The organism is Bradyrhizobium sp. BRP20, from assembly GCF_020194215.1.
GTDB lineage: Bacteria > Pseudomonadota > Alphaproteobacteria > Rhizobiales > Xanthobacteraceae > Bradyrhizobium > Bradyrhizobium yuanmingense.
The window spans coordinates 1-115,343 of sequence record NZ_JADYVY010000017.1 but is presented as its reverse complement, the minus strand read 5'-3'; the positions used below and the strand labels follow the sequence as shown (position 1 = coordinate 115,343).

Below are 115,343 nucleotides of genomic sequence, written 5' to 3'. Positions count from 1 at the left end.
GCGCTGAAGCGGAACTCTTGTGCTAGGACAGAAACGCGGCTGTCATCCGAGCCGCATTGCCAGCGTCTGCTCGTAGTAGATCACCTCCGCGAAGCCACGGCCGAGGAAGACCGTCAGTGGGTCGGCGACGAAATCAAGCGCGAAGGGGGATGAAGAACAAATCGGTTTGCCTGATCCGACCGGGCTGCAATGAAGATGCCCCCCTTTGACAGGGTTGCCCTCTTTACAACTTCCGATTGCGTGATAGTAATCCCCTCTAGCCCTACGAGGGGGGCGGCCGTGGCGATCATCGAGAACATTCGTCTGCTCAAGGGCGTAGCCGTGTTGCGCTGATTTACTTCATGAGACCCACCTCACCGACCTGCGGAAATACTGTAAACCCTAGCCGCCATCAGCAATGGAGCGCATGTACCGGCTTAACCCAACAAACCATCTGTGTGTCCGGTTTTGTCGCGCTGCAATCAAGACGCCACGATGAGGAGGTCCGGTTCTATGCCTTTGTCATGCTGGCGGGTGACGGCGACGACTACCGGCGCCTGCCGCTGTCAATGCCGCTAGCATGAATAAAATGGGCTAGATACGGCCGAAAGTCGCCCACACCCCGTCTTCGCCGTCCCAGCTGCCGCGGCTCGCCGCCTTGGAGTACTCCGTGGCGCGCTGCTCGAAGAAATTGGCGTGCTCGACGCCATTGAGAATCTCGACGAGCCACGGCAGCGGATGCGCCTTGAGCTGGGTGAACCCGCCCTCCTTCGCCTCGAAGAAGCCGAAGACCGGGGCAATCCGGAGTTGGGCCAGTCGCCAGTCGGCGACGTAGCGGACGTAGGCGTGGATATGCTCAGGCAGCATGCCCTCGATCTTGCCAAGACCGAAGGCGAGCTCGACGAAGTTCTCCTCCAGCTTCACCATGGTCTTGGCGACGTCGACAATGTCGTCGCGGACGGAGCGCGTCACCGCGCCGGTTTCGCGGTGCCATTCGTGAAATAGCTTGATGATGCCCTCGCAGTGGAGACTCTCGTCGCGCACTGACCAGCTTACGATCTGTCCCATGCCGTTCATCTTGTTGTGGCGTGGGAAGTTCAGCAGCATGGCGAAGCTGGCGAACAAGGCCATGCCTTCGGTGAAGGCGCCGAACATCGCCAGGGTACGGGCGACATCCGCCACGCTGTCGACGCCGAACTCGTGCATGTAGTCCGCCTTGGCGCGCATCTGCGCATAGCCGCGGAATGCCTCGAACTCGGTCTTAGGCATACCGAGCGTCTTGAGCAGCAGGGCATAGGCGTCGATATGAACCGTCTCCATGTTAGTGAAAGCGGCCATCATCATCTGGACGGTGAGTGGCTGGAAGAGCGGAATGTACCGCTTGAAATAATTGTCGCCGACCTCGATGTCCGACTGAGTGAAGAAACGGAAGATCTGGGTGAGCAGCGCGCGCTCGCTGTCGGTGACGCGGTCCGAAGCCCAGTCGTTGAGGTCGGCGCCGAGCGGCACCTCCTCGCCCATCCAGTGGGTCTGCTGCTGGCGCTTCCAGAACTCGTAAGCCCAGGCATAGCGATCGACGTCGTAGCTGCCGGTCGAGTCAAGGAGGCCGACGCGTCCCTTGCCGATCAACGTGCGCGGATCGGCGCGCGACAGATCGATCACTGACATGCGAGGCACTCCTCATAGTCGGTGCGCTGCCGCGCCGGCTGCTGCGTCGGCGTTGCATCCCCGGCAATCTTGCCGGCGAACGCCGCGCGCGAGATCGACTTTGATCGACAGTAGTAGAGGCTCTTCACCCCACGCTTCCACGCCGTCCAGTGCAGCATGTGGAGGTCCCACTTATCGACGTCGGCCGGCAGATAGAGGTTGATCGACTGGCTCTGGCAAATCAACGCGGCGCGGTCGGCGGCAAGCTCGACGATCCAGCGCTGGTCGATCTCGAAGGCGGTGCGAAAGATCGCTTTCTCGTGCTCCGACAGGACGTCGAGATGGGCGACCGATCCGTCGTGCGCGATGATCGACTCCCAGGTCGCCGAGGTGTCGGCGCCTTTCGCGGCCAGCACCTTAGCGAGGTGCGGATTGCGCACCGAGATGGCGCCGGATAGCGTCTTGTGGGTGTAGATGTTGGCCGGGATCGGCTCAGTGCAGGCGCTGGTGCCGCCGCAGATGATGCTGATCGAGGCGGTCGGCGCGATTGCGATCTTGGGGCTGAAGCGCGCCATCACGCCGCGTTCCAGGGCATCCGGGCACGGGCCACGCTCGCGAGCGAGCGCCACGGATGCCGCATCGGCATCGCGACGAAGTTTTCGGAACATGTTCAGATTGAATGACTTGGCCAGGGTACCCTCCATTGGAATGCCCTTGGCCTGGAGAAACGAGTGGAAGCCCATGACGCCGAGGCCAACGGAGCGCTCGCGCAGGGCGGCGTAGCGGGCACGCTTCATTCCGTCCGGCGCCACCGTGATGAAGTGCGTGAGCACGTTGTCTAGGAAGCGCATGACGTCCTCGATGAAGCCGGGCTCCTCATTCCACTGGTCCCAGGTCTCGAGGTTGAGCGACGACAGGCAGCACACCGCGGTGCGCTCCTCGCCGCGATGATCGATGCCGGTCGACACGGTAATCTCGCTGCACAGGTTGGAGGTCGAGACCTTGAGGCCGAGCTCGCGCTGGTGCTTGGGGAGCGCACGGTTCACGGTGTCGATGAACAAGAGATAAGGCTCGCCGGTCTGCAGCCGGTTCTCAAGGATGCGTTGCCACAGCTGGCGGGCATCGATCTCGCGGACAACCTCGTTAGTCTTCGGGCTGCGCAGAGCGAATGCGGTGCCGGCGCCCACGGCACACATGAACTCGTCGGTGACGTTGATGCTGTGATGTAGGTTGAGGCTCTTGCGGTTGAAGTCACCAGACGCCTTGCGGATCTCGAGGAACTCCTCGATCTCGGGATGGTGGATATCGAGATAGACCGCCGCCGAGCCGCGCCGCAACGAGCCCTGGCTGATCGCCAGCGTGAGGCCGTCCGTGACGTGGATGAACGGGATGATGCCCGAGGTGACGCCGCCCCTCGCCTTCTCGCCGATTGAGCGAACATTACCCCAGTAGGTGCCGATGCCGCCGCCATTGGAAGCAAGCCAGACGTTCTCGTTCCAGGTGCCGACGATGCCTTCGAGCGAGTCCGACACTGAGTTAAGGAAGCACGAGATCGGAAGGCCGCGCGTCGTGCCGCCGTTGGAGAGCACCGGTGTGGCCGGCATGAACCACAGCCGAGACATCGCATCATATAGACGTTGGGCATGCGCAACATTGTCCGCGAAGGCGCAAGACACTCGGGCGAACATGTCCTGGAGGCCTTCGCCGGCGAGCAGATAGCGGTCGGTCAGCGTCAGCCTACCAAACGAGGTCAGCAGGTCGTCGCGCGACCGATCGAGCGAAAGGTCAGACGGAGTTGGCGATCGCGCGGGGGGCCTCGGCAGGGGAGCCGGCAATGCTGGGGGCTGCACAAGACACAGTTCAGGTGTGGTAGGCTTTGCCTGCGCTGAGGGCTGCCGCACACTCGGCAGCTCAATGAGATGACCATACTGATCGAAATCGTAAGACGCCGACATCGGCAACCCCGTGATATTTGGGGGCTGGGACCGTGCGGACGACTTGCGAGGAGACCCGGCCAATGTCCCCGGCTGCAAGCGACCCACCGGGCACCCCGCCCGAGGACATGGGTTCTGTCGCGGTAGGTTTCCTGGCTCGCGGGTCTTCCCAGCGCTGTCGCGCTAATGCCTCGGAATAGCCGCTGCCGGCACAATGGGTTCCCCTTAACTCCGTGCCACCATATATGCGAATTGAAAACCACGACGACACCACATATAGAAGCCGTTGCCCAGACTCGTCAAGACGGCACAGTCAAGTTAACCAGTTGGAGCAGCCCCGAGGTCGAGGTTCGAAATTCGCCGAGCGCCTGTCCTGAGAGCCTCACTCAAAAAGCATAGATGTCTCAAGGCCTGGCCAATCGGCGAGTTAGGAGCCTCAGATGGGCGACGAGCGGCCAGGCGAGCTCGGTAGCGGCGGAACCTTCGAAGTCTTTGCAGAGATGCCGACATCTGCCGAGCCACGCAAAGGTGCGCTCGACGACCGAGCGCCTGCGATCGGCCAAGATGTGCTCAAGCCTTTGGAAGTGGCGTCGCAAATTCTCCAACAGGGGAACAGCAACCCTGGACATCCTGAATGTTGGCATCGATCGGTTCGCGGTCCGCGAATTGAGTTGGGCCGGATCGGGTTTCGGTAGCCATACGCGTCTCGCCATTCATCGCTTTCTGTGGCCCTTAGATCAAAAATTGTCTGGAGCCCGACCGCAATCGATGCAGCCGCCCGTGGCAATGTCCCACGCTTAGTGGATTTGACCCCGCCAGCTCTCACATCAGACGTGCCAACTTTGCCGAAGAGGCGATTCGTATGCTTTTCGCAGGCCGGGCGAGCCGCCTCACGTGCTCAGTTGTCTGGCCGCGAACATAAGCCGTCCTGACCGAACGCGGTCATGTCAGGTTATTGGCAATCAATCCTAACGGGATGAGCTATGCTTGAGTCTGGGTGACGAGCCGATCCGGCGGCGCGGCCTTGCTGGGTGGGAATGAAGCCGTTCGCAACATTGGCGTGAGCGGCGGCGAAGAACCGTGTTGTATCTCACCAACGACCTTGAAGCCGTGACGTTGGTAAAAGGGAATGTTTTCAGGGTTCGAGCTTTCGAGGTAGGCAACAATGCCGTTCTCATCGCATCGTTGAAGGGCGTATTTCATCAGCAACGTGCCAAGCCCTTTTCCGATCCAGTTCGGATCGACGGCAATGAGCGGCAGATACCAATGTGGCTCGTGGGGACGATGTTCGGCCATTCTCCGCCGCAAGTGTGCCATATCCTCGGTAATCTCCGGGCGCAGGGATAGCGCCATGATTGCATCCAATGCCTCCTCGTCTTGCTGCACGTTGGGAGGCAGCCACAGGGCCGCGCCACGAATCTCTCCCGCGACGTAGGCTGTGCCATGTGCAAATGCTCGGCCCCCACAGGCGTCAATGAACTGAGGCATGCTCCTAAGGTATTGCCTTGGGTCAGGCCAGCTCCAACGCATCAACGGATCCGCGGCAAAGCCGAGCACAATGGTCCAGACAGTGCTTGCACGAATGTTTGCGTTCGCAGATCTGATATCTGATTCTTCTGTCATGATGTCGTTTTCGGGGCTCTGTTTTGGCATTGGCCTTCCAAGGAGGAGCATGGCATCGACACATCTGACGGTGAGCGGAATGGATGCACCGACGGGGACCCGCCGGGTGCATTTGGTTTCCCTTCCGAGATCTCCGCCTGTCTCAGACGGCTGACGTTGACGGCCACTTCGGACGAAGGCTCCTTGGTCGGCAATGCTTGGATCTACATATTCCTGGCGGGCTTCTGCGCTTCCACGCCCTATCTGGAACCCGCCCCGCCCTTCCCAAAGGAAGCTCCGACGTTCTCAAGGTCGACACGGTTCGGGTGCAACCGTCCGCGAAGGGAATGACATGAGGACGCCTCTGAGATTGCAAGTGCGAAGAAGTCAGGGCATGGCGAACATCGGGCGATGGCTGCCTGAACCGGGCTCCGGCACGAGCAAACAGCTTGCCAGGTGTCGCGCGTCGAGGTCCAGACTAGGCAAGGAATCATCACCTCGTCTCGTATTGAGTGGTTCTCGTAAGTTTCTTGGTCAAAACACATGCTAAGTGCGAAACCTCCATTGCCAACGTCGTGTCCGCGGCCACCGGCAGAGAGAGCTTTCGTCTGCGAGAGTCATATGCGTAGTACAGCGGCTTTCCAATTATCGCATGTTGTCTGCGCTCCTTGATGTTCTTGTGTCCAACAGCTCTCGGCGCATCATCGCCGCGATTCGCGATTGTCGGATCAAGGCAACGCGACTGGATACCACGACGCTGCCGCCGTGGACCTACTGGACAACGCAACTTGGGATCGCGCGAGAGCTTTCGTGCCTTGATTGATCGTCAGACGTGTCGATCGCTCGCACAACGGCGTTAGCTCTATCGAGCGAAAACGTTGCTGTCGTGCCCTCGTCGAACTTGACGCCTAGGTCAGTTGTATCCGCCGCGATCCTTGCCATAGTGGGAAAGACAGCAGGCTGACGTAGTTGCGTGAGTAATTCTCGTAAAAGAGGTTTTTGGCCACAAGCGTTGATGGCTTCGTAGGACTTGTTCCAACTCACTCCCTGATCGGAACGGTTTGGAAGATTTCTTGGCGCTGGTATGCTTGCCACACCGGGTCCGAGATCCACGTGGTGAGTCATGCTGTTTCATTCTGTCTTGGAAAACTGTAGTCGCCGGGGCAGCATATCAGGAGGCATTGTAGCGAAGACCTCCCCAGAATGGTAGGGCTATCGCATATGGGCAAGAGCGCTGAGAAGGAAGTCATTATTCCATCTGGCTTCGAGCATTTTGTGGCTGGTGCGCACGGGGCCTGGTGTCGCCTGCAGTGTATTGATGGCCAGCTTGCGGATAGCTGCGAGGTTTTCGGCGGCATGGCCCTTGCGACTGCGGCATGCGTCCTCGTCGAACAGAACGTCGAGAACCCAGTGCAAGTTATTCTCGATACCCCAATGGGCACGCACGACCTCAAGCAGTTTCTTGGCAGGGAGCGGACGCGATGCCAGAAAGTATCGTACCGTGTGCTTGGCGGCTTTGCCGGTATTGGCCCGCCAACTGTCGATGCGGCCAACGGCAGCGATGGCTGGGAAGCCGTATTGCTTCGCCAATTGCGGTGCCGAGGTAACGATGGCCTGCCGACGCTCGGTGCGGCCGTGGGCGGTTGTCCTCCGCTGGCTCGCCCGCGCGGGCTTCCGGGCGGTGTCGACGAGCGCCTTCGCCGCCTTGAACAGCCGGCCGCGATTGCTCTTGATCGCCAACACGTAGTGGACCTTGCACTTGCGGATAGCCCGCTCGGTGTCGGGTCGGCAATGCAAGGCATCGGCGGTGACAACAGCGCCGTCCAGATCGAGCAGAGCCAGGACTTTGAGAACGCCGGCAACCTCGTTGCGGTTGGGAGCCTTTCCCTGAGCCAGCGCCATGCGCGTGCCGGCCGCCCAGACGTTGACCATATGAAGCGGCGTGGCTCGCCGGCCACGAGTGAAGGCTCCTCGCAAGGCCTTCCCGTCAATACTGACCACGCCCTTGATGCCGAAGCCCTTGCTGAACTTACGCAAAACGGCTTCCAGCCCCTTCGGGTCCAGCGCGCGGAAAACGGTGCTGAACGTATCGTGGCTGGGAATGCCGTGTCTAAGCTCCAGGAACCCTCGCAACAGCTCCTCTCGACCCCTGCCGAAGAACTCGAACTCGGTACAGTTCTTGGCGCCAGCCAGCGTCGCCGCCAAAGCGATGATAAGAATCTCAACCAGATCGTGCCGTGTGTTGTCGGCGCGAGGATCCTTGAGCGGTCGAAGCAGGCGCCTGAGTTTGCGCATTCCAGTCTCCCTCGGCAATCGAGAGAGACCCAAAGAATCCAGTTCCGACCGCTTTGCAACACGCCGATAGCGTCATATGCGATTCCCCTACCCAGAATGGGTAGAGATCTATCCGCCCTTGATGCTGAGTTGGCCCGGGTTCAACCTTGAGCATAGTCTGTCGAACGCCATCCGGAACTGCCCCCTTTTCGTCATGAAGAACTGCCCCTTCGGCAACGCTGCGGTTCGACGTGATCAGCATGGCGCCGGTTTCGTAACGGCGACTGACCAGCCGGAAGAACAGATGCGCAGCGTCGGGTTCAGGGGCCGGTAGTCGAGTTCGTCGACGATTAGTAGCTTTGGCTTCGACAGCGCGAGCAGTTTCTCGTCCAGATGCTGCTCGCCGTGCGCCTTGGCGAGGCCCGCGACCAGCGTCGTTGCCGTGGTGAACTGCACCGTGTACCCGTCCAGGATCGCCTCTCGCCCGAGAGCAATCGACGGGTGCGTCTTGCCGACGCCTGGCGGACCAGCGTCATAATGCCGGGTGTCTGGGATCTGAGGTGGAGATCCTTTACGCGTTCCATCCGCGATGCGGAGCGTCAGTCGTCATTGTCTCCTGCAAGCGGCTTGGGGGTGAGACGCATTTTGTTATCAGACAACCTGATGCCACCTTAACGCTGCTGCCGGCATGGATGGCGGTTCCCGCCGCCGCTTCCTTCCATCTCAAAGCTGATCCGCAGCTTCCGGTGGATCGTCTACTGGAGCGCGTCTTCTTGTCGAGGCGCTCTTAGCCTCCTCTTCCAGGGAATCGTCCCATTCGCGAGGAGGCCGTCATGGCGGACGCATCACGTCGTCAGGGGGATCTGTTCGAGAGCCCTCCGACATACAGCAGCATTCCAATCGAAGCCCAACAGCAAATGCTGGCGCTGTTAAAGGAGCTTCTGACCGAAGCGCTCACCGACAGCGCAGTCGAGGCACACGACGTGAACCGGGAGGACGGCGGTGAGCAATATCACACCTGAGCACCTTGCTCGCCAGGCCGTCGTCTACGTTCGCCAGTCGACGGCAGACCAGGTCATCAACAACCGCGAGAGCGAGCGCCGCTAGTACGGCTTGGCCGAGCTTGCCCGGCAGCTGGGCTAGAGCGAGGTGGCCGTAATCGACGACGAACTCGGTCGCTCTGGTGGCGGCACCGCGCGTCCCGGATTCGAGAAGCTGCTCGCCGCCATTTGCGAAGGGCAAGTTGGCGCTGTGGTCTCGATTGAGGCCTCTCGGCTGGCCCGCAACGGTAGGGATTGGCACACGCTCCTGGAGTTCTGCGGGCTCGTTGGAACACTGATCGTCGGTGAGGATGGCGTCGACGATCCTCGCTATCCCAACGATCGCCTTCTGCTCGGCATGAAGGGCACGATGAGCGAGATGGAGCTATCTATCTTTGGGCAACGCTCGCTTGAAGCCTTGAAGCAGAAGGCACGCAGGGGTGAGCTCTTCCTCAACGTCGCCATCGGCTATCTCAAGGTCTCCAACGATCGGATCGACAAGGACCCTGATCGGCGCATTCAGGAGGCGCTCGCACTCGTGTTCACCAAGTTTGCCGAGATGCAGACACTGCGCCAGATCCACCTCTGCTTACGGCAGGAGCGAATCACTTTGCCCGGGGGTCGGCCATGGCCCCGAGGGCCGCCACGTCGAATGGAAGTTACCAGTGTACAATACGATCTACCACATCCTGACCAATCCCGCCTATGCTGGCGCCTATGTCTTCGGGCGCTCGGGCAGTCGAGTGACGATCGAGGCCGGCCGCAAGAGGATCGTGCGGGGCTTCCGGCGCGAGCGCAACGACTGGGAGGTTTTGATCAAGGACCACCATGAGGGCTACATTACGTGGGCGGAGTTCGAGAAGAATCAGGGCCTGATCACCGACAACGCCAACGGAAAAAGCTTCATGAGTCGAGGCTCGGTTCGCAGCGGCGAAGGCCTGCTCGCGGGTTCTTCGTTGCGGCCACTGCGGCAGCAAACTTCACGTTACCTACAGCGGTACGCACAGTACTGTCGGGCGGTATCATTGCCGCGGTAGCCAGATCAACCATGGTGGAGACCCGTGCATCTCATTAGGCGGTCTGCGCGCGGATCGCGCGATCAGCACGGGGGTCATCGCGCGGCTGCAGCCGCTGGGTATACGGGCGGCGCTGGCGGCCATGGAAGCGCGCGGCCGTGAACACGCCGACAAGCTGCGTCAGCTCGAGTTGGCTCTGGAGCAGGCACGCTACGAGGCAACTCGCGCTCGTCGGCGATACGAGGCTGTCGAGCCGGACAATCGCCTTGTTGCCGGCGAGCTGGAGCGGCGCTGGAACGAACGCCTGGTCGCTGTCCGCGAGCTTGAGGGCGAGCGCGACACGTTGTTGGCTACGCCGGAGATGACGTTGAGCGACATCGATCGCGATCGGTTACTTGCGCCTGGTTCCGAACTCAAGAGAGCTTGGGAAAGTCCGGGTGCAACAGCTGCGACGCGCAACAGGATCATCCGAAGCTTGATCAATGAGATCGTTGTGCGCATCCGCGACGAGGTGCTGGACTTGATTGTCCACTGGCATGGCGGCGATCACACGGCATTGCAGGTGAGGAGGAACCGCACCGGCGAGCACCGCGGCGGATGTGGTCGATCTCGTTCGTGTCCTCGCGCGTCAGATGCCCGACAGCACCATCGCCGCGGTTCTCAACCGCGCCAGTAGGTCGACAGGGCGTGGCAACAGTTGGGCCCGCGTCCGCGTTCGCAGTCTGCGCAACCAACACGCCATCGCGGCCTACCGAGAGGACGAGCGCGCCCAGCTGCGTTGAAAGTCAGTCCTTCGACGGCTCGCCGTCTGATCGAAGAACAGAGCTTGCCTGCGCAGCAGCTGTGCAAAGGCGCACCGTGGATGGTCAAAGCGGTTGATCTGGAACATCCCCAAGTCAAGGGCGCGGCGGTTCCGGCGGCCATCGTCTGGCGATCCGGGTCAAAAAGATTTCAACTCCAAGGGGGTAGCGAGATGGGCAGCATGAACCTGACTCGAGCGCGCCGAGCAGCAGCACGTTCTCGCCGTTGGCGATCCAACGTGACGCGGCCAGGTCGCGGATCTGCTTCGGTCGATCGACGGCTGCGCCTATGATTCTTGCGCCACGACCTCGCGCTCGCACAGTAGGATCAGCGTCTCACGCGCCGACAGGTTCACGCGCGCCGTCTCGTCGGGCAGGTGGTCGAGCTGGTCGCGGATGGGAGAGCTGCGAGCGCGCCAGCATGGCCCCCAGCCAATCGATTGGTGCTTCGGTGACCTTCTTTGTACGCACCATCAGAAGCTCCCTCCGATCGTAGCTTCGTATTCGGCAAGAGGACGTAACAACGAGGCAGTGGTGAAGGCGCCGGCACTGTCGGTGTCGCGCTTGCTGGTTGGCAGACCGCGCCATCGCGACAGGCAACCCCGTCGAGGTGGGCGAACTCGACGATCCGCGGCCGGCGATCCTCCGATTGCTTGTGACTGCAACCTCGCGCATGCCATGGCGGATGCGCACCTCGCCAGCCGCGACCGTCACGGTGTACCTCGTCACACGCAAAGCGAGTGATCGGCGCCACGCCCGTCGTGCCGTGGATACGTACGTTCGCCACCCCGCCCTCCCACTCGGCGAGATGCGTCTCGAATGCCTCGCAGCTCGCGAAGGAATGCCCCGCGATCACGTTCTTCTTCACGTAGCGGACGCCATTCTCCGTCTTGCCCTTTGTGCGCGCCCGATACGGTGCGCAGGCGCGAGGACGGAAGCCCCAATGCTTCGCGAACGTGATGAGCTTGTCGTTAAACTGAACCGACCGGCTCATCTGCCGTGGCGCACCACGAGCGCGCGTAGATTGTCCTTCAGCACTTCCTCCGGCACGCCATCGAAGGTCGTGAATGGCTCTCGAGCCCAGCGAACCAGTGCTCTTGCTTTTCGGCGCGGGTCGCCACGAACACAAATGCTTTGACCTTCGCCCCGCCGATATCGACCAGACGCTCGCCGAAGTCGATCTGTAGCTGCCGCCCCGGGGGCGTCTCGAACCGGGTCGTCGCCAGCGCTTCGGCCTTCAGTGCCTGGCGGTAGGGTTGCACGGCGCGTCGCAGCGTTCGCCGGCTGACCGCCAAGCCGTTTTCGGCCAACAGGTCGTGACGGACCGCATCCGCATTGCCGCAATGTCGAATGAACCTCTCGCGCAGCCAGCCTTCAAGGCCATGACCCGCTTCGCCCGCTCAGGCGACTTGAACGGCTACACCCACCCGCGCCACGTAGTCCTTCACCGTCTGCAGCCCAGCTGGCGCGCAATCCGCTTTAGACCTCACCCACACACCCTCAGATGCAACATCTCCGCCACGTCATCTGGCGTATTCATCACCTGCCCCCGTGGATTACTCCACGACAAGCCTTTGATTCGTTCCTCGTTCATTCGCTCTCTCCTCGGCTATCCAAGGAGGGGGCAATTCCTCGTGACGTCGAGGGCCGCATTGCCTCGCTAAAAATGTTACCGGACAACTTCCCTGTCGTGTCTGGGGCGGAGCTGCCGAATCAGATCGGTGGCGGCTATGGCAGGGAAGATCAGCATGCGCGCAAAGCGCGAGATCACATCAGCGCTGGCCGAGCGTTATCGGGCAAGCGGGCGGCTCGAGAAGGGACGGATCCTAGACGAGCTGTGCGCCGTTGCGGGATGGCATCGCAAGCACGCGATCCGAGCGCTGTCAGCGGACGGGGCATCGGGGTCGGCCGTGCCGCGGCGGCGGGGCCGGACCTACGGAGCTTCCATTCGTATGGCACTGATTGTGCTATGGGACTCGTCTGACCGGCTCTGCAGTAAGCGGCTCGTCGCGATGATCCCGTTCTTGCTTCCGGCTCTTGAACGGCACGGCAGATTGAAGCTTTCTGCTGATGAGCGGTCTAAGGTTTTGAGGGTGAGCGCGGCGACGATCGATCGCCTGCTGAGCGACGTAAGGATCGCAGCAGCCGGAGGACGCCGACGGCGGGCGGGCTTTTCCAGTGCCGTACGGCGGCAAGTCCCGGTGCGTACATTCAATGACTGGGGATCACCTCCGCTGGGGTACTGCGAAGCGGATCTGGTTGCGCACGGCGGCATGTCCGTATCCGGGGCCTTCATTCAGACGCTAACAATGGTGGATGTCGCAACGGGGTGGACCGAATGCTTTCCGCTTGTTGTGCGTGAAGCAGCGCTTGTGGTCGAGGCCCTCGAGCGCGCCCAGAACCTATTTCCCTGGCCCGTTTGCGGGCTCGATTTTGACAACGACAGCGCCTTCATGAACGACACGGTCGTCTCGTGGTGCCGTTCTCACGATGTCGAAGTCACTCGTTCCAGGGCCTACAAGAAGAACGATCAAGCGTTCGTTGAACAGAAGAATGGAGCTATCGTTCGACGTCTGGTGGGCTACGGGCGCTTTGAAGGCATTGATGCCGCTCGCTCATTAGCTCGCCTGTTTGCCGCGGCACGGCTGCACATCAATTTCTTCCAGCCCTCGTTTAAGCTGAAGGAGAAGCACCGCGAAGGTGCCAAGGTGATCAAGCGTTATCTTCCTCCCGCTACACCGTACGAAAGAGCATTGGTCCACCCGCATCTCAACGAGGCATTCAAACGTCGGCTGCGTGAGATTTACCGCACGCTTGATCCGGTGGCATTGCTGGCACAGATGAGGGACGCTCAAAATGAGCTGGGCAAGCGTGTTGATCAGCGGGCCGGAAAGCCAGCCATGACCGTCGCGCCGGTGCAAAGCGACTTGACCGCCTTTGCCCGAGAGCTCGGCGACGGTTGAAAGCAGGGTGAGCAGCGCGGCATTCATCGGCGCCGCTATGTGCGGCGCAAACCTGCGCCACGTCGGCCATCGATGCTCGACCCATACATTCCCATGATCGAGGAATGGCTCGCCGCGGCTCCGCACTTGTCCGCCGTCGATCTCCTCTCCCGGCTGGCAGCGCATGCGCCGGGTCAGTTCAGTGGCCATCAGCGGCGTACGGTGCAGCGGTTGGTGAAGAATTGGCGATCAAAGGTCGCTCGACAGCTCATCAGCAGCACCGAAACCATACTATCGTTCCAAGCTTCCCTCGCTGTCTAAATCCCACGTGTTGCTTTGCCGAATCACCGCAAGCCGCTCTCTCGCTACGGCGCTCTGGAGGGCGCGCTTCGCGAGCGGCTTGCTCGGACCCGCGGGGTCCAATTCGCGCGACAGCTGGGGGCGCTCGGTAACATTGTCATCTGAGGCAATATGAGGGGGCAGTTTTCCATGGCGCGCGCGACAGCGAGCCGACTTTGTCTTATCAGTCTGGCTCTGGCCTTTGGCAGAGCCAGAAAGCCAAACAAGCTCGGCCGAAGCTGTCTCGATGGGAGAACTCCAGCCATCTTGGGACGTCAAACACCACGCACCATGTTCGATGCGGAGCGCGTTTTCGTGCGATCGCCGTCGCTACTGTCGATCAGGTTGGCAGCAGCCATGTGCACTCCACGACAACATACTCCGGAATGCTGTCCAGCGAGGACTTGCCGACGGCCCGAATTTGACGCGTTTGAATGCCAACGGGCGATCGAAGCGCTTACCCCTTCTGGGAGTAAAGAGTCGGAATTCGGTGGAGGAACTCGCCCGGACCTGAACAGCGAAAATCAATGGGGCCGCGAGACGATGCAGTCCCGCGGCCTCGCCACCGGAATTTAGTGAAAAGACAGTTTAAGTATAAAATCCCTCAGCCGGTGTTCTTTCAGTAGAACACCGTGTTCCCGTGTTCCCGTGTTCCAACACTTGCCAATCCGGGCGGCTACGGGGAAACGCGTGCAACCGCAGACCAATGCGGCCGCGAGATCGATGAAAGAAGCCGGTAAAATTGACGGTTCGCCTGTCCTATTCGCCTGTCATAACGGGTGCCAAGCGTCGAAAGAGTGTATCAGCGAGCAGAAGCAGCGCTCGATGCTATGCGCTGTTTGTAGTCGTCGGCGTCGCGCGTAATGGTGATCCTGCAGGTGCCGTTTGAGCGCATCATTGCTGTTGCGCTGATTGCGCGATGTTCGTGCATAACTGCCGGTTGCCGAGGCCCGCTTCAGCGTACGGCTTCCGTTCGCTTAAACCATTTCCTCGGTAAGCCAATGTAGTAGCCGCGCATGCGAAGCTCTGCCTCTCATCTATTGATGTGTTTCGCAAGCGGAACACACCACCGACACGATTGATTATTGCCTCACGCATCTCACGCGCATCGCGTGACGGAGACTTCGCGACGAACGACCTAGTGCTGACGCCAGAGGCCGCCACGCCAGCGGCCGGATCGGTACTCGCGGCTCGTTGCTGGGAAGTCCGGCCTTCAGACGGGCGTGTCGTAGGTGATGGGATAACGCTCTGGAAACGGCCCTCCTGCGTAGTCAATCTCCGCGGCGGGACGGACGCCCCGGATTTGCAGGATGCGGCGAACGATTTCCGGAACTTGGATGCGGCTGATCTGGTCGCCGAGGCAGGTGTGCATCCCGTAGCCCAGATGCATGTAGACCGACTCCGGCCGGTCGATCGCGAAGTTGGACGGCGCCGGCAGTTGCAAGCCATCGCGCATCGCCGACCGGGTCGAGATCAGCACCGTGCTGCCGGCCTTGATTGTCGTCGCGCGCAGCGAGCCCTTGGCTATCCGGTAATCGGTCCGGCAGTGGCGCACCACGAACGGATTGATCGGGTTGAAGCGCAGCGCTTCCCAGCAATAGCGATACATCAGATGGTCGTTGTTGCTGCTGGCGACGTCGATGGCCTCCTTCAGGATCCTCGGGCGCTTGAACAACTCGTCGAGCAGCTGCACGATGGCCGCCGATGTGGTCTCAATCCCGCCGACCAGTGTGCCCATCATATTGGTAATAATGCGTTCGTCGGCGAAGCCGATCGAATCGTCAAAATGGCTATTCAGCAGGCGGCTGAACACGTCCTCGAGCGGCGCCCCATTTTTCAGCTGCTCGCGCCGCTGCGGGAGCAGTTGTGTCAGATAGGCGCGCATCTCCTGCCCAGCGTCAATGTTGTCCTGGTGCACCTTCGGATCTTTGTCCAGGTTGTGAAACATGTCATATTGCGTCGCGCGCGACCAGCGGAACATCGAGGCCAGATCGGGGCCGGGAAAGCCGAAATATTCTCGGGTCAGCTGAATGGGCACCAGGCGCGACAACGTGCTGACCACGTCGATCTGGTTCTGGGTATAGATCTGCTTTTCGACAGACGCATTGGCGAGGCTGCGCACCTTCTGGCGAATTGCCGGCAGATCCTCCATGCGCATGAAGGCGCGCATGATACCCTTGTCGCGCTGGTTTATTTCGGTGCAGTCGCGGCCGAGCATGAAGGGGCCGACCGAAGGGTCCATCATCGGCGCATAGGTGACGTTGAAGATGTCGGGGCGGCTCAGCGCTTCCTGCACGTCGGGGAAGCGGGTGATGAACACCGGCCCCGCGGCGCCCAACGCCAGGTTGGGCCTGACGCGCCGGATGAATGCGAACAATGCATCCGGATGTTTGGCGATCATCCATTTCAGGAACTTCGCCGCCGGCCCCTGTTTCTGTTCCGCCATTGCTGCCGCACCCTAACTCAAGAAAAGCTTCGCCTGGTCGGTCGATCCGGGCTTTCGTCCACCTTTCCCCCTGCGGGAGCGAGATGGTCTTCGCTACTGCTCCAGTTGGAGCTGACCCAATCAATTTCAGATCGACTTGAGGAACTCGATGATTGCGTTGCGCTCCTCCGGAGACAGCGCAGGGCCAATGACGCCCTCATGCTTCTCGTTCGAGAATTCGTGGCCGGTATTGCGATTGGCGGGCCTCGACGTATCGATGATGAAGTAGCCCTTGCTGTCGTAGGTCCTGCCTTCAGGAGCGACCGTCCGTGTCACGATACCGACGCGGACAGGATCGAAGCTGGGCTCACCGAGCAGGAAGACTTGTGGGCGCTCCGCAACCGGGCTGAGCAGATCGTAGATCGTCGGCACCGAGCCATTGTGCAGGAACGGGGCAGTCGCCCATACGCCGTTCAGCGGACGCGCCTTATAGCCGAAACCTGCCGCGAGACAGTTCGGCCGATCGCCTTCGATCTCCGCTTGGACCGTCCCGGTCGACCGAAGCCATTCGTCGATGCCGGATTGGACCACGGCGCCGAGCGCAAGCGCGTAGAGTTGCATCGCATGGTCCGAGAGGTGGATCGTATCCAGCGTGTTGTCAGCCTTCCGTTGGCAGACATCGATGTCGAGGCCGAGTCCTGGGCTGCTCTGGCCCGCCCTGGCCAGTTCGCTGCCGGCGGTGTCCACGGTGCGATTGCGCAGCACGTCGCCCTGGGCCGGATCGGTGCCGATATGGCTTTGCTTGATGATCTTGACGTTGAGTACGGATTCCCTCGTCTGCTTCTCCTGCCCATCGCGACCGCGCCAGCGGATAGGGCCGAAGTTCTTCCAGAACTCCGCGTCCGGGGCCTTGCCGTGCACGATGTCCGGCGTCAGCGCTGGAAGATGGCAGCCGCTGCAATGTTTGTCGTAGAGTTGGGCTCCCACGGCGGCCTTGGCTTTGTCGATCGCAGGAAAGCTGTCGGGCCAGGCTGGCGCATTCAGTCCGGTGAAGGCTTTCGCCACCAGCGGCTGGTCCTTTCCAGCGAGCTGTTGTTCGATCCAGTGCAGATTATCGAAGGGGATGCTGCTGGCAAAACGTCCCCCCTTGGGCGGGGCGGTGAGGTTGAGCTCCGCCGAAACCCCCATCGCCTCGCCGGCATTGCGCACCAATGGCTGCATAATCGAGCCGTCGTACTGCACCCAATCGAACCATGACGATGTCCAGATGTGCGGGTAGCTGACAGGGGCGTTGAGGTTGACGTAGTTGCCGTAGCGCTTGGGGTCGAGTGCGAACACCTGGTTGCCGATGCGATTGAGCGCATCGAGGCGGGTAAACCCTTCCGTGACGTCGATCCCAGCGGGCTGATCGATCAGAGCACCAAGTATTCCATCGAGCTCCTTGGACAGTTGGACGCGTGTAAGATCGCTGTACTCGGTTCCTAAAACGCGCTTCGCGAACCGCCCGAAGCGACCGTCGAAGAAGGGTAGCTTTGCCGACAAAGCGGTCTGTGCGAGCGCAGCGCGGAGCGCATTTGTCAATTGACCGAGATCGGTCACGGCGGGGCCGCCTTCAATGACATAGCGCTTCTCTTTGAAGATCAGTTGGCCGGTATGGCACGCGGCACAGGTCAATCCAACGGCAGTCTCCTTACGCGAAAGCCCGCGGATCGACTGAAACGGCGAATATGCAAAGCCGATCGGCAAACCGTACTCATTGTTCTCGCTTTCGGCAGACTCTATGAATCCAAACCGCAGTAAATAGCGGTTGTCAGAAAACCGTTCTCGTTTGAAAAAGGGGATAGCGAAAGGCGAGTTCAGCGGCGCTTCCAGGGCGAGAAACCATGACAGCGGGATCGGTAAGGTCTGCGTGCCCTGGGCTTTATGATGGAATCGATCGGCGTCTTCGGCGTTCCAGCCCTGATCGAGCGAAACCTGCTCGCTCGCGGAAACCGGTTCAGGGAGACCAGGCGGCGTCAGAGCTTCGATTGTCGCGCCAAGCTGGGAGCTGGTCATGACTGCGATCAAAGCAATGATCACGATGATCGCCAGAAGAACAAGAAAGCGTCGCCACCAAAGGCGCCGAATTGCGCTGGCAACTGTCGACATGGCTCCCCCGTGTCAGCGAACGGCCTCCAGCAGAGAGCCGTGCAAACAGTAATACTACAACTACATGATCTTGTAGGCTTACCCCCGCTGTTGACGTCCTTGAGACGCGATCACTATTCTTTCTGACGTCACAATCGGTGGTCTGTGGAATGGGCGAACTTGACCGCATAACAAGAACATCTAGAGCGTTCGGACGAGCTCTTGTTCGAGCCGCCATCCCATCCTCGCGATCGAATTTGCAGTGACGTTGGGTCCGCTGTGGGAGATCGGGGGCTGTAATCCGCGGGAACGCGAGCGAACGGAATCGGCCGGGCGCCTGAGGGCAATAGGCTCGCACTCGGAGATCAGGCCTCCGTAGGGCGCAATGACCATGAGCATACATCCGGCCACGCCGATCACGATGATGCAGACGGCGAATTCGAGCCAAGCAACGCGGCTACCATTTAACGGCTTCGTTTTGCAAGCACGATGACGGCGTGGCTGACCTGAATTAGCAGCATCGGCGTCAGGCTGTAGCCCGCGACAATGCTCCACATCGTGAGCGTCGGTGGCAGACGTGGAAGACCTCTGTCATCGGCGGCCAGTAGAGAGGGACTGCGAGCAGAGGGCCGTACAGGCCGAGCGCAGCCAGACCCATGGATTGCGCGTGAACTCGTTGACAACGGTACCGGAGCGGCTGCTGCGCATGGCGACGACGCGCCAGAGTTGTGCGAATGCGACGGCGAGGAATGTGGTGGTGACTATGGCCTCGCCCGTCCAGCCGGGCCGAAACCGCCAGTGTCCCCGCAGTTCTCACGCTTACGAAGGAAGGCCTCATATCCCTCCGGGTCAACCTCCTTCAGGCGGTTCAGCGCGCGCTTAGCTTCCAGATCGGCGGACTTGCTATGACGCTGTTTGATCTTTTACTTTTGCTTCCATCTCTGCGAGCTGTCCCGTTGCTGTTGGTACACTCTCGGGTATTGTCTCGAGCTTCGCGCTTGGTCGCGTCTCTTCGAGGCCTTCGACGCACCGATTGGGATGACGAGATGCTGCGGCTCGAATTGAACGACCTTCTCGAAGGTGGGTTTGAGCCCCGCTCGGCGATCTGCACGAGGCCGTCCAGGCGCTGCTCGACCATCCGCGGCGGCGGCGGCGGCTCCGGCGGCCTGCTGCCCGCAGGGCTGATCCAAGCGACCAAGTTTGCATCGTCGCTGTTGAAATGGTTGAAGTCGAGTCGACGTCAGCATCGTCACCTCCGGAGACGTCGGCTTCGCGGCAACGGAAGCTCTGGCAGTATTCCGAGAACGGCACGATCCCCGGCACCGACGACACCTAGCAAGGGATCGACTGCATGGCCCATACTTCCGCGCAAACGCTCGGGTACCCACGCTAGTAGCCGTGTGCGAGCAGTAACGCCGTCGTGGTCTAGCTGCTGTTGTTAGTTGGTAAACTCACCGCCGTTTGTCGTGCTGGTGATTGCAACGCCGTTAACGCATGTTGTCAACAGCAGCGAACGTAAGCGGATCAACTTTCCGGACACGATGCAACCGCAGGCATAAATACACGTTCGTCTGCCTATTTTATAAGGCAGGCCGATCGTCGCAGCCAAAAACCTTTCCGAACATCGAATAGCGGCGAACAAGCGTAAACATCGACACGCACTGCTTTTGGCGACAATCAAAACGACCATCGACTCGTGCTCGTGACGATGACGAACGATGGTCAATCAAGCCACATCGGCATGGGATTCTGAGGACGTGTCGCTTCTGCAATGCATGTGGAGCGCGGGCCACTCGGTGTCTGCGAGGGGTGGCGATGCGTATCTCGCAACGCCATCATCGGCAAGGTCAAGCGCATGAGAGCTCGCCGAGGCCAAGCAACGCAACAGGGACAAACGACGGCAAAGTCAGCAGCAGTCGCTATCGACTTTGATCCGGCGCTCGTGCAGGAGATGATCTGCTCGAGCCTGGCCCGGAACAGATCACCTTCCTCCGTCGCCTTCGGCTTCTTCGGTCGCATCGGCTCCTCCCGATACGAGCGCCGAATCATGCCGTGCGATTCGAGGGAATCTCAAACTGCAAATTGCAGGTTCCGAGCTACCGCACTGTCAAAGCCTGCAACCACAAAGTCGACGCAGCCGGAAAAAAAGCGACTCCAGATCAGCCCCTTACCCGTTCTTCACGGACGACTAAGGAGGCACGGATGAATCGATCCATGAGTCAAAAACCAGGCGCACGCTTTACCGAGAAGCAGGGCCATTATCTGGCGTTCATCTATACCTATTCGCACATGTTCGGACGGCCACCCGCCGAATCCTGCATCCCCAGAAGCATCGAAATCCTCGTGCCGCCAGAAAACTTGCCGATCCTAAGCTGGCCGGTATCAAACCATCAAAATCACTGTGACGAGCCACTAGCTAGTTTCGCCCTCACCTCGTGGCAAGAGGTTAATCGGATGCGTGTGGCGAGAATAACATCAAGCCGAAAGAACACCGAATTCCAGAGTACGCCTAAAGGTTGCCTGGAAGATCGGCGCGAACGTTTGATCCGCGCCTTGGCGAGTCCGAGCCGTCACGGCGCAGGACAGCGCTTCTCTATCCGAGCGAACGGTCGCCCGCAGCGTCCGCGCCTTAATCAACTCAGGTGATATTTATTCAGTAGTTCGCCAAGCTCAGTCGCTTCAATCTTTTTTAGAATGAGCTCGCGCAGGAACGCAGGTCCCGGGACCTCAATTTCATTGCCGTCGCGCAGTCTAGCCATTGCTGCAAGCAGCTTGCGAATATCATAGGTCGAGTTGAATACCTCGGGCACTCCACGTTCAATCTTGAGGAGGATATACACGGCTTCCATCGCGGTCCGAACGGAGTATTCCGTCGTGAAGATACAATCCCGTTCACCCGACTCCGCGAACTGGCCGATGAAGGCGAAATTGACCGCATCTTTCGGCACAACATCTGGCCGATCGCCCGCCTGCCGCGGCATGAAGAAGGAAGTGACGTAGGGCATCATCACCGGGACCGTCTTGGCGGCCCCAGCGGCGAGTTCCGGTATACTCGCAACCGGTACACCGAGGTGATAAAGCCATTCTTGCGTGATTTCCTCGCCCGTACAATCTTGCATCGGTTTCCTCACGTATTCGCCGGCTTTATCGACGAATAGCGAATAGACCCAGACGACGACTTGATCGCTGGGCTGGCGCTTGAAATGCGGCTGGCGATTTGTGGTCCAACTGAGCAACCAGCTCGAATCTTTCACCGTAACGATGCCTCCTGTGACAACCTTGCCGCTGAACGGATCGCGTTTGGCGATCTTGCGGATGTATGCTGGAATGCGTTTGTCCAGGGTCGTGAACGTCGCCGATTCCCATTTGCTTGCAGGAATATTGCCGCAAAAGACATTTGGGCGTCCAAAGGCCGCATCTTTGGCCGCAATACGCCGCCACAGATCCCAGGCGGGCGCCGGTCCTTCGTTGAGCCTGGCGGCCGTGTGATGGTCCCCCATGTCCGAGTTTTCGGTCAGCGACCCGATCGTCATGAAAACAAGATCGTCGGCGCCAATAATGAGACTGCCCTCAATGCCATTCTCCTGCCAGCGAATGGCTGTGGCTTGCTTGCGTCCACGCTTTATGTCGAAATCGATATCGGTGACTACGACCCCGTAGCGAAAATTGACGCCTTGCGCCAACAGCCATTTGGATAACGGCAGAACAAGCGATTCATATTGATTGTATTTGGTAAACTTCAGCGTACTGAAATCCGGCAGGCCGCCGATATGGTGGATGAATCGATGCAGATAAAGTTTCATCTCGAGGGCCGAATGCCATTCTTCAAAGGCGAACATGGTCCGCCAATAGAGCCAGAAATTGCTGTTGAAGAAATCTCTCCCGAACACTTCGTCGATGCGCTTGGTCTCCATCTGCTTACGGGTGGCAAGAAAAAGGGCAATCAGCTCTTTCTGGGCCTGTTCGCTCAGTGTGAAGAGGCCATCGGTATGGGCATCCTGCCCCTGTTTCACCGTCGCCCGCCGTAGTGTGTAGTTCGGATCATCCTTGTTCAGCCAGTAAAACTCATCGAGCACGCTGGCGCCTTCAAGTTCGAGCGATGGGATCGAACGAAACAGATCCCAGAGACACTCGAAATGATCCTCCATCTCTCTGCCACCTCGAATCACGAATCCGCTTTTCGGATCCTGACAACCGTCCAACGCGCCCCCCCGGAACCGTCTGTCGTTCGAGGATGGTAATACGGTCGCCACGCATCTGCCCGTCGCGGATCAAGAAGGCCGCGCCGGAGAGCGCAGCCAACCCCGAACCAACGAACCAAGCTGTCTTGCTGTCCGCGCCGGCGGGTTTGCGGGGCCGAGCAAAAGCTTCGTAATTTCCACTGGTGTAATACATCGCGACATTCCATCTCGTTTGATGTGACAATCCGTCCGCTGATAGTCAGAAGATGTTTTCGACCGCCTGACACTTCTGCGGGACGCCGATCGTCAGACCGCCATCGACGACGATTTCGGAGCCGGTAAGATAAGAGGACTCGTCGCTAAGCAGGAACAAGACTGCCTGTGACACTTCCTGCGGCTCGGCTGGCCGCCCGAGCGGAATTGGAAAACCGGAAAGATCGATGTTCTCTGTCATCCGAGTGTTGATGAAGCCCGGATGGATAGAGTTTATGCGAACGCCGGACGCGGCGGCCTCCAAGGCAGCGGACTTCGTTATGCCCCGCACGCCGAACTTGGAAGCAACATAGGCGTGAAGCCCAGCACTACCCCTCAGCCCCTCAACCGACGAGATGTTGACGATCGAGCCTCCGCCCGCGCGGCGCATGGCAGGTAGGGCAGTCTGCATTCCCAAGAATACACCGGTGAGATTGACAGCCAGGGTCTTCTCCCACTGCTCGAGCGGGAACCGCTCGATGGGAGCCATACTCGCGATGCCTGCATTGTTGACGAGGCCGTGCAGCGCGCCGAACTTGCCCTCCGCAGCTGCGATCGCCTGGGACCATTCCCCTGGCTGGGCGACGTCTTGACGCACATAGATCGCGGATGGGCCAAGTTCGGCCGCGAAAGTCGGTCCTTCATTGTCAAGAGTATCGGTGATCACGACTTTCGCGCCCTCGGCTACCAGCAGGCGCGCATGAGCGGCCCCCATTCCTCGAGCCCCGCCGGTTACCAAAATGACTTTTTCGCTCACACGTCCCATAACTCTTGGTTCCCTCGATCAGTGGCGGTGCAGGGTTTTTCAGCATCAAAAAGGATGACGGGCATGTTGATCAAAATGGTTGAGAACGAGCATTGAAAGTCGGGCAAGCCAAGAGTTGCGGTCTGCACCACGCCCCGGACTCTTGCCGATCTGCCCTCTGCTACGCATCATCTTTGATGCCCAAAGCCTGTGCGCAGTACCCGTGTAAATTGGCGCTAAAGCACTTCAATAACGATTTCACGTCGCGAACATGCTTCCGCCGCTCAGGCGTTAGCCATCCTTTGGATTGTTGCATTGGCTTTGCCGAACTACCCCACCTTCTAGACGCCGACAATTTGCGACCGAATTTCCTCCGGTTTCGGAGATAGGATCGGTACCCGCGAGCGGAGCGATACCGGTGCCGAACGGTGCTGAGCTCCTTGTGGATCGAAAAGTGGGGCGCAGAACGCATGAGGTTCTCCTAAGTCTTGCGAATTGGAGTATCCATTCCGTGCAATCGCCGCGCCGAGACTCTGATGGGAAGTCAGCCTCACGTGACTCTTGCACAGGCGCTGGAGGTCTTCCGACTCACCACCGAGACGGCGATGTCAGGGCCTGCGTTTTCGACCATGCGAGCGATAATGTTGCGCTGATCTGGTTTAATCGAGACACAATGGCGATAGCCATGCTGTTGCGAAAACTCGTGAGAGAGCCTCATCGACTTTCTGTCCGGATACTTGATTATGTCGGGCTTTCGACATCGCGTCGTCAATCGGACAAGCGAGGAAGGCAACAGAACAATAGTCGAAAGTTGTCGGGTCACTCGTACCCAATTTGATGTCAGCCAATGAGCCGTATAAACCGCACGAGGTGCCTGGCATCGACGTTGCATAACGACTGATAGACAAATAGGAATCACCCACTCGCCTTGACGTCATCATCGGTGAGCACGCTCCGCCGGAATGGATGCACAATCAGGCGCATCCGGCAGCACAGGACAGCTGCCGGCTTCTAGAATGGAGAAGGTCAAGCGTGTCGGATGTTTTCGGATCGTTTAATCCGGCGGATTGAGGTGCAAGGCGCAGAAACGGCACTGCGGCCTCGCGTAGCGAAGATCGCTATCACCGGATCGATGTGCCGTACGGACTACCGAACCCACATCGCTGCCAGCGCAGTACAGTCGCTTCAGGGGCGCTTCAACAACCGGAGAGGCGCGGTGAGATGAATAGCTCAATCTCCAACCGCGCGAATTATTCTGAGATCAAGGAGGATGCGATGCCCGACGTCAAAGGCATTCCGCTTGATGCGCCTCTTTACCATGGGGGCAAAAATCGTGGCACTGCGTTTCTCGGCTGCCAAGCCATAAACCTTATGTTCAGCGTGGGGCACGAGGCGAATTGTTTATTGCCGAAGGAGCTAGCACCTGCAGCAAACCCTGCAATCGCCATTGTGGGGGTCGCGAGCTATCGCTCAAGCACTGTCGGGCCATACTTGGAGTGCTATTCAGGAATTCAAGTTCGTGATCCCGACGGTGAGACTGGCTACTACATCCCTTACATTTACGTGACGGTAAATGATGCAGCTCTCGCCTCGGGACGAGAGGTTCTTGGTGCTCCAAAAAAGCTGGCGCACATTAGACTGATCAGAGAAGGCGGTCTAATTCAGGGTACGCTCGAGCGTCCGAAAGGCAAGCGCCTGCTGACCCTTACCGCTCAACCAGACGAGCGCATGAGCTCGGATTCGCGGCAGATGTATTCTGCGCGGACGAATTTCTACTCGGTTCGGCAGCTGCCGTCCATCATTGAGTCCGGGAAGGGAGAGGTCACGCAACTCGTCAAATGGTGTACGGACCGAACGTTGCGACGCGACGAGCGTGGCGAAGAAGTTCTATTTACTGGACCAACCTCCCTAACTTACGACTCCCCCTCGATTATCGATCCCGTGCACAACTTGACAGTTGGCCAAGCCCTGCTCGGCACATACGAGGAGTATGACGCAAGGCTCGAGGCCATTGATATGCTTTCGGAGGAATCAAACCCGGTAAACAGATGATCGACGAGCTTGAAGAATTCATCCAATCCTAAATTGCTGCCAGGGCTGTCGGTTTGCCAGCTGACGGGCGGTATGTGGGGTTCACCTCCTCCCGGCGACTCATTCTGGAAGATGGTCGACAAGGCCGGCTTCAAGACCCACGTCTACAACAAGAATAGCGGCAATAAGGAGAAGAAGGCCGACGTGGCGATCGCCACAGCCATGATGGATGGGCGTTCAACATCATCGACAAGGACAACGACGATATCCTGCTGGTTGCCTCGTCAGAAGCAGACGAAAGAGCTGCGCCGGACATGTCGGCTACGGGCCGATTTTGTTGCAGAACTACCTTGAGGAGCGGTGCGAACCGTGATTCCGTCGAAGTGAAGCGGCTATCGACGGAGAGAATCGATGATGGGGCGGCGCAAGGGCGAGCAGGGTCATCTGTTCTATGCGTTCGACCTCGAGGCCGTAGTGCCGGACGACCATCAGGTTCGGCAAATTGCGGCAGTTCTCAATCTGTCGTGGGTGCGCGTCGAGCTTGCGCCGCATTACTCCAACACTGGCCGACCATCGGTCGATCCGGAGCTGATGATCCGGATGCTCATCCTTGGCTACGTATTCGCGATCCGCTCGGAGCGCGCACTATGCCGCGAGGTTCAGCTCAATTTCGCCTATCGCTGGTTCTGCGGCCTTGGCATAGAAGACAGGATCCCGGATCACTCGGCATTCACGCGCGCCCGCAACGAGAGATTTCGCGATCATGATGTCTTTCGTCACGTCTTCGAGCGCGTCGTCGCTTCGTGCATCAAGGCTGGCCTTGTCGGCGGCAATGGTTTCGCCGTCGATGCCAGCTTGATCGCGGCGGACGCCAATAAGTGCCGCTCGACGCCGGGCGATAAATGGAGCCACGACATCGACCCGATGGGGGCTAGGCGCGCCGTTCAGGACTATCTCGCCAATCTCGACGATCCAGCATGGGGTCGTGCCACCGACGTCGTGCCGAAGTTTGTCGCGCCGTCCGACCCAGCCGCGCAGTGGACTGGCGCACTGCGCAACGCCGCGTTCTTCGCCTACGCCGACAATTACCTCATCGACATCAAGTTCGGTATTATCATGGATGTCGAAGCGTCCCGGGCGATCCGCCAATCCGAGGTTGGCGCATCCCAAACGATGATCGAAAGGACTGAGAAGACGTTCGGCATCAAACCCGACTGGCTCGTCGCGGATACGGCCTACGGCGCGGCCCAAAATCTCCACTTCCTGGTCGATGTGAAGGGGATCGCGCCCCACATCCCGGTGATCGACAAGTCACAGCGCGACGACGGCACGTTCAGCCGCGACGATTTCATCTATGACGAGGCGCGCGATCAATATGTCTGCCGCAGCGGCAAGATCCTGCCGCGCACGCGGACCACGCGGAGATGACGCTATCTCGTATTTCTCGCGCGTCGCCGATTGCCGCGACTGCCCGCTCCAAATCCAAGTGCTGTCCAAACTCGCCGAGCCGGAAGCCGCCACGTGCACGAGGCAGCGCGCGATGTCGCCCGGGCTATCGCCAAGACACCTGCCTACGATCAGACCCGACGAGATCGCAAGAAGGTTGAGATGCTGTTTGCGCACCTCAAGCGGATCCTGCGGTTCGACCGCCTAAGACTGCGTGGACCGGCCGGCGCGCGGTTCGAATTTACGCTTGCAGCAATAGCTCAGAACCTTCGTCGCTTTGCCAAGCTGGCGCTCCATCCACCCAACACGGCCGCACTATGCGTTGCGTAAGTGCGTCCGTCGCGTTGTTGCGTCAGGCATCAGTGCCCGGCCGTCTCCGCAGCCCATGCCGGGCAGGCGGCCAAGAGATCGCGAGCCCAAATTTTCAGATCTCAGCCCGGCTGAGAGCGTCGATCCTACCGACTTCTGCAACAAAATCGGCCCAAAAGCGCAAACCCGCATTTCTCTGCAGCTCGCTTCGCCCGCCGCAACGTGCTTTCAAGAAAAACGACATAGCAGTTGACTCTTTCTGAATACACTTTCCGATGGCGCGGACTTGATGATGCGCCTAAATGGTTTGCGATGCGCAATACAGCGCGACGCGATATAGCCGCGGGGAGGCAACATGGGGAACACCCTTGTTGTACACGCGAAACGTCTGCCTCAGTCTCAGAAAGCGCGACGGGCGGCGCAGTATGTCCGCATGTCGACGGATTACAAGCAATACTCGATTGAGAATCAGGCAGTGGTCATCGCGACCTACGCCGAACTTCACAAGCTAACCATGGTCCACACCTATCGTGACGAGGGAGAAAGCGGCCTCAGAATCGAAAACCGGGGGGCCTTACCGAACTGGTTGAAGACGTGCAATCGGGACGCGCTGACTTCGCTCATCTGCTTGTCTTCGACGTGAGCCGATGGGGACGCTTTCAGGACGTTGACGAGAGCGCGCACTACGAGTTCATCTGCCGCAAGGCGGGCGTCCAGGTTGCTTATTGCGCGGAGCAATTCGACAATGACGGAAGCCTTCTCGCTAGCATCATGAAGAATATTAAGAGAGTGATGGCAGCTGAGTTCAGTCGGGAACTCTCCGCCAAAGTTTTCGCAGGGGCAGTCCGACTGACGAATCGCGGCGATGATCAGGTCTCGCACGGATTATTACCACCTTTTAGGAGCGTGCCGGGGCCCTCAGATGCCGGCTTTTGCCGGCCGCGTTGCTCAAATGCATAGAGCGCTCCCTACGGGGCGCTCTAAGATCGTCAGTTACGCCTTCGGCAAACTGCCGGCGCGCAAGATGGCTTCGCATCTTGCTCGGACGCTTTGATGCTCGGTGCGCATGTGCATCGAGTAGATTTCCTCAAGCCCAAGGAAGACGTCTTCAACCGCTCCGGAGCCGCGTGCATTTTCGAGATCCTTTTCGACCCGTGCCAAAATCTTCAACTCTTTGGCGCAAGCTCTGTCTGCCTTTTGTTTTGTTACCGTTTTCACTGTCGTTTTCTCCGTCGATCTTTCTGAGATCGAGATAGTCGTCCGGAGCCAGAAATAAGCAACGACAGGCGCTCCCTCGCGCCTTTAGGCTTGCGCCACTGGACATACGCGCGAGGACGCAGGACTCTGAGGAAAACGATTACGCCTGCCGCACGAGGTTTTCTGGACCTCATCGCGACAATAGGAAATGCGATTCGGCCCTGTCAACGTTTAAGTTGTATTGTTTTTTATAACACGTATTGAACCATTAATTATATCGACACGCAAAGGTGCACCGTGTTTGAATCGCGCGATGAAGCGCAGCTCAAACCAAACTCGCAGATGTGGACGGAAAGCGAAGCTTTTCAACTGCTGCGTTGCTCGACGAGCCACGTGAGACATCTGCGGCTCACTCGTCAGCTCGGGTGTTATCCAGGCCGCCCCGGCCTCTCACAAGCCGATCTGGAAGTATACGTCGCGGCAGTGAAGATCATCAGAGTTCGAATGCCCGGAACAGCCAAGGGGTACGCCGTCGTACCGTCGCTTCGGCAAGGTGGCGGACCCACGCGATACGGTCGCCTTCCATTCGATCCGCCTGCCGACAGAGCCAAAGTCAGGCTTCAACATCGGCACCCACCGGAGGGCCGCTGCTTCCGGATCGGCGCTTGGACGTTCTGCGGTATGCTTCATGCGACGGTTAGCCGGGTGGGCACTTTAATCGGCGGCCGTCGCGCGACCGCCAGCTCCTCCCAGGCGGCCTGGACGCGGGCGCGGGCCGCGTCGAATATCTCGGCAGTGCCGCTCCGCGATCCTCCTCTGGCGAGCTGCTAGGCGACGATCGGTCGGGCCGAGGAATAGTGATTGTGGACCGCGGGCAAAGCCTGTAGCACCATGGTAGCGACGCGGCTACGTTGGGACGCATGACGGGCGGGCGCGTACAAGAGGAACTGATTGGCTGCTCCGACTGCGGCGGCAATGTCTCGTTTTCGGCCGTCGCCTGCCCGCACTGCGGCTCGCGTGAGCCAGCCGGTCATTATGTGCAAAGCTCCGAAGAGCAACGCCTACACCCGATCGAAGAGCTGAACGATCAGGCACTGATCGGCATGATTGTCTTGTGTACAGGTATCGGCTTCTTCTACGGCGCGGTGATGATCGGTCCCGGTGGCGCCGCCGGCTATGGCCTAGTCGGCGCTATCATCGGTGCATCGGCCGGTTTCATCATCAATGTCAGCCCCCGGCTGTTTGGATGATCCTGCACCGGTCACGCCGCCGACACAAACACCGGGAAATATCCCGGTGTCACAACCAATGATCGCGGGGAAGCCAATGCCGCCTCTCCTCAATCCAGTTCTCGCCAATCTAGCGCCCTCTGGGTCCGACCTTACCGTGTACGATGAAGAGCACATGACCACGTATTGGCGCCTGCTCGACGCCAATGCCGAGGGCGCTGACTGGCGCGAGGTATCGCGGATCGTCCTTGGTATCGACCCAGACCGCGAGCCCAAGCGGGCCCGGCAGGCATTTTGAAACCCATCTTGAGCGCGCGCTCTGGATGGCCAACAGCGGATACCGTCAACTGCGAGGCGGGCCTTCGAAGGCTCCGTAACGGCAGCGAGCGCGGACAGTCTCTCGAGCAAAACGGCCGGCGGAGGTCATCCACCGCCGGCCATCTTACGCTGCCTTGGGCTGGGGGGCTGATTAGGCAGCGATAACCGTGGCTGCAAGCCTGCCGAACGGCGGTTAATAACCCACTAACCGATTCGGGCGGGCTCCGGATCATTCGAAGGCCGGAAATGGGCGGACTTGCGTCTTCAGGCGAGCCCCCTTGTAATCGGCATTCAGCGCAGCATGGACCTGGGGCGGCCAAAATGTTCGGATGGGGACGATCAAAGAAGTCGGTTCTGGCCTCTGCCGAAAAGGCTATAGGCGATCTCTTCGAACCTCTGACGCTCCTGTCAGCCCTCGACAGGCTGCTTCCGCTGTACCTCAAGGAAACCGATGAAGGCCGGTTGGTTTACCCTGCCTGCAAGCGTGGACTGGGCGACACCGACGGAATGTGCGTGCCATCTGGGAGCACACGCGGCTCGAAGCCTGCCGCTACGTGATGATGGTGCCGCGGCGCGACGTAGATCTTTTGGTCAGCGCCGTCCGCCAGGCCGAAATGATGGATGCCTTTCTCAGGCAGGCTCCGCACGAAGAAACCGTCGCCGACTTCAAGGGCGTTCCTGTTGTCGATTATCCAGTTGCGATCATGGCGGGCCTGAATTGGCTCGATCATTGCTCCTTCATCGGCGGCGTCGACCCTGACAAGTTCAGCCGAACGAGACGAGACTTTCGACGGCTCGTGGTGCTCGCGCAGCAATGGTGGGCGATCGAAAACGCTGAACCGCGCTGCTATGAGATGCTTGCGAACTGTCAGGTCCCGCCGCTGATGTTCTATCTCATGTGGCAGAGCTTCACGCGCTTGGCCAAGGAGATCGCGATTGCGGCGATATACGGCTCCTCGCTCGATCGCGCCATCGAGCTTGACCGGCAGCATCTTCAAACGACACTCGGTTCGCAGCCCGACAAAATGCAAGCTGCGCTCTCTGCTCTGAGCGAAACCGCAGCCAGATTAAAAGACGCTTCTGATCCAGACGACTTGGGCCGTCGATAATAGCGCCGCGGCTCGCGCGCTTAGATCAAGGGCGAAACGAGCTCGACTGGGCAGTCAAATCTGAGGCGGTGCAGGCGTGATCGGCAAGCCCTTAGTCGCGCTTCAGCTACCAGATATGCCCCATCGCCAGACGAGGATGACGCGCGGCGCAGAAAGCTGGGCCTCAATCTACGTCGCCTTGGGCTTCACGCTTTCAATTGACGGGACGGCGATATCGATGATCCCTCTGTTTCCTTGGAAGCTTGCAGTTGACGTCGTGGTGCGTCGCTCACGGTTCTTCTTTTTCTCAATAGCGGACGGTTTCAGAACAAGCTCTTGGGCTGGAAGGCCAAGTAAGAACAGAAGGCTCGCTAAGTTTGCTCTGGGATTACTTGTGGCTTTGCCGCATATGTGGGCTCGGGCTTGGTGGGTGAGCCACTCCTTCGATCGGCTTCTCGCCTACGGCGGCCTTCGCCGCCGGTAATCTCCAATTTATCGAAACCACGAATTGCTTGGCAGGAGGACGGCTATTTTGAGATCCCGCACTCGTGCTTGGCGACCCAAGTCCTTGGTGTCGGCAGCGAGCTCATCAAGCTGCGCAAATGTTGGCTTAACGCTTGCTGCGGCCTTCTCCCAATGCGACTGGTCATCGGTTGCCAAGGCCGTCCATACATGCATCCGAGTTTCAAATACGCGCTATTCGATGCGCTCGTCTTCGACCACGTGATCTTTTTGGCGGACCACGGTCGCCAACGATCCGCTCGCGCTTCGGGAGGCATGGATCGTGTAGCCGCCAATTGCTGCGGTCATCAGAAGGAGAAATCCGAAACCAACCATCAGCCGACCGGCGATTTTGACATTTGCAAGCACTTGCTATGGCTCTCTGCTAGCGGAAGGTTGCCGTGCTTAGAATGCTCGCGTGCAGCGACCTGATCGCCCGGTGAAAACGTCAGCTATAGACAGGACGATTTCAGTTTGGCGAGTTCGAGGTTGCGCTCAATCAGATCGAGACTGGTTTCAAGGTTGGCCCTAGCTGAAGCGTCGCCAATCTTTTGTATGGCAGCTCGTATCTGACGATGAGTCTGCTCCAGCGTGGCGATGGCATGATCAATCGTGAGCTTGGCGTTCGCTTGAATGGATTTAAGCCGTGGATTTGGATTTGCACATCGACCGGAATCACACGCCATCGGGAACGGCACCACCGGCGTGTCACACTTGCCAAGGACGGTCGTTTCTGCTGCTTCACGAGTGGCCCGCACCGGCGCACTCGGTCGACGAAACTCCACAACATTGGGCATTTCGAACCTCGATCAAAGCGCATCCAAAATCACGCGCGCGCAGTCATGCTGATAGATCCGCGCGCGAATGGAATTACATGAGCAGCAACGCTTGTTGGTTCGGGTTGTAAGGCTGGCCCAGTTAATAAACTTCTTTAAATGCGGGTCGTCCGCTTTGCCCGCAACAAACGATCGACGGCATACATCCTGTAACATTTGCGGGATGCAACTTGAAGCACGAAGCTGAATTCCAGCGCCCGGCCATCGAGCCGTGCAGAAAATCCTCAAGGAAGGCGGCATAAACGCACCGAGAAAGGAATACATGATCTCGCGTACACACTACTTGGGTTCGAGCGTCTGATCCGGCCGCAAAACGATCGCACAAAAAAAGTTCGTTGCCGACAGGCCGTCGACGAAGGCTGTACGTCAACCGACAGATTCAGGTTCGAAGTCGGCGACCACTTTCGAAGCAGCCCGAGGGCCTGGCAGTGGATGTTATCGCGTACGTGCTCATCCCTTTCACACTTTCGATAGAGCGGTGCAGACACTTGGAGAGAGCAAATCGCCCAATTGAAGTCGCAAACGGAGTCCGCGAAAGAAGTACCGTGTGCAAGCTTCGCACTGCGGCGGGTCCTCTTTCAGCCCGCGCGACTAAGGCGGGCCGTTGGCGATCGCCCGAGAGGATTTTATGCGCATGTAGCGCCTGCAAGAGCATGATCTTCTGCCGAGCCGGCTGATAGATTACATCACGTGATACAGAAAATGTCACGAGGCACAGCAGCCCAATCGGCCAAGAATGGTCAGTCCAGGTAACCCCAACCGAGGTTAGCCAATGCAGAAGCCAACACGCTGTCCCCACGTCGACGACGGTGCGCCGTCCGGTGCGCTGCTTACCCGTTACGATGAGGGACATCTCGCCACCTATTCGCGGATGCTGGATGCCGACAGGGAAGGGGCCGATTGGCGCAAGGTGTCACGGATCATCCTGCATATCGATCCCGAACGCGAGCCAGCGCGTGCTAGGCGCGCTTTCGACAGCCATTTGGCCCGCGCGAAGTGGATGACCGAGTATGGTTACAGACAGCTATTGCGTGGCGGTGTTACGGGCCATGAGCTGAGCGACGGCAAGCTGTCGTGCCACAGTTGGTCCGCTGACCACCAATGACGGCCGGGGGTCTTTCTCTATCCACCCGCCCTTCCATCTCCGTGAGGCTGAGCGAGCTGAACTCGGCATTCTCTTAGCCACGACCTGACAGGAAGCGACGGCGCCTATCGGCGGAAGGCGCCGATCGTGTTGCGCCGCGATCCCAAGCGTGAACCAAACGATGCCCACAGAATGCTTGAGCTCAATTCAATAAAACAAGGCAGCCGGACGGCCATTCAAAAATGCGGGGTTATCGCTGATGACTTAACGTGACACCGAGTTTCAACGCCCTTCTGCCGCAACGCGGCCGCGCTCCGCTTCAACAGCTTTGCGATTTCCGATACGGGTGTTCGCGCCCTTGAATTTGCTTGGGGAGTTTGACGTCGGTCGGCGCGTAAGCCTTGCGCTTTAGCCAATTACATCTCGAATAGCGTCAAATTGCGCAGCACGCGGTTTGGTTGATCAAGTGTGAGAGACCGGCAAACAGTGTAACCATTTATGAACGGAATGGACCGCGTCGCCAGCCTCGGCATTGGATTCAGTGAGGACGAGCTTGTCGGCTTAAACGACGAGGCTGCCGTGTTCGCCCTTGCGCACGTTGGCCTTATGGTCCAGCGCCTGTTTGAACGTCATCCAAATCGGCGATCGGTAGCCTTTGGTTACGGCTTCCGGTCACAGCATGTGAACATTGATACCTTGCTACGGGATGCCATTGGCGCCCAGGGGCCGCGCGATATGCCCGCTGTCATTACCGGCATTCCAAGGCTTGATCCAGGGTCGCACGCCGTCTTCGACCTCGCGGACGATTTGGTCGGATGCGTTGACAGATGTCTGCGTCCTTGTCGTTGCCTTTCATGGCTTGAGGGTTGCGGCATGCAACCGACTAGCCGCGCGGCGATGAGCGGGGGTAGCGGTCAGGGTAAAAAAGCAGGGGGGTTGCGACCCCGGATGCTTGGTCCGGGACTACACGGCCCGTGCTTTTTGGCCTTGACAGAGGGCCGCAGGCCCCTCGACCAGTTTCTCGGTTCGGAACATCGCACTTCTCCTTGTGCGGCGAGAACACGGACTTTCATCTAAATGGTAGGCTATAGCCAGTGTTTTAACCGATCGAGGAATGGCAAGCTTCGAGACATGAAGCCTCGTGCGCTACTGGCCTGGAACGTCCGTCGGATCCGCATCAAACGTGGTATGTCGCAGGAACGATTGGCTCGCACGGCGGGGATCGATCGTTCCTACTTGGCCGGTCTTGAGCGCCAATCGAAAAATCCGACGATTGATGTTCTCGATCGCATTTCCGAAGCGCTCGGCGTTCATCCGTCCGATCTCTTTGTTGAGCCGAGCTGTGCGAGCATTCTCAAGATTTCGCCCCGGCCTAAGCGGCCGCGTCTGCTTCGCAAGAACGGGTAGCCATTCATACGCGACGGGAGAGCAACACAAGCCATCTCGATAACGCGACGCCGGTCGGCAGGGTTATGCAGCGCTCAGAATGTTTTCCCATGAGGCACGTCTCTTCGAAGGCATAGCGCGAAGCCATAATGACTGCACGATATGCTTTGGTATCTAATCCCGACAGGTTCTTTGGCCGAATCGACGCAAGCCGCTCGCTCGCTACCGCGCCCGGAGGCCGCGCCTTGCGCGCGGCCTGCTCAGACTCGCGGCCAGCTGATTCAGGAGACACTAGGGTGCGCTTCGGTAACATTGTCATCTGAGCCAATATGAGGGGGCAGTTTTCGTGGCGCGCGGCACAATTACGATAATACGCACGATTGTGGTCATACGATTTCTCGTTGAGTACGACAGATATCGGATGCATGCGTGCCTATTCCATCCTTCCTATCTGGCACATAGAAGCGCGCCACGGACTTTCTCCAATTTTGATTTACGGAATCACGACTACGGATGGATGAGATCTGCTGCCCTCTCTCCGATCATAATAGACGTTGCGTTGGTATTCCCAGCGATATGACGAGGAAAGATGGAGGCGTCCGCAACCCACAAATTCTCAGTACCTCTCACTCTGAGAGAAGGCGTGAGAACCGCACGATCGTCTGTTCCCATGCGGCAAGTTCCGACGGGATGAAAGAAGGGGACAGTCGCTTTCCGAATATACGCTTCATCTGCCTGCCGCCCGGCCCCTGGTACGGGTGCGTCCCTGAACTTGACGACATGAGAGCCGAACGGAGGCATAGAGCAGATCTTCCGGACCCAATCCAATCCCCGCATAACTCCCTCAAAATCATCAGGATGTTCAAGCAAGCGCGGAAAGATGGCGATTGGAGCGAGAGGATCGTTCGATGTCAGTTCGAGATGACCCGTGCTCTTCGGATAATTGACGTTCACCAGGATGGTCACCAGGTTAGCTCTCGGGGTTTTCAGCCTTCCATTCTCCTTGGTGAGGCCGAACGGGAAGAGGTGAAATTGCAGATCCGGCTCAGCAAGCTCAGGAGACGATCTGAGAAAGGCGAGGACTTGCGCCGTCGGCACGCTCATGAACCCCGACCGTTTGAAGACCCACTCCGCCAAGGCGAGTGCTCCCCTTACCGGATGCGACAGTGCATTCGCGGTCTCTACATCGAGTTCGGCAAGGACATACAGACCCGGGTGCTCCATCAAATTCCGTCCAACCTCAGGACTTTCCACACGGGGAACAATGCCATGTTTTGTGAGATGACGGGGATCACCGACACCGGAAAGCATCAACAAGTGCGGGGAATTGATGGAGCCGGCCGAAAGAATGACACCCTTTCTTGCGACGAAATCGACATTTTGTCCGTGATGCGTGGCGGCAACACCCCTCGCGCGCGTCTTGTCAAACAGAATGTGGCGAACGATGGTATCATCCAAGAACTTCAGATCAGTTGCTGACAGCTTTGGCCTTATGAAAGCCTCGAAGGCCGAAAGCCGACGCCCGTCGCGCGTCGATCCTTGGTTCCAGGCAACTCCCTCGTGCGAGGCACCATTCAAATCCTCATTGAAGGGAATGCCAGCGGCTTGAACGCTGTCGATAAACTTCTGTGAAATGGGGTGACGCCAACGTAAAGCTGAGACCCGTTGAGGTCCGAGCCCTCCGCGAAATTGATTGTCTCTGTCCTCATCCGCCGTCTCCATTTTTCGGAAGTACGGCAACACGTCCTTCCATCCCCATCCTCTGTTGCCCAGCGCCTCCCAAGCGTCATAGTCCCGCGCGGCCCCGCGGATGAAGATCATCCCATTTATGGCAGATGAACCTCCCGGCACCTTGCCACGAGGCCAGTCCTCGACCACGCTGCCCCTGCTCGGATCTGGCTCCGTCTTGTAAGCCCAGTCGTACCGTCTATTCCCGATCGTATAGACGAGGGCACCCGGAACATGAGACAGATTGAGACGCTCCTTCTTCCCGGCTTCCAGCAACAGGACCGATTGTTTTCGCTCAACCAATCGCGCCGCCAGAGGACATCCAGCACTTCCGGATCCTACGACAATGTAGTCAAACTCCATGCTGTTCACTCTCCGAATAGGAGCGCCATTGGATGGCCGCGCAATCCTGCAAAGTCATTGATGGTGCGGGTCTATTTCTGTCAGATGGCAAGCAGCCAATTCATCGCGTCCGCGTGCCGCGAGCGGCGGATCATCAATGGCGCACTTATCGAGCGCGAACGGGCAGCGTGGTCTAAAACTGCAGCCTGCTGGGATGTGGATTGGGTTGGGCGGCTCACCTTCCAGGAGGTAGGTCTCAGCCTTGAAAGGACGTTCCTCAACCGCCGGTACCGCGCTCAAGAGCGCACGGGTATAGGGGTGTCTCGGCTCGATGAAAGTGGTCCGATTGTCAGCCAGCTCCACCACGCGCCCCAGATACATCACGGCGATGCGATTGCAGGCTCGCCGCACCATCCCAAGATCGTGTGAGATGTAGATGTAGGTAATTACGCGTTGGTCCTGAAGCCGCTGAAAAAGGGCGAGCAGTTTGCGCTGCTCGACCTGGTCGAGCGCCGATAGCGTCTCATCAAGAATAAGCAACTCGGGATCGAGGACCAGGGCCCGGGCGATACTCACACGCTGACGCTGCCCGGCGCTCAATCCGACCGGAAGCTTGCCGAACAGGTCGAGAGACAGTCCGACTTCCTGCATGGTCGCCGCAACCCGATCGCGGAGCTCGGAACGCGACATCCCTCCATGGATGTACAGAGGTTCGGCGATGGTTCGCCCGATCGAAAAATGAGGCGGAATGGAGCTAAACGGATCTTGCAGGAGAAGCTGGAATTTCCTTCGGAGCGCCAATAGGCGCTCGGCCTTCATAGACGCGATATCTTCGCCCATGAACAAAATCTGCCCTGAATCCGGGACCTCCAGGCGGCTTAGGAGACGCGAAAGCGTTGACTTCCCGCACCCCGATTCGCCGACGATCGCCAAATTGTCACCTCGTCGAACATCGAACGAAGCGCCCCGCACCGCGTGCACGAACTGGTTTGCAAACAGCTTGTTTCTATCCCTCGTGGGATAAATCCGGCTGACGTTTCGCACCGACAGAATGACATCATTTGCGGCAGGTGACACCTCATCTGCAACGGCTTCAGTCGAGCTCTGCCATATGCGGGGGATGTCCGCTATCAACTGCTTTGTATAGGCATGTTGCGGAGCCGCGAGCAATTGCTGAACGCTTTGCGTCTCGACGACGCGGCCGCCTGCGAGAACAAGAACCCGGTGCGCGATTTCGTTGATGACCCCGAAAGAAGATGAAACGAACAGAATCGCCGTCTTGAAATCCCGCTGCAACTCGCGCAGGAGCCGAAGGATTTGAGCAGCGACGGTAACGTCAAGAGGTTGCGTAATGTTGTCGGCGACCAGAAGGTCCGGGTTCGTCACGAGCGCATCCACGATCAGGGCGCGTTGCATCATTCCGCCGCTGAACTGGAACGGAAACTCCTCAAATCGCTGTTTCGCGCCGGGCATCTTTACGGCATCGAGCAGGCGTATGACACGTCCCTCTGCCTCGCCGTTGGAGATATCAGGCTCGATGGATTTGAGTTTTTCGACGATTTGCCGGCCAACCGGAAGGGTTGGATCGAGAGCACTGGCGGGATCGGAGCCTATGTAGGCAATCTTGCGCCCACGGAGCGCCTGCATTTTTGCCCGGGGTAGTCTCAGAAGATCGTTGCCGCGATAACTGATAGCGCCCGATTCGATTTCGAGTGGGCTGGTGACCCACCTGACAAGCGCCCGCGACAGCACGGTCTTTCCCGAGCCGCTCTCGCCGATGATGCCGAGCACTTCGTTTTCATCGACACTCAGATTGACGTCGGTGAGCACGGCGCGCGTTCCGCGCGGCCCGAGTTCAAGGGTGACGGTCAGATTGCGGACATCAAGAATGTTGACCGGCGATATCATTCGAATCCCAGCAAGATCTTGTTGCGAGATCGCTCGAGAGCTCCTCCCATGATGTTGATGCAACAGAGTGTGATCGCGAGCAGGAGGCCTGGCACCGTGGTGATCCACCAGGCATTCAAAATGTACTTCGTGCCGTCAGCGATGATGGTGCCGAATGTCGGGGTGGGCGGCTGAATGCCGATCCCGATAAAGCCCAGCACAGCCTCGAAAATCATCATGCGGGCAATGTCCAGGATTGCGACAAAGGCGATCGGAGGCAAGATGTTGGGCGCGATATGAACGAGCAGGACCCGCGCGTCTGAGGCGCCGAGAATCTTTATCGCTCGAACATATTCTTTGCGGCGCTCGGACAGGGTCACACTGCGCGCTACGCGAGAATACGCCGGCCAGCCGGCAAGAATCAGAACAAGGATGATGGCCAGCGGAGTGGGACGTGAAACGCCGAGAACTGTGATCGCCAGAATGATCGCGGGAATCGACATCTGCGCGTCTGTGATCCGCATCAAGAGCAAGCCGGCCCATCCGCCGAAATAGCCTGAGATCATGCCAATGGCTGAGCCAAGGATGAACATTCCCGCAACGCTCGTGATGCCGATCAGCAGGGCATTCCGAAGACCGATGAGGGAGCGGGTAAACAGATCACGGCCGAGTTGATCGGTGCCAAACAGATAAGGCCAGCTCGAATGATCCAGCAGTGCCGGTGGCAGGAATTTCTTGCTGACATTGAATTGGGTCGGCGACAGATTGAGAATGTAGGGTCCCAGGACAGAAAGGATGATCAGCAGGCAAAACAGGGCAAATCCAATCCTGAACTCAGTTGTTCGCCATGCCTGCACGAAGATGCTGGCCGCGATGCCGCGACCTCGTGTTGCCGCAGGGCTGTCGGTCCTGGCCGAAAGTTCCGTCGATGCTAGTATTGGAGCCTCCTGTCGATCGCCATCGCTGCAAAGTCGACGAGAATATTGAGCATCACCAAGGTCGCACAGGCGAGGATCGCGATGGCCTGGATAACTGGGAAATCCCGTTGGAAGACCGCGTTGATAATCAAAAGGCCAACGCCGGGATAGTTGAAGACGTATTCGACGACGAACAGACCACCAAGCAAAACCCCAATGGCCTGTATCCCGAGTACATTGAGGACGGGGATGCTCGAATTGCGCAGCACGTGCGCGACAATCATTCGGCTGCGCGAGAGACCGCGAATCTCACCCTGCGACACGTATGGCTCGACAAGATTTCCGCTCACCGAGACCGAGACGGACCGAATGAGGGTCGGAGCAAGTTCGATCGCGAGAACAATGGCGGGCAAGATTGCGTAGCTCGGCCCCTGATAGCCGATCGCCGGCAGCCATCCGGCCTTGGCGGAGACGAGAAAGATGAGAACGAGGGCCAACCATACATTGGGGAGTGAGACCAGGACGGAAGCCAAATGCAGTGCAAGCCGATCCGGCCATCGTCCTGATCTCAAGCCCGCGGCTATGCCGATCGGGAGCGCGATTGCCAAGGCAAACAGGAATGCAAGGCCAGCAAGGAGCAGGCTGAAGGGTAGACTGGTTGTGATGAGGCCCAAAACGGATGCACGGTTGGCGGCATCGAAAGTCGAGCCGCCTCGCGAGCCGCCAGTGCTGCCGCCTTGTGCGCTTCTGACGAAAGAGCTCCCGAAATCCCCCGTCAGGATTTGCGCGACATAGCGGCCGAATTGAATCGGGATTGGATCCCTCAGGCCCATATCTTTGGCGGTCTGCTCTGCGACAGATACTGACGCCATTGGCCCCAGCATCATACGCACAGGGTCGCCGGGAACGACGCGCAGCAGCGTAAAGATGAGCATCGTCACGAGGACGACCAATACCAACCCTTGTGCAAGGCGCCGAGCGAAGAAGTCGAGCGCAAACAGCATGTCGGCTCCTGGCCTCCCAAAGACTTTTGCTGCGGCCCCTTTAGCTCAGGTCCGCCTTGCTCAGGTCAATCGGCCCGTTGGGGAAATAGTATGCCCCCGTCAGATTCCTGGCTGCGGCATGGAAGGTCACGGCGGAAAAGAGCGACAAGCTCGGAACCTTGTTTGCGAGAGTGGGAAACGTCTCATTCTTGAAAATGCTGCGGCGCTCTTCCGGGTTTGTAGCGGCGCGTTCCTTGTCTAGCACCGCGTCAATTTCCCGGTCGTTGATCCCGGTGATCAGCGCGGCGCTTGAATGCCAGTTCGGTCGAAGCACGAGATCCGGCTCCGGCGATCCGGTCATCCAGCCGACGTCGCACATGTGGCCCTGGCCCTGGCCGTCAGCGCGGCGATAGATCGCCTGCTCCCACGCGGCCGGTTCAAGAACAGTCAGGCGAACATCAAGCCCCTGTTCTGCGAGCATCGCTGTGATCAGCTCGCCATACTCTTTCGTCTTCGGATAGAACCCGATCGAGGTGATATATTCGAGTTGCGGCAGCCCCCTTCCTTTGGGAAACCCTGCCTCGGCGAGAAGCTTCTGGCAGGCATCCGGATCGAACTTGGGATAATCAGGAATGTCCGTGAAGCCGAACTTGGTCGGCGAAATATAGCAGTTAGACGGTGTGGCCGCCTCGCCCATCAGCGACAGGATTTGATCGCGGTCGATGGCGTGGCAAACTGCGCGGCGAATGCGTGCGTCGTTGAAGGGAGGCTTGTTGCACCGGAAGTGCAAATATTTGTTTTCGGTCGTCAGCGCCCTGTGGGTGGTGACTTTCGGGTTGCTTGACAACGAGGCGTATTGCTCGGGCTCCAGCCGTTCGGCAATGTGATATTCGCCGTTCAACAGGCCCAGCGCGCGCGTGTTGGCGTCCGGAACGTAGGCATAGACGATCCGATCGATCTTGGGACGTCCGCCGTAGAATTCATCATTCGCTTCGAGGCTGTTCCTGTCTCCCTGCGTGCCCGCATATTTGAAGGCGTTCGTGCCGTTCGGGCGCTTTTGGAGGAGCGCGGGATCGGCAATATCCTTTGCCGACAGGATTGGAAGGAAGCTCGAAATGAACCAGAAGGCAGACGCGGGGTAGCCGTGTTTTTCGGTCTTCAACCGGACCGTCAGTTTGTCGACGACCTCGACATCAACGCGGCCCGGATAGAGGGCGGATGCCGGGCGCGCCGGATTGGAGGCATACTCCATGGTCGCCTTAACATCTTCAGCACCGAACTCCTTGCCATCGTGGAATTTGACGCCGTCCCGAAGCTTGAACTCCAGGGTGTGCGCATCAATCAGCTTCCAACTGGTGGCGAGGTCTGGGGTCAGCTCTTCAGACTTACCCTCCCGCATTTCGCAGCGTGTCAGATGATTGAATACGAACTTTTCGAACTTCAACTGCCCCAGGGTCGTGTGAGAGGTCGGATCCCAATTGCCGGTGACCGGGCCCATCGACGCCAGCACGAGGGTTTTACTTTGCGCCGCCTTCGCTGGGAGCGGTTTGAGACCCGCTCCGCTAGCCACGGCAACTGCTCCGGCTCCTGCAAGCAACTCTCTCCGTGTTACCATTTCGAGTCCCCTCTTCTTGGGTTAGACGCGCAAACAGCGCGCTTGATGAGCGCTCTCTTCACATAAATTGGTCCAGGACCGCGCTTTCCAGCGCGATGCTGATCTGCTTCATCTCGCCCGCGAGCTGATCAGGCAGGCCTGCGCGAACCTTCGTGCCTTCACGAAGAGCGCAATTGCGCGCAGCAGCGCGGCTAGGTGATGGTCCGCCGACGACGCTGTTGAGACGAATGTAACTATGGCCCATGTCACAACGCCTCCGTCCTTCAGGCAACGCGGTAGCGGTTGATCACGCCTGGATCAGGGTCGAGGCCAAGCCCCGGCCCCGTCGGCACGGCAACCTTTCCATTGACCGGAAGCGTAGCACCGCCGTAGATCTCGGCCTCGAAGTCGCAATAGAGCCGCTCGAGCATCGGGACTGATCGCTGCGCCGCATTGAGGTGTATGGTCGCGACCTGGCCGGGGCCGAAGATTGCACAATGCGGCACGAATTCGATTGATTCAGCCTGACAAAGCGATGCGATCTTCACGAGCTCGGAAATACCGCCAGCTTTCGCGACATCAGGCTGCGCAATGTCGATGGCCCCTGCGGCGATCATCGCAACAAAATCATGCAGGCTGCCGGCATTTTCGCCGGCGGCGATGTGGTGCCGCCCGGTTGAACGAATGCGGGCCAGCCCAGCATAGTTCTCTGGTGGCCAGACCGGCTCCTCCAGCCAGTACAGATTGAGAGGCTCGAGAAGCCGATCGTATTTGAGCGCCTCCGCCACCGGCCATGGGCAATTGGTATCCAGCATGACGGCGGCCTGCGCCCCTGCGGCTTCGACGGCGGCGTGGATTTCGTCCTCGGTGATCTCGTGCAACTTGATGTAACGATATCCGCGCTCAATTGCCTGCCGGGTGGCCCTGACGACATCGGCGCAATTGCCGTAGCGCATCAGACTGGCATAGACCTCGACTTCGCTGGCGAATGCACCGCCTAGCAATGCGGTGAGCGGCAGTCCGGAGATCTTGCCGAGGATGTCCCACAGGGCGATGTCGACCGCCGAGACGCCATAGATGATAGGGCCCACGCGGCCAAAATTCTGGAGCCGGAATTCCACATCATACTTGATCTTGCCGATTTCCAGGGCGCTCCGGCCGATCACGAGCGGTAACACGCGCGTCTCGATCATCGCCTTGAGCGACTTGTCCTCGCACCGCGAGAAGGCTTCGCCCCACCCCACGATGCCCTGTTCGGTTTCCAGTCTCACCAACAGCGTGTCGAACTGCAGTTTCGGCGCTCCGCCGAAGCTCCAAGGCGGCACTCCGCCGGATTCGAACGGAATCGATACCAGGATCGCATCCGCCTTTACGATCTTGTGAGAGGCGGCTGACGACGAAAGGCGCTGCAGACCGGCGAAGCTAACGCCCTTGGTTTCGGAAATGCGCAAGCACGGCCCCGCTCAACTGCTGATTGTCGACAATTAACAAACAACACGAATTCTCTGGTGTCAATGGCGAATGTTCGCCAATATCCGCCGTGACTCAGAACGAACATTCCGCAAACGCGGTTGGAGGAAGAATGGCTGCTAAGATCATCTCGGGATTAGTCGAGAAGCGGAGTTTGGACCGTGCGGCTGCCGACGTTATCCGCCAGACGATCACCAGTGGCGGCCTCGCGCCGGGAAAGCGCCTGACAGAAACCGAACTGTCCACGGAGCTCAACGTGTCGCGGGGTACGATAAGGGCGGCGTTGCAGCGGCTGATGAGCGAGGGCCTGGTGAAGCAGAAGCCTTACTCGGGCTGGGAAGTCGCGAGCTTGACATCCAAGGATGCATGGGAGCTCTACACACTTCGATCCAGCCTCGAGGGCCTGGCCGCACAGCTCGCTGCCGCCAACCCGAATCGGAGGCAACCGATCGAGGCGGCTTACGACGACATGAAGGCCGCCGCAAAAAGCCGCAACCAGAAGCGGATTAACGATAGTGATCTCGCGCTTCACAAGACGATCGTTGTCCTTTCGGGACACAACCGCCTCGCCGATCATTACGGCTTAGTCGAACATCAGGTTTGCATGTACATGGCCTCTTCAAACGCAATCCTTGAACGGCCCGACATGGTCATCGCGAACCACGAGAAAATGGTCAACGCGCTGCTCAGGGGCGATGCGGCCGCCTCCGAACGTTACGCACGCGAGCACAACAAGACCTCAGGCGAGCTTCTGGTTCGGCACCTTCAGGAGACGGAAGCCAAACAGACCAACAAAGTGGCTTCGCGCAAGCTCTAGGGAGGGAAGGCATTGCAGTCAGCGACCGCAAAATTCGCGCAGCCGGCTGGGCCGGATCATTTGGCGACATTCGCCGCAGGATCGAGGCCCTCCGGTTAGTATCGCTTATCACCCAGTCCCCATGCCGAACGTTGCCGGAACGATCGACCGGGCGATAAACGGGCCCTTGCTGATCGGCCCAAGATCTGCCGAGGGTACGAATGAAAGCCGCGGATCGCGTCCTTCAGCCACCTGCTCACTGTGCTGGTTGATTGTCCTCTGACCCAACGACGCAAAAACGGAAGAGAGAGAGAGAACCGAATTCATCAGACGGTGAGTAGCCTGTAGTTGTCTTTTCCATCACACATCCTAACGTTTGAAATAACCTCGGTGTTGAAATACGTATTCCGGCCGAAGTCGTAGGAGCTGACGCAACACAATGGAGGGGCAAGAAAACACTTGGTCCCACAACTCACCATAGGGCTTCGAGCGTGGCTGTGGAATTTCGAGATCTACGCTGGGCGATCGCTGCGTCCCAGCATCGAAGCATCCGTCAAGCGGCAGAGACGCTTAGAATCAAGCAGTCGACGCTCAGTCGCTGCCTACGAAGTCTCGAACACACGTTGGGCAGCAAACTATTCGAGCGCACCAACGGAGGCACGCGACCAACGATGGAAGGTCGAGAATTTCTCGAGGATGCCCGGCGCATCGTAGGCGAATCTGAAGCAATGGCCGCTCGCCTCAAGACCCGCTCGCGTCGCGAGAGCGGTCGGTTGACCATCGGGATCCATACCTCCCTGTCAGCCGGCAATCTCCGAGCCACTCTCCTCGAGCACAGGCACCGCTTTCCCGATGTCGATAGACAGTTTGTCGACGGAGCGAGCGAGCATCTGATTTCGGACCTCGCCAGCTCAGCCATCGATGTCGCTGTCGTGGCGGATCCCAACCCGACTTGGAGCGGCAAGTCATTGGTGCTCTGGAGCGAACGTGTTGTTGCTGCCCTCCCTGCGAAACATCGTCTGGCAAGTCATGACGTAGTTCAATGGGGCGAACTGCGGCGCGAACCGCTTTTGATGTCACAGCGTGGCCCCGGACCGGAACTCCTCAAGCTTCTCATCAGCAAATTAGGATCTTCCGATCCTTGCAAGCTGCTTCGCCATGACGTGGGGCTCGACCGGCTTCTCTCCATGGTGGGCATGGACTTCGGTATTCTCCTCGCCCTGGAAAGTGCGACTGGCGCGACTTATCCCGGTGTCATCTTCCGGGAGGTGCATGATGCGGAGGGGCCGACGCGGCTGAGCTTCCGCGTCTATTGGCGGCAGTCCAACGGCAATCCATTAGTACGTCCGTTTCTGGACCTCCTTCGCGAGCGCTACCCGGATCTTTCCGCTGCTGTTGGTGCGGGCTGAGCAGAATTTCGCCGGGCCTTCGCAAAAGCGCGGTCGGTTGCCATGAAACGTTCGATCATCGGCGCGATCAATTTGGCAGGTTCGTTCGGCGTCGTAGTGCCTCCGCTACGTGTTAAAATCTCGGCGTAGCTTTTGAGATCCCTGAAAACCGCCGCCGGCAACTCGATCGTGAGCTTTACCGGCTTGTCGTCTTCAAGCGGTCCAAGCTTGAGCTTCGTCATGGCGCCCCTCCCTTTCCGTATGGAGCCAACACTAAATCCCGCGTAACGATGACCCGGACCGGGAAACCCGGCCTAATAGTCAGCGTCGGCTGGATGTTGAGCTGACGTTGCACGATCTGTTGTCCGGTCTGACTGATGCTGTTGGACGCGCCGCTACGGATTGCTTGAACGAGGTTGTTCTCATTCTGGCTCGTGCCCGCCTCGGCTCCGACGCTGAGCATGGTCGAGAGAACGGCGGCCTTGAACAGCATGCCCCAGTGGTTGTCGACCTCGTCCTCGAGACCGGCATAACCAGCGGTGTCGGCGCCGGGCTGGCGCTCCAGCACGATCGAGTTGCCGTCCGGCATGATGATGCGAGTCCAGACCAGGAGTATGCGGGACTGGCCGAACGCGACGGAACTATCGTACTGACCTATCAGTTTCGCGCCCTGAGGGATGAGAAGATATTTTCCGGACGGGCTATCCCAGACCGCCTCCGTGATTTGAGCCGTGACTTGGCCAGGCAGATCGGACCGAATGCCCGTGATGAGCGCAGCCGGGATCACAGTGCCGGCCTGCACGACATAAGGAGAGACTTTGGCCTCGAGCCGATCCGGACTGACCGTGCGCTTGTCCGTCGCCGCATTGAGGAAGGCCGTCTTGCGGTCTTGCATGTTCTGGGCGGAGCCGGCATCGACGGGCGGTGTCGCGGCCGGGGTCGTCACGGCGCCGGTGGCGGCGGTCGGGATGAGTTGGCCGGCGCTCTGCGGTTGCTGAGCAGTCTGGGCGAAGAGACGACTGACCCGTGCCGCCTCGATTTCCTGGCCCCTGCGCTGCGTCTCCGGATCAGACGTTGCTGCCATGGTGTTCGGAGCGGTGCCGGCGTTGAGGATCGGCTTGCCGAGATCGCCGGGCAGCGGCGGCCCGAGCGGCGGCGCTTGACGCGGCAGACCGGTGTAGTCCTTCGGCAAGGCAGCGAGGCTCTCGACCGAAGGCCTGTTCTGGGTGCTGAGCAGCTCTTGGCCGGTCTGCGGCTTGTTGCCGGTCTTGAGCGCGTAGCCGAGCGCGCCCGCGACGGCGAGGGCCGACACCGCGCCGAGGCCGACAAGCACCTTGCGCGAGAGCCGTGTGACACGCGGCCGCACGCCTCGGAGCCGAAGGTGCGGCGGCGCGACGGGCGGGATGTCGCTCTGATGTTCGTCTTCGCTGCCTATCGCCATGAGCGCGGCCTTCCGTCGGTGCGGACGATGCGCACGCGCCGCTCGCTGTCCTTGTCGCCAAGACGCAATTCGGCGGCAGCGAACAGGCGGTCCACGATGTAGTAGTTGCGGTTGACGCGGTAGTTCACCAGTTCGGACCCGCCGGCCGGACCGATGACGAACAGCGGCGGCATTTCGCCCTGGACGATCCCGCTGGGGAACTCGATGTAGACCTTATTCCCGTCGTCAAAGGCGCGCAGCGGACGCCAGGCCGGATCATCGCCCTCGATCGCGTAGCGGAAGTTGATCGCGGCGAGATCGACGCCAGCCGCGATGGGGGCTGCGGTTTCAGCGGCCGCATTCTGCCGCCGAAGCGCAATGAGTTGATCCTCGGGATACTGCCAGGAGACCGAAGCCATGTAGGTCTTCTCCGTCGAGCGCAGCTCGAGGAGATAGGTCCGCCGGTCGGTGTTGATGACGAGGTTGGTGACCAATTCCGGCCGCGTCGGCTTGACCAGGATGTGGATCTTCCTGGTCGCGCCCGCGCCGCTCTCGGTATCACCGATGATCCAGCGCACAGTGTCACCGGCGGCGACCGGACCGGAACCGACGAGTTGCTCGCCTTCCTGGAGGGCGACATCGGTGATCTGACCTGGCGCGGTATAGACCTGGTAGAGGGCTCCGCCCGAGAAAGGATAGACCTGTACCGCGTTGATGAATCCGTTGCGAACCGGCTGCACCCGTGCCGCGGCGTTGGCCTGTTTGACGCGAACCTTCGGATCGGCGGCTTCGGGGGTGCGCTTGCCGGCGGCGAGCGGTTTCAACTGCCCTGGCAGCGGCAGCGGTTTTGGCAACTCCACGATCTGGACGGGCCGCGGCGGATCAGCGGTGAGCGTCGCCGGCTCCGCGCTATCGTAGTTGATGTCGGGCGGGATGAAATTGTGCGCGCAGCCACCGAGCGTCGAGGCGGATATGAGTAAAGCCGCAAGTGCGGGTTTACTGAAGCATGTATCGCTGCCTTTCCGGCCTTGGTGAACGATGGAGAAACGTAAAGCCGGACCGCCGGCTCTTGAGAAAATCGGCGGGGTCATTGTCCCAGCTCCTTTGACCAGTTGATGGCGTTGACGTAGATCCCGAGTGGATTCTTGCGAAGCCGATCGGCGTCGGTAGGCGGCTGAATCGCGATGGTGAGGATCGCGGTCCAACGTGTGGTGCCAGCGAGCGCCCCGTCTTGATAGCGGTGCTCGACCCAGGCCACGCGAAAACTGTCGGGCGAGGCGCGGATGACGCTGGAGACGTCGATCGCGACCTGCTGCTTGCCGAGATTGGCGAAGGGGTCATTGGCGCGGGCGTAGTCGTTCAACGCCGCCGCGCCCGCCGTCGTCGTGAAATCATAAGCCTGCAGCCAGTTGTGCCGCACGATGATCGGGTCGGCCGGAAGCGAGCGGACGATCTGGATGAAATGGGCGAGATACCAGGCAATCTGCGGGTCGTTCGGCCTGTAGTCGGCGACGGCGGGCGCCACGGCTTGCGCCTCGCCGAGCTTGTCGACCTGCACCACCCAGGGCACGACGGTGCCATGCGTGGATTGCCAGACGAGCCCCCCGGCGAGGCCGGAAGCGAGGATCAACGAACCGAAAGCCATCAGCCGCCAGTTCCTGGCCTGCACGCGGGCGGAGCCGATGCGTTCGTCCCAAACTTGCGCAGCGCGCTGATAGGGCGTTTCGGGTTCGGGTGTACGGCCGTAGCGCACCGACGATCGCCGAAAGACTGACATCAATTATTCTCCTCCCGAGAGGTCGACGGAGTGACCGCCACCGTGGCTGTCGCCTGATTTGAGGGCTTGCGCGGCCGTCTGCGCGCCGTGAATGACGGCCTGATTGCGCTTGACGCGCCGGGCCCAGGCGGGCGGGCTCGCTGCTTGAGACGCGGCCCCATCATTTGCGGCCTCGCCACTCCCGATGGTTCCCATGGTCGAGGTGCCACCCGTGTTGACGACGCCGGCACGGGCACCGGAGGCGAAGCTCTCCCTCATTGCCCCCGCCGCTTGCGAAGCGGCGCGTCTGACGGGAACTGTCCCGTGACTAGCCGCCGCACGACCTGCGCCACTGAGACCGGCCGCGACGCCGCCGGCGCCAGACCTGCCGACCGATGCGATGCTGTAGGCCGTGGACATGCCGCCGGCCATCGCCGCACCACCACGTGCGGCGGCCGCAGCACCGGAGCTCGCTGCCATCGCTCCCCTTCCGGCCAAACCGAACGCCGCGCCGCCGACCATCGCCGTACCGGCGACGGCGAGACCGGTGCCGACGGCAGCGCCCGCGCCAAGCTGCGGCGCCCCCGAGACAAGACCGCTGGCGATGCCGGGACCGAAGATGCCGAGGCCGAGCATGGCGAGCGCTGCCAGCACGACTGAGAGCGCCTGCTCGATGGTCGGCTGGCCGCCGGCATAGGCTGTGGTGAATTGAGAGAAGAGCCCAGTGCCGATGCCGACGATCACGGCGAGCACCATGACCTTCACGCCGGAGGCAACGACGTTACCCAGCACCTTCTCCGCGAGAAAGGCGGTCTTGTTGAAGAGCGCAAAGGGAATGAGGATGAAGCCGGCAAGCGTCGTCAGCTTAAACTCGATCAGCGTGACGAACAGCTGCACAGCCAGAATGAAAAAGGCGATCAGCACCAAGAGCCAGGACACCATCAGCACGGCAATCTGGACGAAGTTCGCAAAGAAGCTGGTGAAGCCCATCATCTGGCTTGCTGCGTCCAGCAGGGGCTGCCCAGCGTCGAGCCCAACCTGTGCGAGCCTGCCGGGACGAAGGAAATCCGCGGTCGAGATCGACGAGCCGCCGGCCTTCAGGCCGAGGCCTGCGAAGCTATTGAAGATGATGGATGAGAGCTTGGTGAAGTTGGTGATGATGAAGGCGAAGAAGCCGATGTAGAGGGTCTTCTTCACCAGCCGTTGGAGGATGTCCTCATCTGCGCCCCCGGCCCAGAACAGGCCGGCGAGCGTGATGTCGATGACGATCAATGTCGACGACAGATACGTGACTTCGCCCTTGATCAGGCCGAAACCCGAATCAATGTAGGTCGTGAACGTATTGAGGAAGGTGTCGATAACGCCGACGTTGTTCATGACCTCCCTCCCTGCGGAGCGCTCGTCATCGGCAGTGTGGCCGGCGCGGCCTGCGGCAGAAGTGGCCGCGCCGGCCTGCCGAAGAAGCGCGCGCGGTTCTCCTTCCAAACCGCCTGGCAGTGCGGATCTTCGGCATCCTGGGGTCCAAGCTCAGCGCAGCGGAGCAGCTCGGCCGAAAGGTCATCGGGAGCGGAGACAGAGGGGACGTCGGATGCCGGGCGCTCGGCCGGACGCCGATGGATGACATGCAGCGCTGCGAGGAAAATCACGAACACGACGATCATCGCGCCTGCGCGAAGGATATCCGAGCGCTCCATGACCCAAGCCTCAGTTGCCGCTGAACATGGTGACGTTGCCGGGCTGATAGCCGCTACGCGTCGAGAAGATCTTGTATTGTTGCTGGCCTTGCGATTCGCTCGCCGCGACGCGCGCCTGCTCGAGCGCGTCTGCCCTCCCCTTTGCAGCGAGGACCGCGACAAGGTCGGAAAGCTGCTGGGATTGCAGGGCGAGAAGCTGATTGCCGGCTTGAGCGGCCTGCAGCGCGCCACTTGCCGACTGACTGGCGGTCACCAGCGAGCTCATTGCGCTGGAGTTGGTCGAGATATTGCCGACGACGCCGGCCTGCACCTTCAACGAATCCTCGAAAGCGCCGACCGAGTTCTGCCAACGACGTTGAGCCGCAGCAAACATTGTCGCATTGGAACCCGTTGCCGCCGCCGTGCCGTACGTGCTGGAATACGTCGTCTGGATCCGCTCGACGTTGAAGGCGATGTTCTGGGCCTGGCTCAGCAGCGACTGGGTCTGGGCAATCGACGCCTGAAGCTGAGTCAGCGTCGACATCGGCAGATTGGCGAGGTTCTTTCCTTGGTTCACCAGGCTCTGGGCCTGATTGGTCAGCATCTGGATCTGATTATTGATCTGCTGCAGCTCGCGCGCCGCAGTCAGCACGTTCTGGCTGAAGTTGCTGGGGTCGTAGACGATCCACTGCGCAGAGGCCGGCACCGTTAAAAGCGGCGAGATCCATAGGGCGAGCGAGAGAGTGGTCGCGGCGACCAAGCGTGCGCGCCGCGTCTTGCGGACGGTCATGATTGCACCTCCAGATTTGTCAGGTCAGGGATGAGGTCGGCGGCCCAGAGCAGCTCGTGATCCGCGAGCCAGGCGGCCGTGAAGTCGTCGCGGCCGTGCTCAGCGAGCAGCCGTTCAATGGCGGCATGGTCGGCCTTGGAGGACGCAGCGCAGAAGGCGAGCGCGACCGGCCCAAGGCCGAGCTCAAAGAGCCGGTTGCCGCGGCGGGATTGGCAGTAATAGTCCCGCTTCGGCGTCGCGCGCGCGATGATCTCGATCTGGCGATCGTTTAGGCCGAACCGCTGGTAGATGGAGGTGATCTGAGGTTCGATCGCGCGCTCGTTCGGCAAGAAGATCCGCGTCGGGCAGCTCTCGACGATTGCGGGTGCGATGTTGCTGCCGTCGATGTCGGAAAGCGATTGGGTTGCGAAGACGACGGAGGCGTTCTTCTTCCGGAGCGTCTTCAGCCATTCCCTGAGCTGTTGCGCGAAGGCCGGATCGTCGAGGACGAGCCACCCCTCGTCGATGATGAGGAGGGTCGGCCGGCCGTCGAGCCGTCCCTCGATGCGATGGAAGAGGTAGGTGAGGACGGCGGGCGCAGCACCAGCGCCGATCAAGCCCTCGGTCTCGAACGCCTGCACCGACGCAAGTCCGAGCTGCTCTGCCTCCGCGTCGAGCAGGCGGCCGGAGGAGCCGCCGACGCAATAAGGTTGCAGTGCCTGCTTGAGCGCGGTCGATTGCAACAGAACCGTCAGGCCAGTGATCGTGCGTTCCTCGACCGGCGAGGACGCCAGCGAGGTCAACGCCGACCAGACGTGCTCCTTCACGGTCGGATCGATGGTGACGCCTTCCTTGGCGAGGATCGCGGTCACCCATTCTGCCGCCCAGGCGCGCTCCGCCGCATCGCCGACACGCGCGAGCGGTTGAAGAGACACTGAGTCTTCAGCGCTGTTCGACAGACTGCCGCCGAGGTCGTGCCAGTCGCCGCCCATGGCAAGCGCCGCCGTGCGGATCGAGCCGCCGAAATCAAAGGCGAAGATCTGGCTCTTCCGGTAGCGGCGGAACTGGATCGCCATCAGCGCCAGCAGCACGGACTTGCCGGCGCCGGTGGGACCGACGATCAGGGTGTGCCCGACGTCGCCGACATGCAGCGAAAAGCGAAACGGCGTCGAGCCCTCCGTCTTGCCGAAGAAAAGTGGCGAGCTGCGGAAATGCTCATCGCGGTCCGGCCCGGCCCAGACCGCCGAAAGCGGGATCATGTGGGCGAGGTTCAATGTCGAGAGCGGAGGCTGACGGACGTTGGCGTAGGCGTGCCCCGGAAGAGAGCCGAGCCAGGCTTCGAGCGCGTTCACCCCTTCCGCCATGCAGGTGAAGTCGCGGCCCTGGATCACCTTATCGACCAGGCGAAGCTTCTCAGCAGCGAGGCCGGGGTCCTCGTCCCAGACGGTGACGGTCGCGGTAATATAGGCCTGGCCGACGTTGTCAGTGCCGAGTTCCTGCAAAGCGAGGTCGGCATCGGCGGCCTTGTTCGCCGCATCGCTATCGACCAGTGTCGAGGCCTCATTCGTCATCACCTCCTTGACGATGGCAGCGATTGACTTCCGCTTGGCGAACCACTGCCGGCGGATCCTGGTCAGCAGCTTCACCGCCTCGGTCTTGTCGAGGAGGATCGCGCGCGTCGACCAACGGTACGGGAAGGCAAGCCGGTTGAGCTCGTCCAGGATTCCGGGATGAGTCGCGGTCGGAAAGCCGACCACGGTGAGCGTGCGAAGGTGGTGGCTGCCGAGGCGCGGCTCGAGACCGCCGGCGAGCGGCTCGTCCGCGAGCAGCGCGTCGAGATGCATCGGCGACTCGGGAACGCGGACCCGCTGTTGCCGGGTGGAGATGGTCGAATGCAGGTAGGTCAGCGTCTCGCTGTCATCCAGCCATGCCACTTCGGGCATGAACCCTTCGACCAGTTGCAGGACGCGGTTGGTCCGATCGACGAAGCCGCGCAGCAGCTCATGAGGATCGACGCCGCCCTGCGCGCGGCCCTCATAGAGCCAGCCCTCGATGCGCGAGGCGTCCTCAGCCGGCGGGAGCCAGACGAAGGTCAGGAAATATCGGCTCTCGAAATGGGCTCCAGCCTCCTCGAAAGCGTCCCGCCGCTCCAGGTCAACCAACGCTGATGCGGCGTCGGGAAAGGTGTTGTGCGGATAAGTCTGGGCACTGATGCGCTGGGCCTCGACGAAGATCGCCCAGCCCGAGCCGAGACGACGCAGCGCGTTGTTGAGTCGGGCCGTCACGCCGACGAGTTCGGCAGGCGTCGCGCTGTCGAGATCCGGACCGCGGAAGCGGGCCGTGCGTTGGAACGCGCCGTCCTTGTTGAGGACGACGCCTTTCTCGACCAGAGCTGCCCAGGGCAAGAAGTCGGCGAGACTGTGAGGCCGGTTGCGATATTCGGCAAGATTCAGCATGGAGGCCTCACGCGCCGAGATAGGATGGATAGCGGAGGTGGCGTCGAACGACGTCCACGAACTGCGGGTCGCGCTTGGCCGCCCAGACGGCTGCGGCATGACCCGCAGCCCAAATCAGCGCTCCGGGAATCCAGAGGTGGAGGCCGAGCGCGATTGCGGCCGCCAACGTGCCGTTGGCGATCGCAACCGTCCGGGGCGCACCGCCCATCAGGATCGGGTCGGTGAGCGCGCGATGGACCGGCGCGAAGAAGCCTGGCACCTCCGGATCGACGATCGCGGCCATTACACCAAGGCTCCGCCGGAGAAGCTGAAAAAGGTCAGGAAAAAGCTCGACGCGGCGAAGGCGATCGATAGGCCGAAGACGATCTGGATCAGCCGGCGGAAGCCGCCGGAGGTATCGCCGAAGGCGAGCGTCAGGCCGGTCACGGTGATGATGATGACCGACATGATCTTGGCGACCGGACCTTGCACCGACTCCAGTATCTGATTGAGCGGCGTCTCCCACGGCATCGAGGAGCCGGAGGCGTAAGCCGCGGGGGCAAAAGCGATGGAGATGAAGGCAATTGCCGCGAGCTCGGTGAAGCGGCGGCGAACGTCACGGATCGCGGGAGGGAACTGAATCATGATGGGTCCTTGGGAAGCGAGGATTGGCCGCCCGCTCCGGCCGATTGGACGCGGTAATCGCCAGTGGCGGGATCAAGACCGGCGACGAGGGCGAGTTCGGCGAGGCGGCGTTCGCTGCCACGGCCGCGCAGCACCGCGACGAGATCGATCGTCTCGGCGATCAGCGCCTTGGGAACGGTAAGGACGGCTTCCTGGATGAGCTGCTCGAGGCGGCGAAGCGCGCCCAGCGCCGTGCCGGCGTGTATCGTTCCGACTCCACCGGGGTGACCCGTGCCCCAGGCTTTGAGGAGCTCCAGGGCCTCGCTGCCTCGGACCTCGCCGACCGGAATGCGGTCGGGGCGCAGACGCAAGGAGGAGCGAACGAGATCGGACAGCGACGCGACACCGTCCTTCGTGCGCAGCGCAACCAGATTTGGGGCGCGGCATTGCAGCTCACGCGTATCCTCGATCAGGACCACGCGATCGGTGGTCCCGGCGATCTCGGCCAGCAGCGCGTTCGTCAGCGTTGTCTTGCCGGTCGAGGTGCCGCCAGCGACCAGGATGTTCTTGCGGGCGGCGACGGCTTCGCGGAGCACGCCCGCTTGTCCCGCCGTCATGATGCCGGCAGCCGCATAGTCGTCCAACGTGAAGACAGCGACGGCGGGCTTGCGGATCGCAAAGGCCGGCGCCGCAACGACGGGCGGCAGGAGTCCCTCGAACCTCTCCCCCGTCTCGGGAAGCTCGGCCGACACGCGCGGCCTCTCGGCATGCACCTCAGCGCCGACATGGTGCGCGACCAAGCGCACGATCCGCTCGCCGTCGGCGGCGGACATCGTCCGGCCGCTATCCTCCAGCCCGCCGGACAGCCGGTCGATCCAAAGCCGTCCATCGGGGTTGAGCATTACCTCGACGATCGCCGGGTCTTCGAGGAATGTCGCGATCGCAGGGCCAAGCGCGGTGCGCAGCATGCGTGCGCCACGCGAGAACGCTGCCGAATTGATTGGTGTGCCCGCCACGACCGTCCCCCGAAAGCCAACCGCGGCAAGCGATCAGCAACGGGGATGGATAGAAAAGGCAGGAAATGGGTTAGTTCAACAAGTATTCAGCTGTCGTAGGGAGCAGGCGTGGAGCGGCGAAAAAATACTTGCTTTAGAGAGGGCTAGACCCGGTGGCAGGTCGCACTAACACCCTTGTTGGAATCGCAGCCGACGACGGACACCAAGCATCTGACCGAATTTCGGTGGTCGAGACCGCGAAAGGTCTAGCCCTATCGATAGGTAGGGATCCGCAACGGCCTTGGGCTGCGCCGTGGTCTCGACGACCGCTCGCTCCAGACCCTGAGGGCCGGTGATGCCAATCTCGTGCGACCTTCGATGCTGCGACGCGGCGAGCGTCCCCCGTAGATCCCGAAACACCGCAGGCGCGGCCGAAGCGTTGTCGCGAGTAACATTAGGTGACTGCTCCCGATGGAGCGCTAGGCCTAGCTAGGCCTAGGCATAGAGCTCATTCTGCCTACCTCGAATAGTCAATCTGAAACGGTTTCCCGGACTTCCTCGTCGTGGAAAATCCCGACGATAGCAGCTCCCCCGTCCTTCGCTTCACTGATTAGGTCCACCACAGTCGCGCTGTTCGCAGCGTCAAGGGATTCCGTAGGCTCGTCCAGCAGTAGAATCGGATACCCGAGAGAGCGGGTGGACTGCGCCGTTCCCATCGTTTCTCCGGGGCGAGAGCTGATAGCCTGCCTTGGCGTATTGGAGCCCGTGGCGCGAGTCAGCTCAGCTTAGCGGAGCTTGATCAACGCTCGACGAAACTTGAGGACAAAGACTCTAGGCGCCTCCTCATGACGTGACCGTTGTCCTCCGAAGGCTGACGTCAAGGGAATTCGGTTTGGAATGAGGTAGAAAAGGGCAATGAGTTTCCGTAGGTTGTGAGTCTGCCGGCAAGCTGCCCATTCTGGAAAATTCTTGTGCTGGAGGGTAGGCTGGCAAATTGTACAAACAAGGAACACAACTCCCACACGCCGAGGACCGAGACGAGCAAGCTGTCCCCAGCATGCCAATGAACATGTTCCCATCGGGACACCTCCCATTGACCGCGGCCGATTTCGCAAGGCCGGACCCAAAATTTCTGCCATGTATGCATCAACACAGGGTGAAAGTGCCGGTATGCCCGATGGGACTGCATCCATCACAATGCCCAGCCGCCGCAAGCCGAGAGTAAGTTGGTTCGGCTTCGATTATGAGCCTATGAACGTCGCTTCTCTCTTTTCAACAAACGCGCGTGCTCCTTCCGCTGCGTCAGCTGTCGTCATGAGGAAACGGTTGAACATTTGTTCTAACCTGAGTCCGGTTGCCAAATCGACATCCCGCCCCCTGAGTGACAACTCTTTAGATGCTTGCACTGCCAAGGGTGGGTTACGGGCCAAGCGTTCGGCTTGCTCCCAGGCTTTTTGAAACACCTGATCCGCAGGCACGACTAAATTCACCAAACCCCATCTTTCGGCGACCGCGGCACCAATCGAATCCCCGGCGAGTAACATCTGCATCGCTATCGGATAAGGAAGTTGTGCAAGCAAGCGTTGAGTTCCTCCATTACCCGCGATGATACCTCGCTTCACTTCGGGTACACCAAACTGCGCGTGTTCAGCAGCGACACGAATATCCGTTGCAAGCAGCAACGTCATTCCACCACCAAGACACCACCCATTAACTGCCGCGACAACTGGCTTCCAGATTTCAAGCCCGCGGTTGAGTAGTGGTTCGCGCTGCGTTCGCCACATCTCGGCGGGGCCTGGGGGGTTCGGGATTTCATCCTTCAGATCGGCACCAGCGCAAAATGCCTTGCAACCCGCTCCCGTGATGATGGCGGCCCGAATATTGCGATCGTCTCGAACTTGCGTCCAAGCCGATGATAGTTCGCTATAGTGCGAGCGATCGAGAGCATTCATGCGCGTCGGGCGATTAATGGTGATGATCGCAATGCTATTACGCAGCTCAAAATCAATGCTCATGATTCATTTCCTGGAGAGGCAGATCTTTCGGGACGCAGATTGAGACTCCACTCGCGTACGCTAGTACATCTCGACTCATCCGCCTGGCGGGCGCATCCGGATCACCACTTTCAACGTCTCGGACGATTTTTCGATGAATGCGAGAGACCGCGCTTCACTGCTCTATCGTATTGAAATTCGTGACATCTGTTGCCGCAAATTCGCGCTCACATGCAGACAACGCGATATGGGAGGGTAAGCAGAAGCAGGCCCCTGATCAGACCACACGTCGCCCCCTCCCAACCAAGGCATTGCGCGAGACGCGCGCTTCGAACTCACCGCGAGGGTTTCGTGTCACGACGAGCCCGAAACACTCATCAAGAAGCGCGAGTACGCGCTGCGTATGGGGTCGAAGCTTCTCTAGCCCGTACATCTTTACAACGTATTCGGCTAGCGACTGGAGAACGCTCTGCTCGTCCCTTCCGTGGAAGACGAACGGGTCCGTGATGCGCTGCACCGTTACCTCATCGAACTGCGCTACGGCGAACAAATCGAGCACCTCGCCCGCGGTAAAATGAGGATAGTCATGCGGTGTCACCGAATAACGAGACACCACGTCAGCGAACCAGCGGGCAGTGGGGGAGCCCTCCTCGAAGTCATGAAGAACAAGGATACCACCGGGCCGGAGAATTCGCGCGGCCGCCTGGACCGCGGTGGCGCGCTGAGCACGCGGGATGTGATGTGTGCCGTAAGCCATCAGCACACCATCCACCGATGCGTCTCTAATCCAGAACGGATCGGTCGCGCTTTGCCACGTCGCAAATAGGCCGTCGCGGATGCAACGGTCGACCATGAACTGAGATATATCAGAATTGATGAACGTCGGGCAGCGCGCCGTACCCAAGAGTTGTTGGGCTACCTTGTTCACGTATCCGTCGCCAGCGAGAAGATCGCAGATGATCAATGATGAACAAAGTCCGTCGCGACCATCGGGGTGCATCTTATCCAGAAGATCCATCACACCCTCCGATCGTGCCAGCAGCGACAGTTGGATGCTATCAAGGTAGTCCAACCCACGCCCTTCCGACGTAAACTCATTGCGCGAGAGATTGGCCAGGTTGGTAAAGGCGGATGATTCTCCAACTATTGTGGGCTCGATGGCCTTAAAGGCGATTGGGTTTAACTTTTTCAACTCGGCGAGGCGAAAATCTAGGCTATTTGAAAACATCGTAGTTCTCCATGGTGATCAACCGCCGGTGACTAGAGCGATAGAAGCGCCACAGTACTGGCTAAGCACGCAGCATTCCGGCGCGCCCTTCAATCTCATCCTTCGGGCAACTCGTCTAACCAACAGGCGCCTTCACGGTGCAGCCGAGAAAAGATCGTTCCGATCTTTTCTGGAGCCTTGCTTTGATGATAACGCATATACAATCGGCCATCGGCTCCAAGATCGAGGATCTCGATCTTTCCCGTGTAGTGCGACATGGCGTATTTGAATGTTTTTTGGATGCCGCTGAGACGTTGGTTGATCTTGCGTGCAATCTCGATTCCGCGGCGTAGCGAAACCTGAAAATGCGACGCGCCCCTCACCGGCCTGGCCTGAAAGAGATAATAGGGGCGAACACCCATTTGGTGGCACTTAGCGAAGGTGGCAGCCAAGATCTCAGGATCATCATTGACTTTTGCGAGAAGCACCGTTTGGTTCAGTAACTGCACACCCTGTGCACGCAAGGAGCGAATGTTCCGCTCCGCATCGACAGATATTTCGCCGATGTGATCGAAGTGCGTGACAATCACTGCGGCCTTACCCGCTTCATGGATCCGTTGGAACAATCTCGGTAGAGCAGGATCCTCGAATCGCTTGGGTTGATAGGCTAATGCTTTCGTGCCAAATCGAATCGAAGTCAGATGTGGAATTGGCAGCAGATGATCAAGTATTTTGTCCAGCTTGGCCGTGCCGAGCATGAATGCATCGCCTCCCGATAGCAGCACGTTCGTCATCTCGGGATGGCTGGCAATATATTGCGCAATTTGGTCGAAATCAGTCGCTATTTCATCGGAGTCCTTGCCGACGATGCGTTTGCGAAGGCAATATCGGCAATATGAAGCGCAACGATCCGTTACCAGCAACAACCCGGTTTGGGCATACTTATGCTGGAATCCGGGCACAATCGTGTTTTCATGCTCACCGCTGGTATCCAGATGGCCAGGACTGTCGAACTCCTTGAGTGAGGGCTCCACGATGTACTTCAGCTGGTCATAGTAGCCACTGTTGGTGATCTGCTCACGGTAGAACTTTGTCACCTGATAACGCGTTATGCTGTTGGCTTGCAGTTCGCTTTCGCTAACGACTCGCGTTTCCTCGATGAAATTCATCACCGCAGCGTGGGGGCGCGGATCCGAGTAGGTGGGTGGTGCAGGCAGATGAGCGGCTGCTGATTGTTCTCGTCTGCCAAGGGTTGGGATCGAGATAGGGTCGATACCGTGAAATTGCGACGGCGTACTCGCGGTTGTCCGCTTGTCATCTAAACGCGTGCCCCTTCCGACCTTGCATTTGATAGTATTCGACATAGCGCCCTCTTTTTCGTTCATAGAACCCGCCATCTGACCGAAGCAGCCTCGCGCACGAGCAACAGCTAGGCCCTGCTACCAGCTAAGCTCGGTCGTAAGGTGAAGAGGCCTCAAGATCCGCTGCTCAACGGCTCGAGCCCAGAAAACTCAGCCTTATGCTCCACCCGTCCGATTAGGTCGGAAGGGCTTGCCTTGAAGTACCGGTCGTTGCCTCAACGTTGTACGAAAGTTCACGAGTCCTGCATCAGCCAATTGCCAGTCCATGAACGAACACTCCGCTTCTACTGCTGTCTCAGCAATCGGCGTGCCAAAGACATCGCGCGAGCCTTGCCCTAGGAACCAGGGGCGTGTTTCGCTGCGCCAGCGAAGACTTGCACCTTTATGTCGGGTATGGAACATAAACGGCTTGAACGGATCGCGCCAAACACGTCTCGCGCAAAGCTCACCAAATTTTATGTGACGGCTCTAGCGTCGCTTGACCAATTCCGTCGTGAACGTGTGATGCGCGCGAAGGACCAGAGGGAGAATGCACGTTTCTTGCGCTGGCATAAGATCACAGACGAGTAGAGATCGGCCAGTTGGCTTCGCCCTCACAGATCCGGGCGGGCCGCTTTCCCGCACTCCGGATCTTCCCGCGGAGCCCGCGTCATATCCACACCTGCGCACATGTGCGATTAATGCGTGGAGTTGGCAGGCGAACGCGGTCCTCAAGGCGTCGAACTCCGGCCGGCCATGCGCCAGCTTTTCTGGCTGCGCCGTCTCACACCACGCAACCAGGTCCGACGCACTCCCCGGTAGAAGCCGCTGAGCGAAGGAGAGTTGTGCGGCCATAGTAGCCGTAGTGGCAACGGCGAGCGGCGACGAACCATTCGTGCTGTGTAACCGGTATGAGCTCCCACGTCCGCGATGATTAGCGGTCGCGGGCGTAGCGAATGGGCATCCAGTGCTGGCGCAGCGCCTCGACGACGGCTGGGATATCGAGGTAGGCGTTACGGAGGAAATCCTCGGTTTTGCGACCGCTTCGTGGCGGTCCGAGCAGCGGACGGGCCTGATCGTCGCGACAATGCAGCAGGATGGGGAGCAGCAGGCCGTGATTGACGTTGTTGACGTCGAGCAACGGCGCCCACGCCGACAGTCTGAGCCGCATCGCAGCATAGAAACCCTGGCACCAGGGATGCGCATCGATGTTGCCGCTGGGGTCGCGCCGGTGCATCGGCTCGAACCGATCGGGGGCAGTCGAGAGGGTGTTGCTGATGTCGTTGTGGGGCAGCGCGACGGCGGAGATCACTCCGGCGTGCCGCCATGGTTGAAAGCGTCGGCATCGATCGCGAGCAGCGGGCAGATCCAATCGAGCGGGCTCATCGACACCGGTCCGGCCACGATCGCGGCGGTATAGCCGTCGAGCATGGGAATGCTGGTGGCGGCAGGATGGCGATCGACGCGATCCTGGAGCCATCGCTCGAGCTCCGCAAGCGACATCGCGGCTGACGCCATCGACGATGCTGCCTTATGGCGACGTGGGCTCATGCCGCCGCCTGCGGTGTGTGCCGGCGCGCCGCCTTCCAGTTCCAGGCGAGCAGCTCGTGCAGCTGATGGCTCTTGGTTCGCCCAGACACGATGCGCTCCAGCACATCGGTCAGGTAGGCCTGCGGGTCGAGCTCATGGAGTTTTGCCGTGTTCACGAGCGACGCCAGGATCGCCCAGCTCTCGGCGCCGCCTTCGCTGCCGCTGAACAATGAGTTGCGTCTTCCCATCGCAATCGGGCGCATGGAACGCTCGACTGTGTTGCTGTCAACTTCGACACGGCCGTCGCGGAGAAACAGCGTCAACCCGTCCCAGTGATTGAGTGCGTAGTTGATGGCCTCCGCCAGCTTCGATTGGGAGAAGAGCTGGCCGACCATTGCGGTCAGGCGCGTCCTGAGCGCCTCCATCAATGGAGCGGACCTGGTGCCGCGGGTGGCCAGCCGCTGCTCGGCAGCTGCTGCCACGGATCTCTGCTTCGATGGCATAGACCGCCTGCAGGCGCTCGATCACTTCGCGCGCGAACGCCGACTGGGTCTTCTTATACACCTCGACGAATTTGCGGCGGGCGTGGGCGACACAAAAGGCGAGTTGGATCGCGCCGCCATGATCGCGGGCGAGCGCTTTGTAGGCGGCATAACCGTCGACCTGCAGAATGCCGGAAAAGCCCATCAACTGTCTGGCGATCTCCGCCGTGCCGCGGCCGTCGGCGAACACGTAGGCCACCGCCGGCGGCGAGGGACCGCCCCATGGCCGGTCATCCATGGCATGCGCCCAGAACTGGCAGATGCGCGGGCGATGTCGTCCGGGATCGAGCACCGGCATCGGCGTCTCGTCGCAGAACAGGCGCGGCGCGGTCTGGATCGTGCGCAGCTGAAGCGCATAGAGGCTCCTGAGCCACCAGGCCGCACGCTTCACCCAGCCGGCAAGCGTCGCCCGGTCGAGATGGACACCCTGGCCGGCCAGAATTTGCACCTGTCGGTACAGCGGCAGATACCAGGCGAACTTCGAGACTACCACGTGGCTCACGAGTGCGGTCGAAGCCATGCCGCTCTCGATCAGGCGCGGCAGCACCTTCGCCTGGATCACACCATCGGTGCAGCGGCGGCAGCCGTACTTGGGACGGACCGTCCGCAGCACCCGCAGGATCGCCGGGATGATGTCCAGCACCTCGCTGACGTCCTCGCCGATCTTGTGAAGCTGGCCCTTGCAACACGGGCATGCGGTCGCCTCCGGCTCCAGCACATGCTCACAGCGCGGCAGGTGCTTTGGAAGCGCGCCGATGTTGCGGCGCGCCTTCTTCCGCAGTGGCTTGCCGGGCGGCTTTGCCGCAGCTGCATCGTCGTTGGCAGCTGCAGGCGGCGTGACGTCGGTCTCAAGATCGCCAAGCTCAAGCGCGAGCTGCTCGGCCACGAGCGCGGCAAGCCGCTCCGAGCGCTTCCCGAAGATCATGTCCTTGAACGTTTGCATTGCTACGCGCAGCGTCTCGTTCTCAGCGTCAAGCGCGAGCACCATCTCGGTCAGAGCTGCCGGATCGGTCGGGAGAGTGTCGGGGCGAATCGCCATGACCAGACGATACATCCGTGCGACCCATGCTCCAGTGAAATCCTCACTTCTCAGCCGACAATGGCCGGCTGCTTCACAGGCTTGGGCGACACACGCGTCCACTCGAGCCCGTCGAGTAGCATCGCAAGCTGCGTCGCACTGAGATGCACAACGCCGTCGCGGATCGGCGGCCAGGTGAAACGCCCCTGGTGCAACCACTTCGTTACCAACACCATGCCGCTGCCGTCCCACGCCAGAAGCTTCACTCTGTCCATGCGCTTGCTGCGGAACACGAAGACGTCGCCGCAATATGGGTTCGCGCGCAGTGCTTCGCTCACCAGCGCCGACAGCGTATGCACCGACTTACGAAAGTCGACCGGCTGGGCCGCCAGCACCACCTTGAGGTCTGACCGTAGAGCAATCACCGGATCCCTCGAAGCGCCGATAGCACCACCGAAAGCGTCGCCAGTTCCACCCCCGGCTCGACCCGGATGCGCGCCCCGTTCACCTCGATCTCGACCACTCCACAGACCTTGGCCGGCGGCGTGGCAATCTCCACGGGCTTCGTCTGTACCGGCGAAATACACTCGGACTTGCCAACCCTCCCGCCATCGCTCTCGGCGCCAATTTGGATAGGCACGAAGTTCTGGGCTTTGCCGGCCAGCGCCGCCGCTACCTGGCGGCGCCACACCGTGAGCAGTCCGCGAGAAACGCCATTGCGCCGCGCCACCTCGGAGATGTTCGCCCCCTCCTCAAAGCTCTCTGCCGCGATCCGGGCCTTCTCCTCGCTCGTCCACCGTCGCCGCCGGCGCTCCCCAGTGATCACCTCAACGCGGCGATAAGAGTCACCTTCCTGCCTGGCATCAAGCATGGCATTTGCCATCGCGCCACCTCCACCGATCAGCTCTTGCCAGCCTGTATCGCAGACAAGCTTCGTCACTGCGAGGTGAGGCCCTCATGCCGGTTACCGTGCTGTGTGGCTAGTGGCGAGTGCATAAGCCGCCAAGCTCAAGCACAACGCCCTCAGCTTGCGCGTCAGGCGTTCCCCTTCCGTCTTGTGATTCACGATGAACGGGCCGTCCCAGGTCAGCCCGCAGTAATGGATGACGCCGAGAACGGCAAAGGTTTCGGGTCGCCGTTCGCCGCGCCGCTCACGCAAGAGGGCCGCGAACCGGCCACACTCGATCAGCCGCGTCTCGCCCTCATGGAGTGCCAGGCCGAAGCTGGCCAGCCCAAATAATCGGTGATCTCGGCAAGCGTGCCGGTTTCCTACTTTGCGCGAAGAATTTCTCGATCTCCAGCACGTTTGTGGCTTGGCGAACGATCATAGCGGCGCGGCGTCCTGATAGGGCTGACCGAGCATCTTCTTCGCGGCGCGAAGATGCGGCTTGTCGATCATCATGCCGTCGAGACGCAGCGTGCCGGAGTTCGGATTGCTTGCGAACGCCGCGATCACCTTCTGCGCCCAGGTACGTTCAGCCTCCGTCGGCTCGAACGCCGCATTGACGACGTCGACATGCTTGGGGTGGATCAGCGCCTTGGCCGAAAAGCCGTCCCGCCGCGCCGCGCGCGTCTCCTGCTCGAGCCCTGCAAGATTATCGATGTCAGTAAAGACGGTATCGATCGCGGCAACCTCGGCCGCGGCCGCCGCCATCAGGCAGAGATCGCGCGCCAGACGATAGGGGCTGTGGAACACGCCGCCGCTGGCCCTTTCGGTAGCGCCGAGCGAAGCTGACAGATCCTCCGCACCCCACATCAGGCCGGTGAGGCGCGGAGAGCAGCCGTTGTAGCTGCCGAGACCGAAGATCGAGCCGGCGGTCTCGGTAGCCACGCAGACGATGCGGGTTGCGCCGACCGTGATGCCGGCCGCAGCCTCCAGCGCTTCGAGCCAAGAGGCAATCCGCCGGACGTCGTCGCCGCCCTGCGACTTCGGTAGCACGATGCCGTCGGGCTTGCCTGGCATGACAGCGGCGAGATCGGCAAGTGTCATCCCGGTGTCGAGCGCGTTGACCCGGACATAGAGTTGGTGCAGGCCGCGCCTACCCGTGACCATCGCCAACGTCAGCTTGCGCGCCTCTTTTTTCTTCTCGGTGACGACGGAATCCTCGAGATCGATGATCAGCGCGTCGGCCTTGCCTTCGCTCGCCTTCTCGAATTTTCGCGGAGAATCCCCCGGCACAAACAGCATCGAACGCATTAGACGGCTCTTACGCATCATCCTTAGACGTCATCGCGGTGAACCCCGAACAGGATCTAGCGATAACTTCTTCTTTCCGAGTACCGCGGCGACAAGCCCATTCCCGCTCCCACGGCGCGAGTTCTGCTGCGCGGCGTGATTGTCAATGTCTCAGCCGCTAATCGCCCGCCAACGCCGAAACAGAAACAATATCAATACGCCCATCACTGGGACGATCAACACCACAGTCGAGATTGCCGGGAGTATGGGTGTGACTTCGAACAAGATGCCGTCCCAGAGCCGCACCGGCAGCGTCTTGTTGCGCGCACCACTTAGGAAGAACGACAAGATCACTTCATCAAAAGACACATGGAAGGCCAGTAACGCGCTACCAACCAGAGCGGTACTGATTTGCGGCAGCGTTACACGCCAGAACGTCTGCCAAGGCTGCGCTCCCAAATTGGCGGATGCCTGCGCCAGGTCGGGGCTCAGCGTTTGTAAGCGGCTTCCCATCATGACAACGACAAACGGCAAGGCGACTACAGTGTGCATCACCGCTATGCCTGTAACGGTGCCAACCATCCCGAGTTCAACAAATATGAAATACGCAGACGCCGCGATCACCACCGAAGGAACAATCTGAGGCGACATGAACACGGCCTCAGCAATCCCGCGCAGGCGTGCGGGCAAACGCCTAATCCCCATCGCCGCCAACGTCCCGAGCACGGTCGCGTTGATCATGACTATCGAGGCAACCTTTACCGAGAGCCAGAACGATTCCATCCATCTCGCGTCGGAAAAGAACAGACGGTACTGAGTCAGCGATGGATGGGAAGGAACGATCTCAAAACGAGTCGAGTCGTTGAACGACATTGGAATCACAGCGAATACCGGAAGGAGAAGGAACAGAATTGTGCCAACTCCAGCGAGCGCAAGGAGGATCCGCATTCCAGTGCTTTGGGGGCGATATTGAGACATGCCGGAAATGGTCTCGAAACCGTGGTATTCAGACTGCCTTCAACACTGTCGCTTCGGGTAAGAGCGCGCGATAGATCATGTATAGAATCAGCGTCGAGGCGAGTAGGCTCGTCGACAATGCAAATGCAAGCGACCAATTCAGCACTTCCTTGACGTTGAATGCGATGAGGTTTGCTACCATCATCTCCCGTGTCCCACCGAGCATTGCAGGCGTGATGTAGAAACCTAGGCCCATGATGAACGTCAGAAGCACGGCCACCGCGGCGCCCGGAACAGTGAGCGGCAGCGTCACGCGAATGAAGGTCCGCATTTCGCTCGCGCCCAGGCTAGAAGAAGCTGTTTTCAGTTCCCGCGGTATTGCCAAGAGCGAGCTCAAGATAGGCAATATGGCATACGGCAAGAGCATGTTCACCATCGCGACAACCACCGCAAAGCGGTTGTACATGAGCTCAAGTGGTTGAAAAATCAAACCGCTATCTACCAGGAGCCGGTTGATCAATCCTGTATCCTGCAGGATGAGCATCCACACATAGTTCCTCACCAAGACAGACAACATGAACGGAAATGAGATCAGGCCGATCGCAATCGTGCGCCACTTCGAGTCCAGTGAGGCGATGAAGTACGCACACAGGTATCCGACGATCAGACAAATCGCACAAACGATGAGCGCCACCTCGAATGTTCTCAGAAATACCGAACGGTATAGAGGAACTTCCACTAGACGACGGTAATGCGAAAAATCGAGAGCCGTCGATCCGACACTTTGGGCGATACTTCCAGCAATCGGGAGCAGGAAGAACACGCCAAGGAATGCTGCTGGAAGAGCCATCAGCGCGGCAGTGGCACCGTAGCTGCCGAGATAGCGGCTCATGCAGTCACCATACGCGCGTCGACGATGTGTGCCCCCTCCGAATTCACGATGACAGGGTTGAGGTCGAGCTCAATCAGATCATTTCTTCGATCCCAGCAGAATCGAGACACCTTCTCAATTAGCTCCACGAGCGCTTGTTGCGCCACTTTGTCGCCACCTCGGAAGCCGGACAAGAGGGGCGAGATGCGGGACGCGTTTACGATTGCGGCCGATTCCACGGCGGTCATAGGCGCTAGCCTGCAATTCACATCCTTCATGATTTCGATCCACACGCCGCCCGCACCGAAGAAGATTGCGGGCCCGAACTGCGGGTCGATCTTCGCCCCGATAAAGCATTCGATCCCCTTCCCTATCATAGGAGTGACTAAGGCCTTGGGATTCTCCTCCCCCAGCCGGGCCGCGATACCTTCGAGTTTCGTATACGCTACCGCTGCGTCTTCATCGGTAGCTATACTAAGCAATACTCCACCAACATCCGACTTATGAATTGCTCGCGACGACACTAATTTCATTGCCACTGGCACACCAGCCTTTGACATCACTTGGCGTGCTTCTGCAGAGCTGCGTACAACCGAGGGCGGCATTGCTATGCCTGCTTCGCTCAGGATCCGACGGCATTCATCTTCAAGCAGCACCGCGTCCACGACGTCTTCATGGGCATCAGCATGCGCTTGCACCTCAACAAGAGCCGACAAGGTTTTGCGCTGCATCAATGCAGCCATGCCTTTTGCCGAAGACTCAAGCTTTCCATAGACAGGTACGCCTGCAAGATGCAGGGGGCGCAAAGTACTCGGATGGCTGTCTGCATGATCGCTGTGGATCAATACGGGTTTACCCGAGGCAGTGGCAAGCTGACCAATGCGCTCAGCTGCAGCCGATTCAGCAGACTTCACTCCGCTCAACAATTCGCCACCAGGCGCCATCAAGTGGTAGCCGCCGAAGTGACCGGCAAAGATGACACCACTCACAGCCGGATCTTCGAGACATGCTTGCAGCACCCCTGGGATGCTTTCGGGGTTCGATTCAGCCACGCCAGCGAAGTCGACTGGATTTCCGATGCCGCTGCGCACCGGCAACAGAGTCTTCAGCTTTTCATGGGTGCTAGGCGAAAAGCTAGCAAGCGTAAGCCCTAGGCGCCCAGCAGTATCGGCCACCATGGTCGCATGGCCGCCGCCATCAGACAGGATCGCAACCGCGTTGCTTCGAAGCCTCTTCCCAATTGAGAAAGCCAGGGCGACATCAAACGCCTCATCGATTTCTTGGGCTCGATACACCCCGGCCGCGCGGAGGGCGGAGTCAGCAATGATGTCATCACCGGCCAGCGATCCGGTGTGAGACTGGACTGCCCGGCGCCCCTCTTCCGATCCGCCAGGTTTGAGAATAACAACCGGCTTTCGGATTGCCGAACGCGACAGAACGTCTATCAACCTGCGCCCGTCATTGGGCGCGAAGCCTTCACAATAGATCAAGATGACATTCGTCTCGTCGTCCAACAACAGAACCTCAACCAGCTCTGAGATGGTGAGATCAGCGCTATTCCCCACGGCAAGAATGCTGGAGAAGCCGACCTGACGCGCGTGCGCATAGCGCGTAAAGCTGAGCGCAATATTCCCGCTTTGGGTAATCAGACCGATATGACCGCTTGGAATCTCCCAACCGAGCGTGTTCACCCCGCCAGCAGCGCTAAAAACGCCAGCACTGTTGGGTCCCAGCATGCGGATACCGCGATCGCGCAGGGTGGCTACCATCTCACGCTCTGCGACGCGCCCCGCCTCACCGGTCTCGCCGAAACCAGCCGAGACAACGATGACGGCCTTCGCATTCGCGGCCGCACATTCGCCGACGACGTTGGCCACGAATTCAGACGGCACCATCACGACCGCCAGATCTACCGCATCCGGCAGTTCCTTTAGAGTTCGGTAAGCGCGCTTTCCATCGAGTTGATCGGCGGAGGGATGAATCGGGTAGATAGCTCGGTCGCCGCGTGCAGTCAGGGCACTCCGCCAGCGCCGTCCGCCAGCTTTGTGTACGGCCGCAGTAGCGCCAATCATCGCGATGGAGCGCGGCCGCAGAAAACTGTCGGCCAACGATTCAACCGGAGCGCTCATGTGTCAGCGCCCCTTCCAAACGGGCTGACGCTTTTCGGCAAAGGCGAGAGGGCCCTCCTTGGCGTCTTCACTCGCATGCATCAATGCCAATCCGGCGGCAACAAAGCGCATAAATTCTTGCGGATGTTCGTGCAAACCTCGCCAGCCAAGTTCCTTGGTGATCTTGACCGCCATCGGAGCATTCTCGGCGATAGACCCGGCGAGCTGCAAAGCTGTCGGCAATAGCTCGTCAGGCGCAACAACTTGGCTAATGAGCCCGGTTTCATATGCGCGCTGCGCATTAATGTGCTTGCCTGTGAGCAACATTTCCATCGCGACGGCGAACGGAATCGTCTGCACGAGTCTCATTGCCCCATACCCATGCAGGACAGCTCGCTTCACTTCGGGACACCCGAATGACGCCTGTGTCGAGGCAATGCGTAGATCGCACGCCAATGCGAGCTCGAGGCCGCCAGCCAGACAATACCCGTTAATGGCAGCAATTACCGGCTTGCGAACTTGGATGGCCTGTCCGAGCCGATACGATCGATCATCGTCCCAAAGTTCCGCGACGCCACCGCCAAAATTTGCCCCGTGCAGGCTTTTCAGATCAGCGCCAGCACAAAAGGACTTTTCTCCGGCACCGGTGAGGATACACACTTTCAGTTCTGGGTCTCGATCGAATTCACCAAAGTATTCGCCCATGGAGGCGACCACCTCTGCATCATAGGCATTCATTGCAGCCGGGCGGTTGATGGTTAGGATGGCCACTTGACCACGACGTTCGAAGACGACCTTTTCCATAGAATCACTCATTGCCTTTAAGGTTTCGCGGCCCCTAAGTCGATTAGCTCAGTCGCCATTCGTTAAACTGCTCCGTGACACGAGCCAGGTTCGGCCCCCACCACTCACCGTTAAAGAGGAATCCCGCTTCAAAGTTTTTCGGTGCGGACGGCAGCAAATCGAGGATCGAAGGCGCTACTAGTGGAAGCGCCTTACGATTTGTTGGTCCGTATGCGATGTACTTTGTGAGCTCAGCCTGACGGTCGGGGCGAATCGCGAACTCGATAAAGCGCATCGCCTGGTCGTAGTTCTTCGATCCTTTTGGAATGACCCAGCCCTCGTATGAGATTGCGGCCCCTTCGTACGAAACGCGAATAGGCTTGCCCGCGAGTTGGGATGTGACACCTCGGGTCCATGGCGTCATTACAATCTCGCGCGAAAGAAGCATCTGCTCGACCTGTGGGAACTGGGTCCACCAGACGGCGGTTCGCTTAAATTTTTCCAAGCTTTTGAGAGCTCTTTCGACGTCGAGCGGATAGAGCTTTTCTTTCGGAACGCCGTCCGCCAGGAGTGCGAACTCCAGTAAATAAGTGACCGAAGAGAGCATGCCGCGGCGCCCCTTGAACTTGTCCGTGTCCCACACGTCACTCCACGTAGTAGGGACGGACTGAGCGCTGAATACCTCACTATTGTAGGCAAGTTGCGCAGCGAACGTGACGCAGCCACAGCAGTAGTCGGTCACCGTCTGGGGAAGCAGATCCGCGGCTGAAAATCTGCTGTAGTCCAACTTCTCAAGAAGCCCATCGAGCAGAGCCGTGTAGCGCAGGCGATCTGGCAGCGAGATCAGATCCCATTCGACATTGCGGGAGCCCACCTGCGCTTTCAGGCGCGCTAGTTCAACGCCTGTTGTCGCAACGATACGGATGCCGGTCTCCTTCTCAAATGGCTCGAACAGCGCCTTGACTTGCCCTTCTTGATAAGCGCCACCGAAGCCTGCAAAGACAAGCTCCTTGCTGCTCTGCGCGCGCGCCCGTATCGCAGGAAGAGCTAGCGCGGCGGAAGCGGTCGCCATCGTGGCAACGAAGCGACGGCGCGTGGTCATGCGGCTTTCGATTGTCATGGGTGGCTTCCTTTCGGCACTGGGGAGATGAGCACTAACTCGGAGGGATGCCAGGAAACTCGAGCGTCTTCGCCCGGCTCGGGCAGCCATCGAGAATTGCCGCCGATCGGCTTCGATAAAAGACGGGTGCCGTCCGACAATTGCAGAGTCACTCGGAACGTGTCGCCGCAGAAGATGCGCTGAAGGACTCGGCCTCGCAGTTCACGAGATGCATCTGCTGTAGGCGGGAATAGGTCGATGGCCTCAGGGCGAACGAGGCAGGTGACAGATGCACCCGAGCTAACTGAGGAGGGCTCATCCATCTGGACTCGCAGTCCTGAGCCCAACACCAGCTCAGCTCGGCCCGCATCCACTTCGACGCGCCCTTTGAGGACGTTGGATTCACCGAGGAAGCCCGCAACAAATTCATTTTGGGGTCGGTAGTAGAGGTCCGCGGGATTGCCAGTCTGTTGAACTACCCCATCGTTAATAACGACGATCACGTCCGACATCACGAGTGCTTCGGTTTGGTCGTGAGTGACAGCGATCGTGGTAATCTTCAGCTCGCGTTGAAGATTGCGGATCTCAAGCTGCATTTCCTCACGTAGCCGCTTATCAAGCGCCGCAAGCGACTCGTCCATCAGCAGCACCGGCGGACGGAATATCACGGCCCGAGCAAGCGCGACGCGCTGTTGTTGACCACCGGAGAGATCCGAAGGTCGTCGAGTTGCCAAGTGCGAGAGCCGCACCATCTCAAGCGCTTCTTTAACCGCGACTTCAATCTCGCGCTTTCGCATCCCGCGCATTTGAAGTGGGTAGGCCAGATTGCCAGCGACTGTAAGGTGCGGGAACAGCGCGTATTGCTGGAATACGAAACCGACGTTGCGCTTTTGCGGGGCTAGACCTGTGACCTCGCGGTTACCTATCAGTATTGCCCCTGTAGAGGGTTGTTCGAATCCCGCAATCATTTTGAGCAGGGTAGTTTTTCCTGAGCCGCTCGGTCCAAGCAAAGTCACGAACTGCCCCGGCTCAATCGAGAGTGACGTCGAACGCACGACTTCTAGATTACCGAAGCGCTTGCTCACGTCGCGAATCTCAAGCCTGCCGCGATCGTTCGTCCCTGATCGTTCTGCGTACATCGTCATCGAACTCGGCGATTCAGGTGATGCCAATAAACCAATCGAATTTCTCTGGCCTAAATGTAGGACCTATGGTAACGGTCCGTCAAGCAAATTGTTGGACCAATTGTTCGACGCGAGGTAAGACCGCAATGAAGCCAGATAAGCCCACCCTGGACATCGATGTCATTCAGACGCCGAAGAAGTCCGGCGTCCTCGCAGCCATGTTGCGCGAGAAAATCTTGAATGACGAACTGCGAGAGGGTGACCCTCTTCCTTCCGAGCGCGAGCTTGTAGAAAAGACTGGGATTAGTCGCACCTCGGTTCGCGAGGCGCTTAGCCTGCTAGAAGCAGACGATCTCATCACGACGCGACCCGGGCGAAACGGCGGGGCCGTTGTGCAGAAGCCTGGGCCGGCGATCATGACCCGCCCGATTCAACTCCTGATTCGCGGCCGCCGGCTCCCCTTTCAAGCGATTATTGAAACTCGAGAAGCGCTCGAACCAAACGGCGCGAGCCTAGCAGCGATCCACCGTACCGATGACGACCTTGAGCGTATGGAGCGCGCATGCCTGGAATTGGAGTCATCCTTGGATGATGTAAGCCGGTATCTCAAGGCCAACACAAAGTGGCACTTAGCTGTAATGCAGGCGAGCCACAACGACCTGTTGATCGGATTCATGCTCGCGATTTCAGACGTCATGCACGCAGCAACCGACATCGATGAATTCAATACGGCTGAATCGCGGGTCGCGGTGGCCAAAGCGCATCGGCGCGTAATGGATGCAATCTTGCGCCAAGACGCAGCGGCCGCACGCAGGCGTATGGAACGACATGTGGTCGCCTATTCGAAGCAGATCGCGCCTCATGCGCCAGCCAACATCTCACTCGAAGACTAGACAGAAGGCTAGACATGAGCATTGATCTTACCATCGACGATGGGATAGCGACGGTAACCATCAACCGTCCCGATCGCCTCAACGCGCTGAATCAAGAGCATTATCAATCGCTTTCCGCGGCGTGGATAGAGGTGCGGGACAACGCAAATATTCGTGCGGCCATCGTCACTGGTGCAGGCACAAAATCATTCTGCGCAGGCGCAGATCTGAAGGAGTTCATACCGAACCCGCCAAGCGCAAGCGAAATGTGGCTGACACAAACGGAGCAGCTTCTCAATCGAGGGTTGGAGGTTTGGAAACCGATCATCGCAGCCGTGAATGGGTGGTGCTTGGGAGGTGGAATGACGCTCCTTTTTGCAACCGACATTCGCATTGCCGCCTCTCACGCACGCTTCGGCTTACCAGAGATCAAGAGAGGGATCATCGCAGGCAATGGCGGCACACAACGGACGTTGATGAATTTGCCGTATCCGCTCGCGATGGAACTACTCCTGACCGGCGACGATGTTGATGCAGAGACGGCGAGAGGTTGGGGAATCATCAACAAGGTTGTTGCGCCCGATGAATTGATGCCTGCAGCGCTGGAATATGCACATCGGATTGCTCGCAACGCGCCGCTCGCTGTGCAGGCGTCAAAGGAACTTGCCCTTCGGAGCAGGGACGTCGACTTGGCAACGGGGCTCCGGATAGAGCAGATGTTCAATCGGTTCCTTATGAGCACACAAGATGCGTCTGAAGGGGCCCAGGCGTTCACAGTAAGCCGGCCGCCGAAATTTGTCGGAAATTGAATGGTGATTCGCTGCGCCGGCTCGACTGCGAGCCCAGCACATCGTGCTGGGCTCGCAATGGTCGTGCCTGCGATGTGCTTCGCGTTAATTGCGGAGGCAAGACGCGCACAATTCGTAAAATGTATCGATCTGTACGCAGACAGCCATAACGGTTCGACCGAATTTCGAGACCTGCGCTGGGCGACCGCCGCATTCCAGGATCGGAGCCTTCGTCAGGCGGCAGAGACGCTCAGAATTAGGCAATCAACGCTCAGTCGCTGCCTGCGAAGTCTCGAACACACGTTAGGCAGCAAGCTCTTCGAGAGCATTAGCGGTGGCACGCGACCAACCATGGACGGTCAAGAATTCCTCGATGCTGCCCGGCGCATCGTGGGCGATACGGAAGCACTGACGGCTCAACTCAAGATCCAATCGCGCGGCGAATGCGGTCGATTGATCATTGGCATCCACGCTTCTATCTCCGCCGGCAATTAGCGGGCTACTCTCCTCGACCATCGACGCCGCTTCCCGATGTCGATACGCATCTCGTCGATGGAGCGAGAGACCAACTGATCTCCGATCTCATCAGTTCGACCATTGATATCGCTTCGTAGCGGAACCGAATCCAAAGTGGAACGACAAGTCCTTATTGGTCTGGAGCGTCGTCCTCGCTCTCCCCGAAGACCAGCCGCTGACGGCCCGCAAAGTAGTTCATTGGAGCGAGTTGAGGGGCGAGACGCTCTTGTTGTCACAGCATGGCCCGGGACCGGAATTCCACAAGCTGCTTGTCAGCAAAATGGGAGGCTCCGATCCATGTCCAGTGCTTCGCCATGATGTGGCGCTCGAGCGACTGCTCACCTTGGTCGGCGCAGGCTGGGGTGTCTTGCTGGCCCTTGAAGGTGCGACCGGCGCTGCTTATCCAGGTGCTTCCTTCCGAGAGGTTCGCGATGCCGACGGTCCGACACGAATGAGCTTCCGCGCGTACTGGCGGCATGCCAACAGCGATCCATCGCTGCGGCCATTTCTTGATCTGCTTCGTGAACGCTATCCGGATCTTTCCGCTGCTACTGGGATAGGCTGATCAGCATCCGCCGAGCCTTACCAGACGAGCTATTAGCCGGATGGAAAAGTGCGCGCCCTGTTTCCTTTCCGCTGCAGGGTAGATGAGGCCGACCCAGAGAAGGGGTCAATTGCTCGGCAGGTTTTCGGGTGCGACGGCAAGAGTTTCAGTTAATCCGGTTTACCGTTGTCCAACAGAAGATGCAGGAGCTGTAAATCGGCTACTTGGCATACACGAGCCGCTCATCAGTCAAACACGGCAGGCCTATGCGCATCGGCCGAGAACGCAAATGCAGCTTCGATATCGCTTTCTAGCACCCTTGCATGTGATAGGGGTGGCAGTTCATTGCGCCGGAAGAACCCCACTTCGCTCGTCTCTCCACCAGAGGCAGGTTCGCCGCAGCCGACGCGATCGCAAAGGAGAACATCTTGTAGAAATCCCGGACATCTGCCGAATAAGAACCGCTCGCCTTGTATCGAACGGCGTAAAGACGCCGTGCAGTAAATCGCAAGCCAGCTTCTTCGAGCATCTCTTTCTCGATGTTCTGCGCAACAGATCGTCCGACGTCGGCGAAGCCGCCTGGGAGCGTCCAGCGGCTGTCGCTTCGCTCACGCACAAGCAAGATCGCATCATCCTCAATGATTGCTCCTCGCACGTCGACCCTGGGTGTGGCGTAACCGCGAGCGAAGTCGGAAACGAGAGCTTCGATCCTTTCGATCGGAACATGACCAAGAGTCGCCAGCATCTCATTGGCGATGGTGGCGATTTCGTCGAACCGTTCCCGATCGTATGGGTCCTTTGAGAAATGCAGACCAGTCGAAGCAATCGCCTGGAGACGTTTTGCGTAGGTAAGCCATTGGGGTTCCATTTCAGACCTCTGCTGAGTGACTATCTGTGCGACGGTCCCCAAGTCCATAATCTAGTATGGCCCAGGACGTGGATCAGTACGAGCAAGCACTCAACAATCCGCGAGCGAATGGATTAGAGCATAGCTGGCGCTACTTGAATTCTTATTTGCCGTCTGACTCTGCTCGTTCATGACGAGCAGAGGGCTGAATGCCATCCATGTCATCCGGGATCTCCTGCCGCAGCTTCGGCCCTTGACTGAGCCGGCGGCCGAGCACCGCAACGAAATTGTCCCACCGCGCGCCCCCCTGCGCCTTGGCCGCTTTTGCAGCCGGTTCGGGGAGTGGCGGTGTTGTCGCAAGCCAAAAGCGGATGAAGAGAGCGACGGTCTCGACCGAAATCCCGACATCCCGCTCAAGACGCGCGACCCGGCGATCGATTTGGTCGAGGCGCTTGGTAACTGCGGCCTCCCGCCGCTCGTCAGCATCTGGCGACAGGAAGGACGCAATGGCGGCTTCGGCGATGAGCGAGAGCGATTGCTCGCGCCGGGCGGCATAGGCCGACAGCGCCTTCATGACATCAGGATCGAGATAGACCGACATCTGCGCCTTCTTCTTCGCTGCGGTCATGCTTGCCTCACAATCCGAGATCATCGCCAGGATCGAGCGAGGCTTGGCGCGCGACGCCCCGCATCATGTCGTTCATGCGCCTGATCCGCGGGGGATCTTCATCGAACTCGTCGGCCACGTCAGACGCGAACTCGTTGTCGAGCGGTTCCTTCTTTTCCGCGGTATCGCAATCCAATTCCGGATGCCGCCGCCGATCCGCGGTCTTGGGGTCTTCGTCATCCGTCGGGTCGTCGGTCGATGCCTGCAATGCCATTGGGCGCGGCGGCAGAGGCCGCGAGCTCCAATCGTCTGGCCGCCTGTTCTTGGCCTTGGTCAGCGCCGGCGGCGCCAGGATGCGCTCCTGCAAGCGCCCGTCCTCGTAATAGCGCGCCTTCCTGGCGCGGATCGGATGGAGGCCCGACATCATCACGATCTCATCGGATGGTGGCAACTGCATCATCTCGCCGGGCGTCAGCAGCGGACGGGCGGTCTCTGACCGCGACACCATCAGATGACCGAGCCAGGGCGCCAGCCGGCTGCCGGCATAGTTCTTCATCGCTTTCATCTCGGTCGCCATGCCGAGGGCGTCGCTCACCCGCTTCGCAGTCCGTTCGTCGTTGGTCGCGAAGCTGACCCGGACGTGACAGTTGTCGAGAATGGAGTTGTTGGGCCCATAGGCTTTCTCGATCTGGTTCAGGGACTGGGCGATCAAGAAGCTCTTGATGCCGTAACCCGCCATGAAGGCCAACGCTGACTCGAAGAAGTCGAGCCGGCCGAGCGCCGGAAACTCGTCGAGCATCAAGAGGAGCCGGCGCCGGCCCCCCTTAGCCTGCAGATCCTCGGTCAAGCGACGGCCGATCTGATTGAGGATCAGGCGGATCAGCGGCTTGGTGCGGTTGATATCCGATGGCGGCACGACAAGGTAAAGTGTGGTCGCTCGCTCTCCGCCGACGATGTCGGTGATCCGCCAGTCGCAACGTCGCGTCACCTCCGCCACCACCGGATCGCGGTAGAGGCCCAGAAACGACATCGCGGTGCTCAAGACACCGGAGCGTTCGTTGCCGGACTTATTCAGCAGCTCGCGCGCGGCGGACGCGACAACGGGATGGACACCGGCCTCACCGAGATGCGCGGTCCGCATCATTGCGGCAAGCGTCGTCTCGATCGGCCGCTTTGGATCGGACAGGAACGCAGCAACACCGGCAAGCGTCTTGTCTTCCTCCGCGTAGAGCACGTGGAGAATGGCACCGACGAGCAGGGCGTGACTTGTCTTCTCCCAATGGTTCCGCTTCTCGAGACTACCCTCGGGGTCGACCAGGATGTCGGCGATATTCTGGACGTCGCGCACCTCCCACTCGCCGCGGCGGACCTCGAGCAACGGGTTATAGGCCGACGACTTTGCATTGGTCGGATCGAACAGAAGGACGCGACCGTGCTGGCCGCGGAAGCCGGCAGTGAGCTGCCAGTTCTCGCCTTTGATGTCGTGAACGATCGCCGAGCCCGGCCAAGTCAGGAGGGACGGGATGACCAGGCCGACGCCCTTGCCCGATCTTGTGGGAGCAAAGCACAGGACATGCTCCGGCCCATCATGGCGAAGATAGGTGCGCTCAAATAGGCCGAGCACGACGCCGTCGGGGCCGAGCAGGCCAGCCTGCTCGATCTCCTTTGCCTCAGCCCAGCGCGCAGACCCGTAGGTCTCAGCATTCTTCGCTTCACGAGCGCGCCAGACCGACATGCCGATCGCAACGGCTGCGGCGATGATGCCGCCGGATGCCGCGATGTAGGCGCCCTCGGTGAAGATTGAGGGCGCATAGGCATCGTAAGCGTACCACCACCAGAAGAAGGCCGGCGGGAGATAGAACGGAAAATGGAGCAGTTCGAACCAGGGCTGCCCGAGCTGGGGCTGGAAGCCAAGCCGCCAGGCCGTCCACTCCGTCGCGGCCCAGATCATCAGCACGACGATTGCGAAGACCGTGATGACCTGCCCCCAGAGAATCTTGGTCGCGGACATGGCGGCGGCCCTCTCCTGACGTCGGTGACTGGAAGGATCGCTCACAAGCCGAGCCCCCGGTTGCGCGCAAAACCCCAATCGATGCCGCCATCCGCGCGAGCGACGCCGGAGACATGCCGGCCGAGCTGCTTTTCGAGCGAGGGCGTCCAGGGCACGAGTTGGAAGCCGAGACCATCGTCGATCATGGCGAAGCGGCCGGAAGCGAGCGCGAAGCGCCGCCGATAGGTGCCCGCCACATACTCGCCACCAGCCGACGGGTTGAGTGGCTGGCCGGTCTCGGCGGCGAGCTGCTTGCCGAGATCCTCCAATTCTCGGCGCCGCAGCGTGCCGATGAGATTCTTCTCGAACACCAGCCCATGCGCCTGGCGCTCAGCGAGCCCCTGTTCGATGAGCTGCTCGGCCCGCTGCTGCATGGCGCTGCGGACCTCGGCGCCGAAGCCGACCTGGCCAAGCGGCACCGGATCGCGGGCGACCGCCTGCCGGTCGAGCCACGTCGCGCCGCTCGCCCTCACCTGCGCTTCGATCGAGAGATCGGAGCGCACCGCCAATGCCACGCGCCGTTGCCTTCTCGCGTCATCGAATTTGCGGAGCTCGACGATCGAGCCCGGTGCGCTGTCACCGGCGGCGTCGAGATCGGGCAGCCTGATGTGGTGGGTGCGGCCATCGACGCCGTCGACCACGGCATAGGCGGTTCCCTTGAGCTCGTCGTCAAGGCCGCGATCGACGAGGCGGCCGATGACAGGAACGTCGAGGCTTTCGCCTGCCAGCACATAGTTGGCGCTCCCACGCTCAATGCCGCGTTCGCTCAAGCTGCGGTGGATGCGCTTGATGATGTCGCCGCGCTCGCCGAGCTCGCGCAACGTCGTCTCGGCGGCTTCGTCCATGGACCATTGGCCGGGCCCGAGTTGATGAGCTAGGCCAAGGCTCTCCAAGCGCCGCAGCCGGCCCACCTTCAACGCATGGAACTGATCGGGCTGCCGCCCCGGCTCGGGAGCAAGCTCGATGACACCATGCCGGTCTGCATCCCGGACAAGCTGGCGGTCGAGCTGGGTCCAGTGCTCGGCTTCGACCTGGCGCTCGAGCGAGCGGTGGATGTCGAGATCGGAGCGTAGTCCAAGCTCCTGTGTGACCAGGTCCTGGGCACGGGCTCGCATACCCTCCTTGATGTAGTCGCGAGAAATGACGAGGTCCTGACCATCATCGGCGACCCCCCGCACGATGATGTGGACGTGGGGGTGCTGGGTGTTCCAGTGGTCGACACCCACCCAGTCGAGCTTGGTGCCGAGGTCCGTCTCCATCCGGCCAATCAAATCGCGGGCGAAACCTTTGAGGTTGGCCATATCGGCTGCGTCTTCGGGCGAGACGATGAAGCGGAAATGGTGGCGGTCATTCTGACAGCGTTCGGCAAAGGCCTTGGGATCGGCATCCTCGGTGTCGGGGCCGAACAGGTGGGCCTTCTCCCCGTCCCGGGTCACGCCCTCACGCCGGAGGTAGCTGAGATGGGCGGCGAGCGGCGCCGATCTCGCTCTATGCCGGACAACGCGGGTCTTGATCGTCACCAGCCGCGAACGGCCGGTGAGCAGCCGGTTTGCCCGTTCGCTGGCGACCCGGCCGCGGCCGAAGCGCGAATGACGGTGGCTGACGAGATGGCCAGTTCGCGAAATGCCGCCGCCGGCGCGCTGAGCGGCAGCGAGCGCCTGGGCGATGAAAGGTTTTGCCCGCTGGGCCCGCGAGGAGCGGATGCGGCCGGGCCGAGGCTGAAATTCGTTCTCTTCAGCCATGGCCAGCCTCGGCAATGTGCGAAATCGAGAATCCGTACAATGAGTTGATGGTGGGTCGCACATTGCGCGCCGAAGCCGCACATTGCCGGATCAGCAAAAAAAGAAAGCAACAACAACCAACCAACCGAGCCGCACATTGCGGCCTTTTATCTCGCCATCGTCCGGTCGGTACTTGCGGCGATTTGCGACAGGTTCGGGTCATTGCGGTAGATCCTTCAATAGCGCCCGCCCGAACACGTTGGCTGGTGGCCGATTCATTGGAAAAGATCCGCCGCGACTTGGCAGTTGACCGAGCGTTTGCGATAGCGATCGTTACCCGAAGGGCCGAGACACCCGTAGGGTGGCTCGGTGAGGAGCGAAGCGACGAGTAGAGCGCGGGCCGAAGGCATCGCCCGTATGACTGTGTTGCAGCGTTTCGAATGCAAACCGAATGTCCGTCACGGGGCGCCAGCGAACCTGGAAACTGACGGCTGATATCACGAGCTGCCCGATGTGCAGCCGCCGCGACAAGGGTGCGTGCAGACGTACCGCGATCCGCGCATTGACGTTGAAGATGCCGTGCAGTCATTGCGATCGCCCCGTGGCCGAAAGCGCGACGAACAGGCCCTCCGACTGCGGCGCTATCGCAGAGAGATCGTGCACGGGAACGGCAGCCGATCTGTCGAGCGCTGGCCGATCGAATGCTGCCGGGGCGGCAGACGACGGACCGTCAACGTGGTCGAAAAACAGCGGCGCCCGCGTCCAGGATGAACGAGAAGAGGCCGCGAGGAGAAGAGGCCCTGGCGCCCCCTCCGCATCGACAAAAGGGACGATGGCTGCGACATAGGCTGTCGTCTCCGCGGGCAGTGGACGGCGTTTATCGCGAAACTCCTCATAGCGGCCGGGACCTGCATTATAGGCCGCGAGAAAGCCCGGCGAGCCGTAGCGGTCGTGCAGTTCGCGAAGGAAGGCGGCGCCGGCGAGGATATTGTCACGGGGATCGAAGGGATCGCGTCCGAGACCGTAGCGGACTCGCATGTCCGTCCAGGTCTTGGGCATGAGTTGCATCAGGCCGAGTGCACCTTTCGGTGAGACGGCACGCCGATCGCCGTTGCTCTCGACCCGCATGACGGCGCGTATCCATGCTGCCGGAATGCCAAAGCGCTGCGCGGCCTCCGCCACATGAGCTGCGTAGTGATCGCTCGCCGGTTGACTTTGCGCCGGCGCTCTCTGCCCGGAGACTGCTGCCGTTGTCCCGCTAATCACCAGCAGGCCGGTAAGGAGTAGAACGGCAAAGCCCGCCGTGGCTCCGCCATCATGGCGAGGCGTCGTGCTGCCTACCGGTGGTGCGCACGGACCGCCGGTTTGACCGCCGCTGTGCGCGGCAGCCGCCCGACCGTTGCGCGAACCCGAGGGATGAGACGGCTTTCCCCCGAACAAGGAGGTGGACCGTTGATGCGCCTGGTTGCCGGCACGCGTGACGGGACCCTGCATGCAATCAGTCCCGCTCGGCGCGCTGGGGCAGACGATTCCAGTTCAGCGTCCAAGCCGACTTGTCGTCGGTCGATTGAAAGAGATTTGCTCGGATCGGCCGCGGAAGCGTCGGATCGTCGATGACGAGCGAAACGTATTCGCCGGCCTTCTCGCCGGTACGCTTCCAGCCTGCCCCGATCTCCGGGCCGTCGGCATCGCCGAGGCGGACACGGTAGTCCGGCGCGTTCTCGGCATCGGAGGATTCGGCCGGGACGAGGGTGAGAATCCGCTCGAAGAACAGCGTTTCAACGCGTCCGGTGAAGCCGGACTTGTCGCGGGTGAACTGGCCGATTTGTGCCATGGGAAAGCTCCTGGGTTGCTCGGTTGGAAACGGGTCAATGGGTGGCTGCACGCCAGACGAAGCGGCCGTCGGCGGCTTCGTCGGTCCAAAGCGGGACCGCACGAGCGACAATCGAGGTGACGGGGAGCGCGCCGAAATAGCGGCCGTCCAGGCTGTCGGGGACGGTCGGGTTCATGAGGAAGACCTCGCCCGGCTCGAGGGTATGGCAACCGCTCCAACGCGGCAGCGGACGGCCGCGATGATCGCGATCGTGCGCGGTACCGGCATCGACATGATCGACGGAAACGGTGTCGCCTGACCGGCAAACAGTCTGCCCGGGCAGCGCCATCACCCGCTTCAGCAGCGGCAGACCTTTTGGAAGAAAGCCGCCATCGGCAAGGAAGCTCGCGATCGGCTCCGGTAGTCGTACCGCGACCAGTTCCAAGTCGTGCAGCTCTCCAAGCGGATGTAACACGTAGAGCCCTATTGGCGTGCTCGCGGTGGCGTTCCAGATCAGCCGCGGCGCAGGATGAACGAGCACCAGGGCGCCAGCGACCAGGGCCGCAATGTAGGTCAACATGAGATAGCCGAAGCGGGTCATGGCGTGACGCTCCGACGCTTGAGCCAGGCGACATGCTGCTCGCGCGTGTAGGCGCGCGGCACATGGTCGGCAGCGAGACGGTTGTGGAGATGCCGCCAATATTCCGGCGCAGCGTCAGCCGGATCGATGGAGAGCGCCTCAATGGCGTCGACGGCCTGCAACACGCGCTCGACCTTCGGCCAGCTATCGACACGCAGCAGGATTTCGCCGCCGGGGCGGACGAACGGCAGCGTCTGATAGCGCTGGCCCGCTTCCACGGCGCGCACGATGTCCATGCGCGACACCACGGTGCCATAGTCGTTCGAGGCCCAGCGGACGAAGCCGAAGATGCTGCCCGGCGTAAAGCTCGACAGGCTGCGGCGGCGGTCAAGGATCCTCTCTTCAGTGCGACGGCCAAAGCGCAGCCAGTGCTCGATCCGCTTCTCGATCCAGGTTAGCTCGACATGGGTCAGCGCGACACCCTGTCGATGCGACGACGGCACGGCGCGCGGCGACAGGGCCTCATTGTCATTCATGACGGCTCTCCGGCGTCAGTGGGGAACTCTCGCGCGAGCAATTCGCGGAGCATGTCGGCGACGGTCACGCCGCGCTGGAACGCGGCGACCTTGATGCGGCCGCGAAGCGCCGGCGTGACGTCGATGGTCAGGCGCGCGGTGAATGCGGCCGCGTCGTCCACGCGGCGTGGCGGTGCGTCGCTGGACTTGATCCAACTCTCGGCATCGCCTGGACGCGAGGCAAAGCCGCGCTTGGTGGAACGCTCGCTCATGGCGCGAACCTCGCGACTTCGGCAGCGAGAGCTGTGATCTCGCGGGCAGCAGCGCTCTGCTCGACAAACTCGAAGACGAGCCGACCGGACTGCGCGGCGTCAGCGAAGACGACGCGTTGGCCGACCGTGCTGGCGAGCACCGGCGGATCGTGATCGGCGAGCGTTTCAGCCGTCTCGCGGGCGATGATCGTGCGCGCACCGCAGCGGTTGAGCACAAAGCGAGCGGCGAGCTGTGGCCGGTAGATGCGGGCCTCTCGCAGCAGAGCGAGCATCTCGGCCGACGCCCAGCCGTCGAATGGCGACGGCTGCACGGGGATCAGGACCAGATCCGCCGCCAGCAGCGCCGAACGCATCAATCCAGCGACGCGCGGCGGCCCGTCAATGACGACATGATCGGCGGTGCGTGCGATCTCCGGCGCCTCGCGGTGGAGCGTATCGCGTGCGAGACCAACGACGCCGAACAACCGTGCGACGTTCTCCCTCGCGCGCTGCTGCGACCAGTCCAATGCCGAACCCTGGGGGTCAGCATCGATCAGCGTCACCCGTTTTCCGCGCAGCGCCCATTCACCGGCGAGGTGCAGGGCGAGCGTGGTCTTGCCGACACCGCCTTTCTGGTTGAGTACGGCGACGATCATCGCTTGCCTCCCGTCTTGCGACCTGGAAGCGGCAGAGATGATTGGCTTGGGTGCTTGGTTGGTGGCTCAGCACGAGCGTCGTCTTTATCCGCAAGACGCGCGGGCCCACTACAACAGTTAGATTCTAAGTTAGACTCTAAGTTAAGACCGGGAATCGCGGTTTCCGGCCAAAGCGTTAGTTGCGGTTCACGCGTGCGAAGTCCCGATAGGGCTGCGTGCGGAATCCCGATATGGTTTGCGTGCGAAGTCCCGAGCGCTTCCACAGCGCCGTCCACAGGGGCAGTGGATAGTTTGGCCGGAACAATGCGCAGCAATTCGCGACGCGCTTCACGCTCGATGCGCAAGCGGTAGCCGGGAAGCGGCTGACGCGCGGCGATGCGCCGGATCTGCAGCGCAAAATCAGAGACACGCGCCAGACTGCCCGACTTTGCATGGAGGTGTGCGACCTCGAACAGCCATCCTCTTGGCTGGCGGCCGGCGTGCTTGCGCGCGACGCGGGAGAGCCAGCGCTCGATCCCGCCGGTCAGGCTGAAGTAGGCCGGATCGATCGTGAGAACGAGCGAGCGATCGATGACGCCGCGATAGAACCAGTCGGGGAGGACAAATTCCATGCCTTCGACGCGGCCGTCACGCCGCGTGCATTCCTCCCATTCGTTGATCCAGGAGAACTGGTGGCGCCGCCAATGCTCGCCCTGGCGGATGCTGGTGCGGATCACGGTCGCCTGCAGGCGTGTCAGTGCTCCCTTCAAGAGCTTGTAGTCGCGGGCTCCGGTCTGTCGGCCGACGGCGGTTAGAAGCTGGTACGGTGTGAAGCGCAGGAAACGTGAAGTCTTCAGGCCAACGTTCTCAGCCTCGACAATCTGGCTGGCCGCCCAAATCAGCACGTCGGCATCCCAAATGGTCGCCATCCCGTGCTCGGGAACCGCATAAACCTCGACGCAGATGTCGCCGGCCTGGTAAAGGATCGGCGTCGTCCGCTTGGCCTTGGCGAGCGAAAAGAACGGGCGCTCCATCAGGTCGCGCTGATCGCGCGGGCTGGCATCGCCGGTGGCGACAACGAATGGGTCGAGCTTGCTTCGCTCGCTTGATGTGATGAGGCGACGCGACATGGCAGGCGTTGCCTTAGCGATGCGCGTTGCCGGCGGCGCGGGCCTCGAGATAGCGAGGATCCGACGTTGAGCTGCAGGCGGCCTGATCGGCCCAGGCTTCGAGATCGCCGACGGCGTAGACGACGCGGCCGCCGAGCTTACGAAAAGTCGGGCCATTGCCATGGCAGCGATATTTTTCCAGCGTGCGCGGCGAGATGCCGAGCAGGCGCGCGGCCTCGGGGGTGCGCACGTAGCGGGTGGCGAGTTGCGCGAGCCTATCGAGCATGGGAGATCTCCGTCTTGCCTCGAAGCGCCGCGGCCAAGTCGCGGCGTGTCCGGGCCAGAGTGGCGGAGAGTTCAGGCGTTGGGGGTGGACGAAAATTGACGTACGTTTGTGTCCCCCCATCGTCGCAACCGGGCGAAGCCAGGCATTGCCACGAGGCGCGGATTAACTCAGGGATGGATGGCTTTGAGGGATCGGGCCGATCAGAGGCCGCGCAGGAGTCTCAGATAGTCGCGCTCGACCAGGGCGATCGAATCGTGAATGAGCCGGTTCGCCTTGCGGCGGGCATGCGAATCCTTCCACTCGACCGAACGACGCTGGGCGTGATCGGAGGCCAGCACCTTCGCCGCCACGTCTCGCGGACCGCCGCCCAGGTCGTGGACGTCGAAGGCGTGAAGAAGCTGTGTCAGTCGCCGTTTCTGAAACGACGTCAGCCGCAGCGCCGCCGGCAGAAGACCTGTGCGCTGGCCGGCAAGGCGGCGGGCGAAGTGTAGCGCCACGTCGGCGCGCAGTTCGCCCATACTGTCGAGCGGCACAAGCACCGCAGGGCGGCGCGCGGCCTGCTCGTCGCGCAAATGGACATGGAGTTCACCCGACGCGTCCGCAATCACCAGCTCGCGACCGTCAGCATCTGTCCGCTCGACGAGCGGCAGTCCGAAAGCATTGCGATCAATCGAATGGACGGTCTCGAAGTCCGGCGGCGCAGGCGTCAGGATTAATGTTCCCGGTGATGCCTCGGGCAGCCAAATGGCTGTCTCGGGCCCAACCGGAGAAGCGGGATCATGGGCGACACCGCAACCTCCATCGATGTGCGAAACTGGTTCGGACAGCTTCGGGATCAGCGCCGTCGCGCGCGATCTGGCGCTCAGTACGGGCGAAGTCGCGGCGGTAGTCAGCGTTGCGGCGAAGGAATTCAAGGGCAAAACCCGGGCGCTCAAGGCGATTGAGGCGTTCGATGGTCTCCGGCGAGCGCCAGTACTGGGTCGGCATGGTCTGTCTTCTCGTCTCTGTGCCCCATGCTACGATCCGAAAAGACGGCACGAGAGACTAGACCCTTAGGTTGCATCACGCGAGATCGCAATTTGCGTTACGTGGGCGCAGTTCACTGCATCCGCGGCTCCAAAAGGTCCTGATAACCGGCTTTCGACATCCATCGCGCACGGGCGAGGTGGCTGTTATGGACGAGTCTGGCACGATCCGGTTCGCGCGCGGGATCGAGGCCGAAGATCACACTGACCACCTCACGCCAGTCAGCGCCCTCCTCTTCGGCCATCAACAACCGAACGTAGATGGCAAGATGTTTCTCGTCGTAGGCGTTGACGCGATCAGTTATTGGCGGCTGGTCCTGAAATGGCGCGTCGTTCATTGCAATTGCCCCTCAGCATCGATGCAGCGGTTAGAATTCATCTAAAGCTCCAGAACTTTGCAAGCTGGGAAATCGTCGCACGCGATTTGTGCCGTGATGCGCAAATCGCATCGCGGCGCTCCCCGCAAGCGGCAAACTCGGCCCAAGCCAGACGATATGAATAGCACGGCTCGGTACGAATCGGAACGATCGTTCCTGGAACGATCGTTCCGATGTGAGTTCCCTTGTCGCCATGGATCTCAAGGAGGTCATGGCGATCAATTTGCGTCGGATACGCCATAAGAAGGAGATGACGCAGGAAGAGTTGGCCGATGGCGCCGGACTAAGTGTCCGTTACGTCGGCGCAATTGAACGCGCCGATGTGTCGGCCAGCGTAACCGTGCTCGGCCGAATCGCGGAGGCGCTAGGGGTCGAAGCAACCGATCTGATCAAACGAACGGCGGTTCATCCTCATCGCGCTCGATGAGGCAACAAACTTGTGCTCCATCGCAGCCTTGTCACGTTATGTATCAACTGGGCATTACCTCACGCACAAGTTGATAGGCAACTTTGCGTAAATCTGGTCTGTCTCAAAAACGCGCATACCAGTCCAGGGGCGGAAGGGCGTGCTGAGCGAGATAGAGTGAGCCTTATGACCACCCTGTACGAGCACTTGCCAGCCGACATCCGCAAAGTCGTGGACGCTTACGTCGCGGACCTCAGGCCCCAAACTTGGCGAATTCGCTTCCTCTTGCTGATTGATCTCCTTCAAGAAAGGTTGGAGAGCGGACCCGCGGCTGAGCACTGGCGCCTACTTCAACAATGGACCGGCATAGTGACGGCAATCTTGGAACACTTGCCGCCTGACAGTACGGTTGTCGAATGTGTGGGGTTGATGAGCATCAGCTTCAACGACCAATGGCGTGCTCAGGCGCTCGGGCAGATCGAGCGCGATCCTACGGTTCTGGATCGTCTCATCGCAATCTGCCCCGACTGGGGAGACATCGTCGAAACGATATCGGAGGCCGATCAGAGACGGCCAATCAAGGCCCGTCAGGTTCGCCGTCGCTGATCGGAATCGATCCGCCACCTGTGCCTGACTGCGGAACTCTGCACGGCTTCTTGAGCTTAGCGATGCCCCGCCCGGGCCAAGCCGGGCGAGGCATTGCGGATCGGATCAGTCGCCGTTCCGACGGTTGGGACGAGACCAGATCAGGCTGAAGCCCTCGCCCTCTTCATCGGCGAAGAGGTTGGCGAAGATCGGTGCGGTGAAGCTCGGGTCGTCGAGCTTGAGGCCGAGATAGTCGCGGCCCTCGTTGGAGCGCTTGGACCAGGCGGCCCCGATCTCAACCCGGCCGACATAGATCCGGTGGCTGGGGGCGTTGTCGCCCGAGCGGCTGCTTTCGGGGACGATGCGGACGTTCCTCGCCTGCAGCGAGAGGGTAACGATTTCGCCGTTGAACTCGTTGTTGCCGGTCTTCTTGAAGGTGCCGATGGTCGCCATGGTAGTTCTCCTTGATCTCTGTTCTCCGAGCCCGCACCTTGCGGCCTCGATGGTGATCGACAGGCCGGAGGCGATCGACGGCGCACCCCGAAGGGGCCGAAGCGTCAGCGGAGGATGGCAGCCAGGCGACTTTCTTGTTTCGCGAGGAATGACGGCGCAGCCGGCAGGGGAAGAAAGTCGATCGGCGCCATTGCGCCATAGGCGGTCGAGGCGTCAGCCGTCCTTCGGCCAGATCCACCCATCGAAGAGGCCGTTCGGTGCGCTCGGTCCGAACAGAGCTGACATCAAGGAGAGCGTGACGATCTGCGAGTCTACTGAAAGACTGGCGCAACCGAATCCAATGGTGATGAGCTCTCTTTATTGCAGGTAGGCGGATCTCCGCTTGCGCGATCGCGGGTCGGCTGGACGCCCCGTTGACGAGAGCGGCTGGCCGTATCTGTGATCCGTCGCCGTTTGGTCGATGCCGCATACGACCGCCACGAAACTGCCACTCTGCGATGATCGGTCGAGCCTCGACGCTTGGGCCCGCTCTGAGTGTAGCTCAAAGACAAGAATCGCGAGCACGCTGGATGCCTGATCCGCCCTTTCAATGTGACGCTATCGGCCGTCGCCAGGCCCTTCGTCGGACGGCGCAGAGGTCACGACATGTGAGCCGCGCAGCCCACGGAGGATCTCGTGCAGGACGATGCCCGTTAACAGCTCAAGGAAGAAGAGAATCGGATGAGCGACAATAGCAACCTCGAAGACAGAACCATCGAAGCGATACGGTACTATCGCGAGACCCTCGCCGTGGTCGACGGCCTGGAGCGAAAAGAACGTTCCGCGCATCGAGCGCTGACCAGGATACTGCCTGAATTGGGGCGCGCCTTACGCAGCCAAGACCCGCGGTGTCTTAAGAATAGCATCAAGATCGGCTTGGCAGCTGTCTCGCGGCAGGACGAAGCGTGGGCCAACCTAACCGAGGCGACCGCACGTTTGGATTCAGCCCGCTCGACTTTGGCCGCCCTTGAGCGCCAACTGGGATATGTTCCAAATGTCTCAAGAGCGCGAGATTCGGACTAGCTCAAAGAACGCCAGGACGTCGAGCCTCGCCTCATCCTAGGCGGAGATTTTCTGCGGCTTGTTTGCCGCTGCGGTTCGTCACCAGCTCGTAGCTGACCTTCGCGCCTTCAACGAGCGAGGTATAGCCCGCCTTCTCCACAGCCGAGATGTGCACGAAAACATCTTTGCCACCATCATCCGGCGCAATGAATCCATAGCCTTTCGTCGGGTTGAACCACTTAACAGTCCCTAACGCCACGTCATTTGCTCCAAAAAGGAAAAACACGTTCATATCTAAATCAATCAACGATCCGGTCGCAAGTCTCCGCGCGAATCGTAGCTTGAAGGGATCCGTTGTCTCGCGCGGTCGCAGGTCTTGGACAGAGGAAATAAAATGCCCGACGTGCTGGTCGTACAAGCACCTTGAAATGGGCCGACGTTCAAGAACGCGGACGCGAAGGTCACATTTTCTTCGAAAACCGCGTGCTAACTGTTGCCTGGTTGTCGCGGCCGGATGTACGCCGTGGCATCACGGGAGCCCCGGCCTTCATGCCGGGGTTTTTCGTTTTTGGCGCGAGAAGCCCGCCGATTCAAGATGCCTTTTGTGCAGCTGATTTGAGTAGGATCATGACGCGTCGTAGACTGCGACAATTCTGCTTGGATCTGCAGGAACTGTCCGGGGCAGAGCGAAAAGCCGAACAGCAGGCAGACATGGCGCAGAATATTTACGACAATCCCGATTTCTTCGCTGGCTACAGCCAGTTGCCCCGACAGGTACATGGGCTGGACGGCGCCCCTGAATGGCCCGCGATCCGAGCTATGCTGCCCGATCTAGGCGGGAAACGTGTCGTCGATCTGGGATGTGGCTTCGGCTGGGCCTCGCGCTGGATGCGCGAGCAGGGCGCGGCCTCGGTCCTGGGTCTGGATCTGTCGCAGAACATGATCGAGCGTGCCAGGAGAGACACAGCGGATACGGCCATCGAGTATCGCATCGCCGATCTGGACACACTGGACCTACCTGAGACGGCTTTCGAACTCGCCTACAGCGCACTGACCTTTCACTATGTTCAGGATTTTGGCCGCCTCGTGCAGGTGATCCGCAAGGCACTGGTTCCTGATGGGCATTTCGTCTTTACGATTGAGCATCCGATCTTCATGGCAGCGGCACATGCGCACTGGATTTCCGATGAGGAGGGCCGCAAAACCTGGCCGGTCAATCGATATTCCGTCGAGGGTGAACGTCGGACGGACTGGTTCGCCAAGGGCGTTCTGAAATACCACAGGACGCTTGGCACTACCCTGAACGCGCTGATCGGCGCGGGCTTTCAAATTCGACGGGTCGAGGAGTTTACCCCGACACGCGACCAGATCCAGCAGATGCCGCAATTGGCCGAAGAATTGGAGCGCCCCATGATGCTGATTGTGTCTGCGTCCACATCGATGGCCGGTAGAGCTTTGAAGCCGTCGTGAGATCCGGCCTGACTGGGTTCCTGCCGGGCCCGCCCCCAGTGCTGACGTCAGCTCCGCGCCACGCGTTGTCTCGCTGGTTCGTCTGCGGCCATCCCGGTGAAGCGAACCAAGGCCGTCATGCTAACGGCAACAGCCCCGACGACTGCGAAAACCATCTGCCACGCGGGTGAAGATATCCCCATCTGGACGATTCCGTGCGTCGCGCTGTAACCGGCGAAGGTAGCAGGCGCGACATAGATGAGGATGATCAAGAGTCGAAGCCAAGTCCATGGCACGAAGGCGAGCGCGAGTTGGCCAATGCAAATCGTTGCACCGCCCGCCACGAGCCCTGCTGCGATGCCGCCGAACACCCCGGCGCCGGTGTGGAAGGCCCAGATGCCGATCGTCAGGCCGACGAAGAAGGGCAGTGCGAAGACAGCGAGCGTGAACAGCAGCCAGCAGAAAAAGCCGATGCCAACTAGGATAAGCAGTGGTCCAAAGATGATCATGGTGGTGGTCTCCGTGAGATAAAGGTCTGACGGTCGCGCCTTCCACCACCACCACGGCGCGAACGCTGTATAGCAGCAAACGCCAGGAATCGGAATCATCACAAATCCGGTTGCGCGCGACCGACAAAGTCACCATATTGAGCGTCAGGAGCCGATCGCCTGGGCTGCAAGCGACCCAAAAGGCGGCATCTCGATTTCCCAATCGAACACCCGAACGGCAACCATTCTGCCGGCGCGCGGTGGTCATGAAGCGCTTGTGACTGCCACTAAGACGCCGGTGTGAATAGGATTTGCCATGTCTACCATCCAAAAGGACTGCGCAGACTTTCTGCGTATGACGTTCAACAATCCGACCGGCGGCAAGCTCGGGTCAGGTCACGCCCACGAGATCGTGGCTGCGTATTTTGGCTATTGCACCGCAGCGGCTTTAAGGGCCGAACCCAAATACCAGCTTTCTGCTTTGGACGAAGCCGCGATCCTAATACCTGATCTTCGCTTGATGGACCACCGGATGCAGCAGCTCAACGGTCTCCCCGTGGGCCTACCCAATGTTGACGAACTGGCGTCGCAGCTCTCCGGCTTTCTCAGTAAAAACGGCTACCTTTCAGGTGAGGTTTGGTACACCCGAGATCTCGAAGAGTATATCGAGGTGTCCTTCATTCAAGAAGATCCCATGATGATTGAGGACGCTCTCTCGGGTGAGATGGCAACGACGAATGCTTTTTTTGACGAGCTTTACATCGACAAAGTAAGCCTGAACGTCGGAGACGATGTGCTTGTGGCAAATGTCTCAGGTGCTCTCAATGGAGAGAACGATCCGGATAAGCCGTTCCACGGGGATTCGATCGCTTTTACGACAATGATGACATTTGAGCGCGTGGCCGGTCGAATCGGCTATAGGCGGCCGGAGCTGGAGACATCGGGCGCCGTTGATGACTCGTACTATTATGATGAGGACGCCTGAAGGCCGTTAGCTATTTCATGGCGCGATTGGACCCTGAGCTCACGCGTAATTCTGCACGACAACGTACGGCGGCGCTCACGCGCCGCCGAATTTCCAGACCGGGATGCCTAGCTTCTTGGCCTTGTCGGCGAGATTGTCCTGGATCCCGGTGCCGGGAAAGTGCATCACGCCGATCGGCAGCTCGTTGAGCATCGCATCGTTGCGCTTGAACGGAGCGGCTTTGGCGTGCTTGGCCCAGTCGGGCTTGAAGGCGATCTGCGGGACCTTGCGGCTATCGGCCCATTTGGCGGCGATCAACTCGGCGCCCTTGGGGGATCCGCCGTGCAGCAGCACCATGTCCGGGTGCTTGGCGTGCACCTGGTCGAGCTTAGCCCAGATTAGCCGGTGGTTGCTGAAGTCGAGACCGCCTGTCAGCGCGACCTTCGGGCCGGGCGGCACGAGCACCTGGTTGTCGGCGCGCTTCTTCGCGGCCAGGAAATCGCGGCTATCGATCATCGCGGCGGTCAGATTGCGGTGGTTGACCTTCGACCCGTTGCGCGGCCACCAACTCGAGTGGGTGTGGCGTTCGAACTCATCGGCGGCGTGGTCGCGCATCAGCTCGAAGGCGCCTCGTCGCTCGATCAGCGTCTGCCCTTCTGCCGTCAGTCGCTCCAGCTCGACGGATTTGATCTCGCTGCCGTCCTGCTCCCGCTGCGAGCGCTGCTGCGCCAGCTCGTTGACGTCGAGCTCGCGCTCGACCCTGTCGATGGCACGGTGGAAGACGTTCACTGTCGACCAGAGCAGGTCTTCGAGGTCTGGCTCGAGACGGGTATCGGACAGCGCCACCACCAAGGCCTCGAAGATGTCCGCGACGCTGCCAGCGAGGATGTGACCTTCGGGGAGCGGCCTCGGATCAGGCTCGTCCTGGAAGGCACGGTAGCCATAGAGCTGGAGTTCCTGGAGAACCTGGTCGGTCGGGGATGAGCTGTGGTGCGGCTCGAAGTCGTTGTCGCGGTCGGTGGTCATTGCGGCTTCCCTCGTCGGATCGACCGCGCCCATCGCGGCCTTCATGGCGACGAAGGCGGCAGGCGGAACGGACTTGCACCCGCAGCGAAGCGAAAGGCCGAAGCGGAGCGGAGGACCGAAGGGGGCCGACTATTTTGCCTCGCGATGTAAAGGCGGCTCTGCCGCCGACGGAAAATAGTCGGCCCACGAGGTTGCCGGTCCGGGCCGCTTGCCGCCCGATCGCCCTCTCAGAAGGCCGTGGGTGCGGTTCTCTCCGGCCGCCGAGTAGAAGCATGACCACCGACCTCGCTGAGACGAAGCGGCCGCATCGCCCCTCCTCCCGCTTCGGCTATGTCGCCAGCTCCATAAAGCGCGCGAGGTCCTGCGCCGCGATCTGCATGCGGCTCGCGGCCCGAAGGGCGTCAAATCCGAGCAGGCGAAGATCCTCGTTGAAGTCGCCAAGCCGTGGCGAGATCACGATTGCCTCGATCCCGGCCTCCTGCGCCCGATCGATCAAGGTCGCCATGGCGCCGTCACCGGCAGGATCGTCATCGCGGGCGATGTAGAGCCGGCGAAGCGTGTCCGGGAGAAGGATGGCGGAGAGATGCGCCGCCGAGAGGGCCGCGACCATCGGCATGGTCGGCAGGACGCTGCGGAGCGAGAGCATCGTCTCGATTCCCTCGCCGGCTGCCATGACTTCACCAGCGACGCCAAATCGAACAGCGTGACCAAGCAGGTCGCCCATCGCCCGCTTCGGCGTGTCGATCCGCGCCTTGCCGAGCGTCGTCTCGCTGAAGCCTTCGGGGTCAAGCCAGGTGCGATGCGCGCCGGTCAGGCGGCCGGAGAGATCGGTGACGGCGGCGATCATCGCCGGCCAGGTCTCGGTCGGGCTGTGGTCGTCGGGCCGGTAGTAGCAACGTGGGTGAAAGCGCAGACTTCCAGTTTCGTGCAAAGCCGCAATGCCGCGATTGCGGAGATACGTTTCTGCGAGTGTCCCTGTGATCGACCGCGACATGCCGAAGAGCCGCCGCGCCGCCTCTGGCGATCCGAGGGGTACAGGCGATTTTCGCGACCGGCGGTGATTTGGCTCGGGCTCCTGTTCTGAACGCGGCAGACTCAGAAAGCGTCGCGCCTCATTGGCGACATCACGAAAACTGGTGAAACCGCAGCTCTCGCGGATCACGTCGAGGAGATCGCCATGTTCGGCCGAGGCGGCATCGGTCCATTTGCCCGCGGGTCCCTTCACCGATTCCTTGAGTCGCACGAACATTGAGCGACCAGGCGTATTACGGACGTCACCTACCATCCAGTAACGACCCTGGCGGCGCCCGTTGGACAAATAATGGCGGCACACCGCCTCCGCCTCACGCGCGAGACGGTGAGCCAGTTCGGAGGCGTTGTCGCGAGCCATCAGGCGGCTTCCCGCTCACTGACGCGCGCGACCGGATAATGGTCGAGCACCTTTGCCAGCACCACGGCACCGGTCTCGTTAGTCGGCACGAACATGCGCAGCTTCCACGAGATGATCTCGCTGAAGAGGCCGTACGCGCGCAGCCGCTCACGCATCGCATCGGTGAAGCCGGACAGCTCGATACGATGGGCGCCCATCACGCGGACGCGACGGAGTTGCAGGTCCTCGGCGAGGTTAAGGACGGTGCGTCCCTCCATCAGCGCCGAGAACGCCTCGTGTGGGGTCAAACTGCAGGTCGCGGTCGCGCAAGCATTCGCCGCCCAGACCGGCGAGACCCTGCGACCGATGATGCGTTCGCCCTCGTCGGTCTGAAGCCGATAAACCCGGGTCGATTCGTTCGGAAGGCGCTTCCAGATCGGTAGCAGCAAGCCAGCGACGATGTGGAGGGTGCTCTCAGCGAACTCGGGGACGTCGACGACTTCAGCGTTCCAGCTTGCGGCGAATGTCTCGCGATCCGCGGGTTGCCAGTGGCTCTCGTCCATCATCTTCATCGAAGCATGATGGTGCTCCATGGGGCGGATCAGCCGGACACGGCGTTCGATCTCGCCGTCATCGAGCATGAAGCTCGGCGCCGGAATCTGCACGGCGGCACGCCCCGAGCGCTCGTTGACCAGCGGCACCGCGCGAGCATCGGCGAGATGATCGAGCGCTTGATCCAGCGTCATGGGGCGATTGCGCCGGCGTTCCGTGATCGTGAGCAGCCGGGTTTCTGCCCCGGTCGCGGGATGCGTGTAGATCGGGTGCCGATCGGCGACGACGAAGCTGTCGGCCTGCAGTGTCTCCAGGCCGACGTCGTAGACGCCGCTGGCGATGGCGCCCTCGACCTTGGCGTTCAGCAACTGCTCGAAGGCCGTGAACAGCAGACCTTGCAGGTCGATGGTGAGCGCGAGCAGGCGGTTGAGGAACGTCGTGATCGGCGGCAGCTCGTCCTTGATGCCGTTGTCGTCCACTAGCTTTAAGCCCGTGGCGTCCTCGAAGGTCTGGAGCGAGCAGTCTTCTAGCTTGCCGCGCGCGAGCAGCAGGTAGAGCTGGCGCAGCGCATCGCGGGCGTAGTGGCTCTCAAGATTGTCTTCGGGCCGGAACAGACCTTGGCCGCCGGTCTGGCGCTGGCCGCGCGTGATGGCACCGAGCGTGTCGAGCCGGCGGGCAATGGTCGAGAGGAACCGCTTCTCCGCCTTCACGTTGGTCGCGATGGGGCGGAATAGAGGCGGCTGCGCCTGGTTGGTGCGGTTGGTTCGACCGAGCCCCTGGATCGCGGCATCGGCCTTCCAGCCCGGCTCGAGCAAATAATGGACGCGAAGCCGGCGATTACGCGCCGAGAGTTCGGCGTGGTAGCTGCGACCCGTACCGCCAGCCTCCGAGAAGACAAGCACGCGCTTCACGTCATCCATGAAGGCAGCGGTCTCGGCGAGATTGGCGGAGGCTGAACGGTTCTCGACGGCAAGGCGGTCACCCCTGCGCACCACGCGCCGCGAGCGTCCGGTCACCTCCGCCACGATGTCCGTGCCGAAACGCTGCACGATCTGGTCGAGCGCGCCGGGAACGGGCGGAAGCGAAGCGAGGTGCTCGATCAGCTCATTGCGGCGGGCGACGGCCTCGCGGCTCTCGACGGGTTGGCCGGCGCGGAAGACAGGCCGGGATGAGAGATTGCCCTCGCTGTCGGTGAAGGGCTCATAGAGCTGAACCGGGAAGGAATGGGCGAGGTAATCCAGCACGTACTCGCGCGGGGTGATGTCCACGCGCACGTCATTCCACTCATCGGTCGGGATCTCGGCAAGCCGCCGCTCCATCAGCGCCTCGCCGGTCGAGACAATCTGGATGACCGCGGCATGGCCCTGGGCCAAGTCCCGCTCGATAGAGCGGACCAGGGTCGGCGTCTTCATGCTGGTGAGCAGATGGCCGAAGAAGCGCTGCTTGGCCGATTCGAAGGCCGAGCGCGCGGCGGACTTCGCCTGACGATTGAGCGTGCCGGTCTCGCCGGTGATGTTGGCGGCCTGCATTGCCGCGTCGAGGTGATTGTGGATGACGCTGAAGGCTCCGGCATAGGCGTCGTAGATGCGCCGCTGCTCGTCGGTGAGCTGGTGCTCGACGAGCTCGTACTCGACGCCGTCGTAGGAAAGCGAGCGAGCAGTGTAGAGGCCGAGCGAGCGAAGGTCGCGCGAGAGCACCTCCATCGCCGCGACGCCGCCCTCCTCGATCGCCTCGACGAATTCCGCACGCGTGGCGAACGGAAAATCCTCGCCGCCCCAGAGGCCAAGGCGCTGGGCGTAGGCGAGATTGTGGACCGTGGTGGCGCCGGTCGCCGAGACATAGACGACGCGGGCATTGGGCAGCGCATGCTGCAGGCGCAAGCCCGCACGCCCCTGCTGCGAGGGTGCGACGTCGCCCCGCTCGCCCTTGCCGCCGCCGGCATTCTGCATGGCATGGCTCTCGTCGAAAATGATGACGCCGTCGAAGTCGGAGCCCAACCATTGAACAATCTGCCGGACGCGCGAAAGCTTCTCGCCGCGGTCGTCGGACCGCAGCGTAGCGTAGGTTAAAAATAGGATACCTTCGGCCAAGGGGATGTCGCGCCCTTGAGGGAAGCGCGAGAGCGGCGTGACCAGCAGACGCTCCATGCCGAGCGCGGACCAGTCGCGCTGCGCGTCCTCGAGCAGCTTGTCGGACTTCGAGATCCAGACCGCCTTGCGCCGACCCTGCAGCCAGTTGTCCAGGATAATGCCGCCGGACTGGCGACCCTTGCCGGCACCGGTCCCGTCGCCGAGCATGAAACCTCGACGGAAGCGAACGGCGTTCGGCGCATCATCGCGGGCGGCCGTGACAAGGTCGAAGGTCTCGTCAACCGTCCAGGCGCCGGCGAGATAGTCACCATGCGCCTCGCCGGCATAGATGACCGTCTCAAGCTGGGCGTCGGAGAGAATGCTGTCGCTGACGAGGTTGGCCGGCAGCTGGGGCCTGTAGCTCGGCCTCGGCGGTGCGACCGAGGCCATCGCGGCCGACTGCACCAGCTTGGTCGGGTGCGCCTGCGCGCCGGGGATCCGGATGGATTGGAGACGGTATTCCTCGTAGATAGCGTCGCTGAGGCGCGCGCCCTCGGGCGGCGCCCAATCTGTCGTCTCATAGACGAGGTCAACCGCTTCGGGGTCGGCGACCGACGGCTTGGCCGTCTGCCCGGCCGCCCGTGCCAGATAGCCGCGCACGGTGCGAGGCGCTGACGCGGTTGATACGGGGAGCAGACCGGTTGATGCGACGCTCAGGCGAGGTGGAACGTGTTCGCCGATCCAACGGAGCAGCGTCGCGACGTCGGGCGCGATTCCCGGCGACTCCGGGAAACCGTTCGGGTCATCGGCAGGCACCTTGTCGATGACGGTGAGGCGCGTCTCGATCGTGGTGCCGTGCCTGGCATAGACCGCGCCGGCGATCGCGGCGGTGAACACCACCCGGCCACGTTCCTGCAATCGGGCGAAGGCGTCGCGCCAGGCTGAGGCTTCGGGTGAGAAGTTTGCGCCAGTGATCGTGACCAGCCGGCCGCCTTCGGCGAGACGCGCCAGGGCCGAGGCGATGTGACGGTACGCCGTGTCGGCCATGCGGCCGGAGACGTTTGCCATCGCCGAGAAGGGCGGGTTCATCAGCACGACACTCGGGACCACCGTGGGATCGAGGTGATCGTCGATTTGAGCCGCGTCGAAGCGCGTGACGGAAATGGCCGGAAAGAGGGAGGAGAGCAACATGGCGCGGGTCTCGGCCAGTTCGTTCAGCACGAGCTTGCTGCCGGCGATCTCGACTAGGATGGCGAGCAGCCCTGTGCCTGCGGACGGCTCCAGCACGCGATCCGCCGGCGTAATGGCGGCCGCGGTCAGCGCAGCCAGGCCGAGCGGAATCGGAGTCGAGAATTGCTGGAAAGTCTCGCTCTCGGCAGAGCGGCGCGTGTGGGTCGGCAGAAGCTCCGCGATCTTGCCCAAGGCGGAAAGTCGTGAAGCCGGAGAAGCGGCTTTGCGGAAGAGCGCCTTTCCGTATTTGCGCAGGAACAGGACGGTGGCGACCTCACAAACGTCATAGGCCGTCTTCCAATCCCACGCGCCCGTCGCATCGGATGCGCCGAAGGCCGCTTCCATGACGGCGCGCAGGATTGCGGCGTCGATGCGTCGACCATGCTCAAGATGAGGGAGAAGCTGCTCAGCCGCAGCGATGATGACGCTGACGCCCTCGGGCGCGCGCGCAGGCGAGATCGGGGCGGCCTCGTCGGCCGCGATCGAGAAAAGGTGGTTCATGAGGGGAAGCCTTAAGGAGAGCGAGAGGGAGCGAGCCGGCGGCGCTCTCCTCTCGGACCGGACCGGCTCAAATCCTTCCCGGCCCCTCTCTCACTCTCTGCCCGATGCCTTGAAACGTTGCGGCCAGGAACTTATCTCTGCTGCGTCAGGGTCGCTGCGCGTTCGCGCAGCAAGAACCGCTTGTGGTGCGAGCCTCAAGAGCTGAACGGCCTGGTCAACAGGCTGCCGCTGACCTGCCCCCGCGCGTTTGCGCAGGGCGCGGGTCTCGGCATGCGGTTCACGGGCCCCGACAAGACCATCGAACCGCTTCACACAACGAAGGAGGATTTGATGGCTCTAATCTTGAGGTTTCCCACCAAGAAGATCGAACCGGTCACCGTTCGCAGCGGGAGCAAGCACCGCATCAGCGTCGAAGTGCTCGATGATGTTCGGCCGCGACGCACGCGCTGGAGGGTTCAGTTCGAGATTCAGGAAGCGGCAGGGTTTGCTGCTTTGAAAGGCTTTACCGATCGCGCCGTAACCCAAGGCTATCGACATCGCTTCGAAGTCAGCAGCACGCGGGCGGTACGGCGCTTCGTGGCGGAAACCTCCGGCCTCGTGGCCGTCGGCCGGATCGCGATCTGGATCGACGGCTTGCGGGTGCAGCCACGGGTGGCTCGCAGCGCATAAAAATAGGCTGGGGCGAACCTCGTCGCCCCAGCCAGTGCTTCTACTCGGCGGCGAGCATGCGCGACTCGTCCGCTTGATCGGCCGGAGTTTCCTCGTCGTCCCCGGCGAGGAATTCCGGAAGCGCTTCGTCATCGCCCTCGGACTCCGCGGCGTCGCCGGGCGCCGCCTGGTCGGCATCGGCCATTCGCAGGGGCTCGGGCAGCCAGCCGGTCTCGGCCAGGAGGCGTTCGGCCTCCTTGGCCATGTCGCCCTTCTTCAGATGGTCGATGAGCTGGGCGGCCCGCTCGCCGGCACCCTCGCGCACCGCCTCGAGGATGCGGCGTTTCGGCACCCGGCCGAGATAGTTTTCGACGGTCGGTCGCCAACCGGACGCCACCATGTCGAGGTCGACGGCGAGGGCGATGCGATCGGCATCCGCGATCCGCTGCTCGACGGCGTGCGGGGTGGCGCCGCCGCCGTAGCGGTCGCCCTTCTCGTAGAGCGCGTTGACGCCGAATGAGGCGCAGTGCGCAAAGAGCGCCGCCTGCTCGTCGCCCGTCAGCCTGGTGAGCCAGTCCCAAAGACCGGCTTTGTCCTTGGGCAGGCGCTCCTCCCACGTCTTGTGGCGCGCGTCGATGGCCTTGGCCGCCGGTGTGTCCTTCAGGCCCTGCGCTTGCACGGGGAAGCTGACGCTGCGCACGGAGACCTCCATCGCCGTCCCAAAGGAGGAATAGCGGGAGAACACGTCCAGGCAGAATTTGTGCAGCACCGCCTGGAAAGCGACCGAAGGCGTGATCGCCAGCTTGTCGCGTAGCGCCAGCGTCCGCTCTGCCGTGAGCTCGGTCAGCAGGCGGTCCGGCAGCGGCTTCACCGCATCGTCGTCCTCGTCCTCGGGATCCGCGACCTGCCCGCCGATGGTGATGACGGCGCGCTGGACAACGGGCGCTGATGGTTCGTCGCCGTCCAGGGCCGCGGCATCGGGTTCGCTGCCCCTGCCCTGCTCTGGTTCGGACACGGGCACTTCATCCTCGGGTCGGACGTAGCCGCGATCAACCAAGAGCTTGCCTTCGGCGTCGATGCCGACGAACACGCCCGCGCGGGCGATGTCGGCGGGCTGATAGATGACGGGTCGATCGTTCAAAACAGCGAGAGCCGTCTCAATTTCGCCAAGTCGCTGGTCAACCTCGTCGGGAAGCTCATCCGCGCCGTCATGCTCGGCTTCGAGCTTGGCATATTCGGCTTTGAGCGCCTCGATGGCCGCCTGCTCTTCGGCGGTGAGATCGGCGGGTACGCCGTCCAGCTCGCGCAAGCCCCGAGTATGGCCGTAGGGGAAGTCGATCGCGAGCTGGATCCACTTCCAACCTTCGGCGGCGATTGTTTGCGCCTCTGCCTGCAGCTTCTCAGCGACCAGGCGGTCGAGCAGAGCGACGTCCTCGAGCCAGCCGCCGTCGTCGGACTGGAACAGGTCGCGCAGCACCACGCCACCGGCCGCCTCGTAGGCGTCGAGGCCAACAAACATGGCGCGACGATCAAAGGCGCGCACCGTCTTCTCCGTCAGCATGCGGCGGATCTGATAGGGCTCCTTCTGCCAAGCGCCGGAGATGGCCTGCCAGACCTGCTCCTGGCGTCCATGATCTGCGCTGACGGTGAAAGCCATCAACTGCTCGAGCGACATGCCGTCCTCGGCATAGGCGTCGAGCAGCGCGGGTGAGACCGAGGCCAGGCGCAAGCGCTGCTTCACGACGTTGACGGAGGTGAAGAAGGCAGCGGCGATGTCCTCCTCGGACTGCCCCTTCTCGCGCAAAGCCAGGAATGCCCGGAACTGGTCGAGCGGATGGAGTGGCGCGCGCTGAATATTCTCCGCAAGCGAGTCGTCTTCGGCGAGAATGGTGGTTGCCGGGTCGCGTACGACACAAGGCACCGGCGCGGTCTTGGCCAGGCGCTTCTGCTTTACCAGCAGCTCCAGCGCACGGTAGCGCCGTCCGCCGGCCGGGATCTCGAACATCCCGGTCTCGGTGCCCTCGGGGTTTAGGACCGGCCGGACATTGAGGCTTTGGAGCAGGGTACGCCGGGCGATGTCCTCGGCCAGCTCCTCGATGGAGATGCCGGCCTTCACGCGCCGGACGTTCGATTGGCTGAGTACCAGCTTATTGAAGGGAATGTCGCGCGAGGACGACAGGGTGATCTTCTGAACGACGTTAGCCATAGGTGATACTCCGCGACGGGCGGCCCAAAGACTCTCTTTGGTCCTCCAACCCGTCACGAAGCGCAGCGCGGCCCTCTTCCTCTCAAGGGCCGCGCCGCAAATGGACGATCAGTACGAACGGAAAGGCACGAAGCTGCCAGACACGCCGTTCCGTATCTCCGGCTTTCCGGGTATCAGCCTGCGCGATCGAGCAACTTCTTCGCGCGCGTCTCGAGATCGAGTCGTGCGTCCTGATGGGTCTTGCCGCGCGCAACCGCTGTGATGCCCTGCACGAAATCGAACACGCTTTCGGGCTTGCGCCCTTCCTCAGACAACACCCGTTCGATGATCCTCGCTGTCTCGGCCTTAGAGAACCCGCGCTTGCGCAGGAACTCGCTGCGGTCGTCGTCGGTGCGGGCGACGACCTTCTCCCGGGCCGCCTTGATGCCGTTGATGAAGGGCATCGGTGAGGAATTGGCAAAGCTGGCCAGCGCCGGCGCTGCCTCCTGGGCAAAGCGTGAGGCCGCGTATTTGGAGTGGCGGATGGTGATCTCCTCGAAATCTTCCACGCCCCATAAATTGCGGTTCTGGCAGACGGCGCGGAGATAGAAGCTCGCCATGCCGAGCGTCTTCGCGCCCACCTCGGAATTCCAGCAGTAGAATCCACGGAAGTAGAGATCGGGCGAACCGTCGGGAAGCCGCCCGGCCTCGATTGGGTTGAGGTCGTCGACCAGGAAGAGGAAAACGTCTCGATCGGAAGCGTAGAGGGTCGTTGTGTCCTGGGTGATGTCGACGCGCGGGTTATAGACGCCGGTTGTCCAGTTGAGGACACCCGGCACCTTCCAGCGCGTGTCGCCTGTGCCGTTGCCCGCGATGCGCTGAACGGCCGCCACAAGTTCGTCGTCAAAGATTCGCCCGTATTCGGGGCCCGTAACGGCGCGAAGCTCAACGCGACCGTCTTCGATCTCGAGCGTCTTCACCTGCTCGGCGGAATGGGAGGTCAGCCCGTACTGCAGATTGATGCCGGCCAGCGGTGCCGGAAGCTGCCGGAGGTAGGCCGCTGGCGCTCCGACCAGGCTGGCGAGTTGGCCGAAACTCCAGTGGGTCGGTGCAATCGGCGTGTCAGAGCCGGGCAAGATAAGAGACAACCGCTCCGGGTCGGTCCGGCTCGCCTCGACATGGATGAGCGCGGTTTCCACCACGCGCGTCCGGCTGCGCTCCGACCGACCGCGTACCGAGTCCGCCAGTTCGGAGAGCGAGAGGTAACGCTCGTCGGCCGGACGCGAAAACCACTCGGAGGAAACGCGGCCGATCCGGTCGCCGCGGCTGACATCCACCTTGTATCCGCCGCTCATGTCACGGCGGGCATCGAGAACCTTCATGTTCATGGGGTTAGACTCCATGACGGGCGCCGTGAGCCTCTCTCTCGGCACTCAACCCGTCACGGAAATCCCTTCCAAACTCTCACTCTGCGGGGGCGTTGCGGGGTCTCCCCGCAGAAGGGGTCGGCCGAGACCTCGGCTCGGCCGCAGGGGAAAGCTTTCCCCATAAAGGCACGTAGTTTCAAGGGAAGCGTCATTCACCTTTGGTTAGTCGCGGTGTATTGTCAGAAGCAAACAACTGGGGGCTACATGCGTGGAAGGTGAAGCAGAGCCGGCGGATTCGCCGGAGGCATTTCTTACGACATTGGGAGAAAGCCTGAAGCAAAGAGAAGGTGTCGATGCCGGCCTAGCGGAGATCCTGAAGACGTACATCCTGAAGGCGGCGCCCGCTCAGAACGCCGTCGCTCAGGCCAAGGATGCCATCCTGAAACTCGCAGGCGAACGTGCCAATCCTCCAAAACCGGAGGTGGCCAATGGCTGACCCTTACTTCCTCCAGTCCCTGGGACTTTCTGGATTCCGCGCGTATCTCCAACCAAAGACATTCGATTTCAGCAAGAAGCGTGGCCTAGCGATCTTCGCGCCGAATGGCAGCGGCAAGTCCAGTGTCATCGATGCGCTGGAATTCATGTTCTCCAAGGATGGCACACTCGAAAGGCTCGGGCAGCGCACTATCAACAACCAGGCCGGCCCCGTCGCAATGGCGCACAATCTGTCGGAGGAAGCGAAGATCGCTCCGGCGGTCACGATTGGCGTCGTTTCGGGCAAGGATGCCACCAACGGTAGCCGAGCGGCGGCGGGGGCGAAGCGACCGATACCGGCGGTGGCCGCGACTTTGAACGCCTGCTTCGCGGTGCCGCCGATCATCCGCGGGCATGCGCTGCGCACGTTCGTCGAAATCCATACGCCCGAACAGCGCTACACGGATGTCGCCAATTGGCTGCAGCTTGGCCCGCTGGTCGAGGTGCAGAAGAATATTCGCGCGCTGCGCACGCAGGTGAAGGCTGCCTCAGAGGACGGCACGGCACTACAGCGTGCAGACACCCAGCTTGCTCGGGAGACGGCCCAGGTGGTGAAAGCTTGGGATTCGGTGGAGATCCTCGCTTACGCCAACACGTCGGTCCTGGCCCCGCTCGACGCGGCGCTAGTGCTGGTGGCGCTGACGGCTGGTGATCCGGCCTATATCGAGCTGAAAGTGCGAGCCAAGGCCGAAGAGAACAAGATAGGGCTTGCAGGCCTGCGTCAGATCAGCAATGCGGCGGCCGCTTTGTGGTCGGAGGTAACGGACGCGGAGAGCGGCAAGACCGTCGTCAGCGGCGCGATTCCGACCTTTGATGCGGCCTTGGGGGCGCTGTCGGCCGCCGTCGCGGAGGAAGCGGAGGAGCGCGGCAAGGCGGCGAGCACCATGTTTCAGGCTTTGTGGAAAGCCGCAGAGCCGCTTTTCGCCGAAGGTGTACCGGCGCCTGCTGTATGCCCAGTCTGTGAAACGCCCGTAGCCGACACGGCGGCGGGCAGTGCCGGGGCCATCCGAGGACATATCGCCAAGCATCTGGAAGAGCTGGCCGATTATGCCGCCGCCAAGAAGGTGCTCGACACAGCCAAGACCGCGGCGACCAAAGCTCATACCCAATTGGTGGCGGCGTTACCGGGGCTTATTGGCCTCCTTGGCGACGATGAAGCGAAACTGAAAGCCAATCTCATCGCATATCAAACTGGCATCGCCGGCTGGCCTCAGGCTGCCGTGCCGGCCTCGGCCGATATCGTTACCTCGATCGCCAAGCTGCTCGCTATGCTCGATCAGGCCATCGTCGACATCGAGTCGAAGCAAGGCGACCACACCTATATCAAAGCCAAGACGAAGATCGATCGGCTGCTGGAGCTACAGAGCGAGCGGGACCTCGCCCTGCGGACGCGAACTCAGCTGGGGAAACTCTCTGACGCGTTGACGGCGCAGGCGACGATAATCTCGGCCGAGATCCGCAAGAAGGTGCAAGCTCTGCTCGACAAGCTTCAGAGGCCGATGAACGACATCTACAAGCGGATCCAGGGCGCGAGCGCCGCGTCAATCCGGTTGGAGCTGCCGGCGGAAGATGACACGAACCAACAGCGGCTCAACCTGCTGATCGATTTCGCCAAGAACCGCACGGGCGTGCAGCCGGGTGGCTATTTGAGCGACTCCCAGATCCATTCGGTGGCGCTGGCGTTGCGCATGGCGGCAATCAAGCAATTTAATGCAGGCGCGCCCATCATCGCGCTCGACGACATCGTTACCTCCTACGATGCGGATCATAGGCGCACCATTGCCGGACTCATCGCCACCATGTTCGGAGACTGCCAGATCCTGATCACCACGCACGACGAGCGGTTCTTCAATTATTTGAAGGATCAGCTCGAGGCGAAAGCGTGGCACTTCACCCGGATCATTGGCCTCGATCCGGCCTACGGGCCGCGTTTCGCTGATCACAAGGTCAGCGATGAGATGATCGAGGCGCGTTGGGCAGCGGGCCAGTCGGCGGCCAACGAGATGCGCCAGGCGGAGGAGGAGTGGCTTCTCGGCATCTGTCGGGATTTCGGGGTCAGCGTCCGCATCCGACCGCTGGAGAGGGCCTATTCCTACGAACGCAGCGAATTGGCCTCTGCGCTCGCCGGCCTGCTTAAGGATGCCAAGCTGGTGCCAGCGCTGGTGCCGGGCGTCAACAATCGCTTCCTCGACAGTTTGGTGAAGGGCGAGATCGAAAATTTCGGCAGCCACTTCCAGGACGGGCCCTATGGCGACGGTTCGATTGGTGACGAGAAAGCGCGCTGGGAGGAGTTTAAGACTTTCCGCAGCCAGTTTGCCTGCAAGAAGTGCAGTCGAACGAAATTCCAGCGACCCTTTACTCTCAAAAAGCCGGTATGTGCGCATAATGGCTGCGAGGCGCAGTTCGAGTTTGCGGCAGCACCAGCAGGGGCGGCTTGAATGGCGGGGCGTTCGAAACCCGTCGAGCTGGCGACACGCAGCTTCGAGAAGCAAGGCGACGCAACGGCGTTCTTCAAGGCCATGCTGAACCGCTACCAGCCCGGTGAGCGAGTGAGCGATGAGGATGGCCTCGACGTTGCCGCTCTTCTCGAACGCCACACCGAATATGTTGCCAAGGTGGGCTGTGGCGTCAGCCATTTTCAGGTCATGATGACCGAGCATGGGACGCAATGCTTCCGGATCATCCGCACCGACGGCAGCGGCACGGATTTCTCCTATCCGCACTGCATCTCCCAGCGACCACCCAGCCATAAGCAGGAGGTCGCCCAAGCCTTTCGACGTGCGGTGCGCTTCGATCTCTACAAGGCCCGCGATAACTTCTTCGCCATCCACAGCGGTTCTGACGGTCTGGTTTCTTGCGCCGTGACAGGCGAACGCATCGCGCGGGACGAGGCGCATATGGATCACCGTCCACCGATGACCTTCGAGGTCATCGTGAGGACGTTTCTTTGCGGGCGCGGGCTATCACTCGACGATGTGCCGCTCACGACAGGCAAGGATGATCAAGTCTCGCCTGAGGTGACGGATAATGCCCTGAGCGAGGCGTTTCGAGCCTACCACGCTGGGATTGCGCGGCTCGAATTCGTGCGGAATACGGTCAATCTGGCACAAGCCAGTCGGCATCGGCTGAAGGATGGCCGGATTACCCTGACAGGATAGCGACTGCCGGTCATGAGAGCTTCGCCGCGCGTTCCCGTCTCATCGGGCACTAAGAAAATATTAGGTCGGCGACCATGTCGTCGTCCGACACCTCTCGGTCAAGCTTCGAATAAGGACGGGGATGGCCGAGGATTCGGGCATTCCCAAGCCAACCACCTTGTGATAAAACCTCTGCTATATATTTCCAGATCAGAGGAAACGTCACACTCCATGCCGTCCACCAGCGCCCAGCGACTTCGTGCGCTCGACCTCCTGAAGACCCGAGGAATGCTCCGGCTGAAGGATTTCGTCGCCGAAGGCATCGGCCCGGAGACGCTTGCCCGTCTTGTTCGGGAGGAGGCAGTCGTCCGCCCAGCGCGTGGCCTCTATCAACTCCCCGACGCCCACCTCGAGGCTGCCCATACCCTCGCTGAGGCAGCAGTCCTGGTTCCAAAGGGTGTGGTCTGCCTTACCTCGGCCCTCCAATACCACGAACTGACGCTGCAGATGCCGTCGGCTGTATGGATGGCGATCGATCGCGCCGCCTGGCGACCCAAGATCGATTATCCACCTATCCGGTTCGTGCGATTCACCGGATCGGCGCTTACCGAAGGGGTCGAGCGTCACCGCATTGAGAATGTCGACGTTCCTATCACGGATCCGGCGAGGACAATTGTCGATTGCTTTCGCTACCGGACCAAGATCGGCCTTGACGTCGCGATGGAGGGTCTGCGCGAAGGCCTCCGCCGTCGCCGATGCAAGCCGGATCAACTCTGGCATTACGCACGCAAGGTGCGGGTCTGGTCGGTCATGAGTCCCTACGTCGAAGCAATGGTGTCCGATGGCGCGTGAGCCTCGCAACATCGGCGCATCAGTGCGAGCGCGGCTCCTCGATCGGGCACGTGCCGAGCGATCGGATTTCCAGATCCTCCTGACGCGATATGCGCTCGAGCGTCTGCTCTACCGGCTAAGCGCGTCGACGCACCGCGACCGCTTCATCCTCAAAGGTGCGATGCTCTTCGTGACCTGGATAGCCGATCCGTTTCGGCCTACGCGCGATCTGGATCTGCTTGGCCACGGCGACCGCGACTCCGAAGCCATTGCCGAAACCTTCCGGGCCATTTGTGCGCAGCCGGTTGTCGATGACGGTGTGACGTTTGATGTCGCAGCGCTGATGGCGACCCCGATTCGTGAGGAGCTGGAATATGGTGGCGTGCGGGTCCGCACAACGGCAACTATCGCCGGGGCGCGAATTCCGATCCAGGTCGACATCGGTTTCGGCGACGCCATTACACCCGCGGCCGTCGAGATCGACTATCCCACCCTGCTGGACGCCCCAACGCCGCACCTTCGCGCATATCCGGTCGAAACAGTGGTGGCTGAGAAATTCGAAGCGCTCGTGACGCTCGGCGTCGCCAACAGTCGGCTCAAGGACTTCTATGATCTCTGGGTAATCTCCCGAACATTCGAACTTCGCCGGGCCGCTGTTGCCGAGGCAATTCAGCGGACCTTCGAGCGTCGCGGAACGGTCCTCCCATCCGTTGTCCCGATCGGTCTGACCGATGAATTTGCGGAAGCATGGGCTGCTCAGTGGCACGCCTTCCTCGGGCGCGATCGGATGGCAGCCGCACCGAATGCTTTTGCCGTTACCGTCGCCGATCTCCGCCTCTTCTTGATGCCGCTGGTTGTCGGATCGAAAGAAGAACGAATTTGGCCGCCGAGCGGGCCATGGTCGCCGGGAGCAGCAATCGATGAGGCATAGCGGGATGATAATTTACTTCGTTCCGCATGGCGCGATTGATGGAGAAAAGAGCCGCGATCGCGGTTGGGGGAAGTATGGATAAGAAGCACTTTTATCGCGTAGGCAGTCACTCAGGCGCCTGGCACGATCTGCCCACTGACCCAGATGAACTAGACACCCTGACCAATAGTGCTCGAAAGCATATCGAGCCGTGGCTCTCTGCTGTCTTCCAAGCAGAGCACCTCAACCTGCTGCTCGGCAGCGGGTTCACCACAGCGGTTGGTTACCTGGCGGGCGTAGGGACCACAGGCATGGCCAAGGTTACATTTGGCACGTCATATGACGCCGCGATCGATGCGCACGCCCAGGCCGGAGCAACGGCGATGAAAAGAGGTGCGGCAAACATCGAAGATCAGTTTCGAAGTGCGCTTGCTCTGCTTGAGGGGCTGGGAGTCATCGACAAGGGAGCAGAACAAACCCTCAAGAAGGGCATCGACGCCCAGATGTCTGGCTTTCTCACTTCATTATTGAAGACGGAAAGCGGGATTGTTGCTGGAAAGGATCCCGCATCGAAAGATGCTGCCCAAGGTGCTCTGCAATCATTCCTGCTGAGTTTTGCGAGCCGCGCTGCATCTCGTGAACGTTTGCACATCTTCACAACAAACTACGACCGCCTGATCGAACATGGTTGCGATTTTGCAGGTCTTCGGATCATAGATAGATTCGTCGGTGCCCTGAACCCGGTCTTCCGAGCATCGCGCGTTGAAGTTGATGTCCACTACAATCCACCCGGCATTCGGGGAGAGCCGCGGTTCATGGAGGGCGTCATTCGCCTGACTAAGCTCCATGGTTCACTGGACTGGTTTTTTGATAAGGACGAACGGCGAATCTATCGCAAGGGCATCCCATTCGGAGCGCCTGCGGATCATACCGACATTCCCAAAGAACCCGTCGATACGGTCATGATCTACCCCAATCCTGCGAAGGACGTCGAAACAACGCAATATCCATATGCGGAGCTCTTTCGCGATTTTGCGGCCGCAGCTTGCCGACCTAACGTCGTTGTCGTGACCTACGGCTATGGGTTCGGCGACGATCATGTCAATCGAGTGCTGCTCGATATGCTCACGATCCCGTCGACCCATTTGGTGATTATGGCCTATTCGGCCGACGATCGCCTCAAAGCATTCGTAGAAAAGACGCGCAATGCGCAGGTCTCGTTGATGATCGGGCCTCATTTCTCTGACCTTCAAACACTAGTCGCAAACTATCTGCCAAAACCGGCGCTCGACTACATATCCGGCCGCATGACCGAACTGTTGAAGCATCGTCCGGGCGATCCGAAAGCCAGCGATCCGCCAGCGGTACCGCCTCCGGCGTCCTCAATTGGCGTGGCGTGAGGCGATCATGACGACTCCAATCGAACGTTTGTCAGGTCTTGTGGTAGGTGTGGTCGAGTCGGTCGCGCCTGATGAGGTTCGGGCGCTTCTCGAGCTGGATGCTCCGCACTCCACGGCATTGAATACCGGCGTACCGGCCGGGTTTCCACGTCTGAACGGATACGTACTTATCCCTAACGAAGCTGGAGCGACGGTTGCCTACATCACTTGGATTGGCATCGAGCGCTCTCCCTATCCGAAGCGCGCTGGGCTCAAAGATTTCGGCCTGATCGATCTGCCGTTTCCGCTTCGGAAAATGTCGCTATCCCCGGTCGGAACCCTCACCTTCCGGCGCGAACGCAGCTCGGGAACGACCAAATACGAACTCACCCGCGGCGTCGTCGCATTTCCATCGGTCGGGGATCAGGTCTTAATACCGACGTCGGCACAGATCGAAGCCATTGTCGGAGCGCGAGCCGACGACAAGAGAGTTAGAATTGGCTCGTCGCCAATGGCAGCAAATGCGGCGATCATGGTGGACCCAGATAAGTTGTTTGGGCGCCACCTCGCCGTCTTGGGCAACACCGGCAGTGGAAAGTCCTGCACGGTTGCCGGACTCATTCGGTGGTCGATGGAAGCAGCTAGCAAGGCAATTGGTGATTCGACCAAAATGCCGAACATGCGTTTCATCGTGTTAGATCCCAATGGTGAATATGCTCGGGCGTTTACCGATCTGCCCGATAGGGTGCGTGTCTTCAAGCCTGGAGACCAGCACAACCCACTAACACTGCCGGCGTGGATGTGGAACAGCCATGAATGGGGCGCAGTCACCCAAGCCCAGCCGGGAGCGCAGCGACCGCTGCTTATGCAAGCTCTGAGAAATTTGCGTGCAGGGCGAACACTCCGGGAGCCCATCCACGTTGGTATAGTAAGGCAAGTTCGTCTCTATCGGTCTCGCATTCTCGCATATATCGCCGATGGTACGGGCGCATCTTACACAGATTATGTTGGGCTGCTCGGCTGCTGCCAAGCGTACAAGAACCTATCGGAAGTGATGCGGGACTTTCATGGGCGTATCCCGGCCGCAGATTTGGCAAGCGCACATCTTGATACCTTGGCGACCGCCGCAAAGGCCTTCTTCGACGCACACGCGGTTTGGAATAATCAAAACCAACGCTTCTATTACAACGCGCCAAATGCCGCGGAATTTGGCGCTTTTCTTCCGTTATTTGATCTTATCGAGCAGGCTCTGCCACCGGTAGCGGCTGAAGAAGAAATCAGCGAAGACGCTCCCTCGCCATTTGATGTTCGGAAAATTGCCGACCATGTCGAAGCCCTTTCGGCAGACACTTCAGCAAACCCGAACGTCGCGAACTTTATTGCTACACTAACATTGCGAATACGCTCAATGCTGGCCGATCGGCAGCTCGCGCAAGTGATAGCGCCCGAGAACCCGCCGACTCTCGAGAATTGGCTCTCGGGCTTGCTCGGAATGTCTAACGCTGAAAACGGTCAAGTTGCGATTGTGGATCTGTCGCTGGTACCCTCGGAAACCACTCACATCGTAATTGCCGTCCTCGCGAGACTGGTTTTTGAGGCATCTCAGAGATATCGAAAGCAACATGCTCAGGGCAAGGCACTTCCAACGGTTTTAGTGCTTGAAGAGGCGCACACGTTCGTGCGCGGCGGGGGTGGTGGGGATGACGCAAATATTGTTTCAGCATCCCGGCTCTGCCGCGAAGCGTTCGAGCGGATCGCTCGCGAAGGTCGAAAATTTGGATTGGGCTTAGTCCTGTCGTCGCAGCGACCGTCGGAGCTTTCTCCAACGGTTCTCGCGCAGTGCAACACATTTCTGTTGCATCGAATCGTCAACGATTCCGACCAGAACCTCGTAGCCCGTCTTGTCCCAGACAACGTCGGGGGACTGCTGCGCGAACTGCCGAGTCTTCCGTCCCGCCAGGCGGTTCTCTTGGGCTGGGCAGCGCCGATCCCGGTGCTAGTTGAGGTCGATGAATTGCCCGATGCGCAGCGACCGCAGTCGGCGGACCCGGATTTCTGGAAGGTGTGGACGCTGACCGAGGAGCGTGGCGTCGGTTGGGGCGCAATCTCTGAAGAATGGTCGGGCGCTCCTCCGGTGCAAGATCCGGCGGAATAAAGACAATGATCCGTATCCTTCACACGGCTGATTGGCATATCGGTCAAACTCTACGCGGGTTCTCTCGGGAGCACGAGCACCGCAGGGTGTTCGAGCGGCTCGAAGAGATCGTTGTGGAGCGGGATGTCGATGCCCTCGTCATCGCCGGCGACGTGTTTGACAGCCAAAACCCCTCCGGGGAAGCGCAACAGCTCTTCTACAATACGCTCGTGCGGCTCAGCCGCGCGCATCCGCGCATGGCTATGGTGATCGCTGCTGGCAACCATGATGCAGCTGGTCGGTTGGAAGCGCCGCGGCCTCTGTTGGAGACATTCAACATCCGTGTCGTGGGCAATGTGCGGCGGCGCGAAGGGCGAGTCGAGGCGGCCCGTCATCTCGTTCCCATCGCTGATGCAAGCGGTTCGGTAGCTGCTCATGTGCTTGCAGTCTCCTACCCAACCGCAGCCTGCCTTCCGAATTTGACGCGGCTCGATGGTGAAGTAGGCTCGCCCGTCATCGCTGGCGTGCGGAGCCTCTATGCCGAATTGGTCGACACGTTACGGGGACCTATGGATGGTCTACCGTTCGTCCTGACGGGACACCTCCATGTTGCGGGCGGCATTGAGTCGGAAGGCGCGGAGCGCAGAATTCTAGTTGGTGGCCAGCATGCTGTGCCGCACGACGTGTTCCCGGCGGAAGCGAGCTACGTGGCGCTTGGCCACTTGCATAAGGCTCAGGCCATCGGTCGTGATACCGTCCGCTATTCTGGTTCACTGATCCCCTTGTCGGCGACGGAGATGCCTTACGCGCACGGGGTCACTCTTGTGAGCCTCGACGGAACAACGGTTCTATCCGAACATATCCCGATCGACCGGCCAGTTGCCTTCGTCCGCCTTCCTGAGGCGGAAGATATGCGCTTGAGCGAACTTGGTGATCATCTGACGGCAATGAACCTCTCATCGGACCTGCCGCTTCATGAACAGCCATTCGTCCAGATCAGGCTTGCCAGAGAAGGGTTATCGCCCGGGTTCAGAGAGGAGGTCGACCGCATTGCGGAGAGCTTTCCGGCGCGCATCGTCGACACCCGTGTCGCGGCAATACCCGAGGCGTCAAACGACGTGACTTCCGCCGATCCTATGATCCGCCTTGCGGAAAGAGATCCGGAGGATCTGTTCAAGCTCGCATTTGAGCGCACCTTCGGCGTAGCCCCGGATGCCACGCATCTCGATGTCTTCCACCGCGCACAGGCGGAGACATAGCCATGCGGATCTTGGTTATCCGCGGCGAGAATCTGGCAAGTCTTGGTGCTCCTTTCGAGATCGATCTTGCCGCAGAACCTCTTGCAGGTTCCGGCCTCTTTGCCATCACTGGCGAGACCGGCGCCGGAAAATCGACCATCCTCGACGCGCTCTGCCTCGCGCTCTATGGCGAGTATCCACGAGTCTCCGTCGGTCGACGGGAGAATGCGCCCGATCCCAGTGGGGAGGCGATTTCAATTCATGATGGCCGGGCGATCCTGCGCCGAGACGCCGGCAGCGGATATGCCGAGGTGGATTTCGTTGGGCAGGACGGCGAGCGCTATCGCGTCCGCTGGGAGGCCAATCGGGCTCGAGGGCGTGCAAATGGGCGGCTGCAGAATGAGCAGCGTTCGTTGTATCGACTCGACGACGGCAGCGCGGTGGCGACTGGTAAGACTCAGGTCCGTGAGGCGGTGGAGAGGAGAACCGACCTCACATTCGACCAGTTCCGGCGAACGGTGCTCCTCGCACAGGGCGAGTTCGACGCTTTCCTGCTCGCCGCCGAGAGCGAGCGCGCAGAATTGCTGGAGAAGATCACCGGTACTGAAATCTACGCAGCGATCTCGGTCCGCGTTCACGATGGAACGGACGCACGACGAAGAATTGTCGAGCAATTGGAGCGGCGTCGAGACGACATCGGGCTTCTTGATGACGAAGCCAGGCAGGCGCTGCTGGACGAGCAGAGGCAGCTTGCTTCAACCATTGCACAGAAAGGCGCGGAGCGCGATCAACACAGCGGGCGGTTAGATCATTTCAAGCGCGTCGCCGCCGCCCGCAGCGACCTCGCACGGGCTGAGGCTCAAGCGGTCGCAGCGCACGCGGCGCGCGAGGCAGCCGCTGATGAGTATCAATCTCTTGCCGAACTCGATCTTGTCGAGCCGCTTCGTTCCCTAGCAGGCGACTTGCAAAATGCACGGCGGACGGCAGCGGAGGCCCAAACCCGCCTCGACGGTTTGCTTGTTGCACGCGAGGAAGCGCAGAAACTACACTCGGACTCTACAACGCAACTGGCGGACGCGATAACCGCCAACGCAGCGGCAGAACAGGTCCTCAAGAATTTTGGTCCCCTTTGGAGCGAAGCCGAAAGGCTCGACACTGAGCTGGCGGCAGCTCGGACTGAGTTTATTGATACGCTGGAAAAATCACAGCAGGCGGAAGCGACACTGCGCGAGAAGGCCGATGCGCTGGCAACGATTGATGAGACTCTCGGTCGAACATCAGAATCGTACCGCACCACTGCGGCGCAATTAAACAGCCGATCGGATCGCGTTCTTCTTGCTGATCGTCTTGGCGATGCGATGGACTTGTTAGCGAAGCGAGGAGCGCTCCAACAGGAGCACGCTGCAGCCAGGCAGGCGGCCGCTGCAACGGAAGAAACAGCTACGCTGTCGCAAAATGAAATAACTGCGCTGCTGGAGAAGCTCACCCAGGATCGCGAGCGAAAGGATGGCTTAAGTCGTGAAATCGGTGATCGTAGAGCCAGTCTCGCCGGCATCGATGAGGCGACGCTCCACGAACGAGACATCGACCTGCAACGCGCGCTCGAGGCTCTGCGCGAGGCTAGTACCGTCTCCGACCAGTATACTCGGGCATCGGCAGATCTAGCACGACGAGCATCGGAACACACGCTGGCGGCGCAGGCGGTAAGTACAGCAAAAGGGCAGATCGTTGAAGCTGAAGCGGACCAGCTCCGCGATCGGACCGCGCGTACGGAAATTGTTCCGATCGCAGAGCTCGCCGACGAGGCGGTCTCATCTGAGGCCATTCATCTGCGCAGCCTGCTGGCTCCAAATTTGGCCTGCCCGGTGTGCGGCAGCACCGACCATCCCCATCTTGCGCATCCAAGCGCGCTGAACGAAATAGCTGCTAGCATTACAGTTGCATCTTCCTGAAGGTTCTGAATCCATGGGCGACCATGATTCGGGATCTGATGATTGGTGGCGCGTCAGTTGAAGATACGCTGACGCTGTGGGCTTCGGCGTTGCGAGATATCAAGC

97 protein-coding genes, 12 pseudogenes and 1 riboswitch are annotated in these 115,343 nt (G+C 60.6%); of the genes and pseudogenes, 37 read left to right on the top strand and 72 right to left on the bottom strand.

Annotation, left to right across the window (positions count from 1 at the left end):
• Positions 1-573 precede the first annotated feature (573 nt).
• The 6 genes and pseudogenes from I6F33_RS30785 to I6F33_RS30760 all read right to left on the bottom strand — a co-directional run.
• Positions 574-1,647, bottom strand: coding sequence for a ribonucleotide-diphosphate reductase subunit beta (locus tag I6F33_RS30785; protein ID WP_225145047.1), 1,074 nt, complete (start codon positions 1,645-1,647; stop codon positions 574-576).
• Positions 1,638-3,581 (bottom strand): ribonucleoside-diphosphate reductase subunit alpha, encoded by a 1,944-nt coding sequence (locus I6F33_RS30780; protein ID WP_225145046.1) that lies wholly within the window; start codon positions 3,579-3,581, stop codon positions 1,638-1,640. Before I6F33_RS30780 ends, I6F33_RS30785 begins: the two co-directional genes overlap by 10 nt.
• 103 nt (positions 3,582-3,684) lie before the next feature.
• A riboswitch (cobalamin riboswitch) is annotated at positions 3,685-3,839 on the bottom strand.
• A 125-nt stretch (positions 3,840-3,964) separates the two neighbouring features.
• A pseudogene (locus I6F33_RS30775) lies at positions 3,965-4,111 on the bottom strand (IS5/IS1182 family transposase); the annotation flags it as partial.
• 430 nt (positions 4,112-4,541) lie between these two features.
• Positions 4,542-5,183: an N-acetyltransferase gene (locus I6F33_RS30770; protein ID WP_225145054.1), complete on the bottom strand. Its 642-nt coding sequence runs from the start codon at positions 5,181-5,183 to the stop codon at positions 4,542-4,544.
• 1,191 nt (positions 5,184-6,374) lie between these two features.
• Positions 6,375-7,457, bottom strand: coding sequence for an ISAs1 family transposase (locus I6F33_RS30765; protein WP_225145045.1), 1,083 nt, complete (start codon positions 7,455-7,457; stop codon positions 6,375-6,377).
• A 208-nt stretch (positions 7,458-7,665) separates the two neighbouring features.
• Positions 7,666-7,964: pseudogene (locus I6F33_RS30760) on the bottom strand (ATP-binding protein); the annotation flags it as partial.
• A 305-nt stretch (positions 7,965-8,269) separates the two neighbouring features.
• Here I6F33_RS30760 and I6F33_RS30755 point away from each other — a divergent pair.
• The 4 genes and pseudogenes from I6F33_RS30755 (at position 8,270) to I6F33_RS30740 (ending at position 10,168) form a co-directional block, all read left to right on the top strand.
• Positions 8,270-8,458, top strand: a complete 189-nt coding sequence (locus tag I6F33_RS30755) for a hypothetical protein (RefSeq protein WP_225145044.1) — start codon at positions 8,270-8,272, stop codon at positions 8,456-8,458.
• Positions 8,459-8,585: 127 nt separating this feature from the next.
• A pseudogene (locus tag I6F33_RS38235) lies at positions 8,586-8,861 on the top strand (recombinase family protein); the annotation flags it as partial.
• A gap of 280 nt (positions 8,862-9,141) precedes the next feature.
• A complete protein-coding gene (locus tag I6F33_RS30745; RefSeq protein ID WP_225130553.1) occupies positions 9,142-9,513 on the top strand; it encodes a recombinase family protein in 372 nt (123 codons plus the stop codon).
• A gap of 121 nt (positions 9,514-9,634) precedes the next feature.
• Positions 9,635-10,168: a transposase gene (locus I6F33_RS30740; RefSeq protein WP_225145043.1), complete on the top strand. Its 534-nt coding sequence runs from the start codon at positions 9,635-9,637 to the stop codon at positions 10,166-10,168.
• A gap of 1,155 nt (positions 10,169-11,323) precedes the next feature.
• Here the strand turns inward: I6F33_RS30740 and I6F33_RS30735 are convergent.
• Complete coding sequence (locus tag I6F33_RS30735) at positions 11,324-11,602, bottom strand: hypothetical protein (RefSeq protein WP_225129189.1); 279 nt, start codon at positions 11,600-11,602, stop codon at positions 11,324-11,326.
• A 420-nt stretch (positions 11,603-12,022) separates the two neighbouring features.
• On the opposite strand from I6F33_RS30735, the gene I6F33_RS30730 reads away from it, so the two are divergent.
• Positions 12,023-13,255 carry a transposase family protein gene (locus I6F33_RS30730; RefSeq protein WP_225145042.1) on the top strand — a complete coding sequence of 411 codons (1,233 nt, stop codon included), beginning with the start codon at positions 12,023-12,025 and terminating at the stop codon, positions 13,253-13,255.
• Between the two features lie 1,531 nt (positions 13,256-14,786).
• Here the strand turns inward: I6F33_RS30730 and I6F33_RS30725 are convergent.
• A complete protein-coding gene (locus I6F33_RS30725; protein ID WP_225129187.1) occupies positions 14,787-16,019 on the bottom strand; it encodes a cytochrome P450 in 1,233 nt (410 codons plus the stop codon).
• 126 nt (positions 16,020-16,145) lie between these two features.
• Positions 16,146-18,146, bottom strand: coding sequence for a cytochrome c (locus I6F33_RS30720; RefSeq protein ID WP_225145041.1), 2,001 nt, complete (start codon positions 18,144-18,146; stop codon positions 16,146-16,148).
• Between the two features lie 2,181 nt (positions 18,147-20,327).
• Between I6F33_RS30720 and I6F33_RS30715 the strand changes: the two genes are divergently transcribed.
• The gene (locus tag I6F33_RS30715) at positions 20,328-20,771 is read left to right on the top strand and encodes a hypothetical protein (RefSeq protein ID WP_225145040.1); all 444 of its coding nucleotides are present in this window, start codon (positions 20,328-20,330) and stop codon (positions 20,769-20,771) included.
• Here I6F33_RS30715 and I6F33_RS30710 read toward each other — a convergent pair.
• Together I6F33_RS30710 and I6F33_RS30705 are read right to left on the bottom strand one after the other, a co-directional pair.
• Positions 20,759-22,520, bottom strand: a pseudogene (locus tag I6F33_RS30710) (oleate hydratase). The gene I6F33_RS30715 and the pseudogene I6F33_RS30710 sit on opposite strands and share 13 nt — an antisense overlap.
• Positions 22,521-22,565: 45 nt before the next feature.
• Positions 22,566-23,324 (bottom strand): glucose 1-dehydrogenase, encoded by a 759-nt coding sequence (locus I6F33_RS30705; protein ID WP_225145039.1) that lies wholly within the window; start codon positions 23,322-23,324, stop codon positions 22,566-22,568.
• Positions 23,325-24,524: 1,200 nt separating this feature from the next.
• Between I6F33_RS30705 and I6F33_RS30700 the strand changes: the two genes are divergently transcribed.
• The 4 genes and pseudogenes from I6F33_RS30700 to I6F33_RS30685 form a co-directional block, all read left to right on the top strand.
• A complete protein-coding gene (locus I6F33_RS30700) occupies positions 24,525-25,355 on the top strand; it encodes an acetoacetate decarboxylase family protein (RefSeq protein WP_225145038.1) in 831 nt (276 codons plus the stop codon).
• 9 nt (positions 25,356-25,364) lie between these two features.
• On the top strand, positions 25,365-25,688 hold the full coding sequence (locus tag I6F33_RS30695; RefSeq protein ID WP_225129178.1) for a hypothetical protein: 324 nt from the start codon (positions 25,365-25,367) through the stop codon (positions 25,686-25,688).
• 57 nt (positions 25,689-25,745) lie between these two features.
• Positions 25,746-27,110, top strand: a pseudogene (locus I6F33_RS30690) (transposase).
• A gap of 334 nt (positions 27,111-27,444) precedes the next feature.
• Positions 27,445-27,953, top strand: a pseudogene (locus I6F33_RS30685) (recombinase family protein); the annotation flags it as partial.
• A 129-nt stretch (positions 27,954-28,082) separates the two neighbouring features.
• Here the strand turns inward: I6F33_RS30685 and I6F33_RS30680 are convergent.
• Complete coding sequence (locus I6F33_RS30680; protein WP_157785281.1) at positions 28,083-28,307, bottom strand: hypothetical protein; 225 nt, start codon at positions 28,305-28,307, stop codon at positions 28,083-28,085.
• Positions 28,308-29,206: 899 nt separating this feature from the next.
• Between I6F33_RS30680 and I6F33_RS30675 the strand changes: the two genes are divergently transcribed.
• The 3 genes and pseudogenes from I6F33_RS30675 (at position 29,207) to I6F33_RS30665 (ending at position 30,942) form a co-directional block, all read left to right on the top strand.
• A complete protein-coding gene (locus tag I6F33_RS30675; protein WP_050992060.1) occupies positions 29,207-29,536 on the top strand; it encodes a hypothetical protein in 330 nt (109 codons plus the stop codon).
• 76 nt (positions 29,537-29,612) lie between these two features.
• Positions 29,613-29,892: pseudogene (locus tag I6F33_RS30670) on the top strand (DUF2285 domain-containing protein).
• A 450-nt stretch (positions 29,893-30,342) separates the two neighbouring features.
• The gene (locus I6F33_RS30665) at positions 30,343-30,942 is read left to right on the top strand and encodes a hypothetical protein (RefSeq protein ID WP_225145037.1); all 600 of its coding nucleotides are present in this window, start codon (positions 30,343-30,345) and stop codon (positions 30,940-30,942) included.
• Between the two features lie 675 nt (positions 30,943-31,617).
• Here the strand turns inward: I6F33_RS30665 and I6F33_RS30660 are convergent.
• Together I6F33_RS30660 and I6F33_RS30655 are read right to left on the bottom strand one after the other, a co-directional pair.
• Positions 31,618-31,791 (bottom strand): hypothetical protein, encoded by a 174-nt coding sequence (locus tag I6F33_RS30660; protein WP_157785279.1) that lies wholly within the window; start codon positions 31,789-31,791, stop codon positions 31,618-31,620.
• 83 nt (positions 31,792-31,874) lie between these two features.
• Positions 31,875-32,219 (bottom strand): hypothetical protein, encoded by a 345-nt coding sequence (locus I6F33_RS30655; protein WP_157785278.1) that lies wholly within the window; start codon positions 32,217-32,219, stop codon positions 31,875-31,877.
• Positions 32,220-33,030: 811 nt separating this feature from the next.
• Here I6F33_RS30655 and I6F33_RS30650 point away from each other — a divergent pair.
• Positions 33,031-33,363: a DUF2285 domain-containing protein gene (locus I6F33_RS30650; RefSeq protein ID WP_225145036.1), complete on the top strand. Its 333-nt coding sequence runs from the start codon at positions 33,031-33,033 to the stop codon at positions 33,361-33,363.
• Positions 33,364-33,903: 540 nt separating this feature from the next.
• Here the strand turns inward: I6F33_RS30650 and I6F33_RS38515 are convergent.
• A pseudogene (locus tag I6F33_RS38515) lies at positions 33,904-34,125 on the bottom strand (ArdC-like ssDNA-binding domain-containing protein).
• A gap of 348 nt (positions 34,126-34,473) precedes the next feature.
• On the opposite strand from I6F33_RS38515, the gene I6F33_RS30640 reads away from it, so the two are divergent.
• Positions 34,474-34,749 (top strand): helix-turn-helix domain-containing protein, encoded by a 276-nt coding sequence (locus I6F33_RS30640; protein ID WP_225145035.1) that lies wholly within the window; start codon positions 34,474-34,476, stop codon positions 34,747-34,749.
• A gap of 486 nt (positions 34,750-35,235) precedes the next feature.
• Here the strand turns inward: I6F33_RS30640 and I6F33_RS30635 are convergent, their stop codons facing one another.
• From I6F33_RS30635 to I6F33_RS30610, 6 genes are all read right to left on the bottom strand, one after another.
• The gene (locus tag I6F33_RS30635) at positions 35,236-36,819 is read right to left on the bottom strand and encodes a GMC family oxidoreductase (RefSeq protein ID WP_225145034.1); all 1,584 of its coding nucleotides are present in this window, start codon (positions 36,817-36,819) and stop codon (positions 35,236-35,238) included.
• 54 nt (positions 36,820-36,873) lie between these two features.
• Positions 36,874-38,706: an ABC transporter ATP-binding protein gene (locus I6F33_RS30630; protein ID WP_225145033.1), complete on the bottom strand. Its 1,833-nt coding sequence runs from the start codon at positions 38,704-38,706 to the stop codon at positions 36,874-36,876.
• Positions 38,703-39,623 (bottom strand): ABC transporter permease, encoded by a 921-nt coding sequence (locus tag I6F33_RS30625; protein ID WP_097669317.1) that lies wholly within the window; start codon positions 39,621-39,623, stop codon positions 38,703-38,705. Before I6F33_RS30625 ends, I6F33_RS30630 begins: the two co-directional genes overlap by 4 nt.
• Positions 39,617-40,603, bottom strand: a complete 987-nt coding sequence (locus I6F33_RS30620) for an ABC transporter permease (RefSeq protein WP_225145053.1) — start codon at positions 40,601-40,603, stop codon at positions 39,617-39,619. The genes I6F33_RS30625 and I6F33_RS30620 overlap by 7 nt, the downstream gene beginning before the upstream one ends.
• 43 nt (positions 40,604-40,646) lie before the next feature.
• Positions 40,647-42,155, bottom strand: coding sequence for an ABC transporter substrate-binding protein (locus I6F33_RS30615; protein WP_225145032.1), 1,509 nt, complete (start codon positions 42,153-42,155; stop codon positions 40,647-40,649).
• Between the two features lie 308 nt (positions 42,156-42,463).
• On the bottom strand, positions 42,464-43,630 hold the full coding sequence (locus I6F33_RS30610; protein ID WP_050992058.1) for a mandelate racemase/muconate lactonizing enzyme family protein: 1,167 nt from the start codon (positions 43,628-43,630) through the stop codon (positions 42,464-42,466).
• A gap of 131 nt (positions 43,631-43,761) precedes the next feature.
• Between I6F33_RS30610 and I6F33_RS30605 the strand changes: the two genes are divergently transcribed.
• Together I6F33_RS30605 and I6F33_RS30600 are read left to right on the top strand one after the other, a co-directional pair.
• Positions 43,762-44,466: a GntR family transcriptional regulator gene (locus I6F33_RS30605; protein ID WP_128930987.1), complete on the top strand. Its 705-nt coding sequence runs from the start codon at positions 43,762-43,764 to the stop codon at positions 44,464-44,466.
• A 470-nt stretch (positions 44,467-44,936) separates the two neighbouring features.
• Positions 44,937-45,854, top strand: a complete 918-nt coding sequence (locus tag I6F33_RS30600; protein ID WP_225145031.1) for a LysR family transcriptional regulator — start codon at positions 44,937-44,939, stop codon at positions 45,852-45,854.
• Here I6F33_RS30600 and I6F33_RS30595 read toward each other — a convergent pair.
• From I6F33_RS30595 to I6F33_RS30540, 12 genes and pseudogenes are all read right to left on the bottom strand, one after another.
• Positions 45,818-46,075, bottom strand: coding sequence for a DUF2274 domain-containing protein (locus I6F33_RS30595; protein ID WP_225129157.1), 258 nt, complete (start codon positions 46,073-46,075; stop codon positions 45,818-45,820). The genes I6F33_RS30600 and I6F33_RS30595 overlap by 37 nt on opposite strands.
• Positions 46,072-47,274 (bottom strand): TrbI/VirB10 family protein, encoded by a 1,203-nt coding sequence (locus tag I6F33_RS30590; protein ID WP_225145030.1) that lies wholly within the window; start codon positions 47,272-47,274, stop codon positions 46,072-46,074. The genes I6F33_RS30595 and I6F33_RS30590 overlap by 4 nt, the downstream gene beginning before the upstream one ends.
• Complete coding sequence (gene trbG / locus I6F33_RS30585; protein WP_225145052.1) at positions 47,265-48,344, bottom strand: P-type conjugative transfer protein TrbG; 1,080 nt, start codon at positions 48,342-48,344, stop codon at positions 47,265-47,267. Before trbG ends, I6F33_RS30590 begins: the two co-directional genes overlap by 10 nt.
• Positions 48,341-49,030 (bottom strand): conjugal transfer protein TrbF, encoded by a 690-nt coding sequence (gene trbF / locus I6F33_RS30580; RefSeq protein ID WP_225145029.1) that lies wholly within the window; start codon positions 49,028-49,030, stop codon positions 48,341-48,343. Before trbF ends, trbG begins: the two co-directional genes overlap by 4 nt.
• Positions 49,031-49,033: 3 nt before the next feature.
• Entirely contained in the window at positions 49,034-50,386 is a 1,353-nt protein-coding gene (trbL, locus tag I6F33_RS30575) for a P-type conjugative transfer protein TrbL (RefSeq protein WP_225145028.1), read from the bottom strand.
• On the bottom strand, positions 50,383-50,703 hold the full coding sequence (trbK-alt, locus tag I6F33_RS30570) for a putative entry exclusion protein TrbK-alt (protein ID WP_225145027.1): 321 nt from the start codon (positions 50,701-50,703) through the stop codon (positions 50,383-50,385). The genes trbL and trbK-alt overlap by 4 nt, the downstream gene beginning before the upstream one ends.
• 10 nt (positions 50,704-50,713) lie before the next feature.
• Positions 50,714-51,472 carry a P-type conjugative transfer protein TrbJ gene (gene trbJ / locus I6F33_RS30565; protein WP_225145026.1) on the bottom strand — a complete coding sequence of 253 codons (759 nt, stop codon included), beginning with the start codon at positions 51,470-51,472 and terminating at the stop codon, positions 50,714-50,716.
• Entirely contained in the window at positions 51,469-53,907 is a 2,439-nt protein-coding gene (gene trbE / locus I6F33_RS30560; RefSeq protein WP_225145025.1) for a conjugal transfer protein TrbE, read from the bottom strand. The genes trbJ and trbE overlap by 4 nt, the downstream gene beginning before the upstream one ends.
• Positions 53,908-53,914: 7 nt before the next feature.
• Positions 53,915-54,190, bottom strand: a complete 276-nt coding sequence (locus tag I6F33_RS30555; protein ID WP_225130570.1) for a VirB3 family type IV secretion system protein — start codon at positions 54,188-54,190, stop codon at positions 53,915-53,917.
• Positions 54,190-54,531, bottom strand: a complete 342-nt coding sequence (locus I6F33_RS30550; protein WP_109141606.1) for a TrbC/VirB2 family protein — start codon at positions 54,529-54,531, stop codon at positions 54,190-54,192. The genes I6F33_RS30555 and I6F33_RS30550 overlap by 1 nt, the downstream gene beginning before the upstream one ends.
• Positions 54,528-55,526 (bottom strand): P-type conjugative transfer ATPase TrbB, encoded by a 999-nt coding sequence (trbB, locus tag I6F33_RS30545; RefSeq protein WP_225145024.1) that lies wholly within the window; start codon positions 55,524-55,526, stop codon positions 54,528-54,530. The genes I6F33_RS30550 and trbB overlap by 4 nt, the downstream gene beginning before the upstream one ends.
• 509 nt (positions 55,527-56,035) lie before the next feature.
• Positions 56,036-56,188: pseudogene (locus I6F33_RS30540) on the bottom strand (phosphonate C-P lyase system protein PhnL); the annotation flags it as partial.
• Between the two features lie 13 nt (positions 56,189-56,201).
• On the opposite strand from I6F33_RS30540, the pseudogene I6F33_RS30535 reads away from it, so the two are divergent.
• Positions 56,202-56,285, top strand: a pseudogene (locus I6F33_RS30535) (IclR family transcriptional regulator); the annotation flags it as partial.
• 347 nt (positions 56,286-56,632) lie between these two features.
• Here the strand turns inward: I6F33_RS30535 and I6F33_RS30530 are convergent.
• The 16 genes and pseudogenes from I6F33_RS30530 to I6F33_RS30455 form a co-directional block, all read right to left on the bottom strand.
• Positions 56,633-56,725, bottom strand: a pseudogene (locus I6F33_RS30530) (amino acid ABC transporter permease); the annotation flags it as partial.
• 21 nt (positions 56,726-56,746) lie between these two features.
• Positions 56,747-57,520, bottom strand: a complete 774-nt coding sequence (locus tag I6F33_RS30525; RefSeq protein ID WP_225145023.1) for an enoyl-CoA hydratase/isomerase family protein — start codon at positions 57,518-57,520, stop codon at positions 56,747-56,749.
• Between the two features lie 256 nt (positions 57,521-57,776).
• Positions 57,777-58,727 (bottom strand): class I SAM-dependent methyltransferase, encoded by a 951-nt coding sequence (locus I6F33_RS30520; protein WP_225145022.1) that lies wholly within the window; start codon positions 58,725-58,727, stop codon positions 57,777-57,779.
• 95 nt (positions 58,728-58,822) lie between these two features.
• Positions 58,823-60,091 (bottom strand): KamA family radical SAM protein, encoded by a 1,269-nt coding sequence (locus I6F33_RS30515; RefSeq protein ID WP_225145021.1) that lies wholly within the window; start codon positions 60,089-60,091, stop codon positions 58,823-58,825.
• Between the two features lie 889 nt (positions 60,092-60,980).
• Positions 60,981-61,358: a UPF0149 family protein gene (locus tag I6F33_RS30510; protein WP_225145020.1), complete on the bottom strand. Its 378-nt coding sequence runs from the start codon at positions 61,356-61,358 to the stop codon at positions 60,981-60,983.
• A complete protein-coding gene (locus I6F33_RS30505) occupies positions 61,355-61,597 on the bottom strand; it encodes a hypothetical protein (protein WP_225145019.1) in 243 nt (80 codons plus the stop codon). Before I6F33_RS30505 ends, I6F33_RS30510 begins: the two co-directional genes overlap by 4 nt.
• Positions 61,594-63,157, bottom strand: a pseudogene (locus tag I6F33_RS30500) (IS66 family transposase). The gene I6F33_RS30505 and the pseudogene I6F33_RS30500 overlap by 4 nt, the downstream one beginning before the upstream one ends.
• A 50-nt stretch (positions 63,158-63,207) precedes the next feature.
• The gene (gene tnpB, locus I6F33_RS30495) at positions 63,208-63,561 is read right to left on the bottom strand and encodes an IS66 family insertion sequence element accessory protein TnpB (protein ID WP_069279868.1); all 354 of its coding nucleotides are present in this window, start codon (positions 63,559-63,561) and stop codon (positions 63,208-63,210) included.
• The gene (locus I6F33_RS30490; RefSeq protein ID WP_141343522.1) at positions 63,558-64,019 is read right to left on the bottom strand and encodes a transposase; all 462 of its coding nucleotides are present in this window, start codon (positions 64,017-64,019) and stop codon (positions 63,558-63,560) included. Before I6F33_RS30490 ends, tnpB begins: the two co-directional genes overlap by 4 nt.
• 441 nt (positions 64,020-64,460) lie before the next feature.
• The gene (locus I6F33_RS30485) at positions 64,461-65,333 is read right to left on the bottom strand and encodes a CoA ester lyase (protein WP_225145018.1); all 873 of its coding nucleotides are present in this window, start codon (positions 65,331-65,333) and stop codon (positions 64,461-64,463) included.
• A 150-nt stretch (positions 65,334-65,483) separates the two neighbouring features.
• Entirely contained in the window at positions 65,484-66,185 is a 702-nt protein-coding gene (locus I6F33_RS30480) for an ABC transporter permease (RefSeq protein ID WP_225145017.1), read from the bottom strand.
• A 133-nt stretch (positions 66,186-66,318) separates the two neighbouring features.
• Positions 66,319-67,161 carry an ABC transporter permease gene (locus tag I6F33_RS30475; RefSeq protein ID WP_225145016.1) on the bottom strand — a complete coding sequence of 281 codons (843 nt, stop codon included), beginning with the start codon at positions 67,159-67,161 and terminating at the stop codon, positions 66,319-66,321.
• Positions 67,158-69,269, bottom strand: a complete 2,112-nt coding sequence (locus I6F33_RS30470) for an acetate--CoA ligase family protein (protein ID WP_225145015.1) — start codon at positions 69,267-69,269, stop codon at positions 67,158-67,160. Before I6F33_RS30470 ends, I6F33_RS30475 begins: the two co-directional genes overlap by 4 nt.
• Positions 69,270-69,272: 3 nt before the next feature.
• Positions 69,273-70,052, bottom strand: coding sequence for an enoyl-CoA hydratase/isomerase family protein (locus I6F33_RS30465; RefSeq protein ID WP_225145014.1), 780 nt, complete (start codon positions 70,050-70,052; stop codon positions 69,273-69,275).
• Positions 70,053-70,095: 43 nt separating this feature from the next.
• The gene (locus tag I6F33_RS30460; protein ID WP_225145013.1) at positions 70,096-71,151 is read right to left on the bottom strand and encodes an ABC transporter substrate-binding protein; all 1,056 of its coding nucleotides are present in this window, start codon (positions 71,149-71,151) and stop codon (positions 70,096-70,098) included.
• Complete coding sequence (locus I6F33_RS30455; RefSeq protein ID WP_225145012.1) at positions 71,148-72,275, bottom strand: ABC transporter ATP-binding protein; 1,128 nt, start codon at positions 72,273-72,275, stop codon at positions 71,148-71,150. The genes I6F33_RS30460 and I6F33_RS30455 overlap by 4 nt, the downstream gene beginning before the upstream one ends.
• Positions 72,276-72,400: 125 nt before the next feature.
• On the opposite strand from I6F33_RS30455, the gene I6F33_RS30450 reads away from it, so the two are divergent.
• The 4 genes from I6F33_RS30450 to I6F33_RS30435 all read left to right on the top strand — a co-directional run bounded on the left by I6F33_RS30450 (position 72,401) and on the right by I6F33_RS30435 (position 74,995).
• Complete coding sequence (locus I6F33_RS30450) at positions 72,401-73,147, top strand: FadR/GntR family transcriptional regulator (RefSeq protein WP_225145011.1); 747 nt, start codon at positions 72,401-72,403, stop codon at positions 73,145-73,147.
• Between the two features lie 14 nt (positions 73,148-73,161).
• Positions 73,162-73,935 (top strand): enoyl-CoA hydratase/isomerase family protein, encoded by a 774-nt coding sequence (locus tag I6F33_RS30445; protein WP_225145010.1) that lies wholly within the window; start codon positions 73,162-73,164, stop codon positions 73,933-73,935.
• A 57-nt stretch (positions 73,936-73,992) separates the two neighbouring features.
• Positions 73,993-74,409: a LysR family transcriptional regulator gene (locus I6F33_RS30440; RefSeq protein WP_225145009.1), complete on the top strand. Its 417-nt coding sequence runs from the start codon at positions 73,993-73,995 to the stop codon at positions 74,407-74,409.
• 154 nt (positions 74,410-74,563) lie between these two features.
• Positions 74,564-74,995 carry a LysR substrate-binding domain-containing protein gene (locus tag I6F33_RS30435; protein WP_225145008.1) on the top strand — a complete coding sequence of 144 codons (432 nt, stop codon included), beginning with the start codon at positions 74,564-74,566 and terminating at the stop codon, positions 74,993-74,995.
• A gap of 289 nt (positions 74,996-75,284) precedes the next feature.
• Here the strand turns inward: I6F33_RS30435 and I6F33_RS30430 are convergent, their stop codons facing one another.
• The 15 genes from I6F33_RS30430 to I6F33_RS30360 form a co-directional block, all read right to left on the bottom strand.
• Positions 75,285-75,842: an NUDIX hydrolase N-terminal domain-containing protein gene (locus I6F33_RS30430; RefSeq protein ID WP_225145007.1), complete on the bottom strand. Its 558-nt coding sequence runs from the start codon at positions 75,840-75,842 to the stop codon at positions 75,285-75,287.
• Between the two features lie 142 nt (positions 75,843-75,984).
• Positions 75,985-76,449 carry a dolichyl-diphosphooligosaccharide--protein glycosyltransferase subunit 2 gene (locus I6F33_RS30425; RefSeq protein ID WP_225145006.1) on the bottom strand — a complete coding sequence of 155 codons (465 nt, stop codon included), beginning with the start codon at positions 76,447-76,449 and terminating at the stop codon, positions 75,985-75,987.
• A 7-nt stretch (positions 76,450-76,456) separates the two neighbouring features.
• The gene (locus I6F33_RS30420) at positions 76,457-78,439 is read right to left on the bottom strand and encodes a conjugal transfer protein TraG (RefSeq protein ID WP_225145005.1); all 1,983 of its coding nucleotides are present in this window, start codon (positions 78,437-78,439) and stop codon (positions 76,457-76,459) included.
• A gap of 41 nt (positions 78,440-78,480) precedes the next feature.
• Positions 78,481-80,220: a VirD2 family relaxase/mobilization nuclease gene (locus I6F33_RS30415; protein WP_225145004.1), complete on the bottom strand. Its 1,740-nt coding sequence runs from the start codon at positions 80,218-80,220 to the stop codon at positions 78,481-78,483.
• A gap of 564 nt (positions 80,221-80,784) precedes the next feature.
• The gene (locus I6F33_RS30410) at positions 80,785-81,693 is read right to left on the bottom strand and encodes a lytic transglycosylase domain-containing protein (RefSeq protein ID WP_225145003.1); all 909 of its coding nucleotides are present in this window, start codon (positions 81,691-81,693) and stop codon (positions 80,785-80,787) included.
• Between the two features lie 4 nt (positions 81,694-81,697).
• A complete protein-coding gene (locus I6F33_RS30405) occupies positions 81,698-82,033 on the bottom strand; it encodes a DUF736 domain-containing protein (protein ID WP_225145002.1) in 336 nt (111 codons plus the stop codon).
• Positions 82,034-82,067: 34 nt separating this feature from the next.
• A complete protein-coding gene (locus I6F33_RS30400; RefSeq protein ID WP_225145001.1) occupies positions 82,068-82,613 on the bottom strand; it encodes a S26 family signal peptidase in 546 nt (181 codons plus the stop codon).
• Complete coding sequence (locus I6F33_RS30395) at positions 82,610-83,128, bottom strand: DUF2840 domain-containing protein (RefSeq protein WP_225145000.1); 519 nt, start codon at positions 83,126-83,128, stop codon at positions 82,610-82,612. The genes I6F33_RS30400 and I6F33_RS30395 overlap by 4 nt, the downstream gene beginning before the upstream one ends.
• A complete protein-coding gene (locus tag I6F33_RS30390) occupies positions 83,125-83,379 on the bottom strand; it encodes a hypothetical protein (protein WP_225144999.1) in 255 nt (84 codons plus the stop codon). Before I6F33_RS30390 ends, I6F33_RS30395 begins: the two co-directional genes overlap by 4 nt.
• The gene (gene parA / locus I6F33_RS30385) at positions 83,376-84,014 is read right to left on the bottom strand and encodes a ParA family partition ATPase (protein WP_225144998.1); all 639 of its coding nucleotides are present in this window, start codon (positions 84,012-84,014) and stop codon (positions 83,376-83,378) included. The genes I6F33_RS30390 and parA overlap by 4 nt, the downstream gene beginning before the upstream one ends.
• Positions 84,011-85,123, bottom strand: coding sequence for a replication initiator protein A (locus I6F33_RS30380; protein WP_225144997.1), 1,113 nt, complete (start codon positions 85,121-85,123; stop codon positions 84,011-84,013). The genes parA and I6F33_RS30380 overlap by 4 nt, the downstream gene beginning before the upstream one ends.
• Before the next feature lie 13 nt (positions 85,124-85,136).
• The gene (locus I6F33_RS30375; protein ID WP_225144996.1) at positions 85,137-85,388 is read right to left on the bottom strand and encodes an AlpA family transcriptional regulator; all 252 of its coding nucleotides are present in this window, start codon (positions 85,386-85,388) and stop codon (positions 85,137-85,139) included.
• A 200-nt stretch (positions 85,389-85,588) separates the two neighbouring features.
• Positions 85,589-86,194: a DUF2285 domain-containing protein gene (locus I6F33_RS30370; RefSeq protein ID WP_225145051.1), complete on the bottom strand. Its 606-nt coding sequence runs from the start codon at positions 86,192-86,194 to the stop codon at positions 85,589-85,591.
• Positions 86,166-86,375 (bottom strand): DUF6499 domain-containing protein, encoded by a 210-nt coding sequence (locus tag I6F33_RS30365; protein ID WP_225144995.1) that lies wholly within the window; start codon positions 86,373-86,375, stop codon positions 86,166-86,168. Before I6F33_RS30365 ends, I6F33_RS30370 begins: the two co-directional genes overlap by 29 nt.
• A gap of 112 nt (positions 86,376-86,487) precedes the next feature.
• Positions 86,488-86,751 (bottom strand): DUF2285 domain-containing protein, encoded by a 264-nt coding sequence (locus I6F33_RS30360; RefSeq protein WP_225144994.1) that lies wholly within the window; start codon positions 86,749-86,751, stop codon positions 86,488-86,490.
• Between the two features lie 232 nt (positions 86,752-86,983).
• On the opposite strand from I6F33_RS30360, the gene I6F33_RS30355 reads away from it, so the two are divergent.
• Both I6F33_RS30355 and I6F33_RS30350 read left to right on the top strand, forming a co-directional pair.
• Positions 86,984-87,217: a helix-turn-helix domain-containing protein gene (locus I6F33_RS30355; RefSeq protein ID WP_036046501.1), complete on the top strand. Its 234-nt coding sequence runs from the start codon at positions 86,984-86,986 to the stop codon at positions 87,215-87,217.
• Positions 87,218-87,382: 165 nt separating this feature from the next.
• Positions 87,383-87,802 (top strand): hypothetical protein, encoded by a 420-nt coding sequence (locus tag I6F33_RS30350; protein WP_225144993.1) that lies wholly within the window; start codon positions 87,383-87,385, stop codon positions 87,800-87,802.
• 105 nt (positions 87,803-87,907) lie between these two features.
• On the opposite strand, the gene I6F33_RS30345 is transcribed toward I6F33_RS30350, so the two are convergent.
• Positions 87,908-88,234, bottom strand: coding sequence for a DUF736 domain-containing protein (locus I6F33_RS30345; protein WP_225144992.1), 327 nt, complete (start codon positions 88,232-88,234; stop codon positions 87,908-87,910).
• Positions 88,235-88,954: 720 nt separating this feature from the next.
• Between I6F33_RS30345 and I6F33_RS30340 the strand changes: the two genes are divergently transcribed.
• Positions 88,955-89,296: a hypothetical protein gene (locus I6F33_RS30340; protein ID WP_225144991.1), complete on the top strand. Its 342-nt coding sequence runs from the start codon at positions 88,955-88,957 to the stop codon at positions 89,294-89,296.
• A 31-nt stretch (positions 89,297-89,327) separates the two neighbouring features.
• On the opposite strand, the gene I6F33_RS30335 is transcribed toward I6F33_RS30340, so the two are convergent.
• Positions 89,328-89,567 (bottom strand): cold-shock protein, encoded by a 240-nt coding sequence (locus I6F33_RS30335; protein ID WP_249784675.1) that lies wholly within the window; start codon positions 89,565-89,567, stop codon positions 89,328-89,330.
• A gap of 419 nt (positions 89,568-89,986) precedes the next feature.
• Between I6F33_RS30335 and I6F33_RS30330 the strand changes: the two genes are divergently transcribed.
• Positions 89,987-90,745 carry a bifunctional 2-polyprenyl-6-hydroxyphenol methylase/3-demethylubiquinol 3-O-methyltransferase UbiG gene (locus I6F33_RS30330; protein ID WP_225145050.1) on the top strand — a complete coding sequence of 253 codons (759 nt, stop codon included), beginning with the start codon at positions 89,987-89,989 and terminating at the stop codon, positions 90,743-90,745.
• 47 nt (positions 90,746-90,792) lie between these two features.
• On the opposite strand, the gene I6F33_RS30325 is transcribed toward I6F33_RS30330, so the two are convergent.
• Positions 90,793-91,233, bottom strand: a complete 441-nt coding sequence (locus I6F33_RS30325) for a hypothetical protein (protein WP_225144990.1) — start codon at positions 91,231-91,233, stop codon at positions 90,793-90,795.
• 295 nt (positions 91,234-91,528) lie between these two features.
• On the opposite strand from I6F33_RS30325, the gene I6F33_RS30320 reads away from it, so the two are divergent.
• Positions 91,529-92,197 (top strand): hypothetical protein, encoded by a 669-nt coding sequence (locus I6F33_RS30320; RefSeq protein ID WP_225144989.1) that lies wholly within the window; start codon positions 91,529-91,531, stop codon positions 92,195-92,197.
• 75 nt (positions 92,198-92,272) lie between these two features.
• On the opposite strand, the gene I6F33_RS30315 is transcribed toward I6F33_RS30320, so the two are convergent.
• From I6F33_RS30315 to I6F33_RS30305, 3 genes are all read right to left on the bottom strand, one after another.
• Complete coding sequence (locus I6F33_RS30315; protein WP_225144988.1) at positions 92,273-93,202, bottom strand: DUF2493 domain-containing protein; 930 nt, start codon at positions 93,200-93,202, stop codon at positions 92,273-92,275.
• 328 nt (positions 93,203-93,530) lie between these two features.
• Positions 93,531-94,592 (bottom strand): toprim domain-containing protein, encoded by a 1,062-nt coding sequence (locus I6F33_RS30310; protein WP_225144987.1) that lies wholly within the window; start codon positions 94,590-94,592, stop codon positions 93,531-93,533.
• A complete protein-coding gene (locus I6F33_RS30305) occupies positions 94,592-98,923 on the bottom strand; it encodes a strawberry notch family protein (RefSeq protein WP_225144986.1) in 4,332 nt (1,443 codons plus the stop codon). Before I6F33_RS30305 ends, I6F33_RS30310 begins: the two co-directional genes overlap by 1 nt.
• A 180-nt stretch (positions 98,924-99,103) precedes the next feature.
• Here I6F33_RS30305 and I6F33_RS30300 point away from each other — a divergent pair, with 180 nt between their 5' ends.
• Complete coding sequence (locus tag I6F33_RS30300; protein ID WP_225143667.1) at positions 99,104-99,592, top strand: hypothetical protein; 489 nt, start codon at positions 99,104-99,106, stop codon at positions 99,590-99,592.
• Positions 99,593-99,632: 40 nt separating this feature from the next.
• Here I6F33_RS30300 and I6F33_RS30295 read toward each other — a convergent pair whose 3' ends face one another.
• On the bottom strand, positions 99,633-101,777 hold the full coding sequence (locus tag I6F33_RS30295) for a ParB/RepB/Spo0J family partition protein (RefSeq protein WP_225143663.1): 2,145 nt from the start codon (positions 101,775-101,777) through the stop codon (positions 99,633-99,635).
• 173 nt (positions 101,778-101,950) lie between these two features.
• Complete coding sequence (locus tag I6F33_RS30290) at positions 101,951-103,144, bottom strand: DUF932 domain-containing protein (protein WP_225143660.1); 1,194 nt, start codon at positions 103,142-103,144, stop codon at positions 101,951-101,953.
• Between the two features lie 247 nt (positions 103,145-103,391).
• Between I6F33_RS30290 and I6F33_RS30285 the strand changes: the two genes are divergently transcribed.
• From I6F33_RS30285 to I6F33_RS30245, 9 genes are all read left to right on the top strand, one after another.
• Positions 103,392-103,619 carry a hypothetical protein gene (locus I6F33_RS30285; protein WP_225143658.1) on the top strand — a complete coding sequence of 76 codons (228 nt, stop codon included), beginning with the start codon at positions 103,392-103,394 and terminating at the stop codon, positions 103,617-103,619.
• Positions 103,612-106,095 carry an AAA family ATPase gene (locus I6F33_RS30280; protein WP_225144985.1) on the top strand — a complete coding sequence of 828 codons (2,484 nt, stop codon included), beginning with the start codon at positions 103,612-103,614 and terminating at the stop codon, positions 106,093-106,095. Before I6F33_RS30285 ends, I6F33_RS30280 begins: the two co-directional genes overlap by 8 nt.
• Positions 106,096-106,815, top strand: a complete 720-nt coding sequence (locus I6F33_RS30275; RefSeq protein WP_225143655.1) for a DCL family protein — start codon at positions 106,096-106,098, stop codon at positions 106,813-106,815.
• A gap of 210 nt (positions 106,816-107,025) precedes the next feature.
• Complete coding sequence (locus I6F33_RS30270) at positions 107,026-107,646, top strand: type IV toxin-antitoxin system AbiEi family antitoxin domain-containing protein (RefSeq protein ID WP_225143653.1); 621 nt, start codon at positions 107,026-107,028, stop codon at positions 107,644-107,646.
• Positions 107,636-108,556, top strand: coding sequence for a nucleotidyl transferase AbiEii/AbiGii toxin family protein (locus I6F33_RS30265; protein ID WP_225143651.1), 921 nt, complete (start codon positions 107,636-107,638; stop codon positions 108,554-108,556). The genes I6F33_RS30270 and I6F33_RS30265 overlap by 11 nt, the downstream gene beginning before the upstream one ends.
• A 74-nt stretch (positions 108,557-108,630) precedes the next feature.
• Positions 108,631-109,935: an SIR2 family protein gene (locus I6F33_RS30260; protein ID WP_225143649.1), complete on the top strand. Its 1,305-nt coding sequence runs from the start codon at positions 108,631-108,633 to the stop codon at positions 109,933-109,935.
• A 7-nt stretch (positions 109,936-109,942) separates the two neighbouring features.
• Positions 109,943-112,069 (top strand): ATP-binding protein, encoded by a 2,127-nt coding sequence (locus I6F33_RS30255; RefSeq protein WP_225143647.1) that lies wholly within the window; start codon positions 109,943-109,945, stop codon positions 112,067-112,069.
• A gap of 5 nt (positions 112,070-112,074) precedes the next feature.
• On the top strand, positions 112,075-113,307 hold the full coding sequence (locus I6F33_RS30250) for an exonuclease SbcCD subunit D (protein WP_225143645.1): 1,233 nt from the start codon (positions 112,075-112,077) through the stop codon (positions 113,305-113,307).
• 2 nt (positions 113,308-113,309) lie between these two features.
• Positions 113,310-115,238 carry an AAA family ATPase gene (locus I6F33_RS30245; RefSeq protein WP_225143643.1) on the top strand — a complete coding sequence of 643 codons (1,929 nt, stop codon included), beginning with the start codon at positions 113,310-113,312 and terminating at the stop codon, positions 115,236-115,238.
• The last annotated feature ends 105 nt before the right edge of the window (positions 115,239-115,343 follow it).

What these genes read in the sequence shown, in the direction of transcription:
- I6F33_RS30785 (WP_225145047.1), bottom strand. Translation starts at nt 1,647, where the DNA reads ATGTCAGTGATCGATCTGTCGCGCGCCGATCCGCGCACGTTGATCGGC.
- I6F33_RS30780 (WP_225145046.1), bottom strand. Translation starts at nt 3,581, where the DNA reads ATGTCGGCGTCTTACGATTTCGATCAGTATGGTCATCTCATTGAGCTG.
- I6F33_RS30770 (WP_225145054.1), bottom strand. Translation starts at nt 5,183, where the DNA reads ATGACAGAAGAATCAGATATCAGATCTGCGAACGCAAACATTCGTGCA.
- I6F33_RS30765 (WP_225145045.1), bottom strand. Translation starts at nt 7,457, where the DNA reads ATGCGCAAACTCAGGCGCCTGCTTCGACCGCTCAAGGATCCTCGCGCC.
- I6F33_RS30755 (WP_225145044.1), top strand. Translation starts at nt 8,270, where the DNA reads ATGGCGGACGCATCACGTCGTCAGGGGGATCTGTTCGAGAGCCCTCCG.
- I6F33_RS30740 (WP_225145043.1), top strand. Translation starts at nt 9,635, where the DNA reads ATGGAAGCGCGCGGCCGTGAACACGCCGACAAGCTGCGTCAGCTCGAG.
- I6F33_RS30730 (WP_225145042.1), top strand. Translation starts at nt 12,023, where the DNA reads ATGGCAGGGAAGATCAGCATGCGCGCAAAGCGCGAGATCACATCAGCG.
- I6F33_RS30725 (WP_225129187.1), bottom strand. Translation starts at nt 16,019, where the DNA reads ATGGCGGAACAGAAACAGGGGCCGGCGGCGAAGTTCCTGAAATGGATG.
- I6F33_RS30720 (WP_225145041.1), bottom strand. Translation starts at nt 18,146, where the DNA reads ATGTCGACAGTTGCCAGCGCAATTCGGCGCCTTTGGTGGCGACGCTTT.
- I6F33_RS30715 (WP_225145040.1), top strand. Translation starts at nt 20,328, where the DNA reads ATGAATCGATCCATGAGTCAAAAACCAGGCGCACGCTTTACCGAGAAG.
- I6F33_RS30705 (WP_225145039.1), bottom strand. Translation starts at nt 23,324, where the DNA reads ATGGGACGTGTGAGCGAAAAAGTCATTTTGGTAACCGGCGGGGCTCGA.
- I6F33_RS30700 (WP_225145038.1), top strand. Translation starts at nt 24,525, where the DNA reads ATGAATAGCTCAATCTCCAACCGCGCGAATTATTCTGAGATCAAGGAG.
- I6F33_RS30675 (WP_050992060.1), top strand. Translation starts at nt 29,207, where the DNA reads ATGACGGGCGGGCGCGTACAAGAGGAACTGATTGGCTGCTCCGACTGC.
- I6F33_RS30655 (WP_157785278.1), bottom strand. Translation starts at nt 32,219, where the DNA reads ATGCCCAATGTTGTGGAGTTTCGTCGACCGAGTGCGCCGGTGCGGGCC.
- I6F33_RS30650 (WP_225145036.1), top strand. Translation starts at nt 33,031, where the DNA reads ATGCAGAAGCCAACACGCTGTCCCCACGTCGACGACGGTGCGCCGTCC.
- I6F33_RS30640 (WP_225145035.1), top strand. Translation starts at nt 34,474, where the DNA reads ATGAAGCCTCGTGCGCTACTGGCCTGGAACGTCCGTCGGATCCGCATC.
- I6F33_RS30635 (WP_225145034.1), bottom strand. Translation starts at nt 36,819, where the DNA reads ATGGAGTTTGACTACATTGTCGTAGGATCCGGAAGTGCTGGATGTCCT.
- I6F33_RS30630 (WP_225145033.1), bottom strand. Translation starts at nt 38,706, where the DNA reads ATGATATCGCCGGTCAACATTCTTGATGTCCGCAATCTGACCGTCACC.
- I6F33_RS30605 (WP_128930987.1), top strand. Translation starts at nt 43,762, where the DNA reads ATGGCTGCTAAGATCATCTCGGGATTAGTCGAGAAGCGGAGTTTGGAC.
- I6F33_RS30595 (WP_225129157.1), bottom strand. Translation starts at nt 46,075, where the DNA reads ATGACGAAGCTCAAGCTTGGACCGCTTGAAGACGACAAGCCGGTAAAG.
- I6F33_RS30590 (WP_225145030.1), bottom strand. Translation starts at nt 47,274, where the DNA reads ATGGCGATAGGCAGCGAAGACGAACATCAGAGCGACATCCCGCCCGTC.
- trbG (WP_225145052.1), bottom strand. Translation starts at nt 48,344, where the DNA reads ATGACCCCGCCGATTTTCTCAAGAGCCGGCGGTCCGGCTTTACGTTTC.
- trbF (WP_225145029.1), bottom strand. Translation starts at nt 49,030, where the DNA reads ATGTCAGTCTTTCGGCGATCGTCGGTGCGCTACGGCCGTACACCCGAA.
- trbL (WP_225145028.1), bottom strand. Translation starts at nt 50,386, where the DNA reads ATGAACAACGTCGGCGTTATCGACACCTTCCTCAATACGTTCACGACC.
- trbK-alt (WP_225145027.1), bottom strand. Translation starts at nt 50,703, where the DNA reads ATGGAGCGCTCGGATATCCTTCGCGCAGGCGCGATGATCGTCGTGTTC.
- trbJ (WP_225145026.1), bottom strand. Translation starts at nt 51,472, where the DNA reads ATGACCGTCCGCAAGACGCGGCGCGCACGCTTGGTCGCCGCGACCACT.
- trbE (WP_225145025.1), bottom strand. Translation starts at nt 53,907, where the DNA reads ATGCTGAATCTTGCCGAATATCGCAACCGGCCTCACAGTCTCGCCGAC.
- I6F33_RS30555 (WP_225130570.1), bottom strand. Translation starts at nt 54,190, where the DNA reads ATGGCCGCGATCGTCGATCCGGAGGTGCCAGGCTTCTTCGCGCCGGTC.
- I6F33_RS30550 (WP_109141606.1), bottom strand. Translation starts at nt 54,531, where the DNA reads ATGATTCAGTTCCCTCCCGCGATCCGTGACGTTCGCCGCCGCTTCACC.
- I6F33_RS30525 (WP_225145023.1), bottom strand. Translation starts at nt 57,520, where the DNA reads ATGAGCATTGATTTTGAGCTGCGTAATAGCATTGCGATCATCACCATT.
- I6F33_RS30520 (WP_225145022.1), bottom strand. Translation starts at nt 58,727, where the DNA reads ATGTTTTCAAATAGCCTAGATTTTCGCCTCGCCGAGTTGAAAAAGTTA.
- I6F33_RS30515 (WP_225145021.1), bottom strand. Translation starts at nt 60,091, where the DNA reads ATGAACGAAAAAGAGGGCGCTATGTCGAATACTATCAAATGCAAGGTC.
- I6F33_RS30505 (WP_225145019.1), bottom strand. Translation starts at nt 61,597, where the DNA reads ATGAGCCCACGTCGCCATAAGGCAGCATCGTCGATGGCGTCAGCCGCG.
- I6F33_RS30490 (WP_141343522.1), bottom strand. Translation starts at nt 64,019, where the DNA reads ATGGCAAATGCCATGCTTGATGCCAGGCAGGAAGGTGACTCTTATCGC.
- I6F33_RS30485 (WP_225145018.1), bottom strand. Translation starts at nt 65,333, where the DNA reads ATGCGTTCGATGCTGTTTGTGCCGGGGGATTCTCCGCGAAAATTCGAG.
- I6F33_RS30480 (WP_225145017.1), bottom strand. Translation starts at nt 66,185, where the DNA reads ATGTCGTTCAACGACTCGACTCGTTTTGAGATCGTTCCTTCCCATCCA.
- I6F33_RS30475 (WP_225145016.1), bottom strand. Translation starts at nt 67,161, where the DNA reads ATGAGCCGCTATCTCGGCAGCTACGGTGCCACTGCCGCGCTGATGGCT.
- I6F33_RS30470 (WP_225145015.1), bottom strand. Translation starts at nt 69,269, where the DNA reads ATGAGCGCTCCGGTTGAATCGTTGGCCGACAGTTTTCTGCGGCCGCGC.
- I6F33_RS30465 (WP_225145014.1), bottom strand. Translation starts at nt 70,052, where the DNA reads ATGGAAAAGGTCGTCTTCGAACGTCGTGGTCAAGTGGCCATCCTAACC.
- I6F33_RS30460 (WP_225145013.1), bottom strand. Translation starts at nt 71,151, where the DNA reads ATGACAATCGAAAGCCGCATGACCACGCGCCGTCGCTTCGTTGCCACG.
- I6F33_RS30455 (WP_225145012.1), bottom strand. Translation starts at nt 72,275, where the DNA reads ATGACGATGTACGCAGAACGATCAGGGACGAACGATCGCGGCAGGCTT.
- I6F33_RS30450 (WP_225145011.1), top strand. Translation starts at nt 72,401, where the DNA reads ATGAAGCCAGATAAGCCCACCCTGGACATCGATGTCATTCAGACGCCG.
- I6F33_RS30445 (WP_225145010.1), top strand. Translation starts at nt 73,162, where the DNA reads ATGAGCATTGATCTTACCATCGACGATGGGATAGCGACGGTAACCATC.
- I6F33_RS30440 (WP_225145009.1), top strand. Translation starts at nt 73,993, where the DNA reads ATGGTCGTGCCTGCGATGTGCTTCGCGTTAATTGCGGAGGCAAGACGC.
- I6F33_RS30430 (WP_225145007.1), bottom strand. Translation starts at nt 75,842, where the DNA reads ATGGAACCCCAATGGCTTACCTACGCAAAACGTCTCCAGGCGATTGCT.
- I6F33_RS30425 (WP_225145006.1), bottom strand. Translation starts at nt 76,449, where the DNA reads ATGACCGCAGCGAAGAAGAAGGCGCAGATGTCGGTCTATCTCGATCCT.
- I6F33_RS30420 (WP_225145005.1), bottom strand. Translation starts at nt 78,439, where the DNA reads ATGTCCGCGACCAAGATTCTCTGGGGGCAGGTCATCACGGTCTTCGCA.
- I6F33_RS30415 (WP_225145004.1), bottom strand. Translation starts at nt 80,220, where the DNA reads ATGGCTGAAGAGAACGAATTTCAGCCTCGGCCCGGCCGCATCCGCTCC.
- I6F33_RS30410 (WP_225145003.1), bottom strand. Translation starts at nt 81,693, where the DNA reads ATGCAGGGTCCCGTCACGCGTGCCGGCAACCAGGCGCATCAACGGTCC.
- I6F33_RS30405 (WP_225145002.1), bottom strand. Translation starts at nt 82,033, where the DNA reads ATGGCACAAATCGGCCAGTTCACCCGCGACAAGTCCGGCTTCACCGGA.
- I6F33_RS30400 (WP_225145001.1), bottom strand. Translation starts at nt 82,613, where the DNA reads ATGACCCGCTTCGGCTATCTCATGTTGACCTACATTGCGGCCCTGGTC.
- I6F33_RS30395 (WP_225145000.1), bottom strand. Translation starts at nt 83,128, where the DNA reads ATGAATGACAATGAGGCCCTGTCGCCGCGCGCCGTGCCGTCGTCGCAT.
- I6F33_RS30390 (WP_225144999.1), bottom strand. Translation starts at nt 83,379, where the DNA reads ATGAGCGAGCGTTCCACCAAGCGCGGCTTTGCCTCGCGTCCAGGCGAT.
- parA (WP_225144998.1), bottom strand. Translation starts at nt 84,014, where the DNA reads ATGATCGTCGCCGTACTCAACCAGAAAGGCGGTGTCGGCAAGACCACG.
- I6F33_RS30380 (WP_225144997.1), bottom strand. Translation starts at nt 85,123, where the DNA reads ATGTCGCGTCGCCTCATCACATCAAGCGAGCGAAGCAAGCTCGACCCA.
- I6F33_RS30375 (WP_225144996.1), bottom strand. Translation starts at nt 85,388, where the DNA reads ATGCTCGATAGGCTCGCGCAACTCGCCACCCGCTACGTGCGCACCCCC.
- I6F33_RS30365 (WP_225144995.1), bottom strand. Translation starts at nt 86,375, where the DNA reads ATGCCGACCCAGTACTGGCGCTCGCCGGAGACCATCGAACGCCTCAAT.
- I6F33_RS30360 (WP_225144994.1), bottom strand. Translation starts at nt 86,751, where the DNA reads ATGAACGACGCGCCATTTCAGGACCAGCCGCCAATAACTGATCGCGTC.
- I6F33_RS30355 (WP_036046501.1), top strand. Translation starts at nt 86,984, where the DNA reads ATGGATCTCAAGGAGGTCATGGCGATCAATTTGCGTCGGATACGCCAT.
- I6F33_RS30350 (WP_225144993.1), top strand. Translation starts at nt 87,383, where the DNA reads ATGACCACCCTGTACGAGCACTTGCCAGCCGACATCCGCAAAGTCGTG.
- I6F33_RS30345 (WP_225144992.1), bottom strand. Translation starts at nt 88,234, where the DNA reads ATGGCGACCATCGGCACCTTCAAGAAGACCGGCAACAACGAGTTCAAC.
- I6F33_RS30340 (WP_225144991.1), top strand. Translation starts at nt 88,955, where the DNA reads ATGAGCGACAATAGCAACCTCGAAGACAGAACCATCGAAGCGATACGG.
- I6F33_RS30335 (WP_249784675.1), bottom strand. Translation starts at nt 89,567, where the DNA reads ATGAACGTGTTTTTCCTTTTTGGAGCAAATGACGTGGCGTTAGGGACT.
- I6F33_RS30330 (WP_225145050.1), top strand. Translation starts at nt 89,987, where the DNA reads ATGGCGCAGAATATTTACGACAATCCCGATTTCTTCGCTGGCTACAGC.
- I6F33_RS30325 (WP_225144990.1), bottom strand. Translation starts at nt 91,233, where the DNA reads ATGATCATCTTTGGACCACTGCTTATCCTAGTTGGCATCGGCTTTTTC.
- I6F33_RS30320 (WP_225144989.1), top strand. Translation starts at nt 91,529, where the DNA reads ATGTCTACCATCCAAAAGGACTGCGCAGACTTTCTGCGTATGACGTTC.
- I6F33_RS30315 (WP_225144988.1), bottom strand. Translation starts at nt 93,202, where the DNA reads ATGACCACCGACCGCGACAACGACTTCGAGCCGCACCACAGCTCATCC.
- I6F33_RS30310 (WP_225144987.1), bottom strand. Translation starts at nt 94,592, where the DNA reads ATGGCTCGCGACAACGCCTCCGAACTGGCTCACCGTCTCGCGCGTGAG.
- I6F33_RS30305 (WP_225144986.1), bottom strand. Translation starts at nt 98,923, where the DNA reads ATGAACCACCTTTTCTCGATCGCGGCCGACGAGGCCGCCCCGATCTCG.
- I6F33_RS30295 (WP_225143663.1), bottom strand. Translation starts at nt 101,777, where the DNA reads ATGGCTAACGTCGTTCAGAAGATCACCCTGTCGTCCTCGCGCGACATT.
- I6F33_RS30290 (WP_225143660.1), bottom strand. Translation starts at nt 103,144, where the DNA reads ATGAACATGAAGGTTCTCGATGCCCGCCGTGACATGAGCGGCGGATAC.
- I6F33_RS30280 (WP_225144985.1), top strand. Translation starts at nt 103,612, where the DNA reads ATGGCTGACCCTTACTTCCTCCAGTCCCTGGGACTTTCTGGATTCCGC.
- I6F33_RS30275 (WP_225143655.1), top strand. Translation starts at nt 106,096, where the DNA reads ATGGCGGGGCGTTCGAAACCCGTCGAGCTGGCGACACGCAGCTTCGAG.
- I6F33_RS30270 (WP_225143653.1), top strand. Translation starts at nt 107,026, where the DNA reads ATGCCGTCCACCAGCGCCCAGCGACTTCGTGCGCTCGACCTCCTGAAG.
- I6F33_RS30265 (WP_225143651.1), top strand. Translation starts at nt 107,636, where the DNA reads ATGGCGCGTGAGCCTCGCAACATCGGCGCATCAGTGCGAGCGCGGCTC.
- I6F33_RS30260 (WP_225143649.1), top strand. Translation starts at nt 108,631, where the DNA reads ATGGATAAGAAGCACTTTTATCGCGTAGGCAGTCACTCAGGCGCCTGG.
- I6F33_RS30255 (WP_225143647.1), top strand. Translation starts at nt 109,943, where the DNA reads ATGACGACTCCAATCGAACGTTTGTCAGGTCTTGTGGTAGGTGTGGTC.
- I6F33_RS30250 (WP_225143645.1), top strand. Translation starts at nt 112,075, where the DNA reads ATGATCCGTATCCTTCACACGGCTGATTGGCATATCGGTCAAACTCTA.
- I6F33_RS30245 (WP_225143643.1), top strand. Translation starts at nt 113,310, where the DNA reads ATGCGGATCTTGGTTATCCGCGGCGAGAATCTGGCAAGTCTTGGTGCT.